104 protein-coding genes and 2 tRNA genes (2 of these 106 only partly in view) are annotated in these 115,343 nt (G+C 59.1%); 64 read left to right on the top strand and 42 right to left on the bottom strand.

Annotation, left to right across the window (positions count from 1 at the left end; genetic code table 11):
- Nucleotides 1–970: the 3' portion of an OprD family porin gene (locus tag ACMYUN_RS08170; RefSeq protein WP_415763432.1), read on the top strand. 290 nt of this gene lie to the left of the window's left edge; the window shows 970 of its 1,260 coding nt (coding positions 291–1,260); the start codon falls outside the window, past its left edge; the stop codon is at nt 968–970.
- Between the two features lie 175 nt (nt 971–1,145).
- On the opposite strand, the gene pcaC is transcribed toward ACMYUN_RS08170, so the two are convergent.
- The 11 genes from pcaC to pcaR form a co-directional block, all read right to left on the bottom strand.
- Nucleotides 1,146–1,538 carry a 4-carboxymuconolactone decarboxylase gene (pcaC, locus tag ACMYUN_RS08175; RefSeq protein ID WP_415763433.1) on the bottom strand — a complete coding sequence of 131 codons (393 nt, stop codon included), beginning with the start codon at nt 1,536–1,538 and terminating at the stop codon, nt 1,146–1,148.
- 10 nt (nt 1,539–1,548) lie between these two features.
- The gene (pcaD, locus tag ACMYUN_RS08180; protein WP_415763434.1) at nt 1,549–2,340 is read right to left on the bottom strand and encodes a 3-oxoadipate enol-lactonase; all 792 of its coding nucleotides are present in this window, start codon (nt 2,338–2,340) and stop codon (nt 1,549–1,551) included.
- Nucleotides 2,341–2,351: 11 nt separating this feature from the next.
- On the bottom strand, nt 2,352–3,716 hold the full coding sequence (locus ACMYUN_RS08185; protein WP_415763435.1) for a 3-carboxy-cis,cis-muconate cycloisomerase: 1,365 nt from the start codon (nt 3,714–3,716) through the stop codon (nt 2,352–2,354).
- Between the two features lie 45 nt (nt 3,717–3,761).
- The gene (locus tag ACMYUN_RS08190) at nt 3,762–5,057 is read right to left on the bottom strand and encodes an MFS family transporter (RefSeq protein WP_039762664.1); all 1,296 of its coding nucleotides are present in this window, start codon (nt 5,055–5,057) and stop codon (nt 3,762–3,764) included.
- A 262-nt stretch (nt 5,058–5,319) separates the two neighbouring features.
- Nucleotides 5,320–5,886, bottom strand: a complete 567-nt coding sequence (gene pcaG, locus ACMYUN_RS08195) for a protocatechuate 3,4-dioxygenase subunit alpha (protein WP_415763436.1) — start codon at nt 5,884–5,886, stop codon at nt 5,320–5,322.
- 1 nt (nt 5,887) lies between these two features.
- Entirely contained in the window at nt 5,888–6,592 is a 705-nt protein-coding gene (pcaH, locus tag ACMYUN_RS08200) for a protocatechuate 3,4-dioxygenase subunit beta (RefSeq protein ID WP_415763437.1), read from the bottom strand.
- Nucleotides 6,593–6,628: 36 nt separating this feature from the next.
- Nucleotides 6,629–7,834: a 3-oxoadipyl-CoA thiolase gene (gene pcaF, locus ACMYUN_RS08205; RefSeq protein ID WP_415763438.1), complete on the bottom strand. Its 1,206-nt coding sequence runs from the start codon at nt 7,832–7,834 to the stop codon at nt 6,629–6,631.
- Complete coding sequence (locus ACMYUN_RS08210; RefSeq protein ID WP_039762659.1) at nt 7,831–8,610, bottom strand: CoA-transferase subunit beta; 780 nt, start codon at nt 8,608–8,610, stop codon at nt 7,831–7,833. Before ACMYUN_RS08210 ends, pcaF begins: the two co-directional genes overlap by 4 nt.
- Nucleotides 8,610–9,467: a CoA transferase subunit A gene (locus ACMYUN_RS08215; protein WP_039762658.1), complete on the bottom strand. Its 858-nt coding sequence runs from the start codon at nt 9,465–9,467 to the stop codon at nt 8,610–8,612. The genes ACMYUN_RS08210 and ACMYUN_RS08215 overlap by 1 nt, the downstream gene beginning before the upstream one ends.
- Before the next feature lie 195 nt (nt 9,468–9,662).
- Entirely contained in the window at nt 9,663–11,009 is a 1,347-nt protein-coding gene (locus ACMYUN_RS08220) for an MFS transporter (protein ID WP_415763439.1), read from the bottom strand.
- 293 nt (nt 11,010–11,302) lie between these two features.
- Complete coding sequence (pcaR, locus tag ACMYUN_RS08225) at nt 11,303–12,145, bottom strand: pca regulon transcriptional regulator PcaR (protein ID WP_016771343.1); 843 nt, start codon at nt 12,143–12,145, stop codon at nt 11,303–11,305.
- Nucleotides 12,146–12,777: 632 nt separating this feature from the next.
- On the opposite strand from pcaR, the gene ACMYUN_RS08230 reads away from it, so the two are divergent.
- Entirely contained in the window at nt 12,778–12,978 is a 201-nt protein-coding gene (locus ACMYUN_RS08230) for a hypothetical protein (protein ID WP_008080067.1), read from the top strand.
- Nucleotides 12,979–13,349: 371 nt separating this feature from the next.
- A complete protein-coding gene (locus tag ACMYUN_RS08235) occupies nt 13,350–14,825 on the top strand; it encodes an inorganic phosphate transporter (protein ID WP_016771345.1) in 1,476 nt (491 codons plus the stop codon).
- A gap of 729 nt (nt 14,826–15,554) precedes the next feature.
- Here ACMYUN_RS08235 and ccoM read toward each other — a convergent pair.
- The 3 genes from ccoM to ACMYUN_RS08250 all read right to left on the bottom strand — a co-directional run bounded on the left by ccoM (nt 15,555) and on the right by ACMYUN_RS08250 (nt 16,410).
- Nucleotides 15,555–15,668 carry a cytochrome c oxidase subunit CcoM gene (gene ccoM / locus ACMYUN_RS08240; RefSeq protein ID WP_016771346.1) on the bottom strand — a complete coding sequence of 38 codons (114 nt, stop codon included), beginning with the start codon at nt 15,666–15,668 and terminating at the stop codon, nt 15,555–15,557.
- 144 nt (nt 15,669–15,812) lie between these two features.
- Nucleotides 15,813–15,974, bottom strand: coding sequence for a hypothetical protein (locus ACMYUN_RS08245; RefSeq protein WP_165368411.1), 162 nt, complete (start codon nt 15,972–15,974; stop codon nt 15,813–15,815).
- A 94-nt stretch (nt 15,975–16,068) separates the two neighbouring features.
- Entirely contained in the window at nt 16,069–16,410 is a 342-nt protein-coding gene (locus ACMYUN_RS08250; RefSeq protein WP_024011931.1) for a hypothetical protein, read from the bottom strand.
- A 239-nt stretch (nt 16,411–16,649) separates the two neighbouring features.
- Between ACMYUN_RS08250 and rapA the strand changes: the two genes are divergently transcribed.
- Nucleotides 16,650–19,496, top strand: coding sequence for an RNA polymerase-associated protein RapA (gene rapA, locus ACMYUN_RS08255; protein ID WP_415763440.1), 2,847 nt, complete (start codon nt 16,650–16,652; stop codon nt 19,494–19,496).
- 186 nt (nt 19,497–19,682) lie between these two features.
- Here rapA and ACMYUN_RS08260 read toward each other — a convergent pair whose 3' ends face one another.
- Entirely contained in the window at nt 19,683–21,032 is a 1,350-nt protein-coding gene (locus ACMYUN_RS08260; RefSeq protein ID WP_310406881.1) for a spinster family MFS transporter, read from the bottom strand.
- 301 nt (nt 21,033–21,333) lie between these two features.
- Between ACMYUN_RS08260 and ACMYUN_RS08265 the strand changes: the two genes are divergently transcribed.
- Together ACMYUN_RS08265 and ACMYUN_RS08270 are read left to right on the top strand one after the other, a co-directional pair.
- Nucleotides 21,334–21,702 carry a YkgJ family cysteine cluster protein gene (locus ACMYUN_RS08265; protein WP_016771350.1) on the top strand — a complete coding sequence of 123 codons (369 nt, stop codon included), beginning with the start codon at nt 21,334–21,336 and terminating at the stop codon, nt 21,700–21,702.
- Between the two features lie 150 nt (nt 21,703–21,852).
- Nucleotides 21,853–24,135, top strand: a complete 2,283-nt coding sequence (locus ACMYUN_RS08270; RefSeq protein ID WP_415763441.1) for a putative bifunctional diguanylate cyclase/phosphodiesterase — start codon at nt 21,853–21,855, stop codon at nt 24,133–24,135.
- Here the strand turns inward: ACMYUN_RS08270 and ACMYUN_RS08275 are convergent.
- Nucleotides 24,026–24,922, bottom strand: a complete 897-nt coding sequence (locus ACMYUN_RS08275; protein ID WP_415763442.1) for an NAD(P)-dependent oxidoreductase — start codon at nt 24,920–24,922, stop codon at nt 24,026–24,028. The two genes, ACMYUN_RS08270 and ACMYUN_RS08275, sit on opposite strands and share 110 nt — an antisense overlap.
- A gap of 196 nt (nt 24,923–25,118) precedes the next feature.
- On the opposite strand from ACMYUN_RS08275, the gene ACMYUN_RS08280 reads away from it, so the two are divergent.
- The gene (locus ACMYUN_RS08280; RefSeq protein WP_039762652.1) at nt 25,119–27,317 is read left to right on the top strand and encodes a hypothetical protein; all 2,199 of its coding nucleotides are present in this window, start codon (nt 25,119–25,121) and stop codon (nt 27,315–27,317) included.
- Nucleotides 27,318–27,623: 306 nt separating this feature from the next.
- Here ACMYUN_RS08280 and ACMYUN_RS08285 read toward each other — a convergent pair whose 3' ends face one another.
- The gene (locus tag ACMYUN_RS08285; protein ID WP_415763443.1) at nt 27,624–27,929 is read right to left on the bottom strand and encodes a DUF2288 domain-containing protein; all 306 of its coding nucleotides are present in this window, start codon (nt 27,927–27,929) and stop codon (nt 27,624–27,626) included.
- Nucleotides 27,930–28,280: 351 nt separating this feature from the next.
- Here ACMYUN_RS08285 and ACMYUN_RS08290 point away from each other — a divergent pair, with 351 nt between their 5' ends.
- The 9 genes from ACMYUN_RS08290 to ACMYUN_RS08330 all read left to right on the top strand — a co-directional run bounded on the left by ACMYUN_RS08290 (nt 28,281) and on the right by ACMYUN_RS08330 (nt 36,019).
- The gene (locus ACMYUN_RS08290) at nt 28,281–29,408 is read left to right on the top strand and encodes a branched-chain amino acid ABC transporter substrate-binding protein (RefSeq protein WP_336355044.1); all 1,128 of its coding nucleotides are present in this window, start codon (nt 28,281–28,283) and stop codon (nt 29,406–29,408) included.
- 229 nt (nt 29,409–29,637) lie between these two features.
- Complete coding sequence (gene livH / locus ACMYUN_RS08295; RefSeq protein WP_129998843.1) at nt 29,638–30,561, top strand: high-affinity branched-chain amino acid ABC transporter permease LivH; 924 nt, start codon at nt 29,638–29,640, stop codon at nt 30,559–30,561.
- Complete coding sequence (locus ACMYUN_RS08300; protein WP_039762648.1) at nt 30,558–31,814, top strand: high-affinity branched-chain amino acid ABC transporter permease LivM; 1,257 nt, start codon at nt 30,558–30,560, stop codon at nt 31,812–31,814. The genes livH and ACMYUN_RS08300 overlap by 4 nt, the downstream gene beginning before the upstream one ends.
- Entirely contained in the window at nt 31,811–32,578 is a 768-nt protein-coding gene (gene livG, locus ACMYUN_RS08305; protein WP_101158400.1) for a high-affinity branched-chain amino acid ABC transporter ATP-binding protein LivG, read from the top strand. Before ACMYUN_RS08300 ends, livG begins: the two co-directional genes overlap by 4 nt.
- Nucleotides 32,579–33,280 carry an ABC transporter ATP-binding protein gene (locus ACMYUN_RS08310; RefSeq protein WP_003222380.1) on the top strand — a complete coding sequence of 234 codons (702 nt, stop codon included), beginning with the start codon at nt 32,579–32,581 and terminating at the stop codon, nt 33,278–33,280.
- A 292-nt stretch (nt 33,281–33,572) separates the two neighbouring features.
- The gene (locus ACMYUN_RS08315; RefSeq protein WP_016771358.1) at nt 33,573–33,878 is read left to right on the top strand and encodes a DUF2282 domain-containing protein; all 306 of its coding nucleotides are present in this window, start codon (nt 33,573–33,575) and stop codon (nt 33,876–33,878) included.
- A 25-nt stretch (nt 33,879–33,903) separates the two neighbouring features.
- The gene (locus ACMYUN_RS08320) at nt 33,904–34,791 is read left to right on the top strand and encodes a DUF692 domain-containing protein (RefSeq protein WP_415763444.1); all 888 of its coding nucleotides are present in this window, start codon (nt 33,904–33,906) and stop codon (nt 34,789–34,791) included.
- On the top strand, nt 34,788–35,546 hold the full coding sequence (locus tag ACMYUN_RS08325; RefSeq protein ID WP_415763445.1) for a DUF2063 domain-containing protein: 759 nt from the start codon (nt 34,788–34,790) through the stop codon (nt 35,544–35,546). Before ACMYUN_RS08320 ends, ACMYUN_RS08325 begins: the two co-directional genes overlap by 4 nt.
- Nucleotides 35,543–36,019, top strand: a complete 477-nt coding sequence (locus ACMYUN_RS08330) for a DoxX family protein (RefSeq protein WP_415763446.1) — start codon at nt 35,543–35,545, stop codon at nt 36,017–36,019. Before ACMYUN_RS08325 ends, ACMYUN_RS08330 begins: the two co-directional genes overlap by 4 nt.
- Before the next feature lie 110 nt (nt 36,020–36,129).
- On the opposite strand, the gene ACMYUN_RS08335 is transcribed toward ACMYUN_RS08330, so the two are convergent.
- Nucleotides 36,130–37,044 carry a LysR family transcriptional regulator gene (locus ACMYUN_RS08335; RefSeq protein ID WP_129998840.1) on the bottom strand — a complete coding sequence of 305 codons (915 nt, stop codon included), beginning with the start codon at nt 37,042–37,044 and terminating at the stop codon, nt 36,130–36,132.
- 104 nt (nt 37,045–37,148) lie between these two features.
- Here ACMYUN_RS08335 and ACMYUN_RS08340 point away from each other — a divergent pair, with 104 nt between their 5' ends.
- The 3 genes from ACMYUN_RS08340 (at nt 37,149) to ACMYUN_RS08350 (ending at nt 40,172) form a co-directional block, all read left to right on the top strand.
- On the top strand, nt 37,149–37,748 hold the full coding sequence (locus ACMYUN_RS08340; RefSeq protein WP_039762641.1) for a short chain dehydrogenase: 600 nt from the start codon (nt 37,149–37,151) through the stop codon (nt 37,746–37,748).
- A gap of 60 nt (nt 37,749–37,808) precedes the next feature.
- Nucleotides 37,809–38,462, top strand: coding sequence for a COG3650 family protein (locus ACMYUN_RS08345; RefSeq protein ID WP_415763447.1), 654 nt, complete (start codon nt 37,809–37,811; stop codon nt 38,460–38,462).
- Nucleotides 38,463–38,558: 96 nt separating this feature from the next.
- A complete protein-coding gene (locus ACMYUN_RS08350) occupies nt 38,559–40,172 on the top strand; it encodes an NAD(P)/FAD-dependent oxidoreductase (RefSeq protein WP_415763448.1) in 1,614 nt (537 codons plus the stop codon).
- 133 nt (nt 40,173–40,305) lie between these two features.
- Here ACMYUN_RS08350 and ACMYUN_RS08355 read toward each other — a convergent pair whose 3' ends face one another.
- On the bottom strand, nt 40,306–41,400 hold the full coding sequence (locus tag ACMYUN_RS08355) for a PLP-dependent cysteine synthase family protein (protein WP_415763449.1): 1,095 nt from the start codon (nt 41,398–41,400) through the stop codon (nt 40,306–40,308).
- 250 nt (nt 41,401–41,650) lie between these two features.
- Here ACMYUN_RS08355 and nhaA point away from each other — a divergent pair, with 250 nt between their 5' ends.
- The 6 genes from nhaA to ACMYUN_RS08385 all read left to right on the top strand — a co-directional run bounded on the left by nhaA (nt 41,651) and on the right by ACMYUN_RS08385 (nt 46,616).
- On the top strand, nt 41,651–42,835 hold the full coding sequence (gene nhaA / locus ACMYUN_RS08360) for a Na+/H+ antiporter NhaA (RefSeq protein WP_122505756.1): 1,185 nt from the start codon (nt 41,651–41,653) through the stop codon (nt 42,833–42,835).
- 172 nt (nt 42,836–43,007) lie between these two features.
- Entirely contained in the window at nt 43,008–44,231 is a 1,224-nt protein-coding gene (locus tag ACMYUN_RS08365; RefSeq protein ID WP_415763450.1) for an S-type pyocin domain-containing protein, read from the top strand.
- Between the two features lie 7 nt (nt 44,232–44,238).
- Nucleotides 44,239–44,493, top strand: coding sequence for a cloacin immunity family protein (locus ACMYUN_RS08370; protein WP_262138310.1), 255 nt, complete (start codon nt 44,239–44,241; stop codon nt 44,491–44,493).
- Between the two features lie 8 nt (nt 44,494–44,501).
- Complete coding sequence (locus tag ACMYUN_RS08375; RefSeq protein ID WP_262138308.1) at nt 44,502–44,741, top strand: hypothetical protein; 240 nt, start codon at nt 44,502–44,504, stop codon at nt 44,739–44,741.
- 277 nt (nt 44,742–45,018) lie between these two features.
- Nucleotides 45,019–46,350: an S-type pyocin domain-containing protein gene (locus tag ACMYUN_RS08380; RefSeq protein ID WP_415763451.1), complete on the top strand. Its 1,332-nt coding sequence runs from the start codon at nt 45,019–45,021 to the stop codon at nt 46,348–46,350.
- 8 nt (nt 46,351–46,358) lie between these two features.
- A complete protein-coding gene (locus ACMYUN_RS08385; RefSeq protein WP_415763452.1) occupies nt 46,359–46,616 on the top strand; it encodes a bacteriocin immunity protein in 258 nt (85 codons plus the stop codon).
- A gap of 260 nt (nt 46,617–46,876) precedes the next feature.
- On the opposite strand, the gene ACMYUN_RS08390 is transcribed toward ACMYUN_RS08385, so the two are convergent.
- On the bottom strand, nt 46,877–47,587 hold the full coding sequence (locus ACMYUN_RS08390; protein ID WP_415763453.1) for a hypothetical protein: 711 nt from the start codon (nt 47,585–47,587) through the stop codon (nt 46,877–46,879).
- Between the two features lie 380 nt (nt 47,588–47,967).
- On the opposite strand from ACMYUN_RS08390, the gene ACMYUN_RS08395 reads away from it, so the two are divergent.
- The 3 genes from ACMYUN_RS08395 to ACMYUN_RS08405 all read left to right on the top strand — a co-directional run bounded on the left by ACMYUN_RS08395 (nt 47,968) and on the right by ACMYUN_RS08405 (nt 51,421).
- Entirely contained in the window at nt 47,968–49,173 is a 1,206-nt protein-coding gene (locus tag ACMYUN_RS08395; RefSeq protein ID WP_415763454.1) for a hypothetical protein, read from the top strand.
- 1,189 nt (nt 49,174–50,362) lie between these two features.
- Complete coding sequence (locus ACMYUN_RS08400) at nt 50,363–50,626, top strand: hypothetical protein (protein ID WP_272753505.1); 264 nt, start codon at nt 50,363–50,365, stop codon at nt 50,624–50,626.
- A gap of 12 nt (nt 50,627–50,638) precedes the next feature.
- Entirely contained in the window at nt 50,639–51,421 is a 783-nt protein-coding gene (locus tag ACMYUN_RS08405; RefSeq protein ID WP_124435101.1) for a hypothetical protein, read from the top strand.
- Nucleotides 51,422–51,733: 312 nt separating this feature from the next.
- On the opposite strand, the gene ACMYUN_RS08410 is transcribed toward ACMYUN_RS08405, so the two are convergent.
- A complete protein-coding gene (locus tag ACMYUN_RS08410; RefSeq protein ID WP_415763455.1) occupies nt 51,734–52,354 on the bottom strand; it encodes a recombinase family protein in 621 nt (206 codons plus the stop codon).
- A 182-nt stretch (nt 52,355–52,536) separates the two neighbouring features.
- Between ACMYUN_RS08410 and ACMYUN_RS08415 the strand changes: the two genes are divergently transcribed.
- Nucleotides 52,537–53,538, top strand: coding sequence for an HNH endonuclease (locus tag ACMYUN_RS08415; protein ID WP_415763456.1), 1,002 nt, complete (start codon nt 52,537–52,539; stop codon nt 53,536–53,538).
- A gap of 3 nt (nt 53,539–53,541) precedes the next feature.
- Here the strand turns inward: ACMYUN_RS08415 and ACMYUN_RS08420 are convergent, their stop codons facing one another.
- From ACMYUN_RS08420 to ACMYUN_RS08430, 3 genes are all read right to left on the bottom strand, one after another.
- Nucleotides 53,542–53,757, bottom strand: coding sequence for a hypothetical protein (locus ACMYUN_RS08420; protein WP_415763457.1), 216 nt, complete (start codon nt 53,755–53,757; stop codon nt 53,542–53,544).
- Between the two features lie 157 nt (nt 53,758–53,914).
- Complete coding sequence (locus tag ACMYUN_RS08425) at nt 53,915–54,721, bottom strand: hypothetical protein (protein WP_415763458.1); 807 nt, start codon at nt 54,719–54,721, stop codon at nt 53,915–53,917.
- A gap of 618 nt (nt 54,722–55,339) precedes the next feature.
- Nucleotides 55,340–55,561 (bottom strand): helix-turn-helix domain-containing protein, encoded by a 222-nt coding sequence (locus tag ACMYUN_RS08430; RefSeq protein ID WP_232966929.1) that lies wholly within the window; start codon nt 55,559–55,561, stop codon nt 55,340–55,342.
- Nucleotides 55,562–55,673: 112 nt separating this feature from the next.
- Between ACMYUN_RS08430 and ACMYUN_RS08435 the strand changes: the two genes are divergently transcribed.
- The gene (locus ACMYUN_RS08435) at nt 55,674–55,982 is read left to right on the top strand and encodes a hypothetical protein (RefSeq protein WP_415763459.1); all 309 of its coding nucleotides are present in this window, start codon (nt 55,674–55,676) and stop codon (nt 55,980–55,982) included.
- A gap of 29 nt (nt 55,983–56,011) precedes the next feature.
- On the top strand, nt 56,012–56,428 hold the full coding sequence (locus tag ACMYUN_RS08440; protein ID WP_415763460.1) for a hypothetical protein: 417 nt from the start codon (nt 56,012–56,014) through the stop codon (nt 56,426–56,428).
- A gap of 510 nt (nt 56,429–56,938) precedes the next feature.
- Here ACMYUN_RS08440 and ACMYUN_RS08445 read toward each other — a convergent pair.
- From ACMYUN_RS08445 to dinG, 8 genes are all read right to left on the bottom strand, one after another.
- Entirely contained in the window at nt 56,939–57,811 is an 873-nt protein-coding gene (locus ACMYUN_RS08445; RefSeq protein ID WP_415763461.1) for a helix-turn-helix domain-containing protein, read from the bottom strand.
- 464 nt (nt 57,812–58,275) lie between these two features.
- Nucleotides 58,276–59,850: a recombinase family protein gene (locus ACMYUN_RS08450; protein WP_415763462.1), complete on the bottom strand. Its 1,575-nt coding sequence runs from the start codon at nt 59,848–59,850 to the stop codon at nt 58,276–58,278.
- Between the two features lie 91 nt (nt 59,851–59,941).
- Nucleotides 59,942–60,406 (bottom strand): glycine zipper 2TM domain-containing protein, encoded by a 465-nt coding sequence (locus ACMYUN_RS08455; RefSeq protein WP_016771369.1) that lies wholly within the window; start codon nt 60,404–60,406, stop codon nt 59,942–59,944.
- 180 nt (nt 60,407–60,586) lie between these two features.
- Nucleotides 60,587–61,234, bottom strand: a complete 648-nt coding sequence (pdxH, locus tag ACMYUN_RS08460) for a pyridoxamine 5'-phosphate oxidase (protein WP_415763463.1) — start codon at nt 61,232–61,234, stop codon at nt 60,587–60,589.
- Nucleotides 61,235–61,258: 24 nt separating this feature from the next.
- The gene (locus ACMYUN_RS08465) at nt 61,259–62,362 is read right to left on the bottom strand and encodes an OmpA family protein (protein ID WP_039762626.1); all 1,104 of its coding nucleotides are present in this window, start codon (nt 62,360–62,362) and stop codon (nt 61,259–61,261) included.
- A gap of 113 nt (nt 62,363–62,475) precedes the next feature.
- Nucleotides 62,476–63,621 carry an EstA family serine hydrolase gene (locus ACMYUN_RS08470; RefSeq protein WP_039762625.1) on the bottom strand — a complete coding sequence of 382 codons (1,146 nt, stop codon included), beginning with the start codon at nt 63,619–63,621 and terminating at the stop codon, nt 62,476–62,478.
- 210 nt (nt 63,622–63,831) lie between these two features.
- Nucleotides 63,832–66,300, bottom strand: coding sequence for a beta-galactosidase (locus ACMYUN_RS08475; protein ID WP_415763464.1), 2,469 nt, complete (start codon nt 66,298–66,300; stop codon nt 63,832–63,834).
- Nucleotides 66,301–66,395: 95 nt separating this feature from the next.
- A complete protein-coding gene (gene dinG / locus ACMYUN_RS08480) occupies nt 66,396–68,540 on the bottom strand; it encodes an ATP-dependent DNA helicase DinG (RefSeq protein WP_024011911.1) in 2,145 nt (714 codons plus the stop codon).
- Nucleotides 68,541–68,638: 98 nt separating this feature from the next.
- On the opposite strand from dinG, the gene ACMYUN_RS08485 reads away from it, so the two are divergent.
- A complete protein-coding gene (locus ACMYUN_RS08485; protein ID WP_415763465.1) occupies nt 68,639–69,103 on the top strand; it encodes a CopD family protein in 465 nt (154 codons plus the stop codon).
- 200 nt (nt 69,104–69,303) lie between these two features.
- Here ACMYUN_RS08485 and ACMYUN_RS08490 read toward each other — a convergent pair whose 3' ends face one another.
- The 4 genes from ACMYUN_RS08490 to ACMYUN_RS08505 form a co-directional block, all read right to left on the bottom strand.
- Nucleotides 69,304–70,062, bottom strand: coding sequence for a collagen-like protein (locus ACMYUN_RS08490; RefSeq protein ID WP_415763466.1), 759 nt, complete (start codon nt 70,060–70,062; stop codon nt 69,304–69,306).
- Entirely contained in the window at nt 70,055–70,336 is a 282-nt protein-coding gene (locus ACMYUN_RS08495) for a DUF1145 domain-containing protein (RefSeq protein WP_016771375.1), read from the bottom strand. Before ACMYUN_RS08495 ends, ACMYUN_RS08490 begins: the two co-directional genes overlap by 8 nt.
- 160 nt (nt 70,337–70,496) lie before the next feature.
- The gene (locus tag ACMYUN_RS08500; protein WP_206420946.1) at nt 70,497–71,219 is read right to left on the bottom strand and encodes an OmpA family protein; all 723 of its coding nucleotides are present in this window, start codon (nt 71,217–71,219) and stop codon (nt 70,497–70,499) included.
- Between the two features lie 90 nt (nt 71,220–71,309).
- Nucleotides 71,310–72,005: an OmpA family protein gene (locus tag ACMYUN_RS08505; protein ID WP_024011908.1), complete on the bottom strand. Its 696-nt coding sequence runs from the start codon at nt 72,003–72,005 to the stop codon at nt 71,310–71,312.
- A gap of 199 nt (nt 72,006–72,204) precedes the next feature.
- On the opposite strand from ACMYUN_RS08505, the gene ACMYUN_RS08510 reads away from it, so the two are divergent.
- The 4 genes from ACMYUN_RS08510 to ACMYUN_RS08525 all read left to right on the top strand — a co-directional run bounded on the left by ACMYUN_RS08510 (nt 72,205) and on the right by ACMYUN_RS08525 (nt 73,999).
- Nucleotides 72,205–72,702, top strand: a complete 498-nt coding sequence (locus ACMYUN_RS08510) for a DUF6231 family protein (protein ID WP_039762620.1) — start codon at nt 72,205–72,207, stop codon at nt 72,700–72,702.
- A 4-nt stretch (nt 72,703–72,706) separates the two neighbouring features.
- Complete coding sequence (locus ACMYUN_RS08515) at nt 72,707–73,183, top strand: YchJ family protein (RefSeq protein ID WP_415763467.1); 477 nt, start codon at nt 72,707–72,709, stop codon at nt 73,181–73,183.
- Nucleotides 73,184–73,304: 121 nt separating this feature from the next.
- Nucleotides 73,305–73,790 carry an LEA type 2 family protein gene (locus tag ACMYUN_RS08520; RefSeq protein WP_415763468.1) on the top strand — a complete coding sequence of 162 codons (486 nt, stop codon included), beginning with the start codon at nt 73,305–73,307 and terminating at the stop codon, nt 73,788–73,790.
- A gap of 5 nt (nt 73,791–73,795) precedes the next feature.
- Nucleotides 73,796–73,999: an SEC-C metal-binding domain-containing protein gene (locus ACMYUN_RS08525; protein WP_003198420.1), complete on the top strand. Its 204-nt coding sequence runs from the start codon at nt 73,796–73,798 to the stop codon at nt 73,997–73,999.
- Nucleotides 74,000–74,200: 201 nt separating this feature from the next.
- Here the strand turns inward: ACMYUN_RS08525 and ACMYUN_RS08530 are convergent, their stop codons facing one another.
- The gene (locus ACMYUN_RS08530) at nt 74,201–74,758 is read right to left on the bottom strand and encodes a cysteine hydrolase family protein (RefSeq protein WP_415763469.1); all 558 of its coding nucleotides are present in this window, start codon (nt 74,756–74,758) and stop codon (nt 74,201–74,203) included.
- Nucleotides 74,759–74,958: 200 nt separating this feature from the next.
- On the opposite strand from ACMYUN_RS08530, the gene ACMYUN_RS08535 reads away from it, so the two are divergent.
- The 10 genes from ACMYUN_RS08535 (at nt 74,959) to pdeM (ending at nt 88,218) form a co-directional block, all read left to right on the top strand.
- Nucleotides 74,959–77,409: a penicillin acylase family protein gene (locus ACMYUN_RS08535; protein WP_415763470.1), complete on the top strand. Its 2,451-nt coding sequence runs from the start codon at nt 74,959–74,961 to the stop codon at nt 77,407–77,409.
- A gap of 188 nt (nt 77,410–77,597) precedes the next feature.
- A complete protein-coding gene (locus ACMYUN_RS08540) occupies nt 77,598–78,632 on the top strand; it encodes a ligase-associated DNA damage response exonuclease (protein ID WP_415763471.1) in 1,035 nt (344 codons plus the stop codon).
- Nucleotides 78,629–80,317 carry an ATP-dependent DNA ligase gene (locus ACMYUN_RS08545; RefSeq protein WP_415763472.1) on the top strand — a complete coding sequence of 563 codons (1,689 nt, stop codon included), beginning with the start codon at nt 78,629–78,631 and terminating at the stop codon, nt 80,315–80,317. Before ACMYUN_RS08540 ends, ACMYUN_RS08545 begins: the two co-directional genes overlap by 4 nt.
- Nucleotides 80,318–80,687: 370 nt before the next feature.
- On the top strand, nt 80,688–81,470 hold the full coding sequence (locus ACMYUN_RS08550) for a transporter substrate-binding domain-containing protein (RefSeq protein ID WP_039762609.1): 783 nt from the start codon (nt 80,688–80,690) through the stop codon (nt 81,468–81,470).
- 56 nt (nt 81,471–81,526) lie between these two features.
- Nucleotides 81,527–82,255, top strand: coding sequence for an ABC transporter permease (locus ACMYUN_RS08555; RefSeq protein ID WP_016771383.1), 729 nt, complete (start codon nt 81,527–81,529; stop codon nt 82,253–82,255).
- Complete coding sequence (locus ACMYUN_RS08560; RefSeq protein ID WP_125925231.1) at nt 82,252–82,962, top strand: ABC transporter permease; 711 nt, start codon at nt 82,252–82,254, stop codon at nt 82,960–82,962. Before ACMYUN_RS08555 ends, ACMYUN_RS08560 begins: the two co-directional genes overlap by 4 nt.
- A gap of 27 nt (nt 82,963–82,989) precedes the next feature.
- Nucleotides 82,990–84,108: a succinylglutamate desuccinylase/aspartoacylase family protein gene (locus ACMYUN_RS08565; protein WP_415763473.1), complete on the top strand. Its 1,119-nt coding sequence runs from the start codon at nt 82,990–82,992 to the stop codon at nt 84,106–84,108.
- A 12-nt stretch (nt 84,109–84,120) separates the two neighbouring features.
- Nucleotides 84,121–84,885 carry an ABC transporter ATP-binding protein gene (locus tag ACMYUN_RS08570; RefSeq protein WP_415763474.1) on the top strand — a complete coding sequence of 255 codons (765 nt, stop codon included), beginning with the start codon at nt 84,121–84,123 and terminating at the stop codon, nt 84,883–84,885.
- 193 nt (nt 84,886–85,078) lie between these two features.
- Nucleotides 85,079–87,568, top strand: coding sequence for a ligase-associated DNA damage response DEXH box helicase (locus tag ACMYUN_RS08575; RefSeq protein ID WP_415763475.1), 2,490 nt, complete (start codon nt 85,079–85,081; stop codon nt 87,566–87,568).
- Nucleotides 87,562–88,218: a ligase-associated DNA damage response endonuclease PdeM gene (gene pdeM / locus ACMYUN_RS08580; protein WP_415763963.1), complete on the top strand. Its 657-nt coding sequence runs from the start codon at nt 87,562–87,564 to the stop codon at nt 88,216–88,218. Before ACMYUN_RS08575 ends, pdeM begins: the two co-directional genes overlap by 7 nt.
- A gap of 44 nt (nt 88,219–88,262) precedes the next feature.
- Here pdeM and ACMYUN_RS08585 read toward each other — a convergent pair whose 3' ends face one another.
- Nucleotides 88,263–88,469 carry a hypothetical protein gene (locus ACMYUN_RS08585; protein WP_039762600.1) on the bottom strand — a complete coding sequence of 69 codons (207 nt, stop codon included), beginning with the start codon at nt 88,467–88,469 and terminating at the stop codon, nt 88,263–88,265.
- A gap of 107 nt (nt 88,470–88,576) precedes the next feature.
- On the bottom strand, nt 88,577–89,143 hold the full coding sequence (gene dcd, locus ACMYUN_RS08590; RefSeq protein WP_007940589.1) for a dCTP deaminase: 567 nt from the start codon (nt 89,141–89,143) through the stop codon (nt 88,577–88,579).
- Nucleotides 89,144–89,498: 355 nt separating this feature from the next.
- Here dcd and ACMYUN_RS08595 point away from each other — a divergent pair, with 355 nt between their 5' ends.
- Entirely contained in the window at nt 89,499–89,708 is a 210-nt protein-coding gene (locus tag ACMYUN_RS08595; RefSeq protein ID WP_002554837.1) for a cold-shock protein, read from the top strand.
- A gap of 117 nt (nt 89,709–89,825) precedes the next feature.
- Here the strand turns inward: ACMYUN_RS08595 and ACMYUN_RS08600 are convergent, their stop codons facing one another.
- Nucleotides 89,826–90,833 carry a DUF481 domain-containing protein gene (locus ACMYUN_RS08600; protein WP_129998819.1) on the bottom strand — a complete coding sequence of 336 codons (1,008 nt, stop codon included), beginning with the start codon at nt 90,831–90,833 and terminating at the stop codon, nt 89,826–89,828.
- A 165-nt stretch (nt 90,834–90,998) separates the two neighbouring features.
- Between ACMYUN_RS08600 and ACMYUN_RS08605 the strand changes: the two genes are divergently transcribed.
- The 4 genes from ACMYUN_RS08605 (at nt 90,999) to ACMYUN_RS08620 (ending at nt 95,771) form a co-directional block, all read left to right on the top strand.
- Nucleotides 90,999–91,352 (top strand): MGMT family protein, encoded by a 354-nt coding sequence (locus ACMYUN_RS08605; protein ID WP_016771391.1) that lies wholly within the window; start codon nt 90,999–91,001, stop codon nt 91,350–91,352.
- A 43-nt stretch (nt 91,353–91,395) separates the two neighbouring features.
- On the top strand, nt 91,396–92,955 hold the full coding sequence (locus ACMYUN_RS08610) for an AmpG family muropeptide MFS transporter (RefSeq protein ID WP_415763476.1): 1,560 nt from the start codon (nt 91,396–91,398) through the stop codon (nt 92,953–92,955).
- A 129-nt stretch (nt 92,956–93,084) separates the two neighbouring features.
- Entirely contained in the window at nt 93,085–94,800 is a 1,716-nt protein-coding gene (locus ACMYUN_RS08615; protein ID WP_024011894.1) for a proline--tRNA ligase, read from the top strand.
- 17 nt (nt 94,801–94,817) lie between these two features.
- Complete coding sequence (locus ACMYUN_RS08620; RefSeq protein ID WP_039762595.1) at nt 94,818–95,771, top strand: hypothetical protein; 954 nt, start codon at nt 94,818–94,820, stop codon at nt 95,769–95,771.
- Between the two features lie 110 nt (nt 95,772–95,881).
- Here the strand turns inward: ACMYUN_RS08620 and dinB are convergent, their stop codons facing one another.
- Entirely contained in the window at nt 95,882–96,943 is a 1,062-nt protein-coding gene (gene dinB / locus ACMYUN_RS08625; protein WP_039762593.1) for a DNA polymerase IV, read from the bottom strand.
- 279 nt (nt 96,944–97,222) lie between these two features.
- Here dinB and ACMYUN_RS08630 point away from each other — a divergent pair.
- From ACMYUN_RS08630 to ACMYUN_RS08660, 7 genes are all read left to right on the top strand, one after another.
- Nucleotides 97,223–97,299, top strand: a tRNA-Met gene (locus tag ACMYUN_RS08630).
- A gap of 217 nt (nt 97,300–97,516) precedes the next feature.
- Nucleotides 97,517–97,593, top strand: a tRNA-Met gene (locus tag ACMYUN_RS08635).
- 279 nt (nt 97,594–97,872) lie between these two features.
- A complete protein-coding gene (mprF, locus tag ACMYUN_RS08640; RefSeq protein ID WP_415763477.1) occupies nt 97,873–100,512 on the top strand; it encodes a bifunctional lysylphosphatidylglycerol flippase/synthetase MprF in 2,640 nt (879 codons plus the stop codon).
- The gene (locus tag ACMYUN_RS08645) at nt 100,512–101,807 is read left to right on the top strand and encodes a virulence factor family protein (RefSeq protein WP_415763478.1); all 1,296 of its coding nucleotides are present in this window, start codon (nt 100,512–100,514) and stop codon (nt 101,805–101,807) included. The genes mprF and ACMYUN_RS08645 overlap by 1 nt, the downstream gene beginning before the upstream one ends.
- A gap of 182 nt (nt 101,808–101,989) precedes the next feature.
- Nucleotides 101,990–104,755, top strand: a complete 2,766-nt coding sequence (locus ACMYUN_RS08650) for a hypothetical protein (RefSeq protein ID WP_415763479.1) — start codon at nt 101,990–101,992, stop codon at nt 104,753–104,755.
- Nucleotides 104,742–107,459, top strand: a complete 2,718-nt coding sequence (locus ACMYUN_RS08655; RefSeq protein ID WP_415763480.1) for an adenosine deaminase — start codon at nt 104,742–104,744, stop codon at nt 107,457–107,459. The genes ACMYUN_RS08650 and ACMYUN_RS08655 overlap by 14 nt, the downstream gene beginning before the upstream one ends.
- Nucleotides 107,460–107,926: 467 nt before the next feature.
- A complete protein-coding gene (locus ACMYUN_RS08660; RefSeq protein WP_415763481.1) occupies nt 107,927–108,253 on the top strand; it encodes a DUF3077 domain-containing protein in 327 nt (108 codons plus the stop codon).
- 198 nt (nt 108,254–108,451) lie between these two features.
- On the opposite strand, the gene ACMYUN_RS08665 is transcribed toward ACMYUN_RS08660, so the two are convergent.
- Nucleotides 108,452–110,293 carry a potassium transporter Kup gene (locus ACMYUN_RS08665; RefSeq protein ID WP_415763964.1) on the bottom strand — a complete coding sequence of 614 codons (1,842 nt, stop codon included), beginning with the start codon at nt 110,291–110,293 and terminating at the stop codon, nt 108,452–108,454.
- A gap of 349 nt (nt 110,294–110,642) precedes the next feature.
- Here ACMYUN_RS08665 and rimO point away from each other — a divergent pair, with 349 nt between their 5' ends.
- The 6 genes from rimO to tsaA all read left to right on the top strand — a co-directional run.
- Nucleotides 110,643–111,980: a 30S ribosomal protein S12 methylthiotransferase RimO gene (gene rimO / locus ACMYUN_RS08670; protein ID WP_024011887.1), complete on the top strand. Its 1,338-nt coding sequence runs from the start codon at nt 110,643–110,645 to the stop codon at nt 111,978–111,980.
- 219 nt (nt 111,981–112,199) lie between these two features.
- Nucleotides 112,200–112,673, top strand: coding sequence for a GNAT family N-acetyltransferase (locus tag ACMYUN_RS08675; protein WP_160768296.1), 474 nt, complete (start codon nt 112,200–112,202; stop codon nt 112,671–112,673).
- Between the two features lie 189 nt (nt 112,674–112,862).
- Nucleotides 112,863–113,573: an rRNA pseudouridine synthase gene (locus ACMYUN_RS08680; protein WP_039762586.1), complete on the top strand. Its 711-nt coding sequence runs from the start codon at nt 112,863–112,865 to the stop codon at nt 113,571–113,573.
- Between the two features lie 69 nt (nt 113,574–113,642).
- Complete coding sequence (locus ACMYUN_RS08685) at nt 113,643–114,110, top strand: DUF1456 family protein (protein ID WP_016771408.1); 468 nt, start codon at nt 113,643–113,645, stop codon at nt 114,108–114,110.
- A 167-nt stretch (nt 114,111–114,277) separates the two neighbouring features.
- Nucleotides 114,278–115,048: an SDR family oxidoreductase gene (locus ACMYUN_RS08690; protein WP_129998807.1), complete on the top strand. Its 771-nt coding sequence runs from the start codon at nt 114,278–114,280 to the stop codon at nt 115,046–115,048.
- A 165-nt stretch (nt 115,049–115,213) separates the two neighbouring features.
- On the top strand, nt 115,214–115,343 hold the 5' portion of the coding sequence (tsaA, locus tag ACMYUN_RS08695) for a tRNA (N6-threonylcarbamoyladenosine(37)-N6)-methyltransferase TrmO (RefSeq protein WP_165368409.1). It continues 569 nt past the right edge of the window; 130 of the gene's 699 nt are visible here — the first part of the coding sequence; its start codon is at nt 115,214–115,216; its stop codon lies beyond the right edge, outside the window.

Raw genomic sequence — 115,343 nt, forward strand, 5'->3', positions numbered from 1 at the left:
CGGTAAAGGCACGGGCGGCACGCAGTTGTTGCCGCTGGACCATGACGGTGGCCCGGCGGACAACTTTGGCCGCACCAACGTCGCCTTCAAGGCCAAGCTTTCGCAGACCGAAGTCAAGGTCGGTGAGTGGATGCCGGTGCTGCCGATTCTGCGTTCGGACGACGGTCGCTCGCTGCCGCAAACCTTCCGTGGCGGCCAGATCACCTCGAAGGAAATCGCCGGCCTGACCCTCTATGGCGGCCAGTTCCGCGCCAACAGCCCGCGCGACGACAGCAGCATGAGCGACATGTCGATGACCGGCAAAGCCGCGTTCACCTCAGATCGCTTCAACTTCCAGGGCGGCGAATACCTGTTCAACGACAAGCGCACGCAGATCGGCTTGTGGAACGCGCAACTCAAGGACATCTACAGCCAGCAGTACCTCAACGTGCTGCACAGCCAGCCGCTCGGCGACTGGACGCTGGGCGCCAACCTCGGCTTTTTCTACGGCAAGGAAGATGGCAGCGCTCGCGCCGGCGATCTGGACAACAAGACCTGGTACGGGATGTTTTCGGCCAAGTATGGCGGCAACACGTTCTACCTCGGCCTGCAGAAACTCACCGGCGACAGCGCCTGGATGCGCGTCAACGGCACCAGTGGCGGGACGCTGGCCAACGACAGCTACAACGCCAGTTATGACAACGCTCAGGAACGCTCCTGGCAGTTGCGCCACGACTACAACTTCGCCGCCATGGGCATCCCCGGCCTGACCCTGATGAACCGCTACATCAGCGGCGACAACGTGCACACCGGGACGATCACCGACGGCAAGGAATGGGGTCGCGAGTCGGAACTGGGTTACACGGTGCAGAGCGGCACGTTGAAGGATTTGAACGTCAGATGGCGCAACTCGACCATGCGCCGCGACTTCAGCAACAACGAGTTCGACGAGAACCGGTTGATCGTCAGCTACCCGATCAGCCTTCTCTAACCACACATGCCCCACTGTGGGAGCGAGCCTGCTCGCGAAAGCGCAGCTTCAGTCGACATCTCTGTCGAATATGAAATGGCCTTCGCGAGCAAGCTCGCTCCCACATTTGTTTTGTGATCGACACAACTCCAATGTGGGAGCGAGCTTGCTCGCGAAGGCGTAATTTCGGGCGCCATCAATCCCGGGATTCGACTCCTAGCTCATCCCACACCGATTCCGCCAAATGAAACGTCGCATTCGCCGCCGGGATGCCGCAGTAGATTGCGCTCTGCATGATCACTTCCTTGATCTCGCCACGGCTCACGCCGTTGTTGGCCGCCGCGCGCAGGTGCAGTTTCAGTTCGCCCTCGCGGTTCATACCGATCAGCATGGCGATGGTGATCAGGCTGCGGGTGTGCCGGGGCAGGCCCGGGCGGGTCCAGATGTCACCCCAGGCGTGGCGGGTGATCATCTCCTGGAATTCCGAGTTGAACTCGGTCAGCGTGGTCAGGCTGCGATCGACATGGGCATCGCCCAGCACCGCGCGGCGTATTTGCATGCCTTCGTCGTAACGTTGTTTCTCGTCCACAAAATCTTCCTCACTGAGCCTGCAGAAACGCCAGCACCCGATCACTGAAATCGGCGCCAGCCTGCACGTTGGACAAATGCGCCGCCTGGAACTCGGCGTACTCGGCACCGCGCACGTGGTCGCGAATGAAGTGCCCGCCGGACGGCGGCGTCACCGCATCTTCGCTGCCCGCAATCACCAGCAACGGCACGTTGATCGAAGCCAGTTGGTCACGGAAATCGGCATCGCGCACGGCCGCGCAGTTGGCCGCATAGCCTTGTGGATTGGTTGCGGCAAGCATGTCGGTAATTTTCTTCGCCGCGTCCGGGTGCGCCGCCGAAAAATCCGGGGTGAACCAGCGCGCAATCGAGGCATCACGTAGCGCGACCATCGCCGCCGGGCCGTCGCGCAACACGGTTTCGATGCGCGGATTCCACACCGACGGATCACCGATCTTCGCTGCGGTGTTGCACACGATCAGTTTGTGCAGACGATGCCCGGCATTGATCCCCAGCCACTGACCGATCAGCCCGCCCATCGACAGTCCGCAGAAATGCGCGCGCTCGATATGCAGCGCATCGAGCAGACCGAGCACGTCGCGACCAAGTTGTTCGATGCTGTACGGCCCCTCGGTAACCAGCGATTGACCGTGGCCGCGCGTGTCGAAACGCAGCACGCGGAAATGCTCGGTGAATGCCGGCATCTGCGCGTCCCACATGTGCAGGTCGGTGCCCAGCGAGTTGGACAGCACCAGCACCGGCGCCTCCGCCCGGCCCTCAATTTGATAGTGCAGTTCGCCATCGGCGAGTTGAACGAAAGCCACAGCCCTCTCCTTCAGACAGTCAAAGCGTTGTGTTCGGCCACCGCGCGCTCGACCCAGACTTGCGCCTGGCCGAGGTAATGCGCGGGGCTCAGAAGATCATCGAGTTCCGCGCCACTGAGTTCGGCGGTGACTTGCGGCTCGTCAGCGAGCACCGCACGCAAATGGCGTTGCTCGGCCACGGCGCGTTTGCAGCATTGTTCGAGCAGATGATGCGCGGTGTCGCGGCCGACGCGTTGGGCGAGGACGATGCTCACCGCTTCGGCCAGCACCAGGCCTTGGGTCAATTCGAGGTTGCGGGCCATGCGCGCCGCATCGACTTCCAGACCATCGGCCAGCAAGCGCGCCTGTTGCAGCGAACCGGACACCAGGCAGCAGATCTCCGGCAGGGTTTCCCATTCGGCGTGCCACAAACCGAGGCTGCGTTCGTGCTCCTGCGGCATCGCGCTGAACAGCGTCGACACCAGCCCCGGCACCCGCGTGGCCGCGCCGATCAGCACCGCCGCGCCAACCGGGTTGCGTTTGTGCGGCATGGTCGACGACCCGCCTTTGCCCGGTGCGGCGGGCTCGAAAACCTCCGCTGTTTCGGTCTGCATCAACAGGCTGATGTCGCGGCCGAATTTGCCGAGGCTGCCGGCGATCAGGCCAAGCACAGCGCCGAATTCGACGATGCGGTCACGCTGGGTATGCCACGGTTGCTCGGGTAGGGTCAGTTGCAGCTCTTCGGCCAAGGCCTCGGCGATCGGCAACGCCTGCTCGCCCAGCGCCGCGAGCGTGCCGGAGGCGCCACCGAATTGCAGCACCAGCAGACGCGGTTTCAGTTGTTGCAGACGCTGACGGCTGCGCGTGACGGCGCCAAGCCATCCAGCAATTTTCATCCCGAGGGTCACGGGCGTGGCGTGTTGCAGCCAGGTGCGCCCGGCCAGTGGCGTGGTGGCGAAGCGTTGTGCCTGAGTGGCGAGCGAGTCGGCCAGTTGTGCCAATTGGTTTTCGATCAGCGCCAGCGCCTGGCGCAATTGCACGACCAGCCCGGAATCCATCACATCCTGACTGGTCGCCCCCAGATGCACATAGCGCTCGGCTTCGGCATCGGTCGAGGCGATCTGCTTGCCCAAGGCCTTGACCAGTGGAATCGCCGAATTGCCGGCCGTGGCGATCGCCTCACCCAGCACCGCAAAGTCGTACAGGCCCGCCTCGCACGCTGCGGCAATCGGTGCCACCGCCGATGAAGGAATCAGCCCGACCCGCGCTTCGGCCCGGGCCAGCGCCGCTTCGAAATCGAGCATCGCCTGTACGCGGCCCTGATCGCAGAACACTTCGCGCATATTGCGGGCGGTGAAATAGGCATCGAACAATTGATTGCCCGGTCGCTGAGTCATAAACAGTCCTTGCCGGCGCGGGCCTCGCAGCCCGCGCACATGGGTTTACAGATCGTGGTGCAGATACTTCGCCTGCTTGGGCAAACGCAGGCTGAACAGGAAGGCCACCGCCATCATCGCCGTGACGTACCAGTAGAAGGCGTTTTCCATGCCGCCGGCCTTGAGGCTCAGGGCAACAAACTCTGCCGAGCCACCGAAGATCGCATTCGCCACTGCGTAGGCCAGGCCGACACCCAGCGCGCGGACTTCAGGCGGGAACATCTCGGCTTTCACCAGACCACTGATCGAGGTGTAGAAACTGACGATCGCCAGCGCCAGAGTGATCAGTACAAAGGCGAGGAACGGACTGCTGATGCTTTTCAGGCTGAGCAGGATCGGCACGGTGAACAGCGTGCCGAGGGCGCCGAACCAGAGCATCGAGTTACGTCGGCCGATCTTGTCGGCGAGCATGCCGAACAACGGCTGCATGCACATATACAGGAACAGCGCGCCGGTCATGATGTAGCTGGCGGTCTTGGCGTGCATGCCGGCGGTGTTCACCAGGTATTTCTGCATGTAGGTGGTGAAGGTATAGAAAATCAGCGAGCCGCCAGCGGTGTAGCCGAGCACAGTGATGAACGCCGCTTTGTGATCGCGGAACAGCGCGGTGATGCTGCCGGCGTCCTTGTGCGCGCGGGTTTCCTCGTTGGTGGTTTCCTTCAGCGAACGACGCAGGAACAGCGAAATCAGCGCCGCCACCGCACCGACCACAAACGGAATCCGCCAGCCGTAGGCACGCAGATCTTCTTCAGTGAGGAACTGTTGCAGCACCACCACCAGCGACACCGCCAGCAGTTGCCCGCCAATCAACGTGACGTACTGGAACGAGGCGAAGAAACCGCGCTGGCCCTTGAGCGCAACTTCGCTCATGTAAGTCGCGGTGGTGCCGTATTCGCCGCCGACCGACAGACCTTGCAGCAAACGCGCGAACAGCAACAGCACTGGCGCCCAGACACCGATGTCCTTGTACGTTGGCAAGCAGGCAATCAACAGCGAGCCGAAGCACATCATCAGAATCGAGATGAGCATCGAATTCTTGCGCCCGTGCTTGTCAGCGACGCGGCCGAAAATCCAGCCACCAATCGGACGCATCAGGAACCCGGCAGCGAACACGCCAGCGGTGTTGACCAGTTGCACCGTCGGGTTATCGGAGGGGAAGAACGCCGGGGCGAAATAGATCGCGCAGAACGCGTAGACGTAGAAGTCGAACCATTCGACGAGGTTGCCGGACGAAGCGCCGACGATGGCGAAGATGCGCTTGCTGCGCTCTTCACCGGTGTAATGGGAGGTGGGCGTTGTCATTGTTTTTTCACTCGATAGGGACAGTCACAGTCTAGACATACTTTGCAACAGTCCCGTTCCACATCGGATCATCACCCACGTCTGGATCAGTCTTTGTGGCGAGGGGATTTATCCCCGCTCGAGTGCGAAGCACTCGCAAATCAGATACACGCGGTTCATCTGAATACCGCGCCGACTGGTTTTTGGGGCTGCTTCGCAGCCCAGCGGGGATAAATCCCCTCACCACAGGGAATCTGTCCTGCAGGGGATTTGGGGTGTTCTCTCAATAATCGAAGAACACCGTCTCGGCATCGGTGCCCTGCAGAACTACATTCCACTGGTACACACCCGACGCATCCGCCTTGGCCAGCAACGTCTGGCGACGCTCCGCCGGCACACAATCGAGCAACGGGTCAGCAACGTTTGCCGGTTCGCCCTCGAAATAAATCCGCGTCAGCAAGTGCTTCACCAACCCTCGGGCAAACACCAGCACCACCAGATGCGGCGCCTGAGTCGAGCCTTTCAACCCTGGCACGGTGCCGGGTTTGATCGTGGTGAAACGGAAGCGCCCTTCGGCGTCCACTGGTACCCGACCGAAACCTTCGAAATTCGGATCCAGCGGCTTGTCCTGATGGTCTTCCGGGTGGTCGTACTTGCCGGCGGCGTTGGCCTGCCAGACTTCGAGCATGGCGTCGTTGACGACATCGCCATTGCCGTCCACCACCTGGCCGGTGATCGCCACGCGCTCGCCGAGGGTCAGTTCGTTGGCCAGGGTTTCGCGGTTCAGCCAGGTCAGGCCGATGTGGTAATACGGCCCGACGGTGTGGGACGTGGTCGCATAGAGCGTCATCTTATTTCTCCATCGGCGTGGCTTCACGGCCGCGCAGCACGATGTCCCAGCGGTAACCGAGGGCGTAGGACGGAATGGTTTTTTCCAGATCGAAACTGGCGATCAAGCGTTCCTTGGCCGAAGTGTCCGGCACGCAGTTGTAGATCGGGTCGTACGCCAGCAGCGGATCACCGGGGAAGTACATTTGCGTGACCAGACGCGTAAGGATGCTCGGCCCGAACAGGGAAAAATGGATATGCGCCGGGCGCCAGGCGTTGTGGTGGTTGCCCCACGGATAGGCGCCGGGCTTGATGGTCTGGAACTGGTACCAGCCATCGGCATCGGTGACGGTGCGACCGGTGCCGGTAAAGTTCGGGTCCAGCGGCGCGTCGTGCAGGTCGCGGGTGTGGTTATAGCGGCCGGCGGCGTTGGCCTGCCAGATCTCCACCAGAATCCCCGGTACCGGCAGACCGTCCTCGTCGAGCACGCGGCCGTGAATGATGATGCGCTCGCCCAACGGCTCGCCGTCGTGCTGTGCGGTGAGGTCATTGTCCTTTTCGGCAACATGCTCGGCACCGATGGTCGGCCCGGTGATTTCCGAAAGTGAATGGGGCAGGTACACCAAAGGCTTGGACGGCGAGCGCAGGTTGGTGGATTGATACGTCGGGTGCAGGTAGTCAGGCTGAGTGCCTGTCTGTGGGCGACGGTAACCAGGCTTGTCAGTCATTTCGCTTTCCTCAGTTCTTGTAAGTGCCGCAGCGCGTCAGACACGTTCGATGGCCAGGGCCAGACCCTGGCCAACACCGACGCACATGGTCGCCAGACCTTTCTTGCCGCCAGTCTTTTCCAGATGATGCAGGGCAGTCAGCACCAGCCGCGCACCGCTCATGCCCAATGGGTGACCGAGGGCAATCGCGCCGCCATTCGGGTTGACCTGCGGCGCGTCATCCGCCAGCCCCAGTTCGCGCAGCACCGCCAGACCCTGGCTGGCAAACGCTTCGTTGAGTTCGATCACGTCGAAATCGCTGACCGCGACGCCGAGGCGCTCGGTCAGTTTGCGCACCGCTGGCACCGGGCCGATGCCCATCACCCGTGGCGCGACACCGGCGCTGGCCATGCCGAGCACTTTTGCGCGGGCGGTCAGGCCGTGTTTTTTCACCGCTTCGGCTGACGCCAGAATCAGCGCAGCAGCACCATCGTTGACCCCGGAGGCATTGCCGGCAGTAACGGTTTTGTCCGCGCCGTTGACCGGTTTCAGTTTGGCCAGCGCTTCAATGGTGGTGTCGGCGCGCGGATGTTCGTCCTCGCTGACCACGGTTTCGCCCTTTTTGTGGGCGATGCGCACTTCGACGATTTCTTCAGCGAAGTATCCGGCGGCTTGAGCGGCGGCGGTACGTTGCTGACTGCGCAAGGCAAAGGCGTCCTGATCTGCGCGCGAGACTTTATAGTCGTCGGCGACGTTATCAGCGGTCTGCGGCATGGCATCGACGCCGTACTGCGCCTTCATCAGCGGGTTGATGAAACGCCAGCCGATGGTGGTGTCTTCCAGTTTCATGTTGCGCGAGAACGCCGCGTCGGCCTTGCCCATCACGAATGGCGCGCGGGACATCGACTCGACGCCGCCGGCAATCGCCAGCTCCATCTCGCCGCTGGCAATCGCACGGAATGCGGTGCCGATCGCGTCCATGCCTGAAGCGCAGAGGCGGTTGAGCGTAACGCCCGGCACGCTGTCCGGCAGGCCGGCGAGCAGCAATGCCATGCGCGCAACGTTGCGGTTGTCTTCGCCGGCCTGGTTGGCGCAGCCGAGGAACACCTCATCGACGGCGCTCCAGTCCACCGAAGGATTGCGCTCCATCAGGGCTTTGATCGGCACGGCGGCAAGGTCATCGGCGCGGACGGCGGACAGTGCGCCGCCGAAACGGCCGATAGGGGTGCGAATCGCATCGCAGATATACACGTCACGCATCATGCTTCTCCCGGCGCCTGACCGTGGGCGGCGGCGGTGCGCGCTTCCAGATCACGCAGCGCGGTCAGCTCGACTTCGGTCGGCTCAGCGGTGGTTGCAACGGAGTCTGCAAAACGGATCGCCCAACCGGTGGCGGCAACCACTTGCTCGCGGGTCACGCCCGGATGCAGCGCGGTGACCACAAATTCGTGGGTGCCCTCCTCCGGTTCCATGATGCACAGGTCGGTGATGATCCCCACCGGCCCGGCGCCCGGCAGGCCCAGACGTTTACGCGAATCGCCACCCTCGCCATGACCGACCGAGGTGATGAAATCGAGTTTGTCGACAAACGACCGCGCCGACTGTTTAAGGATGATCAGCACGCTTTTCGCCGAACCGGCAATCTCCGGTGCGCCACCGGCACCCGGCAGACGCACTTTCGGCGCGTGGTAGTCGCCGACCACGGTGGTGTTGATGTTGCCGAAACGGTCGACCTGCGCGGCGCCGAGGAAACCGACGTCGATGCGCCCGCCCTGCAACCAATAGCGAAAAATCTCACCGGTCGGCACCACCGTGTCGGCGGTCTCGGCCAGCTCACCGTCACCGATGGACAGCGGCAGCACGCTCGGCTTGGCGCCAATCGGGCCGGATTCGTAAATCAGTACTACGTCCGGCGATGAAGTCAGGCGCGCAAGGTTGGCGGCTTTCGAGGGCAGGCCGATGCCGACGAAGCATACCGAGCCGTTCTTCAGGCGCCGGGCCGCCGCGACGGTCATCATTTCATTGGTGGTGTAAGTCATTACTTGGCCTCCGAAGCAGCGGCCAATTTGGCCTGGAATTCGCTGAAATCAGCGCAGCCATGGATGTATTCGTTGATCCACGCGGTAAACGTCTCACGGTCGCGAGCGATCGGGTCCCACGCCTGATAGAAACGATTGTCACGCTCGGTGTAACCGTGAGCGTAGGACGGATGCGCGCCACCCGGCACATGGCAGACCGCGCTCAAGGCCCAGGTCGGCAGTACGCAAGCGTTCATCGGTGCATTGAGGTCGTCGACGATTTCTTCCACGGTGACGATGCAGCGCTTGGCCGCCAGCGCCGCTTCTTTCTGCACGCCGAGAATGCCCCAGAGCAACACGTTGCCTTTGCGGTCGGCTTTCTGCGCGTGAATCACGGTGACGTCCGGGCGTACCGATGGCACTGCCGCTAACACTTCGCCGGTGAACGGACAGGTCACGGTTTTGATCAGCGGATTGACCTTCGGCAGGTCGGAGCCGGCGTAGGCACGCAGCACCGCGAACGGCAGGCCGGATGCGCCAGCGACGTAAGCGTTGGCAAGGTCGGCGTGGCTGTGTTCTTCAATTTCCAGCGCGTGCGGCCACTGCTTTTCGACCGCGTCACGCAAACGGTGCAGCGAGCCCACACCCGGGTTGCCGCCCCAGGAGAAAATCAGTTTGCGCGCACATCCGGCGCCGATCAGTTGGTCGTAGATCAGGTCAGGCGTCATCCGCACCAGCGTCAGATCTTTCTTGCCTTGACGAATGATTTCATGACCCGCTGCCGTAGGGATCAGGTGAGTGAAGCCTTCAAGGGCGACGGCATCGCCGTCGTTGACGAATTGCTTCACCGCGTCGTGCAGCGAAAGGATCTCAGCCATGGAGCGGGCTCCTGTTCTTGTAAGGAATCGCCAGTGATAAAAAGGCGCGAGGTTCAGCGCCGGAGTCACTGAAGATTAAGCTCGGGAAATTCGCCAAACAATCCGATAATCGACTGAGTGTTCGTTTATCGAACGGATTGTTGCTTCCCTAATGATCGTTCCCACGCTCCGCGTGGGAACGATCATGGGTCTGCCTCAGGTCGCATCCGCATGACTGACCATGCCCTTGATCAGCACCGCCGCCGTCGCCAACCCTGCCGGGATCACCAGCGCCGTCAGCACCTGCTCGAAATTCCAGCCCAGACCAAGCAAGGTTGCGCCCATCCAAGCGCCGAGGATCGCGCCAAAGCGGCCGATGCCGAGCATCCACGACACACCGGTCGCGCGACCTTGAGTCGGGTAGAAGCGTGCTGCCAATGACGGCATCGCCGATTGCGCGCCGTTAACGCACATGCCCGCCACCAGTACCAGCGTCGCCAGCAAGGTAATGTTGCCCAGGCTCTGCCCCACCGCGTAGGCAAACACCCCGGCCAGCAGGTAGAAAATGCCGATGACCTTGTGCGGATTGAAGCGATCCATCGCCCAGCCCACCCCGACCGCGCTCAACACGCCGCCAAACTGGAACAACGCACCGATGAACGCGGCCTGCTCCATGCTCGCGCCGCTGTCGCGCATCAGCGTCGGCAGCCAACTGGTCAGCAGGTACACAATCACCAGGCCCATGAAATAGGTCAGCCACAGCAGCAAGGTGCCGGTGCTGTAAGTGCCGGAGAAAATCACCGCGAAGACATTGCGCGCCTTCACGGTTTTCTGTTCCGGCACGCTGAAGCTCGACGCCTGGGCGACGGCAACCGGGTCGATCGGCGCGAGGGTCTTGCGTACTTTGTCGGTGCCTCGGTTGCGCACCACCAGGTAGCGCGCCGATTCCGGCAGCCAGAACAGCAGCACCACGGCGAGGATCAGTGGCAGGATCCCGCCAATCATCAGCAACGCGTGCCAGCCGAACGCCGGGATCAGTTTTGCCGAGATGAAGCCGCCGCCGGCCATGCCGAGGTTGAAGCCGCAGAACATGCTGGTCACCAGCAGCGACTTCTTGCGCTCCGGGGTGTATTCCGAGAGCAGCGTTGTGGCGTTGGGCATGCCCGCGCCGAGACCGAGGCCGGTCAGAAAGCGCAACACCAGCAGCTGTTCAACGTTGGTGCTGTACGCCGAGGCCAGGCTGAAGCCGCCGAACAGAATCACCGCACCGACGAGCACGACTTTGCGCCCGAAGCGATCAGCCAGAGGGCCGGAGCCGAGCGCGCCGAAGACCATGCCGATCAGCGCAGCACTCATTACCGGGCCGAGGCTGGCGCGGTCGATGCCCCAGTCTTGCGACAGCGCCGGGGCGATGAAGCCCATGGCGGCGGTGTCGAGGCCGTCGAGAAATACGATCAGGAAACACAGGATCACCACCCGCCACTGATAGCGCGAGATCGGATGAGCGTTGATGAAGGTCTGCACATCGAGGCAGTTACCCACAGCGGACTGAGGCTGGTTCATTATTTTTATTCCACGCAAAAAACGCAGTCGAACGGCGGCCGGCCAAAGCACGGCACGGTCACAAGAATAGAAGGTTGTAATCAGGCGTTGCGGTGAACCCGGCAACAACGGGTGAGATACAGACAGTCGGGAAGCGAGCGCATGGTGAATTGCCTCTTGTCATTATTATGGGGTCGACAGTCCGGCGAGCTCATTCACATCAGCGCCGGATGACGCTGCCGCGACATTAATGATCCGAGGGTTTTAGCGTCAATTCGATAAACGCAACACTGTGCGTTTATCGAACAGCTTCCTCAGGCGAACAGCTGCGCGCTGAGGTCGCGACTGGCGCTGAGCAGGCCGGGCAAGAAGCGCTGCTCCAGCTCGGCGCGGCTGACCCGCCCGGCGTGGGTGCTGACATTCAGCGCTGCCACCACTTGCCCGGAGGCGTCGTACACCGGCACGGCGATCGAGCGCAGCCCCTGTTCCAGTTCCTGATCGACAATGCACCAGCCCTGCTGCCGCACCTGCTGCAAACATTCGAGCAACGCGTCCGGGGTATGAATGGTGCGGCTGGTCTTGGCCACCAGTTCGGCGTGGTCGAGGTATTCGCCCAGGGAGGTGTCGTCCAGCGCCGCCAACAGAATGCGTCCCATCGACGTGCAATAGGCAGGGAGACGCCCGCCGACCGAAAGGTCGACCGAGATCAATCTTTGAGTGGTCGCCGAACGCGCGATATAGAGAATGTCATCGCCCTCCAGCGTCGCCATGTTGCAGGCTTCGTGCAGCTGCTCGCTCATGCGGTCCAGATACGGTTGGGCGGATACGGCCAGCGGTGTCGAGGACAAATAGGCATGGCCGAGGGTCAGCACTTTCGGCAGCAGCGAATAGGTGCGGCCGTCAGTGGTGGCGTAGCCGAGCTTGATCAGCGTATGCAGGCAACGGCGCACGGCGGCTCGGGGGATTTCCGTGCGATGACTGATCTGCGCGATGGTCAGGTGGCGTTTGCGTTCCTGAAACGCCTGCACCACCGCCAGGCCTCGGGCCAGCGAGGTCATGAAATCCGGATCACCAGTCAGCGCCTGAATGCGCTTGGCCGGCGAGGCGACGATGGGCGGCGCCACCGACGTGAAGGAGTTGCGCATTTGATCGTTCATTTCTTGTCCTTGTCCGGCACGCATCGATGCCTAGTCAAACGGCTCGCCGCGCGATGCACAAGCACCGGGGCGCCAACATTGGGCGATTATCGAACCGCCGACCGATAATCGCAATCCAGACCCCCTGCCCTCCTCTTCATCCTTGAGGCCGCTTTAGCGATTCTGCTCGCAACTTAGTTGTTCCAGTTAATGGCGCCAAAAACAGAACGCCTGTTCTATAACGCTGTCTTTACACTTAACTAGCGGCAAAAGTTGCCAGCAACAAAACCATCACACATTCAGAACCGTTTTTAACTTGGCAAAGATAGTCATTCCCGAATCGGCCGCTATAATGCACCCTAATCGCGGCGCTTTAATCAAAAGCCTGCGACTTGCTGAAACGAGGTCCTTCGTCTCAGCTCCGGCCAGCGCCCGGCGCCCATCACACATGCAACGCCAGCGCTCGCTGAAACAGGAAACTGATGCTGCGTCAGTTTTTATCTGGTGCCGTAGCCGCCTGTAACACGGAAGTCTTGATTGCCTCTTCAATGTCTCCGCGCCTGATCGGGCTGTGGATGACTGGCGGGGGCGCGCAATTGACTCGTTGCAGTGTGTTTCACCGGATATTCAATTCAACTCATACAGGTAGCACCGTGACAAAAGACGAACTGCGCGCGGAACTAGAGCGCCAGGAACAACGTTACAAGGAAGTTTACGGCGGGGAAGTCACCACCTACGCCGCTCAGCCGGAACCGGAACGCAAGGCATGGCGCAAGCGCCCAACCGTTCAGGATCAGGTGTTCAAGCAGGAAATCGAAAAGATCGAAAAGGAACTCAAAGCCGAAGAGCCATGAGCCACGGCGGTTGAGCATTCGATAGTCGGCGTCCACCTCGGCCACAGCGCGGTGGCAAGACGACACCTCGCGCGCCCGCTATCCGCGGGCAGCGGCTGCATCACTGTTTTGCGGCTTGTGAACGAGCGTCCCACAGGTTTCAGAGATATTTCAGACAAACGTTTGAGACTATGCGGCGTCGGAAAATTTGCCTTAAAAATCCAATTTCTTCATTAAAATCAATTAGTTGAAAAACCCTGCGCAGCGCTTGGTTTTCACGCCCTGCAACAAATTAGATCGCAGATGCCTGTGACCAATGAGCAGACGGGGCATCGATTTCCTGTCTTTTCTGGCATAATCGCGCCCCCTTACGACCGGGTCAGAAAACCTTCATGATCGATTTATTCAGCGGACTGGATGCTTGGGTGCTTGTGAGCCTCTTGCTCGCCCTGACGTTTGTCCTCGCCTTCGAGTTCATCAATGGATTTCATGACACCGCTAACGCGGTAGCCACTGTTATCTACACCAAAGCCATGCCGCCACACCTGGCGGTGTTCTTTTCCGGTGTGTTCAATTTCCTCGGCGTGCTGCTGGGCGGGGTTGGGGTGGCGTATGCCATCGTCCACTTGCTGCCGGTTGAGCTGCTGATCAATGTGAACACCGGCCATGGCCTGGCGATGGTGTTCTCGTTGCTCGCCGCGGCAATCGCCTGGAATTTGGGCACCTGGTACTTCGGTATCCCGGCTTCCAGCTCGCACACCCTGATCGGCTCGATCCTCGGTGTCGGCCTGGCCAACGCGCTGATCAACGACATCCCGTTGAGAGATGGCGTGAACTGGCAGAAAGCGATCGACATCGGCGCCTCGCTGGTGTTCTCGCCGATGGCCGGCTTCCTCATCGCCGCACTGGTGCTGATCGGCCTGAAATGGTGGCGCCCGCTGTCGAAGATGCACAAGACGCCGGAACAGCGCCGCAAGATCGACGACAAAAAGCACCCACCGTTCTGGAACCGTCTGGTCCTGGTGATCTCGGCCATGGCCGTGAGCTTCGTGCACGGTTCCAACGACGGTCAGAAAGGCATCGGCCTGATCATGCTGGTGCTGATCGGCATCGTCCCGGCGCAGTTCGTGCTCGACCTGAACAGCACCACCTACCAGATCGAACGCACCCGCGACGCAACCTTGCACCTGAGCCAGTTCTACCAGCGCAACGCCGATTCGCTGGGTGAATTCCTGGCCTTGGGCAAGAGCGTGGAAGGCGACCTGCCGGAGAAATTCCGCTGCAACCCGCAGCAGACCGAACCGACCATCACCGCCCTGCTGCACACCCTTAAAGGTGTAGCGGACTACCATTCGCTGTCGTCGGACAGCCGCATCGAAGTGCGTCGCTACCTGCTCTGCCTGGACGACACGGCGAAGAAAGTCGGCAAGCTGCCAGGCCTGGAAGCCCGTGAAAAGGCTGACCTCGACAAGCTGCGCAAAGACCTGACCACCACCACTGAATACGCCCCGTTCTGGGTGATTCTGGCGGTTGCCCTGGCATTGGGCCTGGGCACCATGGTCGGCTGGAAGCGTGTGGTGCTGACCATTGGCGAGAAGATCGGCAAGCAAGGCATGACTTATTCGCAGGGCATGTCGGCACAGATCACCACAGCCAGCCTGATCGGCATGGCCAACATTTTCAGCCTGCCGGTGTCGACCACTCACGTGCTGTCTTCGGGTGTGGCCGGGACCATGGTTGCCAATAAAAGCGGCCTGCAGGGTGGCACGGTGAAGACTATTCTGCTGGCCTGGGTACTGACCTTGCCGGCGACCGTGGCGCTGTCGGCCGGGTTGTTCTGGTTGGCTTCGAAGGCGTTGGGTAGTTGATCGTTAGCTGTTGATTGGAAAAGGCGTGATTCGTGAGGATCACGCCTTTTTTGTTATTGGGGGTAAGAAGTCTGCCGAAGGGGCAAGAGATCAAAAGCCAAAGCAAAAGCCAGATCAAGAGCCCCTCACCCTAGCCCTCTCCCGGAGGAAGAGGAGACTGACCGAGGTGTTTAGGCGAAATATGCCGACTTGCGATACCGAGTCGAATGCAGGTTTTGAACACCACATAAATCGGCCCCCTCTCCCTCGGGAGAGGGCTGGGGTGAGGGGCGAATCCAACACAGATCCAAAGCAGACCACACGCTTTTCACCACTCAACAATGAGCGCAAGCTCGAGTGCTCTTGATCTTGATCCACCGGCGACGTCGGAAGGCTGAGTGGAGGGATTGATCCGGGCGTGGGAGCGCAGCGACCGTACGACGCAGTCGTACACAGCGGAAGGAGGTGCAGCGAAGCAAACCGGAGCCGCTGCGCCCGGATCAGTCCCGCAGCGAAGGAACCCGAGCCTGCGAGGGCCGAACGTAGAAGCTAGCCTTTTGGGTTACCTTTTTGGCGTTTGAAAAAGGTGACTCGCCGTAAGGGCGAAACCGCCAGCAGCCGCTACCGAAGCAACGGATATTCACCCAAACCCCAAACAGCCTGGTCGGCCCACAGGCCGCCACGGCCAAAAAAAAGGGGCAACCGAAGTCGCCCCAAAATGCCTTGCGTGCCCATCAAATCCAGAAGAACTCACTTGCGCCGCTTATGCGCATCCTTCCAGATAAAAAATCCAAACCCTGCAAAAAACAGCACCATGAGCCCCACCGTGAGAACCCCGGCAAACACCACGTTATCGAAAAACATGACTGGCCTCCTGGCCCTGCTTTGCTGCGATGGATTCAAATTAACAAACACACAGGCGCACATATTGACCAGGATCAATATCCGCAACGTTGAGAAATAAAGGAGGGAAAATAACTGACCTGCATCAACCAATGCAGTGGGAGATCAACGCTTTTTCGGCTTGTTCTTCGACTTTTTCTTGGTTTTTCCCAACGGCATCGCCTGCTCGAAGGCGTTGCGCACTTCGTTCAAGCGTTTCTCGTTGAGGTCATGCACACGCTTGGCGCGTTCAGTGCTGAGGTCGATCAGTTTGTCGTCTTGGCTCATGGCGTCCGGCACATCGCAAAAGAGATCAGAGCTGCCGTCACCGGCAGGATTGCGCCAATCATGCCGCGTGGCGCAGACGCTGACCAGTCATCGGTCAAATCTCGATATCGACCCACAAGCCCTGACGCGGCTGATCGTCTATCAACGGCACCACCGGTACGGTGTTGTCAGCGTTCAGCTCAGTGCCCGGCACGGCCAAATGCTCTTCAGGATCCTCATCCGCCTCGCGACGCCGACGATCACGCTCCTGTTGGCGACGCTGCTCTTCGCGCGCCAGCAGGCGATCCTCTTCCGGATCACGTTTCTGCAGATCGATCGTGCTTTCGTTGGAGCTTTCCTGCACCGGCACCACTGGCGGGATGTCCGGCCGCTGGCGGATCGGATCCTGCTGGGAAGTGATCGGCACGGCGCTCAAGGGGAGCATCGGTGGCAACATATAAAGGTCTCCTGTCTGCAGGCTATCGGCTGGGGTGCAGGCGCCTTGAGCCGCCTGTCGCAAACTTGTGACCCGGTAGACACTGACTGGTGCCCTGCCGCTTGAAAAAAGCGACACATGACGCCTCGGCTTCAGCTTGCAGCTCGAAGCTAAAAGCTTGCCGCTGCTCCTATTCCTTTGGCCCTCAGGGTCGCATTCCGTTAAGATAGCCCGCTTTTTCAAGGTGGGAGTCAGGCAGCATGGCGCAGCAGTATCAACCGGGGCAACGCTGGATCAGTGACAGCGAAGCAGAGCTTGGTTTAGGCACCGTTCTGGCACAGGACGGCCGCTTGCTGACCGTGCTTTACCCGGCCACTGGCGAAACCCGCCAGTACGCGCTACGGAATGCGCCCCTGACCCGCGTGCGGTTCTCGCCGGGCGACTCCATCACCCATTTCGAAGGCTGGAAGATGACCGTGCAGCAGGTCGACGATGTCGACGGGCTGATGGTCTATCACGGCCTCAACGGGCAGAACGAAGTGGTCACCCTGCCGGAAACCCAGCTGTCTAACTTCATTCAGTTCCGTCTGGCCAGCGACCGCCTGTTCGCCGGGCAGATCGACCCGCTGTCGTGGTTCTCCCTGCGCTACAACACCCTTGAACACACCAGCCGCCAGTTGCAGTCCTCGCTCTGGGGCCTGGGCGGCGTGCGCGCGCAGCCGATCGCACACCAGTTGCACATCGCCCGCGAAGTCGCCGACCGTATCGCCCCACGGGTATTGCTGGCGGACGAAGTGGGGCTGGGTAAAACCATCGAAGCCGGTCTGGTCATCCATCGCCAACTGCTTTCGGGCCGCGCCAACCGCGTGCTGATTCTGGTTCCGGAAAACCTCCAGCATCAGTGGCTGGTGGAGATGCGCCGCCGCTTCAACCTGCAGGTCGCGCTGTTCGACGAAGAACGCTTCATCGAAAGTGATGCCACCAACCCGTTCGAAGACACGCAACTGGCGCTGGTCGCGCTGGAGTGGCTGGTCGACGACGAAAAGGCACAGGACGCCTTGTTCGCTGCCGGTTGGGACCTGCTGGTGGTCGACGAAGCGCACCACCTGGTCTGGCATGAAGAAAAAGCCAGTGCGGAATACTCGCTGGTCGAGCAACTGGCCGAAGTCATCCCCGGCGTGCTGCTGCTCACCGCCACCCCGGAACAACTCGGTCAGGACAGCCACTTCGCCCGTCTGCGCCTGCTCGACCCGAACCGTTTTCACGACCTGGCCGCGTTCCGCGCCGAGAGCGATAACTATCGCCCGGTCGCCGAAGCGGTGCAGGAACTGCTCGACAAGGGCCGTCTCTCCGCCGAGGCGCACAAGACCATTCACGGTTTCCTCGGCAATGAAGGCGAAGCCCTGCTCACCGCCGTCAACGATGGCGATACTGAAGCCAGCGCCCGCCTCGTCCGTGAACTGCTTGATCGCCACGGCACCGGCCGCGTGCTGTTCCGCAACACCCGCGCCGCTGTGCAGGGTTTCCCGGAGCGAAAACTGCATCCATACCCGCTGCCGTGCCCGGACGAATACCTCGAACTGCCGCTGGGCGAACACGCCGAGCTGTACCCGGAAGTCAGCTTCCAGGCCCAGCCGGACGCCAGCGAAGAAGAGCGCTGGTGGAAATTCGACCCGCGCGTCGAGTGGCTGATCGATCAGCTGAAAATGCTCAAGCGCACCAAAGTGCTGGTGATCTGCGCCCACGCCGAAACCGCGATGGACCTGGAAGACGCGTTGCGCGTGCGTTCCGGCATCCCGGCCACGGTGTTCCACGAAGGCATGAACATCCTCGAGCGTGACCGCGCCGCCGCCTACTTCGCCGACGAAGAATTCGGCGCGCAGGTGCTGATCTGCTCGGAAATCGGCAGTGAAGGTCGCAACTTCCAGTTTGCTCACCACCTGGTGCTGTTCGATCTGCCGTCGCACCCGGACCTGCTCGAGCAGCGCATCGGTCGTCTCGACCGGATCGGCCAGAAACACATCATCGAACTGCACGTGCCGTACCTGGAAACCAGCCCGCAACAGCGCCTGTTCCAGTGGTACCACGAGGCGCTCAACGCCTTCCTCAACACCTGCCCGACCGGCAACGCCTTGCAGCACCAGTTCGGCCCGCGCCTGCTGCCGCTGCTCGAAGAAGCCGATGACGGCGAGTGGCAAGCGCTGATCGACGAAGCACGCGCCGAGCGTGAACGTCTCGAAGCCGAGCTGCACACTGGCCGCGACCGTCTGCTGGAATTGAATTCCGGCGGCGCTGGCGAAGGTGAAGCGCTGGTAGAAGCGATCCTTGAGCAGGACGATCAGTTCGCCCTGCCGATCTACATGGAAACCCTGTTCGACGCGTTCGGCATCGACAGCGAAGACCACTCGGAAAACGCCCTGATCCTCAAGCCGAGCGAGAAGATGCTCGACGCCAGTTTCCCGCTGGGCGACGACGAAGGGGTGACCATCACTTACGACCGCAATCAGGCGCTGTCGCGCGAAGACATGCAGTTCATCACCTGGGAACACCCCATGGTGCAGGGCGGCATGGACCTGGTGCTGTCCGGTTCGATGGGCAACACCGCCGTCGCGCTGATCAAGAACAAGGCGTTGAAACCGGGCACCGTGTTGCTCGAATTGCTCTACGTCAGCGAAGTGGTCGCACCGCGCTCGCTGCAACTGGGTCGCTACCTGCCGCCGGCGGCGCTGCGCTGCCTGCTCGATGCCAACGGCAACGACCTGTCGCCACGGGTGTCCTTCGAAACCCTCAACGACCAGTTGGAAAGCGTGCCACGGGCCAGCGCCAACAAGTTCATCCAGGCCCAGCGCGATCAGCTGACGCCTCGGATCAACGCCGGCGAAGAAAAGATCGCCCCGCGTCATGCCGAGCGTGTAGCCGAAGCGCGCCGTCGTCTGGCCGCCGACACTGATGAAGAACTGGCGCGCCTGACCGCGTTGCAAGCGGTCAACCCGACGGTGCGCGACAGCGAACTGGAGGCGTTGCGCACTCAGCGTGAGCAGGGTCTGGCGATGCTCGACAAAGCGGCGCTGCGCCTGGAAGCGATTCGGGTGCTGGTAGCGGGCTAACCGCCCCGCTCCACCGCTGAAAACCAAGAGGCCCGCAGTGATGCGGGCCTTTTTGTTTGTCTGATGTTTATCCGGTGATGCTGATGGCCCCTTCGCTGGCAAGCCAGCTCCCACAGGTTCCGGGTTGTTTTACAGATTATGTGTACGACTCGGTCACTGTGGGAGCTGGCTTGCCAGCGATTGCAATCATGCAGTCGCCGCAGAAATTTCTGGCTCAACCACCGCCACCAATCCCTCCTTCATCCGCTGCGCATCCCGCACAAAACACCGCGATGCCAGAAACAGAAAGACCATGGTCAAAAACAGCGCCACCGGGATCAGATACATCGCGTCATGCAGGCCGACGGCCTTGAACGCTTCGGTCATCTGTTCAGCTCCTGCCGACAGCATCGCCGTGTGCGCGAAGTGATCCGACAGCCCACCCACGACCACTGGCCCCAACCCGCCGCCGAGCAAATACAGACCGGCGAAGAACAACGCCATCGCCGTGGCCCGCAGGCGTGGTTCGACGACGTCCTGAATCGCCGTGTACACGCAGGTATAAAAGTTGTAGGCGAACAGCCAGCCGACGCTGAATACCGCGACGAACACACCGATCTCGATGCGCCCGGCATGCAGCGCCCACGCCGTGCACAGGGTTGATATGATCAGGCTGAACGCGGCGAACAACAGCCGCCCACTGGCGAAACGCTGATGAATCTTGTCGGCGATCCAGCCGCCGAGTGTCAGCCCGACCAATCCCGTCACGCCAACGATCACCCCAGTCGCCACCGCCGCCTCCTGCAGTGGCATGAGGAAATAGCGCTGCAGCATCGGCACCAGAAACGAGTTGCAGGCATAGGTCGCGAAGTTGAAGCACAGCCCGGCCATCACCAGCCACAGGAAGGTCGGCACGGCGAGGACGCGACGGATAGGCCGGTCGACTTTCTCCTGCGAGACCTGCACGGTTTCTGCCGCGCCGCGTTTTGGCTCTTTGATGAAGAACATGAAAATCGCCAGGATCAACCCCGGCACGGCAGCGATGAAGAACGGCGCGCGCCAGCTGTCGAAGGCCTTGACCATCGCGCCGATGGTGAAGAACGCCAGCAGCAGCCCCAGCGGCAGGCCGAGCATGAAAATACCCATCGCCCGCGCGCGACGGTGTGCCGGAAACAGATCGCCGATCAGCGAATTGGCCGCTGGTGCGTAACTGGCTTCGCCGATGCCGATGCCCATGCGCACGATCAGAAAGCTCCAGAAACTGCCGACCATACCGTTGACCGCAGTCAGCGCACTCCAGGTCGCCAGGCCCCAGCCCATCAGTTTGCTGCGTGAACCGGTGTCGGCCATGCGCCCCAGCGGCAGACCGGCAACGGCGTAGACGATGGTGAACGCGGTGCCGATGATGCCCAGCTGAAAGTCGCTGAGATGCCATTCCATGCGGATCGGTTCGATGATGATCGCCGGGATGGTGCGGTCGAAGAAATTGAACAGGTTGGCGAGGAACAGCAGGAACAGAATGCGCCAGGCATTCGCCGCTTGGGTCGAGTTCTGCATGGGTCCGTCTCTTTATTGTTATGAGGGCTTCACTGCCAGCGCGTCGAGCCCGGAACCTGCAATCTAGTCAGCCGCGCGGGGGCTGTCTGTCATCATTCGTCAGCCTGATATCGACCCATCGCACTGTAACGAAACGTAAGCCCTTGATAACTCTGGAATCCCCCGCCATACGGGGCTTTCGCGGCAAAATCCGGCGACAAAAAAATAGTTTCGTGCCCCCCTTCCCAACGCCATGGCAAAGCCTAGAATGGCCGCCGGATCCGTCCGGATCTTCCGATCAATCCCTTTGATACCCCCGCCCATGTCCGAAGCCAGTCCGTGTCTGAATTGCGGTGCCTGCTGTTCCCATTTTCGTGTGTCTTTTTTCTGGGGTGAGTGCTCATCCGCTGGCGGGACGGTGCCCGATGAACTGGTTGCGCAGATCACTCCAAGCCGAGTAGCAATGATCGGCACCGACCGCAAACCGACGCGTTGCACGTCATTGGCGGGTGAGGTCGGCAGCGCTGTGGCGTGTACGATCTATGACAAGCGTTCGAGCACCTGCCGCGAGTTCGAGGCGTCGTGGGAGAACGGCGAGCACAACCCCGACTGCGACAAGGCCCGCGCCGCCCACGGCTTGCCACCCTTGCCGCCACACTGGAACGACCTGCCGCTGGAGCGCATTGCCTGAGCCTTAGCGCGAATCGCTATGAGGCTAATGGCAAAATCATTACCACCAATGTGCCACTACGGCTTGCAGCCGGAAAACCGCCTCTATACTGCTTTCATTCGCCTGCGTTGATTGACGCACGGGCCAGATGAATCCGAGACGGGGCATGCTATGGAGTGGCTTGGTTTGCAGTTTGTTGCCGAGCTGCCGCAGAGCGGGCAGGTTCTGCTCGATTGCAGCCACAATCCGCTGTTGGTGATGGTGGCCTATCTGGTTGCCTGCGCGGCAAGCTTCGCCACCCTGGACATGGCCGAACGCTTGGTTCATGCCGAAGATTCGGGGTCTCGACGACTGTGGCGCTGGATCGGCGCGACCTGCCTGGCTGGCGGCATCTGGGCCATGCATTTCATCAGCATGCTGGCTTTTCAGACGTCAATCGACATCCAGTACGACCTCGTCATCACCCTCTTCTCCTTGCTGATCGCCCTGCTCGCCTCGTGGCTGGCCATGCACACGCTGAGCGAGGTGCAGCCGAGCGCGCTGCATTGCCTGAAGACCGCGTTTGTCATCGGCTTGGGCATCGCTGGCATGCATTACGTCGGCATGGCCGCGATGAAGTCGAGCGCCACCGCCTACTACCAGCCGGAGCTGTTCGCGCTGTCGGTGCTGATTGCCATCGGCGCCAGTTTCGCCGCACTGTGGGTGGCGCGCTATCTGAGTGAAGGCAGCGGCGTGGCACATCAGTTGCTCAAGTACAGCGCGGCGCTGATTCTCGGCGCCGGCATCATCAGCATGCACTTCACCGGCATGGCTGCGCTGGATCTGGTGCTTCCCGAAGGCGCTCTGGCAGCGAGCGGCGGCGACACCGGCCATCTGCAACTGGGCCTGACCGTAGCGCTGATCATCCTGTTGATTCTCGGCAGTGCGATCAGCGCCGCCCTCGCCGACAAAAAGCTGCAGAACAAGGAAAACGACCTGCGCCGGCTCAACGCCCTGCTCAGCCAACTCGATCAGGCGCGCATGTCTCTGCAGCAAGCAGCCAATTACGACGCGCTGACCAACCTGATCAACCGTCGTGGTTTCAACCAGATGTTCGCCGAAAAACTCAGCCAGAAAACCAGCGAGGGCGGCATGCTCGCGGTGATGTTTCTCGACATCGACCACTTCAAGCGCATCAACGACAGCCTCGGCCATGACGCCGGTGACGCGCTGCTCAGAGTCATCGCCCAACACATCAAGAGCTCGGTGCGCAGCCACGAAGATGTGGTGGCGCGGTTCGGCGGCGACGAATTCTGCATCCTCATCAGCCTGCGCGACCGTGAAGAGGCGCGCGGCATGGCGCAGCGCATCATGCACAAGATGAAAGAGCCGATCGAACTGGCCGGCCGGCGCATGGTGATGACCACCAGCATCGGCATCAGTCTGTTCCCCGAAGATGGCACCACCTGCGAGGAGCTGCTCAAACACGCTGACTTGGCGCTGTACCAATCCAAGGGCGCCGGGCGCAACGGCCTGCATTTCTTCAATTCCAGCTTCAAGAGTCGCGCCAGTTTCGAGCTGCAACTGGAAGAAGAACTGCGCAGCGCGCTGCGGGAAGACAACGCGCTGATGCTCTACTACCAGCCGATCTTCGAACTGAAAACCGGGCGCGTGACCAAGCTTGAAGCCCTGATTCGCTGGCAGCATCCGGTCCACGGTTTGCTCACACCGGATCGCTTTATCGGCATCGCCGAGAACAACGGTTTGATCGCCGAACTGGACAACTGGGTGCTGCGCCGCGCCTGCAAGGACCTCGGTGAGCTATCGCGGCATGGTTGTGCAGAATTGAGAATCGCCTGGAACTGCTCGCCGCTGAATCTGGCTCGCGAGGAACTGGCCGAGGAAATCGAGCACGCGCTGCGCACCGCCGGTGTCGCGCCGGAACGCCTGGAACTGGAGGTCACCGAAAACGCCTTGATGGGCAACATCGCCAACACTCTGGTGCTGTTGCGGCAGATCCGCGCCCTCGGCGTGTCGTTGTCGATCGATGATTTCGGCACCGGCTACTCGTCGCTGGCCTACCTCAAGCGCCTGCCGCTGAACACCCTGAAAATCGACCGCTCGTTCATCCTCGACATCCCCACCGCCACGGCCGACATGGAGATCGTCCAGGCGATCATCGTCATGGCCCACACGCTGCACCTGCAGGTGGTCACCGAGGGCGTCGAGAGCCTGGAGCAATACGAGTTTCTCGAGCGTTCGGGCTGCGACTTCATTCAGGGTTATCTGCTCAGCCGCCCGGTGCCGCTGGACGAACTGTGCGCGGTGCTCGATGAAATCAACCAGCGCAAACCCGTCCTCGGGGTCAATCCGTTGAGTCTGGCGCGCGATATATTTGCACCAGCGTCGCTGGATCCTGGGCTAAAAAGCCTTGCGCCCCATGCAGGCGCATCAACTGTGCGGCCAATCCGCTGATTGGCGTCGCCGAGCCCTGCTCGCGGGAAAATTTCACCGCCGTGTCGAGATCCTTGAGCAGCGTGCGCACGTGCCACTTGATCGGTTCGAAACGGCTCTCGGCCATTTGCGGGGCAAGGATCTGCAACGGCTTGGAATCGGCAAACCCACCGGCCAACGCCTCGGCGATCAGACTGGCATCGACCCCGGCCTGCTCGGCCAACGCCACCACTTCGGCAATCACCAGCGCATTGCAGGCGACGATCATCTGGTTGCAGGCCTTGGTCACTTGCCCGGCGCCGACGCCGCCCATGTGCGTGACGCGCTGACCGAGGCTGAGCAGCACCGGGCGCACGCGCTGAAGATCTGCCGCTGCACCACCGACCATGATCGCCAGGCTCCCGGCCTCGGCGCCGACTACGCCGCCGGACACCGGGGAGTCAAGCCAGCCCATGCCGGTTTTCTCGGCCAGCTCTGCGGCCATCTCGCGAGTCGCGGTGGGTTCAAGACTGGAGAAATCCACCAACAGCTGGCCGTTTTTCGCACCTTCGGCGATACCGCCAGTGCCAAACACCACTTCACGCACCACGGCAGTGTCGGCCAGACACAGCATGACGATGTCGGCGTGCGCGCACAGTTCGGCAGGGCTCGATACCTGGCGGGCGCCGGCCGCAACCAGCGATGCGCATTTGTCCGGGTTGCGGTTCCACACTGTCAGCGGGTAACCCGCCGCCAGCAGACGCCGGCACATGGGCAGGCCCATCAGGCCGATTCCGGCAAACCCCAACGAAGGTAGCGTTGACATCATTTCGCCTCTTTTCGATTAAAGATCACCGAATCATGGCCGATTCATCAACGATCAGGAAAGGATTCCGCCCGGCGATCAGACCAGCCAGCACTACGACGCCCGGGCCATATGCGCGCACACAAGACGCGAGATCTTATTCCGTGAGGTTCGCCGGCACTGTTCGGCGGGCCGACCCAGTCCAGGTAAATGGCGCACCATGACCTCCAAAAACAATCCCGCCAGTGCAACAGCCGATCTGACCCTGAGCCCCGCCGCGAACAGCGCGTCATTATCCAGATCGACGCCGCCTTCGCGCCCGCTGTCGACCCAGCAATACCTGTACTTCACCGAAACCAACACTGACCGCATCCTCGATAACCTCGACGGCCTGCGCGATTCGGTGTTCCCGCGCCCGGCGCATCAGGAAGGCGACAACGAGCAGCACAACGATCAGGAATTCCCCTCGGTGTGCCTGATCGGCCTTGGTCGCTGCGGCTCCAACATCGCCCTCGACGTGGCGGAGCTGGTGTACAACGCGCGCAAGTTCTACCTCAACGAATTCAACAACGAAGATCGCCCGACCGACCGGCGTCTGGCCGACAAGGGCTACAGCCCGGCGCAGTGGATCAAGAACAATCTGCGCATCGGTACCAGCAAATCGACCAAACCGGTGTTTCTGGTCGAACCGCTGGTGATGCTTGGCGACCTCGACAAGGACATCGCCGGGCGCATCCGTTTCTCGCGCAAGGGCGAGAAAAGCGGTTTCCTGCGCGACTACAGCAAAATGAAGATCATGGACTTGTCCGAAGTCCATGCCGGTGGCGCCGGTAACGCGCCGATCCTCGGCCAGTACCTGGCGAAGATCATCCTCAACAAGGACACCCAGCGCTTCTCCAGCCCCGACTGGAAAATGATCCACTCGTACCTGATCGACAGCTGCGGGATCAAGGCTAACCAGTCACGCCTGTATTTCTCGATCTTCAGCGCCGGCGGCGGTACCGGTTCGGGCATGGCCTCGGAGTTCGGCCTCGCTCAGCAGCACTCGTACATGAACAAGACGTTCGACACCAAACCGATGGACGAGCACGACGGCAAGAGCGGGCATTCGTTTGTGTTCGAGCCGATCTTCACCAGCGGCATCTGCGTGCTGCCGAACATTTCCGACCACCGCAGCGAAATGTCCGAGGCGCTGCACATCAACGCCGGGCGCTTGCTGTGCAAATACCTGTCGGAGGAATGGGATTTCTCCTACAACTTCGCTAACGAAGACAGCAGCGAAGCCAGCGTGATGGGACGTATCCGCCCGTGGAACGCGATGATGCTGATCTCCAACGACATCATGCGTTACGCCGAAGAAAGCGATGACGGCAACATCCAGAACATTGATGTCAATGCCATGGAGAAGCACGCCAACCAGTACATCTCGCAGCAGATCTTCAACATTCTGACGGCGCAGGCAGTCACCACTGACTACGACCAGAACTACTTCCGCCGCGCCGGCATCGACATCGGCGAAACCATTCGCCTGGATGCCAACGACCTGTTCATGAGTCTGGCCGGCCCGGTGGCGATTGCCTACGCCGAATCGGTGGTGCCGGAAACCCCACCGCCAAGCAGCGACAAGTTCAAGGTCTTCGATAAAGAGCCGCAACGCCTGAACATCGACGACCTGTTCTTCCGTTCGATCGACCTGCCGCACTTCAACAAGGTCACCCAGGCCATCGAAGGCATCAGCCTGCTGCCGATCGAATCCAAGCGTTATCGCGCTTCGCTTGAGCAGTACAAGAATTCCGGTTACGACGCCGCCGCGTTGCACGACCTGCACTTCTTCAAGAACTGCTCGTCGGTGGTGTCGATCGTCTCGCTGCCGAAAGACTACAAGCTGTCCTACATGGACCTGAACCGGTTGAAGACCCACCTCAACAGCCTGTTCCCCAACACCACGCTCAAGCGTTATGCGCTGGTGATCGGCGCTTCGGCCAACCTGTCGCTGACCACGCTGATCGCCAAGAGCCCGTGCCTGTCGGACGATTTCCTCACGCTGATCGTGGCATTCATCAAGCGCTGCTTCGCGAAGAATCCGTACCGTTTCGACGAGACGCTGGATAACTCGATTCTCGACTTCATCATTCAGGAAGACTTCGACGAGGAGCGGATCGACGACCTGCTCAATGAATTCGAAAACCCGGCGAAGATCCTCGACACCAACTGGTACGCGATTAAACCGATGTACGAGAAGAAATATCGCGAGCTGATCAACGACAAGGACAAGTTTGTCTCGATCAATGACATTCGCCTGTCGCGCGATTGCGTGAAGAAGTCGATCAAATACCTGCGCGAGATCTACCGCCACCGGATCGGCAAGACCAAGGTGATTTCGCTGAATAACCATACCGGGAAGACTTATTCGGTCTGATCAAAACCGAGTCGCCCCAATCGCTGGCAAGCCAGCTCCCACAGACTTTGTGGTGCTCACAATATTTGTGTACACCCGGACACTGTGGGAGCTGGCTTGCCAGCGATGGGGTCTTCAAATTCACTAAAGATTTCAGCCTTCCCAACATCCAGAAACAATTAAGCGACCCTCAGGCCGCTCCATAAACTGTTCCCGTTACGTTTACGTCACCGTGAGGCGTGGCATTTCTCCACGGCAAGGTGCCATCACGCTACTCCGCTACACACTTGCGGCGCGGCAATCGAGGCACCAAAAGGGTGCAGGCAATCAAACGGCCGCCCTTTCCTGGATCAGAATCCACGGCGAAACCACCACTGCCCACAGCTGTGGATCACGCTCGAAAATATCCAGCGCCCGCGTTTCAGACAGCTTGGCGACCTTGTCGTCGGCCAGCCAGGCCGCGACTTTCTCGCCTTCGTCCGATGCCACGGCCTCGGCGGCGGCAATCAAATCGAGCGCTGGGTCGACCCACAATAGGGCACCCTTGGCGAAGAACGGCTCAAGCTCTTTCCAGGTAATAGATGCCGTCTCACCAAGCAGCTTGGCATAGAGGGTGCTAGGTTCTTGATTCATGGGAGCTGTCCGGAAAAGAAATCGACGCGAATGATAACGTCGGTGGTCCGGCAGAAAAACCCGGTTGCAAATCGCTGCACCGAACGAAAAGAGCAGGAACGCCAGGGAATGCTGCCTTTTGGGATATATGCCCCCGATTGCCCCGCCGCAATTCTGTCTCTTTCATTCAAAAATGCGACACCCCCAAGTTTTGCCCCGTGGCGCCCGCTTCCCAGTTGATCAAGCGGCGCTCTACACTGTACCGGTACAGTTGCCGGGGCATTTTCCGGAGGGTATCGCAAAGATATCTGACCCGGTTCTGCTGCTACGGCGCCAGAACTCTAAAAAATACAACAGTAAGAGTGGAGCACTATGACTAAGGCTACTAAGCAGATTTCCAAACTGTTTGCCGCTATGGTTCTGGCCGGGGTTGCCAGCCATTCGTTCGCAGCTGACACCATCAAAATCGGTATCGCCGGTCCTAAGACCGGTCCAGTAGCCCAGTACGGCGACATGCAGTTCAGTGGCGCGAAAATGGCCATCGAGCAGATCAACGCCAAGGGCGGCGTCGACGGCAAGAAACTCGAAGCCGTTGAATACGACGATGCCTGCGATCCGAAACAAGCGGTAGCGGTAGCGAACAAGGTCGTCAACGACGGTGTCAAGTTCGTGGTCGGTCACCTGTGCTCCAGCTCCACTCAGCCAGCTTCGGACATCTACGAAGACGAAGGCGTGATCATGATCACCCCGGCTGCCACCAGCCCGGACATCACCGCCCGTGGCTACAAAATGATTTTCCGCACCATCGGTCTCGACAGCGCCCAGGGCCCTGCCGCCGGCAACTACATCGCCGATTACGTGAAACCGAAAGTGGTTGGCGTGCTGCACGACAAACAGCAGTACGGTGAAGGCATCGCCACCGCCGTGAAATCGACTCTCGAGAAGAAAGGCACCAAGGTTGCTGTCTTCGAAGGCGTCAACGCCGGCGACAAAGACTTCTCCGCCATTATCGCCAAGCTCAAGCAAGCCGGTGTCGATTTCGTCTACTACGGCGGCTACCACCCGGAGCTGGGTCTGATCCTGCGTCAGGCTCAGGAAAAAGGCCTGAAAGCCAAGTTCATGGGTCCGGAAGGCGTGGGTAACGACTCGATCACCCAGATCGCCAAGGACGCCTCCGAAGGCCTGCTGGTGACCCTGCCGAAATCCTTCGACCAGGATCCGGCCAACGTGGCCCTGGCTGACGCGTTCAAAGCCAAGAAGGAAGATCCGAGCGGTCCGTTCGTGTTCCCGTCCTACTCGGCAGTGACCGTGATTGCCGAAGGCATCAAGGCGGCCAAGTCCGAAGATGCGACCAAAGTGGCTGAAGCCATCCACGCCGGTTCGTTCAAGACCCCGACCGGCGACCTGAGCTTCGACGCCAAGGGCGACCTGAAAGACTTCAAATTTGTCGTGTACGAGTGGCACAACGGCAAACCTAAAACCGAAGTTTCGCCTCAGTAAGGCCTTGCCCGACTGACTGCCAATAAAGCCCACGGCATGCCGTGGGCTTTGTTTTGCGAATGTAAGGGCCGCGCTGGCGTGATCCGCCAGTCGGCCCCCCTGAAAATCTCAAAACCGTCATCAGCGGTTCGCTGGCAAAACTCGGATTCGAAGTGGATAGAGATCCACGGGGCCGGGCGGGAAAATGACTCCACCAGTGAAATGCGTACAGGTTTTTAGGAGCGCTGTAATGCCTGACCTCTATCACTTCTTCCAACAGCTGGTTAACGGCCTCAACGTTGGCAGCATGTATGCCCTGATCGCCATCGGCTACACGATGGTTTACGGCATCATTGGAATGATCAACTTCGCCCACGGCGAGGTGTACATGATCGGTTCCTACGTGGCGTTCATCGCCATCGCCGGGCTGACCATGATGGGACTCGACAGTGTCCCGCTGTTGATGACCGCGGCGTTCATCGCCAGCATCGTCGTCACCAGTTCCTACGGTTACAGCATCGAACGGATCGCCTACCGCCCCCTGCGCGGCAGCAACCGTCTGATCCCGCTGATTTCTGCCATCGGTATGTCGATCTTCCTGCAGAACACCGTTCTGCTGGCGCAAGACTCCAAGGACAAAGCGATCCCCAACCTGATCCCGGGCAACTTCGCCTTCGGTCCGGGTGGCGCACAAGAAGTGCTGATTTCCTACATGCAGATCGTGGTGTTCGTGGTGACCGTGATCGCCATGCTCGGCCTGACCCTGTTCATCTCTCGTTCCCGCCTGGGTCGCGCCTGCCGCGCCTGTGCCGAGGACATCAAGATGGCCAACCTGCTCGGCATCAACACCAACAACATCATCGCCCTGACGTTCGTCATTGGTGCTGCGCTGGCGGCGGTCGCTGCCGTGTTGCTGAGCATGCAATACGGCGTGATCAACCCGAACGCCGGTTTCCTCGTCGGCCTCAAGGCCTTCACCGCCGCGGTACTGGGTGGCATCGGCAGCATCCCGGGAGCCATGCTCGGCGGCCTGGTGCTGGGTGTAGCGGAAGCGTTCGGTGCCGATATCTTCGGCGACCAGTACAAGGACGTCGTTGCGTTCGGCCTGCTGGTTCTGGTGCTGTTGTTCCGTCCGACCGGCATTCTGGGCCGTCCGGAGGTTGAGAAAGTATGACTAGGAATCTTAAACAGGCACTCTTCAGTGCCTTGCTGGTGTGGGCGGTGGCCTACCCGGTACTCGGTCTGAAACTGACCATCGTCGGCATCAATCTGGAAGTGCACAACACCAGCCCGGCCATCCTCGCGACCATCGCGATCTGCTCGGTGCTGATGTTCCTGCGCGTGCTGTTCAACCAGCAGATCAGCAAAGCCTGGCGCTCCTCGCCGGGCATGCCGCTGATCCCGGCCAAGGCCAGCAACTTCCTGACCCTGCCGACCACCCAGCGCTATTTCATCATTGCGCTGATTCTGATCGCCCTGGTCTGGCCGTTCTTCGGCTCCCGTGGTGCGGTGGATATCGCGACGCTGATCCTGATCTACGTAATGCTCGGCCTGGGCCTGAACATCGTCGTCGGTCTGGCCGGTCTGCTTGACCTCGGTTACGTCGGCTTCTACGCCGTCGGTGCCTATAGCTACGCGCTGCTGTCGCATTACTACGGCCTGAGCTTCTGGATCTGCCTGCCGATTGCCGGCCTGATGGCGGCGACGTTCGGCTTCCTGCTGGGCTTCCCGGTATTGCGTCTGCGTGGCGACTATCTGGCGATCGTGACCTTGGGTTTCGGCGAAATCATCCGGCTGTTCCTGCGTAACCTGACCGATATCACCGGTGGCCCGAACGGCATCAGCAACATCGAAAAACCGACGTTCTTCGGCCTGACCTTCGAGCGTAAAGCGGCTGAAGGCTTGCAGACGTTCCACGAATATTTCGGCCTGCAATACAACTCGATCAACAAGGTGATCTTCCTTTACCTGGTTGCGCTGTTGCTCGCACTGGCCGCGCTGTTCGTGATCAACCGTCTGCTGCGCATGCCGATCGGCCGTGCGTGGGAAGCACTGCGTGAAGACGAAATCGCCTGCCGCGCGCTGGGCCTGAACCCGACCGTGATCAAGCTCTCCGCGTTCACCCTCGGTGCTGCGTTCGCCGGTTTCGCCGGCAGCTTCTTCGCCGCCCGTCAGGGTCTGGTGACGCCCGAGTCGTTCACCTTCATCGAGTCGGCGATCATCCTCGCCATCGTCGTGTTGGGTGGCATGGGCTCGCAACTGGGTGTGATTCTGGCGGCGATCGTGATGATCCTGTTGCCGGAAATGATGCGTGAGTTCAGCGAATACCGCATGTTGATGTTCGGTGCGCTGATGGTGCTGATGATGATCTGGCGTCCACAAGGTCTGCTGCCGATGCAACGCCCACACATGGAGTTGCGCAAATGAGCCGCGAGATCCTTAAAGTCGACAATCTGAGCATGCGCTTCGGCGGCTTGCTCGCGGTCAACGGCGTGGCGCTGACCGTCAAGGAAAAACAGGTGGTTGCACTGATCGGCCCGAACGGCGCCGGCAAGACCACCGTGTTCAACTGCCTGACCGGTTTCTATCAGCCTACCGGCGGCAGCATCCTCCTCGACGGCGAGCCGATCCAGGGCCTGCCGGGCCACAAGATCGCGCTCAAAGGCGTGGTGCGGACCTTCCAGAACGTGCGTTTGTTCAAGGACATGACCGCGGTCGAGAACCTCTTGATCGCCCAGCACCGTCACTTGAACACCAACTTCCTGTCCGGCCTGTTCAAGACCCCGGCGTTCCGCAAAAGCGAGCGCGAGGCGATGGAATTTGCCGAGTACTGGCTGGAAAAGGTCAACCTCAAAGAGTTCGCCAACCGCACCGCCGGCACCCTCGCCTACGGCCAGCAACGGCGTCTGGAAATCGCCCGCTGCATGATGACCCGCCCGCGGATCCTCATGCTCGACGAACCGGCCGCCGGCCTGAACCCGAAGGAAACCGAAGACCTCAAGGCGCTGATCGGTGTGTTGCGCGAAGAGCACAACGTCACCGTGCTGCTGATCGAGCACGACATGAAACTGGTCATGAGCATTTCCGACCACATCGTCGTGATCAACCAGGGCACACCGCTGGCCGACGGTACGCCGGAACAGATCCGCGACAATCCTGAAGTGATCAAAGCCTACCTGGGGGAAGCGTAAATGCTGCAGTTCGAAAACGTTTCCACCTTCTACGGCAAGATCCAGGCCCTGCACAGCGTCAACGTCGAAGTCCGTCAGGGCGAGATCGTCACGCTGATCGGCGCCAACGGTGCCGGCAAATCCACGCTGCTGATGACGCTGTGCGGTTCGCCGCAGGCGCACAGCGGCAGCATTCGCTACATGGGTGAGGAACTGGTCGGCCAGGACTCGTCGCAGATCATGCGCAAGAGCATTGCCGTGGTGCCGGAAGGTCGTCGGGTGTTTGCCCGTCTGACCGTGGAAGAGAACCTGTCGATGGGCGGTTTCTTCACCGACAAGGGCGACTATCAGGAACAGATGGATAAGGTTCTCGGACTTTTCCCACGCCTGAAAGAGCGCTTCAACCAGCGCGGCGGCACCATGTCCGGCGGCGAACAGCAAATGCTCGCCATCGGCCGCGCGCTGATGAGCAAGCCCAAGCTGCTGCTGCTCGACGAGCCATCGCTGGGTCTGGCGCCGATCATCATCCAGCAGATCTTCGACATCATCGAACAGCTGCGCAAGGACGGTGTGACGGTGTTCCTGGTCGAGCAGAACGCCAACCAGGCACTGAAAATCGCCGACCGCGCCTACGTTCTGGAGAACGGCCGCGTGGTCATGCAAGGCACCGGTGAAGCGCTGCTGACCGACCCGAAAGTACGCGAGGCGTACCTCGGCGGTTGAGTTATCGCTGCATAAAAAAACGGCCTTCGGGCCGTTTTTTTTATTTCCTGAGTATCACCAAGCTAACCCTGTGGGAGCGAGCCTGCTCGCGAAAGCGGTGTGACATTCAACATTATGGGTGCCTGACACATCGCCTTCGCGAGCAGGCTCGCTCCCACAGAGATACAGCTGAATCCGACATTTTTTATAAATTTCTCGCTCCGCGTGTAACGCATCCCCCCACCCGTTCTCTAGAGGGACAAGCAAGCGCAAACCGCTTGCAGAAACCCTGATAAAAAACTGGAGAAACATCATGACTGCGACTACCCGTACCCTGTCCGCCACCGCCCTGGTTCTGGCCCTCGGTTCCGCTCTGAGCATCGCCACTGTCTCCACCGCCCAGGCCGCCGATGCCAACATGGAAAAATGCTTCGGCGTGGCCATGAAGGGCAAGAACGATTGCGCCGCAGGTGCCGGTACTACCTGCGCCGGCACGGCGAAAATGGACTATCAGGCCAACGCCTGGAAACTCGTTCCGAAAGGCACCTGCGCCACCACCGAAAGCAAAACCTCGCCGACCGGTTTCGGTCAGCTCGAAGCCTTCAAAGCCAAGTCCTGATCCACGGCCTGCCTGAGTGACGCCCATGTTCAGTCATCACGAACCGTCCCTGCCGCGCACTCAGGCAGCTCGCTCCGAGCTCCCTGCCCGCGCCGGGCTGGGGCTCAAGACCGGGCACTTCCTCGAAGTGCTCGGCTCCGTCCCGGACCTCGGGTTCTTCGAGGTCCACGCCGAAAACTACATGGTGGCCGGCGGCCCGTTTCATCACTTTCTCGGTCTGATTCGCGAGCAGTACCCGCTGTCATTGCACGGCGTGGGCCTGTCGATCGGTGGCGAAGGCGCGCTGGACAGCCAGCACCTCAAACGCCTCGCCGAGCTGATCGAGCGCTATCAACCACAAGCCTTTTCTGAACATCTGGCGTGGTCGAGCCACGGCCCGGTGTTCCTCAACGATCTGCTGCCACTGGCCTATGACACGCCGACGCTCAATCGCGTCTGCACGCACATCGACCAAGTGCAGAACACGCTCAAACGTCCGATGCTGCTGGAAAACCCGGCGACCTATCTGGCGTTTGAGCATTCGACGATCGACGAGCCCGTGTTCATCGCCGAAGTGATCCGCCGCAGCGGCTGTGGCTTGTTGCTCGACGTCAACAACGTCTACGTGTCGTGCATCAATCATCAGCGTGATCCGCTCGCCTACCTCGACGCACTGCCATTGCACGCGGTCGGCGAGATTCATCTGGCCGGCTTCGCTGAAGATTGTGACAACCTCGGCGATCGTTTGCTGATCGACGATCACGGCGCGCCGATTGATCAGGCCGTCTGGAATCTGTACCGCCGGGTGCTGCAACGGACTGGCCCGATAGCGACGCTGATTGAACGTGATAATCACGTGCCGGCCTTTGCCGTATTGCTCGCCGAAGCACAGCAAGCCGAAAAGCTGTTGCGCCGCGCGGAGCGTGCGGCATGAGTACGCAAGCGGACTTCGCCGCCGCCCTGCTCAATGTGCAACTGCCGTATCCCAAGGGCCTGTGCAGCCGCAATGGCGCTGATCCGTCGCGACGTTTCGCGGTGTACCGCAACAACATGCAGAGTTCGCTGATCAATGCGCTGGCCGATAGCTACCCGGTGGTGCAGCAGTTGGTCGGTGAGGAATTCTTCCGCGCCATGGCGGCGATTTTCGTACGCGGTCAGCCGCCGCAAAGTCCGTTGATGAGCCGCTACGGCGAAGACTTCGCCGATTTCATCGGGCAATTCGAACCCATCGCCGGTGTGCCCTATGTGGCCGATGTTGCGCGACTCGAGCACTTGCGCACCCTCGCCTACCACGCCGCCGATGCGCAGCCGATCCGGCCGGAGCAAGTCAGCGCCGCGCTGACCGATCCGCAGTCGCTGAGTGAACTGTGTTTCGAACTGCATCCCTCTCTGCACCTGCTCGACTCAGCCTACGCCGTTGTCGCGATCTGGGCCGCGCACCAGCAGGAGCAAAGTCTGGCGGGCATTGGCCTCAATCAAGGCCAGCACGCTCTGGTGCTGCGCAATGGTCTCGACGTTGAGGTGTTTGCGCTTGAGCCGGGTGCGAGCGTGTTCCTTCATCATCTGCTACAGGGCTCGCCACTGCTCGCGGCGGCAGGGAACAGCCCGCCGTTCGATCTCGCCCAAACCCTCGCCTTACTGATTGCGCATAACGCGATCACCCAGCTCAATTACAAGGAGTTGCCATGAACGCTTTTATCCTGCGCGTCATCGCGCTGTTGGAAAAAATCCCGCACAGCCTGGTTGCCTTCATCGCGCGTTTTTCCATTGCCGCGGTGTTCTGGAAGTCCGGGCAAACCAAGGTCGAAGGACTGGCCGTCGATTTGATCGACGGCACTTTTGAACTGGGCTGGCCGCGATTGGCGGACTCGACGATTCCGCTGTTTCAAAGCGAGTACAACCTGCCGCTGCTGTCGCCGGAAATTGCCGCGCATCTGGCGGCGTTTGCCGAGCATGTGTTTCCGCTGCTGATCCTGCTCGGCCTGGCGACGCGGTTTTCGGCGCTGGCACTGCTGGGCATGACCCTGACTATCCAACTGTTCGTCTACCCGGATGCCTACCCGACCCATGGCACCTGGGCGGCGGTGTTGCTGTACCTGATGGCGACCGGGCCGGGCAAGTTGTCGATCGATCACCTGTTTGCCCGCCGTTTCGCAAAATAAGATCCCCCCTGTGGGAGCGAGCCTGCTCGCGAAAGCGGTGTGTCATTCAACATCGGTATCGACTGAACTGACGCATTCGCGAGCAGGCTCGCTCCCACAGGGAAATCACATCAGCGCTGCAGTCGATCCAGCGCCTCGCCACTGCGCTTGAACCAGCCCATCAAATAATCCGCCAACACCTGCGTGCGTTTCGGCAATCCCCCCTGATACGGGTGCACCAGATACATCGGCATCCGTCGGGTCTGGTAATCGCGCAGCAGCCAGCGCAAGCGGCCGTCAGCCAATTCGGCTTGCAGCAGATACGACGGCAAACGGGCGATGCCAGCACCGGACAGCGCTGCTTTCTTCAACAGGCTGTAGTGATTGCTGGCAAACGGACCCGAAACCCGCACCCGCAACAACTCGTGCTGCTGGTGATACAGCCATTCTTCGCGGCCGCTGTAATGGCTGTTGAGCAGACAACGATGCTCGGCCAAGGCATGCGGCGTCGCCGGCACGCCGAAGCGCTCGAGGTAGGCCGGGCTGGCGCAGGTCATTTCGTGCCACGCCAACAGCGGCTTGGCCACCAGCCGATCGTCATTGGCCACTTCGGCTCGAATCGCCAGATCAAAGCCATCGCGGGCCAGATCGCGATAGCTGTTGTTGAGCTCCAACTCGATCTGCACCTCAGGGTATTGCCCGGAAAACTCCAGCAACAAGCCATCGAAGAAGGTCTCGCCGAGCGACACCGGAACCGTCATGCGCACCGGGCCGGCCATGTCGTCCTTCAACCGCGCCAACGCCTGCCGCGCGCGTTCGACTTGAGCCACCAGCGCCTGAGCCTGCGGCAGCAGCGCCGCCCCCGCCGCCGTCAGGCTCAAGCGCCGAGTCGTGCGTTGTAGCAAGACCACACTGAATTGGGCTTCGAGCTGGCTGATGCGCTTGGACAACTGGCCCTTGCTGCAGCCCAACTGTTGCGCGGCCAAGGTAAAACTGCCGGCCTCGATCAGCACGGCAAACGCAGCAAGGTCATCCATTTCGCTCATGGATTGTTTCCATTTGAAAACCAAAGGTTGCCTATTAGTGCGCTTATCCGCGGAAAAAACCACCCTACACTGAAACCTCATTCACTCAATTGGGGTACAGCTCGATGAAGATTCTGTTGATAGGCGCCGGCGGCACCATCGGTTCGGCGGTGGACAAAGAATTGTCGCAACGCCACGAGGTCATTCGTATCGGCCGCAACAGCGGTGACTTGCAAGTGGATATCAGCGACAGCGCGTCGATCCGCAAGCTGTTCGAACAGACCGGTAAGTTCGATGCGTTGATCTGCGCGGCGGGCAACGTGACGTTTGCAGCGCTGGACGAGATGACTGGGGACAGCTTCGCCCTCGGCCTGAAAGACAAGCTGATGGGCCAGGTCAATCTGCTGCTGATCGGCCGCGAGTTCGCCAATGACGGCGCCTCGTTCACCTTCACCACCGGCGTGCTCAGCCACGACCCGATTCGCAGCGGCGCCTCTGCAGCGCTGGTCAACGGCGCGCTCGACAGCTTCGTCCGCGCCGCCGCCATCGAGCTGCCGCGTGGCCTGCGGGTGAACTCGGTGAGCCCGACCGTGCTGACCGAAGCCCTGGGCAAATACGCGCCCTACTTCCGTGGCTTCAAGTCGGTTCCTGCAGCGGAAGTGGCATTGGCCTACGCGAAAAGTGTCGAAGGCCTGCAAACCGGTCAGACATTTCACGTGGGTTAAGGCCCTTGTGATGAACGGTCAGGCTGCGTAACGTGGCAGCACTTGTCTGGAGAGCCAAAGATGCGTGTTGCCCGTTCGATCGTCCTCGTTGCCCTGCTGCCGTTGTTTGCCGCCTGCCAGTTGTTCGACGGCCAGCGTGAAAGTGTTTCCCATGCAGGACAGACGCGAATGCAGGGGCAACTGACTGCTGCCGACGGCAAACTGGTGTTCCAGCCGTGCCAGGATCAGCGGCAACTGGTGGTCAACGACATCGGCGGCACCAGCGTCCTGCAAGAGGCCGCCACCCTGGCCGACGAGCAGGGCAAGCTGTTTGCCGATGTGCGCGGCAAGGTCTCCGGCGACCGTCTCGACCTTGTCCAGTTGTATCGTGTAGAACGCTCGGGCACGGCCTGCGATGATCCGAATTTCAAACTGCTGATCCTGCGCGCCGCCGGCCATGCCCCGGAGTGGAACGTCAAGGTCAGCGGCAAAGGCATGGTCATCGAGCGCGACGGCCAGCCGCCGCTGGCCGTGCCGTATGTGGAAGAACAACTGGGCGACGGCCGCTTCAATCTCAGCAGCGAAGCCAACAACCAGCGCATTGAATTGTGGGTCGCGCCACAGCGCTGCGTCGACAGCAGCACCGGCAGCGTGCAGCACATGAGCGCCGAGTTGCGCATCGACGGTCAGGTGCAGCGCGGCTGCGGCTATTTCGGCGGCGCACGCAACGACTGATCGTTTTTCCCCCACGGATCCGCTCGCGGCGGCTTATAATCGCCGCCTTCAAACGCCTTGGCGCAGTTGTGCGCCCCGCGAATCCGGATCCCCGCCATGTTACGAATCACTGAACTCAAGCTGCCAATCGACCATCCCGAAGAAGACCTGCGCGCCGCCATCGTGCAGCGTCTGGGCATCGCCAGCGATGATCTGCTCGATTTCACCTTGTTCAAGCGCAGCTATGACGCGCGCAAAAAGTCCTCCGAACTGTGCTTCATCTACACCATCGACCTCAACGTACGCGACGAGGCCCGGGTGTTGGGCAAGTTCGCCGACGACCGTAACGTCAATGTGGCACCGGATGTCAGCTATAAATTCGTCGGTCAGGCCCCGAGCGATCTCGGCCAGCGGCCGATCGTCGTCGGTTTCGGCCCGTGCGGCATCTTCGCCGGTCTGCTGCTGGCGCAAATGGGCTTCAAACCGATCATTCTCGAGCGCGGCACCGAAGTCCGTCAGCGCACCAAGGACACCTGGGGCCTTTGGCGCAAAAGCGTGCTCAACCCCGAGTCCAACGTGCAGTTCGGCGAGGGTGGCGCGGGTACGTTCTCCGACGGCAAGCTGTACAGCCAGATCAAGGACCCGAAATTCCTCGGCCGCAAAGTCCTGCACGAGTTCGTCAAGGCCGGCGCGCCGGAAGAAATCCTCTACGTCAGCAAGCCGCACATCGGTACGTTCCGCCTGACCGGTATGGTCGAAAACATGCGCGAGCAGATCCGCGAACTGGGCGGTGAAGTGCGCTTCCAGGAGCGCGTCAGCGACGTGCTGATCGAAAACGGCCAACTGGTCGGCGTGCAGCTGGCCAGCGGCGAAACCCTGCATTCCAGACACGTGGTCCTGGCCCTCGGCCACAGCGCCCGCGACACCTTCCGCATGCTCCACAGCCGTGGCGTGTTCATGGAAGCCAAGCCGTTCTCGGTGGGTTTCCGCATCGAGCACCCTCAATCGCTGATCGACCGCGCGCGTCTGGGCAAATACGCCGGCCACCCGAAACTCGGCGCTGCCGATTACAAACTGGTGCACCACGCCAAGAACGGGCGTTCGGTCTACAGCTTCTGCATGTGCCCGGGCGGCACCGTGGTCGCGGCGACGTCCGAGCCCAATCGCGTGGTCACCAATGGCATGAGCCAGTACTCGCGTAACGAGCGCAATGCCAACTCCGGCATCGTCGTCGGCATCACCCCGGAAGTCGATTATCCGGGCGGCCCGCTCGCCGGTATCGAGTTGCAGGAGCGCCTCGAGTCCCACGCGTTCATCCTTGGCGGCAGCGACTACAAGGCCCCGGCGCAACTGGTTGGCGACTTCATCAACGGCAAGCCGTCGACCGAGCTGGGCGAAGTCGAGCCTTCGTACAAGCCGGGCGTCGCGCTGGGCGATCTGGCGCTGGCGCTGCCGGACTTTGCCATTGAGGCGATCCGTGAAGCCTTGCCGGCGTTCGAGAAGCAGATTCGCGGTTATTCGCTGCACGACGCGGTGCTGACGGGAATCGAGACACGCACTTCGTCGCCGCTGCGCATCACCCGCAACGATTCGCTGCAGAGCATGAACGTCAAAGGCCTGTTCCCGGCCGGTGAAGGCGCGGGCTATGCCGGCGGAATTCTCTCGGCGGGTGTCGACGGGATTCGCATTGCCGAGGCGGTGGCTCGCGATATCCTCGGTCTCACTGACTAATCAGCATTAGCTGACACAACACACCCCCTGTGGGAGCGGGCTTGCTCGCGAAAGCGTCGTTTCAGTCGATTCGTTTATCGCCTGACACACCGCCTTCGCGAGCAAGCCCGCTCCCACATTTGATTGGGGTGTGTCAGATGTTGGCGCGCAGCACCGAGGTCGGCAGCACCTCCCCGCGCTCGGCACTCGCCGCCACCGCTGCGATCAACTCACCCAGTTCATAGCCTTGCGCCTTCAGCCAATCCTGATCGTAATACGTGTCGGCATAACGCTCGCCGCCATCGCACAGGATCGCCACGATCGACCCCGACTGCCCCGCCGCTTTCATCTGCTGCGCCGCCATCAGCGCACCGATCAGATTGGTCCCGCTCGACCCGCCGACATGCCGCCCCAAACGCTGCGCCAGATAATGCATGGCCGCCAGCGACAAGGCGTCCGGCACCTTGACCATCGCATCGATCACCTTGGGCAGGAACGACGCTTCGACCCGAGGCCGGCCAATGCCTTCGATGCGTGAGCCGCAGTCCAGGCGCAGGCTGGCATCTCCCGTCTGGTAGAAATCGAAGAACACCGACCGTTCGGCATCGGCACACAACACGCGGGTGCAGTGCTGGCGATAACGCACGTAACGGCCGAGGGTCGCGGTGGTGCCGCCGGTGCCGGGGCTGGAAATCAGCCAGGTCGGCTCAGGGTGTTTTTCGTAGCGCATCTGCTGGAAGATCGACTCGGCGATGTTGTTGTTCGCTCGCCAGTCGGTGGCACGTTCGGCGTAAGTGAACTGGTCGATAAAGTGACCGCCATGCTCGCGGGCCAGGCGCTCGGATTCGGCGTAGATCTGCGTCGGATCCTGCACCAGATGGCTCTGCCCGCCGTAAAAGGCAATCTGGGCAATCTTCTCTTTCGAGGTGGTCGCCGGCATCACCGCGATAAACGGCAAACCGAGCATGCGCGCGAAATACGCTTCGGAGATCGCCGTCGAGCCGCTGGACGCTTCGATCACCGGCGCGCCGGGTTTCAGCCAGCCGTTGCACAGCGCGTAAAGGAACAGCGAGCGGGCCAGGCGGTGCTTGAGGCTGCCGGTCGGGTGGCTGGATTCGTCCTTGAAATACAACTCGATGCCAGCAAAACCGGGCAGCGGCAAAGGGATCAGGTGGGTGTCGGCGCTGCGCTGGAAGTCCGCCTCGATGATGCGGATGGCTTCGCGGGCCCACTGTCGGTTGTCGCTCATGGTTTCGGTTCTCGTTGAATCAGCCAGAAGATCGGTCTTCTGAAAAGGTCTGCCCCAAGCTTAGGAAAAATCCCGCAGGCGGCAAAGGTACAGCTGAGTCTCAATGTGTCAGGCAACTGCTAGGCTCAGTGCTGCCCGAGCCAGACAGCCTGTAACGACATATAACAAAAAAGAATATAACTTTTGTTTTAACAACTAACGGTACGGGTTAGGGTGTTTCACCTTTTTCTTGATTCGATGGAGAGCGACCTTGCCTCTGCGTAGCACTTTCACGCGTTTCTTTCAGTTGGAAGCCGCCAGCGGTCTGCTATTGATCGCCGCAGCCGTTCTCGCGCTGATCATCAACAACTCACCGCTGTCGTGGCTGTACACCGGCCTGCTCGACACTCCAGTGGTGGCGCAGATCGGCGCGTTGAAAATCGCCAAACCCCTGCTGCTGTGGATCAATGACGGCCTGATGGCGATGTTCTTTCTGCTGATCGGTCTGGAAGTGAAACGCGAAGTGCTCGACGGCCAGTTGTCCAAGCCCTCGCAGATCGTCCTGCCCGGCGCAGCAGCGATCGGCGGCATGCTGGTGCCAGCGCTGATCTACTGGTTCCTCAATCGCGACAACCCCGCCGCCCTGAGTGGCTGGGCCATTCCGACCGCCACCGACATTGCCTTCGCCCTCGGCGTATTGGCCCTGCTCGGCAAACGCGTGCCGGTGTCGCTGAAACTGTTCCTGATGACCCTGGCGATCATCGATGACCTCGGCGCCATCGTCATCATCGCAATCTTCTATTCCGGCGAACTCTCGACCCTGTCCCTTGGCCTGGCGGCTGCGTGCATTGCCGCGCTGGTGGCGATGAACCGGCTCGGCGTGGTCAAGCTCGGCCCTTACATGATCATCGGCCTGATCCTCTGGGTCTGCGTGCTCAAGAGCGGTGTCCACGCCACACTGGCCGGCGTGACCCTGGCTTTCTGCATTCCCCTGCGCACGAAAAACGCCGAGTCGTCGCCGCTGCTGACCCTCGAACACGCGCTGCACCCCTGGGTCGCCTACGGCATCCTGCCGCTGTTCGCCTTCGCCAACGCCGGCCTGTCGCTGAGCGGCGTCACCGTCGAAAGCTTCACCCACGACGTACCGATGGGCATCGCCATCGGCCTGCTGCTGGGCAAGACCGTCGGCGTGTTCGGCCTGACCTGGCTGGCGGTCAAGATCGGCATCGCCGCCCTGCCCCAAGGCGCCAACTGGGGCCAGGTCCTCGGCGTGGCAATCCTCTGCGGCATCGGCTTCACCATGAGCCTGTTCGTCGGCTCGCTGGCCTTCGAACCCGGCGTGAGTGATTACGCCGGCATGGATCGCATGGGCATCCTCACCGGCTCGATCCTCGCGGCGGTGATTGGTTATGCGGTGACGGCGGCGGCGAGTCGCAAGAATTCACAACTGCAATAATCCTTGTGACGAGGGAGCTTGACCCCTCGCCGCAAATTTACCGCCTCACAGTTACGCAGCGAACAATCCCCACGTCATTAGCGACCCGTCCTACAGCCACGCTTTCCCCGCTTCGATAACGTCGTGCAGCCCCTTTTCGAGGGGCTGTCGATGGTGAACGAAGGGACGATCAGTGGCGCGGAACGAGGACATTCCCCGGGTGCAAAACCCACCGCAGGGCGACGGGCATCACGTTACTTGGCGGTATATGACGGCCGCAGAACTGGCCGAGCGTGAAGCCGGGCAAAACGCTTACGACGCGATGCTGGCGCGGCAGGAGGCGTTCGAGCGCAGCCGTGAAGTGGCGGCGAAAAAACCTGAAGCCGTGCGTGCCGGCTGTGTATTCGCCAAGTCCTGCAAGTTGCCGGATGCGATTATCGATTACAGCAATCCTTCCGGCATGGTGCCGACCGACAGCCTGAAGGATTACGGCGAGCTGATTCTGCTCGGCGCTCGCGAAGCCGACCCAAGCGGCGTTCCTCTCAAGAAAATCAGCGCCAACGCCATCCCGGTCGGGTTCGGCAGTCTGGCCCTGGCAGGCTCGGCTTTTGAAGCGCTGCCGGCGCTCGTATCGAGCGCAGCGGCTGCGCCTTTGGTGGGCCTGGTTGCGCTTTTGATGCCATCCACCCTGGGCGACAGCGCGCTCTACACCGATGAGCAACTAAGCACACTCAAACAAGCCCGAACCCGCGTGCGCCTGCGTGTCGAGCAACAGGCCGATGGCACGCTCAAGGGTTACGGTTTCTACACCGGCAAGAACCGCGATTGGGAAATGGTCGATGTCGTGCAATTCACTGCACGCGGCGACCGGTTCGTTGCGGATCTGGGTGAAGGCGTCGAACTGCTCTGGACCCCGGCGGTGGATGGCTCGGACATTCTCGGCATTCCAGCGCTGGAGGCTGCCCCGCAGGCACCGCATATCTGGGTGTATCCCCCGACGAAAGCGGCGGACGGAATACTGGTGAATCCGGTTTATCCGCCGGAGTATCGGGATTTTATTTTGGTGTTTCCGATGGGGTCGGGAGTTAAACCTCTCTACATCGTAATCAACGAGGCGCGTAAAGGTTTAGCGGCCGCAGGACATAGCTACCATAAACCTCCCAGAACTGAAGAAATCACTGCGTTCCCCGGTCTGAAGATCGCAAAAAAAATGAATCCGGTACAAGGCGGTGGAGGACTTCGAAAACGATGGACAGATGCCAAGGGCAAGAGAATTTACGAATGGGACTCAATGCACGGTGAACTGGAAGAATATCGTGCAAGTGATGGAGCCCACTTGGGAGCGTTTGACCCGGCGACAGGGGAACGACGAGAAGATCCCAAACCTGAGAGAAGCATCCGAAGGAAATATTTGTGAGGTAGTGATGGGACTGAAAATAGTTTTGGAGTGGTACGACAAGAGAACCGCCATTGGCCAAGGCGAGGAATTTTCCAACGATTTAGGCGACGATGAGTCCGTACTAAATGCATTGGGGATCCCAGTCGAAAACAATATAAACAATGGCGGATTCGATGTCCTAGGACACTGGGTGGACATTATCCAGCCTTTTTTTCAACACCCTATCGCCATGGACATATACGACTATCAAATTGCTTTTGAGTACAGCGACAACTGGTAATACTTCACATGATCTACGTCATTGAGGCTTTCGACAAAACGACTGACCTTCTCGTATTCGAGGAAAAAATTCCGTGCGGACATGATGAAAAAATAAAACTCATCATGGGTTGGACTGAAGAACAATGGGGCTGGGAAGGGTACGATCTTGAACGGCATCAGCTTGAAGCGTTGGAGAAATTACTCGTCAAAAAAGTTCATGACGCTATGTGCTATTTCCAGCTGACGTGTAACCTGAGCACGCAGTAAATATATAAAAACCCCGACCAGTCAGCAACAATCGGCATAATTATATTCAAGTTCAAACTGGATTCTGAATCGCATCCCTATTAAGAGGCTAATCGCCACCACTCAACATGCCTAGCTTGAGCGGGTATCCTCCGCTCCTCGGCGAATGACACGGAACACGGAGAGTTTTCAGCAAGGCTTTTGGGATTTGTCCTACAGCCATTGCTTGAGCTTCCCGGCAACTTCATTCTGCCTCAGCCTCAGGCTGGAATCCCCAAGGACGAACAAGGAAGCTCATGTGAGCGGATACGTACCAAACCCGCCGAAGGGCTACCGTAACAGCGGCGTAGAACCTGTTGATATCCATGCCCAGCGTTGGGCGGAATACAATGACCTCCCTCCGAAAGAAGATGCCAAGCCAAATAGCTTGGGCTGCGTGTTCGCCAAGAGCTGTGATCTTCCAGACGGTGTGATCGACCACAGGAAACCAGCCGGGTTTATCCCTGTCGAGAAGGTGGGCAACTACGGCGAGTTTGCCATTCTCGGTGGCCGTGAAACGGACGCACAGGGAAACATTCCCCTCAAGAAAGTTAGCGGTGCAATACCGGCAACACTGGGCACCCTTCTATTGGGTGGCGCTGCTACGGCGGCTGGTGTGTCCTGTGGCGGCCTGTGCACTGCTGGAGCTGCCGTTGCTGGCGGGAGTGCTGCAACAGGTGCGAGCGCTGGTGCTGGCGCTGCTGGCGGGGTTCTCACTACCGGCGTTGCTGCTGGTGCGTTGGCTGGTTTTGTTGCACTGCTGTGGCCGTCCAGCTTGGGTGATAGCAGCCTGTACACAGAGGAACAACTTAAATCGCTCAAGGAAGGCCGCACACGGGTTCGGATTCACGTCGAACAACAAGCAGATGGCACCCTTAAGGGATACGGGTACAACACCCAGAAGCGCACCGACTGGGAGATGATTCCCGTGGTGCAATTCGAAGAGCAAGGCTCTCAGCAGGTGGCGGACTTTGGCGATGGTGTAACACTGATCTGGACGCCAGCCGTTGACCCATCCAGCACGTCAGGGACTCCACCGTTAGAGAGTGCGCCTCAAGCGCCTCAGATTTGGATTTATCCGCCTACAGAACAGGCAGATAACATCATCGTCAGCCCTATATACCCCGACACCTACAAGGATTTTATTCTCGTTTTCCCTGCTGGCTCTGGCATTCAGCCGCTGTATATCGTGATGAATGTCCGGCTTGATCCCGGCACCGTTACGGGACAGGGAAAGGATGTGACAGGCATCTGGCTTGCCGGGGCTACCTCTGGACTCGGTGCACCGATACCAACTGAAATTGCTGACCAGTTACGAGGTAAAAGTTTCGGCACCTTCGACAGTTTCAGGCGAGCACTCTGGAAGGCGGTAGTCAGCACTGGACTAGTGGAACAATTCACAGACAATAACGTTGACCGTATGCGGGAAGGCAAAGCACCAAAGGCACGTTACAGAGACCGAGCGGGAAAGCGTGGATCATTCGAGCTGCACCATGCAGACGAAGTAGCCAAGGGTGGGAAAGTCTACGATGTCGATAACCTGAACGTCGTGACCCCCAAGCACCACATCGACATTCATAGAAACGGATGACACCGGTAATGAAAAACGATATCACCGACTACACCGAAGACGAATTCATCAGCTTCATGCACAAGCTGCTGGCTGAAAACAAAGCAGCAACTGATGACGTGTTAGATGTCCTGCTAGACCAATTCTGCGAAATGACTGGTCACCCAGACGGCACTGACCTCATCTACTACCCAGAAAATTGGTCAAGCGGGTCAGCAGAAGACGTTACACGCGTTGTAAAGGAATGGCGTGCTGCTCAGGGCTTACCGGGATTCAAGGAAGACTGACTCAAGTTCGTTGCACTATGTGTGACGACAGTGAGGCGATAATTTCAAGAATCTGGCCTGCCGTTTTACGGGTGTTACACAGGGTGGGGCGGTCTGTGTGCCACCCAGAAAATAACGATGGGTGATCGGGGGAGTTGCCGGAATGCCCGAACGGGACGGATTCGAAATCCGTTGTACTGGCGACTACTCACCCCCTCGTTACCGCACGCCAAATCCTCGCTATGTCCTCGATTTCCAATCGACTCACAACCAATACGGCTTCAAGCACCTCCGGTTAGCTCGCCTACCAATGCGGCGTGGCAATTGGAAAAAAGCTCTGCAACCTGCTTCAACGTGACGATGATCTCTTTGGCGCGAGTGTCGTCGTGTGAGAAGGTTTCGACCACGTTGTCATCCTGATCAAGCATCAGTAGCGTTTTGGTTGGCTTCTGGTGCTGTCCCATTCTTGAAAGTAGGGCATCGTAATGGTCTTCCCGGAAGACGGATTTCTCTTTGTCTTTTTCCTTGTCCTTCGTAACTGGATAGCGGAAGAACGTGCTAGATGAGTCTGTTTCCTCGATCTCACTGATCCATTGCCCTAGCTCGGCGGGGAGGCTCCAATCTGTGTTTGTGTGGGTAGCTAGGTACTCGGCGTGGTCTTCAAAAAGCGAGCAGAAGTGTTGATAAAGCGGTTGAAGGCCGTGGACGTTATGCATGGGCTTCCACTTCTCCCCGACAGGGATTTGAGGTTCGCCGCTTGCTGGTATGGCACCGTAGGGGATGTTGAGTTTCCTGTGAAAAATGATGATCGCTGACTTCAGGAAAAGCTCTATAGCATGCCGGTAGAGAAAGCTCACTGGCAGATGAGCATTCAAGGTTGGGGTGCTCTCTCTGGAGTCTTCAAGAGCCTCAGCAGCGTCCCTGAACGAGTCTGCGACTGCACCAAACCCTGAGTCAAAATGCCTATCTAGCGGTAGCATCATGTAAAGCATTACTGGCCTCCTATGGAGATGGCGTATAAGCGAAAGGTCTATCACCCAGTTCTTTGCTGCCCTGAAGGCTCCACGGCACATGATGAGGCGGTCTTGGGAGCTATTTGGTAAAAAGAGCTGTGTTCCTGAGAGTGTGGCAGGATCGGTGCGAGACGCATGATGTGTATTCGAAGGGGGCGAGCCCTGCCCAGAAGCTGGCGGCAATCTCTGTAAAGGACGGCTGATCAAGCAAGGTTGCTGTTAGACCTCTGTATAAGGTGGGTCATTCTTTTTAAAGCCTGATCGTTCTGCAAAGATGGCGTTCTGCTTAGCGGTACTTCGCCGAGACATCCGAAAAGCCAAGACGGCCTAACGCCTTTTCATAAATTCAGGAGCTAACCTTGGACGAAGAGCATCAGAACTACTTCCTAAAGCTCGAAGTGATTCCGCCTAAGTTGCTGGCTAAAATCCTAATTGAAAAGCGTCAGCCAAAAGGCTTTTCGGGCTGGATTCTAAAAAACGAAATCAGACCAATAAGCATCTACTGTTACCTATATGCCAAGTATGGTCCACCTAATGGCTTTATGAATTTTTTGAGGAATGATTCCTCTGACAACTTGGTACATTGGGAATGGACTTTGATGAATGATGACGGCATGGTCATGTTTCAAGGTCATAACTACCGGACCGAGGTTCAGTTTTTAGGAAACTTTAACCGGCCAGAGATTACCAAGGCTAATCTTGTATCGCAAATCAAGGCAGACCTTGGTGCTTATGGCAAACAGATGACGGCCATTCGCACGCAGCTTGAAAAGTGGACTGAGTTTGTTAATCCTTACCACAGCATAGAATCAACGATTGAGACTCAGTTCAACAAGCTGAGAGAGCTTAACTTATCACCAGCAGTAGATAGAGTGCATACCCCAACTTCCGCAGATGAGTTGAAAACTTATCAAGAAAGATTCTCAAAGATGGATGAAAGATACACCTTCGGCACCGGACTTGCGTTCGGCTTGAGATGCATGCTTCCTGTACAGGCAGAAACCTTCATCAATCTCTTAATCTTCGCACTAGCCAAAAGCGAGATAAGGGAAGACGATATCAAGTACAGAGATTTTGTCTCAGACACCATATCAAATAGGCTGCAACTTCTGCACGTTAACTGCATGGGATTTGAGCGGCCCGTTGATCATTCGCACGTCTCTTGTAGGAGCTTCTATCAGCTCATGAGTGACAGAAACGATTTGCTGCACGGAAACTTTAACGTAAATAAGCTAAAAATCGGTGACGTGTACTTTAATGGTAACGTGCCAGTGAAGTATGAGTATGGCGATCTATGGCAGGACACTCTTGGTATTAGAATCGAAAGTGTCAAGCTTGACCATATAGAGGCTAACTACGCTATCGTTCGGGAGTTTATCTCCTATTTATTGTCACTGCTCTCGCAGAAGGTTAAAGATCAGATTGAACTCATCATGAGCGTTCGTGATCTTGGGTATAGCGAAAAGATGAGTAGAATGGGGGTGCTTTTCTCTTCAAGAACTATAGAGGGTTTTATGTTCTTTGAAAGTGAATTCATGACCTCAGAGTCTCCATCGGGCGAATGACCTTTTACGGCATAAAACCCCGCCGCCGCCCGGAGAGACTTTGCATTGTTGGAGCTGCTTCAAATTTAGCTGGCAAAAATAATGTGATTGAGCATGGCATGCTGGAAACCGGCGTTATCACCTGAGCTACTCAACGCGAACACGGCCACCCTGTTTTAAAGCTGAGTGATTCTAAAATAAGTGACGGACACCCTACGCACGGCTTAGCTTCTGTGGCCGTCTGTGACGCTGTTGGTGAAGTGTGACCAGTTTGTATTGGGCGAAGTGTGGTGCTGTGGCGGCACATGATCCCAACTGAGCCTGCCATAGCTGCCACAAATCAAGCAGTGACCTTGGGCAATCTCAGGGTGCATGCGTCGCTCAGTCAGCCTCTTAGTAAAATCCCCCATAACCACCTCTTCATGTGCAAATGACAAACCTAGTGGATAGATCAGATTTTACCAAGGCTTTCCAAGTGAAGATAATACGCCCTACCTCTTGGAGTTAGGTTGAAGAAACTCCTGGTGAGACGATCATTATCAACCAATCCACGATTATATAACTGCTCTAGAGCATGCTCCGTAGCTATTCTAGGCATACCAGATGAAAGGAAAGTCTCCCAAGTCACTGCATGCCCTAAGTTTGCACCTCTCGCCACTACGTTGAAGAGGGTTAGTTCTGCTGATGATAAGCAACTTGAGTCACGATCATCGCTATTAGCATTCTTGAAGTGGTTCCAAAAGGCGAAGCAGAGCACCGAAACCACAAGAAACAAGACGATGCAAAGCAGGATCAGTAGCCACCGGGAGATTCCAACCTCAGTGGTGAGCCATCTACCGAAGGTAGCTAGAGCCTCCAGTACCTGACCTGTGAGGGTGCCTGCATTTCCCGAGAGCCAGTCAGGCAGCTTGCCGTTCTCGATAAGGTAATTGCCGAGAGTGCCCGCAGCACCGAGAAGACCCAGCCATACCCACGTTCGCACCCGCCCCAAGCTCCCTCTCACATCCATCAGCTATCCCCGAACATGGCAAACGGCCATTGTACCATGCGACTGGAGGCGTCAGGCCGCGAGGCTCTTCTTTATGTTCGTAATAACTTCTTATGTGCGAATGGCCTTTCGAGCAGAAAGTGCTCCGAGCAGATGAATATAATTGCAGTAACTAAAGCGCTTAGATAGACTCGATCTAAATCCAACTGCCAGTGGTTATACATGAAAACTTACAGCTACAGACCCTACTACCAAGGTCCAACCCCAACCAATCCAATGCGGGATGAGCTCTCTGCTGATGAACAAGAGCAGAAGCTTGAGGCGTTCTATGCAGACGTTGTAACTCACTTTGAAGATGTAGGCTGCACAGTTAAAAGGAATAGCGTTGGCTTGATTGATATTACAACAGATATGCCCGAGAAGGATTGCCATGAAATTATGAAAGGGCTGCTAATTAGCCTAGACTTGCGTGCTGACAAACTCTAGGAGAATTGATAGATGAGGCGTGTAGCAGTGGAGGCTAGCACCAAAAAGCACAACCCAATCAAGAGTTGGGCACCTATCGCTATCATTGCATTGATCGCCTGTACAACGGCTGTAGCTGCCCCTTGGCTCTGGCAATTCTCTGCATCCGGTTTGAGCACAAGCCCTGGTGATTGGGGCGTGTTTGGTGACTACTTCGGGGGCGTGCTATCAACTTTAATCTCTGCCCTTGGGTTCATCGGCATCATAGCCACCATAAAAACTCAATCAGACACCATTTCTACACAGCTCTCTGGTATCGCCCAGGAAAAAGAAATTCGAGACGATGAGGTGTATAGCAAACAATCTCTCGAATGTTTGAATGAAGCCCTAGAAAAGCTCAAAAGTCCTATCGATGGCAAACTGTATAGAAGTCGCCTTGCGTGGCTGGAGTCTGCACGCCTGATTATCATTGCACAGAATCTGGCTGAGAGAATCAAGAGCGACAGCATGCAGCATACCTATAAGGCAGCTGAGAAGGTGATTCGCTCCAGATTCAGCACACTGCTCAACCCTGACAAAAGCCCAGAGACTATGCAGCCCAGCTACTTCTATCATATGGAATGGGATAGTTGGATTACAGGTCAAAGGCAAGAGCCAATACACGAAACCTCAGCTTATGTAATCTATAAATTTGCCAGCTGGCAGAGTGATAGACTTGATGAGCTAGACGCTGTGGGGAAGATTGATTTCCACCATGTCAGTGAAAGGTACTTTGGTGCCCGTCAGTTCCTTGAACATGGCAAGGTTGAAAAGTAGTCTAAAACCCTGGCCCGCGCCTTGGGAAACGGCCTCATCTTTATTACGTTTAATTTTCAGGCTGGAATATAAGCCGGGGCGCTTCCCCTGAAATTCTGTGTGAAAGCTAGTGCTATCAAGCAACGAACAGCGACCTCAGTAAGATCGGTCCAAGCGGAACCATAAATAACATGCGAGTTGTTAAAGAGCGGTGTCACAACGTCCCAGGCAATGGGAGGACTTGCAACGTGGTTGTGGGAGCATCATCTTTCCTCGTGGATGGTCCGCACTGCGTTGATGAAATGTGTTTGTCACTTGCTTACCGCTGACGCTCTAGGCTTTTGCCTGACCAAGAACGTATGTCCCTGTGGGCTTGCTTACCACCATCACTCTGTTCCAGTGACGCTTCACGGTGGCAATGCCAATACCAAGCTTCTCCGCTACCTCAGACTGGCTGCAACACTGCTCCTTGAGTTCGAGAACATCACGAGTGGTTGATAGAGCTTCCGGCCTACCAAGCTTCTTACCTTCCTTCTTGGCGCGCTCCAGACCCGCTTGTGTGCGCTCGATCAAAAGGTCACGTTCGAACTCAGCCACAGCCCCAAGCACCTGCATGGTCATCTTTCCTGCTGCTGATGTCAGGTCTACCCCGCCCAATGCCAGACAGTGAACACGGATGCCACTAGCTGTCAGATGTTCAACTGTTTGACGTACATCCATGGCGTTGCGGCCTAGGCGGTCCAGCTTGGTGACTATCAACACATCTCCGCTCTCCATACGATCCAGCAACTTCTGAAAGCCGGGGCGTTCCGTAGCAGCGATGCTGCCCGAGATGGTTTCCTCAACTACCCTGCCTGCCTGTACGTCGAAGCCTGCGTTCTTCACTTCCTGCACTTGGTTCTCTGTGAACTGGCTGGAGGTGCTGACGCGGCAGTAGAGAAATGTGCGGGACATGGTGGGCGGCTCCTTGCTGGTATCGTTTAAGGTGGGATCACGATACCTTGGTATCACTATCTCGTCAACACTAATTTAACGATGCCAGTTTGCGGGTCTTCTGGCTCGTATCGTTTAACGGTCGTTTGATGAGTCCCTGTTATCATCGTCATGATCAGGCGTTTGGCATACAGGGGCAGGGAATGGGCATTGATCTTGAAACGCTTCGACCAACTGGCAAGTCGATGATCATTGACTGTGTGCAGAGCGCAGGTATAGACGTCTCTGAATGGAGTTTTAGAAAATCGGACGGCAGATCAGTAAGCCGGCCTCAATCAAATGGCGGCTACTGTTACGAATGGTCTTTTCGGAGCGCCGATATAAGCACCCTGCTGTTGTGTGTTTGGTGGGAGGGATTGTATGTCGACAATCAAGGGCGGGTCTGCTTTTCAGAAAATCTGAGAGCATATGCCGATGCCTTGATCCAGCAGCTTGAAAAATACCCCAAGAATCGAAATCGAACGATCAAAGACCCACGTATCAATCGTGCACAGCATTTCAGCACTACAGTCCACCTAGCCGCCATAAACTCGACTCCTGTTCGAGTAGTCATCGTGACAGGACCTGTTCGGGAGCGTGAGACGGAAGATGAAAGAGCAAAGCATGATCGAGCGACTGGACGCCAATTGGATGATCAGCCGTGGTTCGTCGAGTCGTTCGAAGAAGATGGGGCATTTTTACTAGTTCGAGGTAACCCAAATCCATTGAGCATCGTTGCTGAAACGACTGATGTTGAAGAAACGCCTATGCAGTTGGAAATTGCTGTGGTGAGCGATCCTCCCGTTGTAGATCAGTTTGCTACGAATGAGCGGCCGGACACATATATCTATAATGGCGTACAACGTTACCGTGATCCAAGCGTTCGTCGGCGGGTGTTGGAGCGTTCAGGAGGTGTCTGTGAGCTAACGGAGGTTCCAGGTTTTCTGATGGCGAATGGTGGCGTCTATTTGGAAACCCATCACATCATTCCACTTTCAGAAGGCGGTGCTGATACGGTTGAGAACGTCATAGCCTTAACTGCGGACGCCCATCGCCGAGCCCATTTTGGCGTTGACCGCGATGAGATACGGACACGCTGCCTTGAGATCGTTGAAGGTCGAATCAGTCGCTGGGATGAGCTATCGCAGAGGACTCTTCGTTGTTAGCAATTATTGCCTGAGCTTAAGAATTCCAGCGGTGATGGCTGATGCGTTCGCATCGAGAGTTTCCAATGCGGTAACGGCGTTTTCATGGGCTTCGCTTGAACCGGTGGATTTAGCCCATAGGGCCACTTCTTCAATTGCAGCGGCTAAGGCGTGCTGGTTGTGGAGCAAGAGAGTTAGTACCTCTGCTGTGGCGATGTTAGCATCTGAGCTGTTAGGCATGGTGTTCATCCTTGATCGAGAGAACCAGCAGCCTAGACCAGTTCAGAGCACTTGCTGGAATCCGGGGTGACACGCCAGCTCAACACGTGGGCACCACTTCGCCCCAAGTCAATCGTGTGAAAACCGTAGGGGATATGATGAGTTAATCGAGATTTTTTCAGGGTTTTCCATCTGGCCGACTAGATACAACCCGAACGCACAGCGCCGTGCCAACCTCGATTGGCTTGTGCCTAAGTACATCGGCTACACCCTTCTTCTTGAACTCATTCAACACAGCCTTGGCACCGGTATCACAGCTCTGAATCATTGCGTTGGCAAACGTCGCTGAACCATCACTTGAGGCGTACAGGAATTTCAGGTTGGGCGGCAGGTGGCTTGTTGCGTAATACGGCTCCCTCCCGGCGTTGATGTCGATATGTTGACTCAATTCACTATCAACGATCATTCCGATTCTGCTGTGTTGCATCAGCGGGTGGATGCTCCGTGTAATCGCTAGGTGCCATCCAATCGGCTCACTCTTGGCGTGATGATCAGTGTTCAAGATGAGGAAGGTGGCGTGGTGAACGTAGCGACTCTCAGCATTCAGAGAACTGAGATGATCCTGCACCACGTAAATGCAACAAGCGCTGACCCGATAACCCTGATGGATTTCATTTAGCGTATTGGTATCTACAGCCATCAGGTAATCGAAGCGAGCCTTGAGTTCTTCGTAATGATCCAAGGACATCGAGAAGTCATCAGCTGGGGCTGAATAGAGAACCTTGTCATCCTTTTTCTCCCGCACGTACGTAATTTGATACCTGATACTGCTGGGATCAACCTCACGGACACTCAGTTGCTGCGTCACTGGGTCCATCTCCACAGTAAGTGATTCGACCTTGCCGGGAGTGTGCCCGCAGACGTAGTGGTCCCGTGGAATCGTTACCTGACCTTTCCTACGCTTCTTCTTGTCATTCTTCGTCATGAGGCGGCGTCCCTTTTGGTCAGATGGCAACATTGTAGCCGCACTGGCTGGGCTGATCGCCATCCTGGATACTGACTCAAACTACATGGACAAGGAGAGCGGGATGAATGGGTGGCAACGGTTGTGGGTGGTGGCGTCATTAGTGATAGGGCTAGGGTTCGCCTTTGTAGGCTGACAGAACATACCCACTGAAGAGAGAGAAGCAGCCGAGCACTTCCGGGTTTCAACAATTGCCCTTGAGTTCAAGCTTCCAAGTCAGTACACGGTGGACTCTGACAAGCGAGAATATGAACGCTACGAAGAGTTCAAGGATGATCTTATCTACAGGCAGCTTGAGTACATTGGCATCATGCTCGCTATCTGGGCTGGTGTATGCGCTGTTTTGTATGCCATTGGTTATGGGGGCGGCTGGGTATATCGAGGGTTTTGCCCTAAGACGGTATAACCAACCACAGCTCACGTTGTGAACAACGGGATTGAGTTGAATGCATGCAGAAGGGCGGCAAAGACTCTGGGAATTGGTGAGGTGGCTAGTGTCCATCTGCACGATGTCCAACCGACGCGTTCCGCTCTGAACGCCACTCACAAACCAGCTTGGCTACGGCAAGACAAGTCAAATCAAAGTCCTTGTAGAAGCTCTGACAGCGTCATTCCCAGTCCATCAGCCAGCACCTTGGCCGCGTCTAGGCTGGGGTTGGCGGTGCCAGTCTCAATTCGGGACATGTAAGTTCGAACGAACCCGCACCTATCAGCGAAAGCCTCCTGACTGAAGCCCTGACTGTTGCGTAGCTCTCGAATGCGTTGGCCGAAGCCCTTTCTCAAATTCTGATTTGGCTGCATCCCCGAATGATGGTCGGATGTACCCCAATCGTGAACACACCAGGTGATGACACACCAAGTGATACATTGATATCCTCGTTGCTCACCCAGCTAGCACCTGACAGGGATGCCCATGAACGAAAAACTGTTTGTACTCACCAACCAGAAGAAGACGACAAATCACATCCTGCACGTGATCATGACAGTGCTGACAGGAGGGCTATGGCTGCTGGTGTGGGGGATAACCATGCGAAGCAATGACGCCCACAACAAGAGAATCGACAAGCAGATTAATCAGATCATGCTTTACAAAACACAGGGGCTGAGTGACACCGATACGTACCAGCAGATCAAGAAAGACGAACTAAACTACGACGTACTTCAGGGGCGAGTGATATTCGTGATTCTGCTTGTCGTGTTTCTCTACTTCTACTTCCGGTAAGTCACCAACTCCCAGAGGACAAATGATCTATGAAAAAACTGATTCTTTCAGCAGCCCTGCTTGCACTCAGCACCTCCAGTTTTGCAGAGGGACTATCCGAAGAAGAAAACGACATCTCGAAATGCGTTGGCTTCCTCGCCTCACAAAAGTACATAAATCCAAAGATGATGGATAGTTCTAGCGATATCGCTGGAGTCAAGATGAAAGCAGTTGCTGCGAAGAACAAGTACCCATCAACCACGCTAAGGATAATGACAGACACCTCAAGCAATACCGCCAGCATATTAGTCAACTACTTCACGACAGCCGTTAAGGACAATGACAAAGAAAAGATCAATGACCTTTATCGGCGAGGCATTGCCACCTGCAAGAAGTCGGGACTAACCATCAACCAAGCAAACGAAAAATTCACTGTCACAGTGGACGATATAGACGATGCACTATAACCACACAACTTCAAATGAAACGCTCATAGCACAGTGACCAGCTCAACTGGTAATGGTATCAGCCATGCGGAGCTTGAAGGGTTACTACCTCCTGGCTCTGCCGAAGTGTGTTCACACCAAGGTCTTTGCACCGAAAACGTTAGTTTTCAAGTGTACTCAGCTCCGGCGTGACCGCCGACACTCCTCCGAATGTACTTCAGTAACAAACAAAAATTACACAAGTCCAGCTCTACGTTTGTGAATTTGATCTTACTCTTGTCTGTTGGTGCAGAAGTGAATACGGACGTATTCGGTAGTACTTCATCAGCAACGCTGAAGTTATCAAACCCACCTTCGGTGTAGCAGATCAAAAGCGAAGAATTTTGATGTGTGTTGATTTCATTGTATTGATGGTGTGCTGATCCAGAATCGGGACGATGCGACTTATTGCCAGTCTCTCTTATATATCTGTCGTTAACTCAAGTTACTGACCCCCCATGACGGTTTCTCGTCACAGGGGGCAGGCTTGGCTCAAGTGGCCAGCAGTTCTAATTGCCATTTCTTGACAGTGGTCTTGGAGACACCTGTTTGTCGTGCAATCGTCTTTATCGCTCCACCTTGCTCCAGTAGAAGTATTACTTCCTGTCGCTTCGGGTGTTCCTTTCGCCCAAGCTGCTTTTTGTCGGGTATGCAACTTGTCCAAAACGAACTGAAGTCAATTTCAACACCGAGCCGAAAGAGCGTTTCCGGATGACGCTCCAAGTACAGTGCGATCCCCTTCAGTGCCACTCTCGTCGCTTCGACGACACGCTGAATCTGTCTCACGCTCATCGGGTTACGGTCGTGATTCAGTAACCATGTTGACGCGCTGTCTACTGAAATTTCCGGAAGCCTGAGTAATTTAGTGACATCAGCAGGAGATACGCTGTACTTGCCGTTAATCAATCCTGGCCCCGTATTGATAGCCCCATGAACATAGTCGTCCAACCATGGTGTTGGAATCTCTTCAACTTTTGCAGCCCAGATCGCGGCATGCACCGGATTTTTAATCACCGACTCGCTTCGACCTTGTCCACTCTTTACTACGTCGACCGGTTGGGAACTTGGTCTTGGAAGGGTGGAGACTGTTGCTATGCTCGCATTATTCGCAACTGAAGTGAAAAGAGGGATTGGACTACCGTCTTCGACATGAATGTAACTGATTTCTGCTTGATTGGTTGCCGCTGGGTAATCAGTCGGTTCGGGGGCGTAGTCCGAGAAGGTGTAGCAGCCCAGCAACTCGCCTGTCCTCTTGTCGAAGACAAAGCTGTCAATGGTGGCGGTGTGGTGCTTAATGAGAGTGGAGCGAATATCGGTTGCCGATACAGTGATGTTATTGACTTTTTTGAGGGCGATATTGGTCATCTTAAATTCTCCTATTCAAGTTCATGTCATTGGCGTTACCTCGGGTATTGCCGGTTGGGTTTGGTAAATCGCAGACGTTAAAAAGCCCCCATGCAAGGCACCTGTTCGGTGGTCGCGGTGGAGGCTTCAACATTGTCTGTCTACCTACTGGGTAGGCGTCGTATTCTACAGATTTTTAGCCGCTTGTCAAGAAATGGTTGCGATCAGAGTCCAGATGTGATTAAGCGCCAATCGTTCTGGGCCCATGAAGCACCGTGCCATTTTTCCATAAACCAGTTTCCATCGGAGAGAAAGCGCCATGCTTAGCCCAGACGACCAATTCACCCCGTAAACACTGGGCGACAAGGAGGTGGGTGATTGAAGAATGAGGAATTCAGTGCAGGTTATTCTGGGGTTTACGGAGGTTTTCGAAGGGTTTCTGGCGCCGATTATGCGACGGCAGATTCCCGATATACTCCAAACTTTTAAGCACTTTCCTCGACAAACTCAGTGCCATTCCAGCGTAAGTGCTGGGTGATGGGGGTAGCTTCAAAGTCGGCTATAGCGGCAGCCACGCGCTTGGAGTTGGGCATATCGAGGTAGTGCTCAGTGCGGTTGTTCTCGATCACCCTGTACGTCTCTGTGGAGCGCTGTGAACCTTTGTATTCATACACCTGGCGCTTCCCCCCAGTATGTATGTGTGGTTCATCTACAGTGATTGAGGTGCCGTCACAAACGATGTTATATCCCACACCTTGTAGAAGGGCGTTTAATCTCATTTCATCGTCATCCAGCAATGTATGTTGGAGGTCAACCATGTCATCCAAGGACGCTGGAGCCGGTGCTACTTTGAGCAACGCCCTTTCCCGCTCAAGTTGCTGGACTTGCTCCGTCAATCTGTCGAGGACGGTGGTGATCGCAGGAACCATTCCATACTTCGCCAACCCTTCCGCAGCGTTATCCGATTGGCGACGTAGTTCGCTCAACTCACCTTCGATTTCAATCAAACGCTTTTCGCCTGACGTGAGGTTCCGACTTTGGGCTGCACGCTGCATCGCACCGTACATTGTCTGGCTACGGACAAAATCGAGTACGTGCATAGGAATCGAACTTCCATTCGAACACCCCTCTGCACCCTGACGATGACGCCGATAGCAACGCATCACAGCCGGAGAACGCTTCGTATCTACAACACAGTAATTGGTGCCACACCGCCCGCACCGAACCAAGCCAGACAACAAATATTTCGAAGGAGCTGACCGAGGCACATAACCTTCTTGCAAACGCTTCTGCACCCTGTACCAGAGTTCTTTACTGATGACTGGAGGGTACACATCCTCAATGTCATTCCAGCGTCCAATCGCAGTTGGATTCCGCAACCAACGCTTCAATGTGGTTGGATTAGTAGTTTCTACTGACGGGTGCTTGCCACGAATGCGGGAAAGAATCCGACGCTCGCCAAGACCATCTGCGTAGTCCTCAAACACTTGAACAATAACCGGAGCAAGACCTTCGACAAGCTCACCTTCGGAAGTGAGCCAGATTGGTGTGTGACGTTTTACTCCATCACCGGCAGCCGCCCTCTCCCTTTTCCGCGTGTAGGCGTCTTTTATCCTTCGGCTCAACGCATCGCTGTATTGGTGTGCCTGTTGCACCTTGGCGACTAGGAGAAAAAGGTTGTTCGAATTGTTGGGGTCGTTGCTGTACGTGATCCCATCGTCCAGCGTGATCAGCTTTACTCCCGCGTTCACAATACCTGTAAGCAGGTGGAGCATCACTGACGGCTCAAGTCTCCCTGCCCTGTCGACGGCTTCGATCAGCACAACATCAGTGGGTTTGATAACACCACTTTCGACAGCAGCGAGAAGCTTGCCGAAACCATTTTCGAGATGTTTGCCGGAGTAACCACTGATGCCTAGGTCTTGGAAGCTTGCACCACTCAGAGCGTATTCAGGGTGGGCCAGCAGCCATTTGGCGACGTACTCTTGCTGGCGCGTGAGGCTATCGCCATGAGCCTGTTCTGCACTGCTGAAACGAATATACGAAAATGCAACAGGCATGAAAAACCCCGACTGGGTGAACGAAATTAGCGATCATAACATCGCCGACTTCTTCCACCTGATCGGGGTTTTCTTTTACCCGGCTTCTCGCTTAGTGCGAAACGCGGCTGGTTCCGCCAACGGTGGAAATCCGTACCCGCTCGCCAACGCGGAATACTTCATTCTCCTGAACCTGCTGCACATAGGCGCGCATGCTGCCGTCGTCTTCGCGGACGGTGATTTCCACGCCCTGGGTGCGGGTCAGGCCTTCTTCGGTGGCCGAGCCAAGCAGGCCGCCGGCCACTGCGCCGATGACTGCAGCGACAATGCTGCCCTTGCCGCCGCCGATGGCGCTACCGCCGACGCCGCCGACCACTGCGCCTGCTGCGCCGCCGATCGGGGTCTTGGTGCCTTCGATTTTTACCGGTCGCAGGGATTCGATGGTGCCCATGCGAATCGTCTGTACACGACGCGCTTCGTCACGGGAGTAGGAGTCGCCGGTGAGGCTCGATTGGCAGCCGGTCAGCAACATCGCCATCGTCGAAAAGGAAGCAACCAGCAGAACAGACTTACGCATAGCATCAACTCCAAAAGAACATGTGTTCATTAAACCCCGTGGCCTGGCGCCTGTCACGACACCATCCGGATAAAATTGGCTTCCATTCAGGCCTGGTACAGATGCCCGCGAGCGTCCACTCAAGGTAGCGTCAAATCAGCGATCCTGCGCCATCCGCGTTTATCTCGCTCGGTAGACTGCTCAGGGTGCCAGTCGTTCCAGAATCCACTCGGTGCCCAGCAGGCGGTAGTTCAGGCGATCGTGCAGGCGGCTCGGACGGCCCTGCCAGAACTCGATGCGCTCGGGCAACAAGCGGTAACCACCCCAATGTTCCGGGCAGTGCGGCTGGCTGTCACTGAAGCGCTGCTCCGTGGCCTTGAGCAAATCTTCCAGCTCGCCACGGCCGTTGATGACCCGGCTCTGCGGCGAGGCCCAGGCGCCGAGGCGACTGCCCAGCGGCCGCACTTGATAATAAGCATCGGACTCCTGCGGCGTAACCTTCACCACCCGCCCTTCGATGCGCACCTGGCGCTCCAGTGTTGGCCAGAAGAAAGTCATGGCGGCAAACGGATTGGCCGCCAGATGCTGGCCCTTGGCGCTGTCGTAGTTGGTGAAGAAGGTGAAGCCCTGCTCGTCCAGGCCCTTGAGCAACAGAATGCGGCAATGCGGACGACCGTCGGCATCGACCGTGGCCAAGGTCATGGCGTTGGCTTCGACCGGCGCCTGCTCGGTTTTCACCGCATCGGCGAACCACTGGTGAAACAGCGCAAACGGCTCGGCCGGGGCTTGCGCCTCGGTCAAACCGTCACGGGTGTAGTCGCGACGCATATCGGCCAGAGCCTGGGTCATGGCGGATTCCTTTTCGTTAGCGGATCACTTCTTGGCGGCGTCGGCTGCGGCGACTTTCTTGTCGGTCGCGGCGGCTTTGGCTGGCGCAGTCTTTTTCGCCGGAGTCTTGGCCGGCGCCTTTTTCGCTGGAGCCTTGGCGGCAGCTTTTTTGGCTGGCGCTTTTTTCGCCGCCGGGGCAGCAGCTTTCTTGGCAGCAGGCGCTGGGGTGGCGGGTTTGGCCACTGGCTTGACGTCTTGCGCAGCAACCATCGTCACCGGCTTCGGCGCCGGCATGTTGTATTTGCTCAGCAGTGCAACCATGGTGTTTTGCGGCGTCACCAGCAGTTCGACACGACGGTTCAAGGCGCGACCTTCAACGCTGTCGTTGGCCGCACGCGGCGCTTCGGAACCCATGCCGCGCAGCATCAGACGGTCGCGCTGCAAGCCGCTGAGGCGGAAGATCGCTGCAACCGATTGTGCACGTTCCTGGCTCAGCTTGATGTTGGCCGGCGCCGCACCGCTGGTGTCACTGTGACCGAGCACCAGCACCGCAGTTTTCGGGTCGGCTTCAAGGATTTTCGCTACGCGAGTGAACGGGCCAAGCGTGACCGGCAGCAGCATCGCCGGGCGGTCCGGGTTGAACGAGCCTTCGACCGGCGCCGTCACCACCAGTACGTTATCGCGACGCTCGAGTTGCAGATTGCTGTCTTTCACCGCTTCACGCAGACGCGGCTCGTAGTCGTCGAGCCAGGCTTGAGTGACCTTCGGATCCGGCATAGGCACCGCTTTGGCGGTTGGCTGGTCCTTGCCGCCGAACGGCCACCACCATTTGCCATTGGACTGCGCCTCGGCTTTGGCCACTTCGACCGGTTTGGCTTCAGGTTTGACCTCGGCCTTCAGATCAGCCTTGACCGCTTCATCGCTGGAACCGAACGGCCAGTACCACGGGTTGCTGCTCTCAGCCTTGGCCACTGGCGCAGTCGCCGCTGGTTTCAAAGGAGCCGGAGCCGGTGCCGGATCTTTGGCCGCGACTTTGTCGGAAGAACCGAACGGCCACCAACTGCCGCCGTCTGCATCGTTTTTCGGGTTCTGTGCGCAACCGGTGATCGCTACACACAGGGCCAAGGCGAGGGTCTTTTTAGATGACATTGAAAATCCACAAAATAAAGTAATGAAAAATCAGAGCACTTTCGCCCGGATAAACAGCCGTTTTGAAACGAAAATCCCTTCGAGGTTCCGACCCTGGAACCTTTGTTGAAGCTTTACAGACAAGTGGCAAGCACCCGCGCCAGCTTTTGCGCGCGCGGATCCATCAAAACGTAAGGCCCCAGGGTATTTGTCACGAAACCGAAAGCCACATCGTGCTCAGGATCAGCAAAACCGATCGAGCCGCCCGCTCCCGGATGGCCGAACGCGCGCGGGCCGAGGCCGTAGGTGGCGTTGGGCACGTCCGGTTGATCGAGCATGCAGCCGAGGCCGAAGCGAGTGCGGGTGAGCAAAGTCTTGTCGTCGCCGAGGCTGTGCTCGCGGGTCAGCTCTTCGAGCATCTCGCTCTCGAGCAGGCTGCCATCGAGCAGGCCGGCATAGAACCCGGCGAGACTGCGCGCGTTGCCGTGGCCGTTGGCCGCCGGTTGCTGCATGCGTCGCCATTCCGGCTTGTTGGTGCTGGTCAGCACGGACGGCGGATTGGTGAAAGCGCGGGTGGTCATGGCCGTCGGTTCGCGCATGGTCACTTGCAGCAGGCGCTGAGCCGCAGCGTCGCCGGCGTTGCCCTTGCCACGGGCGATGTGCGCCACGCGATGAAACTCTTCGTCGGCCAGGCCCACATGGAAATCCAGGCCCAACGGCTTAGCGACCCGAGCGACGATCGACTCGCCCGGCCCACGACCGTCGGCGCGGCGCAGCAATTCGCCGACCAGCCAGCCGTAGGTGATCGCGGCATAACCGTGACCGGTGCCGGGCGTCCACCATGGGGCTTCGGCCGCAAGGGCGTCGACCATGGTTTGCCAGTCGTACAGGGCTTCAGGGGCGAGCAGTTCGCGCAGGGCCGGCAGGCCGGCCTGATGGCAGAGCAATTGGCGCAGGGTGACGAATTCTTTGCCGGCGGCGGCGAACTCCGGCCAGTAGCGGGCAACCGGGGCGTCGAGTTGCAACTTGCCTTCGGCCACCAGTTGCAGCGCGGTAACGGCGGTAAAGGTCTTGGTGCATGAGAACAGGTTGGCGATGGTGTCGCTGTGCCAGGCTTCGGCGCCGTCCTTGTCGGCAGTACCGGACCAGAGGTCGAGAACGGTTTCTCCACCGACCTTGATGCACAGGGCTGCGCCGCGTTCCTGGGGATCGTCGAACAGTGCGGCGAAAGCCTCGCGCACCGCTTCGAATTGAAGCTCGTAATGTCCCTGAATCTGCACCCGCAACTCCCCCGCGAAAACGCTCTACAAAGTGGCCCGCATTGTTCCAGCCCTTGAGGGATTTGGGAACAGGCGCGGGCCAGACGGTTGATCGGCAATTTATGGTGATCCCTTCGCGAGCAGGCTCGCTCCTACACTGGATCTCAACAGCAGCGCAGTTCCCCTGTGGGAGCGAGCCTGCTCGCGAAGAACGATAACGCGATCTGAAACCTAGTGACCATTCCCCGAATGCCCACCCGCCTGTGCAGCCCCCGGCGCTTTGCCAGCCTCGGCCTTGCGCCCGCCTTCAACTTCCGCCGCCGGGGTTTTCTGCGCCTCCTTGCCCAGTTGCTCGAGCGCCTGCAGATTGCTTTTGCGCACTGCCTCGACAAAACCCTGATAAGGCAGATCGGTCACCCCGACCAGACCGAAATGGCCGTTCTCGCCGTCGAGCAAACGCCCGGTCACCGGTTGGTCGAGATACTGGAACCAGTGCACGCCGACAATCGACGGTTCGCTCAGCGCCTGTTTGAGGAAGTTGGCATAGGCCGGGCCGCGCTCTTCTTCCTTGGCGAGTTGCGTCACGCCGCCCCAGAACGGGCCCCGGTCAGCTGAGCCGAAGTTGAATTCGGTGATCAGCAGCGGTTTGTCCAGCGCTGCCAGCGCGGCGAAGTCGTAGCCGTCCTGCGGCTTGAGCGTGTACATGTTGAAGCTCAACACATCGCAATACTGCGCGCAGGACGCCACGGCCTCAGGCGTGCTGATAGCGAAGCGGCCGCCAAGCAGCATCTGGTTCGGCGCGTGCCATTTCAGCGAATCGGAAATGGTCTTGAAATAGGTATCGGCGAAGACCTTCTGGAAGTATTTGAAATCCGCTTCGATCTCCGGATGCTCCGGGTTTGGCAGCGGCGGCACGAAGCCGGGATCTTCCATCAGTTCCCACGCTGGCAAGTCGATCCCCCAAGCCTTGGACAGCCCGGCCTGATTGCGGTACTTGTCGCGCAGTTGCTTGAGAAAGGCGCGCTTGGCCGGCACGTCGGTGGTCATTTTCAACGTGCCGTAGGCCAGCGCGTAGCGAGCCTTCGGATCGTCACCGGGACCGGCCCAGGCCAGTTCGTTGTCGGCGTAATAACCGATCAACCATGGATCATCACGGTGATCGCGGGCGGCAATGGCCACGGCGCGCTCGGTGGCCATGGCGAAACGCGGATCGAACGGATCCGGCATGCCGCCCCACCAATCGCTGCCCGTACTGATACTGGCGTAATCGCCGACGATCGACAGCGGCAAGGTGTACGGCACGCGCTCAGCATCCGCCAGCGACGGCGCGCTCCAGTTGCCCACCGTGTTGAAGCCCCAGGCTTGCAGCCGATCGAGGGTATGCCGGGTCCAGCGTTCTTCATCCATTGTGGCTTTGCACGGAGTGGTTTGCGCGCTGGAGGCTTGCACCGCGTCAGTCTGCGCCGCTTCGGCAATACCCGATTTCGGCTCGACAGGCACCGCTGCAGTTTCAGCAGCCTGCACCGAACCGGCCTCAGCCGCGCCCGCCTTTGCCGCTTCGGCAATCCCGGCCTTGTTGTCGCTGTCCGCCTTGCACGGTTCGCCGTACAGGCGTTGCAGATTGGCGCCATAGAAGTCGTACCAGCGGCCGTTGCCGTAGCCACGGCCCTGATCGGCACCGTTGCCGCCACGGTTGTCGCCCTCGCCGAAATGGGCGGCCAGCGGGTCGTCGTTCTTCGGCAACGATTCGAACATGTACTCACGACCAGCGACGTAGGTCTGGTTGACTTGCGGGCTGACGGTGTTGACGCCCAGCGAATAGAACGGGTGACCTTCAGGGGTCACCAGATACCAGCGGCCGTCACGTTTTTCCGTGCGAAAGAAACCGCTGGCCTTGAACGCCGGGCCTTTATTCCAGCCGCCAAATTTGTCCAGCGAGGACTTTTCGCGCTCGGCCAGCCAACTGTTCAGTTGTTGCTGCTCTTTGCTGGCGGCGTTTTTCAGTTGCTCGTCGCTGCTGACTTTTTCCGGCCATTTGCTGCGGGTCGATTGCCCGTAAGCGTCGACCAGATTGCCGTACACCGCCTTCGTCACCGATTCGCCGTCCTGCACGCCGAACCGCTCAAGCAACAGGCTCTGCGCAACGTTCGGCTGATCCATCGAAAGACTCACCGAAACCACTTGGCTGCGGTCGATCTCGCCGGTGCTGCTGGCCAGCAGAATGCGTTGGCCATCGACAGTCATCGGCATCGGCGGCCCGGCTTTCATGCCCTGGCTCAGTGGCGTCGAAGCCACCAGCGGCACCAGCAAGGTCTGCGCGGGGCCGGCCGGCAGATCGACGCGGCTGACCAGGGTGCGGCCATCGTTGCTCTGGATCTGCACATAGACCGTCACCGCCCAGTTCATCGCACTTTGCAGACGCAAACTCATCATGCCGGACTGCGACCAGTCCCAGGCGCCAGTCTGGGGGGTCAGGCGCAAGGTCGGCCGGGCGACCGGGTTGAACGTCACCCGGCGCAGCACTTCGCCTTCCGCGGTCTGTTCGGCATTGGCCTGCGGCAAGTCGGCGTTTTCCGTGACGACCTTGACCACGTCGGCCGGGCGTACGAAGTTGAACAGCGTCTGCTGACCGGCGGGCGCGGCCAGCAGCGGCGCGGCAAAGATCAAGGCGAAAACAGCGGGCAACGAACGGCGGATCATAAGAACGGAGTTCTCCCTAACGACCAGTCAAGGCCAGTGGAACAGCGGTGGCAGAGAGATAGACAACGCGGTGGGCCAATCGGCCCACCCGAGTCTCAGGATATTTCACGACGGAAAGGCGGCAACGCATTGAGGATCGCCTTGCCGTAGCGCTGAGTGACCAGACGCCGGTCGAGCAAAGTGATGGTGCCGCGGTCTTCTTCGGTACGCAGCAGACGGCCGCAGGCCTGAACCAGTTTCAGCGAGGCATCGGGCACAGAGATTTCCATGAACGGATTGCCGCCGCGCGCCTCGATCCACTCCGACAACGCGGCCTCAACCGGATCATCGGGCACCGAGAACGGAATCTTGGCGATCACCACGTGCTCGCAGTAGGCACCCGGCAAATCGACCCCCTCGGCGAAACTGGCCAGCCCGAACAGCACGCTGGAATCACCGCCATCGACCCGCGCCTTGTGCTTGTTCAGGGTTTCCTGTTTCGACAGATTGCCTTGAATGAACACTTGCTTGCGCCAATCGCGGTCGAGGCCGTCGAATACGTCCTGCATCTGCTTGCGCGAGGAGAACAGCACCAGCGTGCCGCGCGACCCTTCGACCAGATCGGGCAGCTCGCGAATGATCGCCGCCGTGTGGGCGGCGGCATCGCGCGGGTCGGCCTTCAGGTCTGGCACGCGCAGCACGCCGGCATCGGCATGGTGGAACGGGCTCGGCACCACCGCCGTGACAGCCTTTTTCGGCAGACCGGCGCGCATGCGGAAACGGTCGAAAGTGCCCAGCGCCGTCAGCGTCGCCGAGGTCACCAGGCAACCGTACGCGACGTTCCACAAACTGCGACGCAAGGTTTCCGCCGCCAAAATCGGGCTGGCGTTGACCTCGATGTCGAACAGCGAGCCGCTTTCGGCCAGGGTCAGCCAGCGCGCCATCGGCGGGCTGTCTTCCGGGTCTTCGGCGGTGAACGCGGTCCACAATTCCCAATTGCCGGAAGCGCGGGACAACAGGCTGCCGAACAGCGGATACCACTCTTCGGCCTGATTGCTGGCGATGCCGATATTGACCTCGCCATCCATGCCTTCCTTGAGCAGGTCGGTCAGGCGCTGGAACAGATCGTTAAGGCGCGAATAGCCTTTTTTCAGCTCGATGCCCATCTCGCGCATGTCCTCGGGAATCACCCCGCCGACAAAGCGATGACGCGGGCGCTCGCGGCCTTCGACGTCTTCGCCGGGCTTGAAATCGGCGATCTGCTCGCACGCGGTGAACATGAACTGCTGCTGGGTCTTGATCTCCCGCGCCAGCTCCGGCACCTGCTCGATCAGCTTGCCGAGATCGCCCGGCAACGGATGCTGTGCGAGCAGTTTGGTCAGGTTCTTCGCGGTGGTCTCCAGCCAGTCGGCGGTGGAGCGCAGGCGCGTGTAGTGAGCGAAGTGGCCGATGGCCTTGTCCGGCAAATGGTGACCTTCGTCGAACACGTAAATGGTGTCGCGCGGGTCCGGCAGCACGGCGCCGCCGCCCAGTGCCAGGTCAGCCAGGACCATGTCGTGGTTGGTGACGATTACATCGACCTTGCCCATGCCTTCGCGGGCCTTGTAGAAGGCGCACTGGCCGAAGTTCGGGCAATGACGATTAGTGCACTGGCTGTGATCGGTGGTCAGGCGCGCCCAGTCGGCGTCTTCCAGCGCGTTCGGCCAGCTGTCGCGGTCGCCGTCCCATTTATTGCCGGCGAGCTTTTCGATCATGCTGGTGAACAGCTTCTGACTGGCCTCGTCGACTTCGATCTTGAAGCCTTCTTCCTCGAACAGTTGCGCGGTGGCGGTTTGCGCGTGGCCTTCCTGCAACAGCATGTCGAGCTTGGACAGGCACATGTAGCGGCCACGGCCCTTGGCCAGGGCGAAACTGAAATTCAGCCCGCTGTTGCGCATCAGGTCAGGCAAGTCCTTGTAGACGATCTGCTCTTGCAGGGCGACGGTAGCGGTGGCAATTACCAGACGCTTGCCGGCCAGTTTCGCCGTAGGGATCGCCGCCAGGCTGTACGCCACCGTCTTGCCGGTACCGGTGCCGGCTTCCACCGCGACAATCGCGGGGTCGCCACTGCGCCGGCCTTCATCGTCGGTATCGATATCCCCGAGGACCTTGGCGATTTCGGCGATCATCAGGCGCTGGCCGTAACGCGGCTTGAGGCTCTTGGCCTCTAGAAAACGCGAGTAGGCGCCCTGGATCGTGGTTTTGAGTTCAGTGCTGATCATTGAGTGTCGGGCGCAAAAACGCTGGATAAATTTTCAGTGGTTTGATTCGGCGGCTATCATACCTGCCTAATCGATCCTGCGCAGAACGGAGTGCCCGAATGACACCTTTTAGCCTCGTTTACCCCCTGCATGTCCTTGCCGCTCTGGTGTGGGTCGGCGGTATGTTTTTCGCCTGGATGGTCTTGCGCCCTGCGGCTGTGAAGGCGCTGGACGGCCCCGCTCGACTGACCCTGTGGGTGGAAGTGTTTCAAGGTTTTTTCCGTTGGGTCTGGGTCGCGGTGATCCTGTTGCCGATCAGCGGCATGGGCATGTTGCATCTACAGCAGGTCGGCTTCGAAACCGCGCCGAAGTATGTGCAGGTGATGATCGGTTTGTATGTGGTGATGACGGCGCTGTTCATCCGCATTCAGGGGTTGATGCTACCGGAGTTACGCACGGCGGTTGAGGCGAAGGATTGGCCGGCGGGTGCGGCAGTGCTGGGGCGGATTCGCCGGGTAGTGGGGCTTAATCTGCTGGTCGGGTTGGTGCTGGTGGCGGTAGCGGCGGCGAGACCGATGCACTGAATCGCACTATTTTTCTGCTGTGAGCACAGTTGTGGCGAGGGGATTTATCCCCGCTGGGCTGCGTAGCAGTCCCGCTTTTGATTTTTAGAGCGGGGCCGCTTCGCGACCCAGCGGGGATAAATCCCCTCGCCACATAATTTCACTCACCAAAGATCTTCACTCACCAAAGCATTTTATTGATCAGAGAGTGGGTCGCAGTTTTAGAGCCGTTGCACGGTAACCGAACCCGCCGCTCCCTCCGACCCAGGCTGGCCATCCGCGCCGGCCTTGCCGTTCTTGCCGCCATCTGCGCGATACACCAGGCAGCCCTTGGATTGGCCGCCCTTCCCTGCTTTCCCACCGACACCCGCCGGGCCGCCGGCACCGCCAGCCACATTGACTTTGATCAGCTCGACCGGAAAATCCCGTGGTACGGCGAGGCGCACCAGCGCACCCGGCGCGCCTGGCTGGCCATCGCTGCCGTCACTGCCATCGGCACCGTGGCCGGCCGAGCCATAGGTGCAGCCCGGATCTTCGCCGTTGCCGCCGTCGAGGCCGACGAAACCCGGCGCGCCCCTGCCGCCACGGGCATCGACCGTCAGTTGCGGCGCGCTCAGGGCCTGGAATTGCAGATTCAGATTGCGCCCGGCCCGGGCCGCTTTTTCATAAGTGCCGGGGGCGCCGCGTGCGGTGATCTGGCTGCCCTCGCTCAATTCAGCGCGCTTGACCTTCACTTCCAGCGCTTGTTCAGCCGGAACGATGGCGATGCGCGCTTCGTGGCCGAGGCGTAGTTCATCGATGTTCAACTCGGTCACGTTGGACGGGATCAGCAAGGTGCCGTAATCGGCGACTTCCAGCTTCTCCAGTTGCAGCGTGCTGGTGGTGTTGGGCAAGCGCATCAGTGAATTGCTTTGCACATTGACCACCTGGGCGCAGGCCAGTGGACTGATGAATGCAGCGAGCAGGCAAAGTTTACGCATGGGAAGAAGCCTCCGGAGCGGCCGGGGCCGGGATGGTTTGCAGGTGGAAAACGCCGAACAACAGGATGCGACCACGATCACGCCAAGGGTGCGGACGGCCCTTGAGGCTGCGGTTGCACAGCAGCACTTCGAGTAAATGAATCAGCAACAACAGAGCACCGGCCAGATTGACCAGCAGATGCAGCGGATGAACAAACGGCACCAGTTGATTGGCCAGTACCACGCAGCAGAACAGCAGGGTCAGCAAACGCCCCAGCCCCCAGAACACCTTCATACGCTCCCCCGTGTTGCGAATTATTCTTTGCACGCACAGTACCGGCTTCTGCGGGGGATAAGCCAGAGGGAAAAATGAAATTTGTGCAAACGCCGAGGAAATGGCTGCCGGGCCGACAATTTCGACCCGGCAGCTCTAGCCTGCGCACTACAGCGATTTCCTACCGATTGATGTGCAGCTCGACCCGGCGATTTTCCGCGCGGCCTTCATCGCTGGCGTTATCGGCCACCGGTTCACTCTCCCCCCGACCTTCGCTGGTGAGTTTGTTCGGCGCCAGGCCCTGGCTCAGCAGGTACGCCGCAACACTGCTCGCACGGCGTTCCGACAATGCCTGGTTATAGGCGTCGGAGCCTTTGCTGTCGGTGTGCCCGATGACTTTGATGCTGACCACGTCAGCATTGCGCAGTTTGTCCATCAAGGTGTCGAGCTGGGCTTTTGCCGCCGGGGTCAGATCGGACTTGTCGAAATCGAACAGCACATTGCCAGCATCGCTCAAGGTGATCACCTCAGTTTGCGGCGCCGGTTCGACCGGTTTCACTGCGACCGGATATTGCGGCAAGGGGCAGCCACGGTGATCGACTTCGGTATTTTCCGGTGTGTCCGGGCAGCGGTCGCGGCGGTCGAAAACGCCGTCGCTGTCCTCGTCGCCATCCTGGGCGTAACAGATCAGCCCGCCGGTGACGATACCCAATGCCGCGCCGCCACCGGCCCAGCCGGCGCTTTCAATGGCGCCAAGACCGCCACCGACCAGGCCGCCAAGCAGGCTGCAGATCGGCCACGTACGTTGATTGAGAGGGGCGGTGCCATCGCTGTGAGTGGCACAACCGGTGAGCAAGCTGCCAAGCAGCAGCACCGGCAAGACGGACCTTGAGAAAACACGCATTTGTGAACGCTCCTGTGTACCGGCCCATACCGGTTACACAGGAGTAAAGACCCGCATCCGCGACTGCACAAGCCGCGGATGCGAGAGGGGCTAGCGGACGATTTTGATTTCGGTGCGACGGTTCTGTGCACGACCATCGGCCGACTTGTTGTCAGCGACAGGCTGGCTTTCACCAAGGCCCGACACCGAAACGAAGCTGGCACGCGGCACGCCCTGCTGGATCAGGTATTCCACCACCGAGTGCGCACGCCGATCCGACAGTTTCTTGTTGTAGGCATCGCTGCCGACACTGTCGGTGTGACCGGTCACGGTCAGTTGCGCGGTAGAGGACTCCTGTTTCAGGCGATCGGCGACCTTGTCCAGCACTTGCTTGTCAGGGCCGGTCAGCGTGGCTTTGTCGAACTCGAAATGCACATCACGAATGACGATGGTTTCTTCCTTGACCACTACCGCTTCTTCGACCACTGGCGCAGGCGTCGGCGGCGGGCAACCGTCAGCATCGACCTGCACGCCTTTTGGCGTGCCTGGGCACTTGTCACGACTGTCCGGCACACCATCGCCGTCTTCATCGCCATCGCCGTGCACCCAGCAATAGGCCGCTGCCGTGCCGCCGACCAGCAGCGCACCGTAGCCGGCCCACGAAGCGCTTTCAGTCGCGCCGAGACCGGCACCGACCACACCACCGACCGCCGCACAGGTCGGCCAGTCGGTTTTCTGCAAACCTGCACAACCAGTCAACACACTGGTTAGCAGAACCAAGGGTAATGCTGTCCGAACTATGCTCATCTAGTTTTCTCCTGAGGGATCGGCTTGAAACCGATTCAGGGAGTAAAGACCGGAGTTTTAATCTCCGCCAGCAATAGGCCACCGCTGTTTGCGACCGTGTTCACAGGGGTTTGCCTCTTTTGGCGAAAACCGCCGCCACCGGGCGCTTTGCCGACGCGGTCTGGCAGGCTAGTCTTGGCGGTCTGACTGAGGAGCTTCGATGAACGCCGCCATTTCTTCGCGCACGCCACAACAAGCGTTGGCCGCTTTGCTGGATCGCTACGCCCCGGCCCGTCTGCTGCTGATCGGCGCCAGCGAATTTCCCGCGTTGAGCGCTTTCAAGGACGCGCACCCCGACACCGTGGTCGCCCATGCCGCACCCGGCGCACTGCCGGCTGAGCTGGCCGCGCAACGCTTCGATCTGGCGCTGGTAGTCGATTGCCTGGAACATTTGCCCAAGCGCGATGGCCTGAATCTGTTGGGCGGCATCCGCAATCTCAACGCCAGCCGCATCGCAGTGCTGGCGGATCTGGCGGCCAGTGGCTGGCAGGAAACCGACTTCTACTCATTGGCCCTGCAGGCCAGCGAGCGCTTCCAGCGCGACGAGCAGGTGCTGACCCTGTTCACCTACGATCTGCTTGACTACAAACAAGTCCCCGACTGGCTCAATTCACGCTTTTGGGCCAATCCGGAAAACTTCGGGAAATACTGGTGGTAATGCAATGAGTACAGCCATTTGCCCGTGCGGCAGCGGCAATCTGCTGGATGCCTGCTGCGGCCCTTATCATGACGGTCACCCGGCTCCGTGTGCCGAAGCCCTGATGCGCTCACGCTACAGCGCTTATGTGCTGGGGCTGGTCGAGTATCTGGTGGCGACTACCCTGCCCGCCCAGCAGGCGGGATTGAACAGGCAATCGATCAGCGACTGGAGTGCCCAAAGCACCTGGCTTGGCCTTGAGGTCGAGAGCTCGGAAGTGTTCGGCGGCCAGCCGGAACACGCGTTTGTGACCTTCACCGCGCGCTGGCACGACAGCCAGGGCGAGCACAGCCATCGCGAGCGCTCTTCATTCGTGCAGAACGCCGGGCGCTGGTATTTCATCGATCCCACGGTGCAGATGAAGCTGGGACGCAATGACGGATGCCCTTGCGGCAGCGGGCAGAAGTTCAAGAAGTGTTGTGCGGGTTATTTCGGCGCTTGAGCTGAAGATCAAAAAATCGCAGCCTTCGGCAGTTCCTACACAGGATTTGCGTTCACTCTGTAGGAGCCGCCGGAGGCTGCGATCTTTTTAGGTCTAGACTGGCACCAAAGGGAGTAACACCATGCTCGGTCGTCGGCGCACATTAGATTGTCTGCTGTTGATGCTGATCGTAAACCTCGGCGGCTGTGCCTCGTGGTTCAGCGATGACAGCGTCGAGCCTGCCGTGCATCTGGTGAAAGTCGAAGTGGTGCGGGCCAAGCTGCTCGAACAGAAGTTCATCCTGCACTTTCGCGTTGACAATCCCAACGACAGCGACCTGACCGTGCGCGGCCTCGAATATCGGATTCACCTGGCCGACATCCTGCTCACTGAAGGCGAGCATGAGCACTGGTTTACCGTCGGGCCCAAGCGCAGCGCTTACCTCAAAGTGCCGATCCGCACCAATCTGTGGCCGAAGGTCAAACAGGTGGTGAAGTTGCTGAAAAATCCTGGTCAGCAGATTCCGTATCGATTGCAGGGGGAAATGGAAACAGGTTTATTCATCGCCCACTACGTGCACCTTGAGCGCAATGGCGTGATAATCCCCGCCGATCTAACTCCGGAGTGACCTCGATGACCCAGCAACCCCATGTCCATGGCCCTGACTGCAACCACGATCATGACCACCATCACGATCACGACCATGGCCATGTCCACGGCCCGAACTGCGGCCACGCCCACCAGGAACCGGTGCGCAACGCCTTGAAAGACGTCGGCCGCAACGACCCTTGCCCATGCGGCAACGGCAAGAAATTCAAGAAGTGCCACGGCGCTTGATGTCACTGGCGAGGATCATCTTCGCCTGACCTGCCGCCTTCGCGAGCAGGCTCGCTCCCACAGTTGATCTGCACTGAACACATTTTTGTGAACCTGCGCAGCCCCTGTGGGAGCTGGCTTGCCAGCGATAGGGCGGCACATCCCTGCATTGATGTCGCCTGATTCACCGCAATCGCTGGCAAGCCAGCTCCCACAGGTCTATCAGTTGGCTGTAAGAATCAGGGCAACACTGACCACCGTCGCATACTCCCCATGCAGATTCCCCAGCGACATCCCGTGCACCTCTTCCGCTGTTCGCGGTGTGCCGAAATAATCGGCCTTGTCGAAGGTAAAGCACGCATCCTCCGCCACCCACGTGTCGAACCCCAGATTGCCTGCGGTGCGCGCCGTTGATTCAACCGAGTTATTGGTCGCGACACCGACGATGATCAATTGCCCGATCCCAGCCTCACGCAACTGAGCTTCCAACCCACTGGCGCAAAACGCATCCGGCACCTGTTTCTGAATCAGCCATTCACCCTCCTGCGGCGCAAAGCGCGGTTGAAACTCCACTCCGTCCTGCTCCGGCCAGAACACTGAATCAGGTGAGCGCGACAAGTGCTGCACGTGAATCACCGGGCGCCCGCTCCGGCGCCAATGCGCCAGCAACGCAAGCATTCGCTCTTCGGCCTGAGGATTATTCCGCCGCCCCAGACGCGGATGCAGGATGCCTTTCTGCTGGTCAATGATGATCAGCGCAGTGTTGCTTTGAAGCTGCATAGCGATCTTTCTCCTGACAGGTCTTGGGACTTGTTCCGTAGTTCAACATCAGCGCTTTCCCACAAGCAACCGCCACAGCCCTGACCGATCAGCCGACAACTGCACAAATAACCGCTCGCCCCGCTTGCGCGGCCCTCGCGCCGTCACTAACGTAGCGGCTTTATTGCGCCCCCAGCCTTATACCCCGCAGGAGCTTCGCCATGGCCTCGCCAGCCCTTACACATTTTCTTCCCCGGTTCGGCGTTGCCGCAGCAGTGGCCGGTGTCCTCGGCCTGTCCGGTTGCCAGACCTGGAACGCCCAGGACAGCCTGCCGCCGACCTCCGGCGTGCAACCGCTCAAGGGCCTGGCGCAGAACGTGTCGGTGCGGCGCAATGCGATGGGCATGCCGTTGATCGAAAGCAACAGCTTCCATGACGCGCTGTTCAGCCTCGGCTATGTCCACGCCAGCGACCGCATCAACCAGATGGTCACCCTGCGCCTGTTGGCTCAGGGCCGGTTGGCGGAAATGTCCGGCGCGTCGATGCTCGATGCCGATCGCTACATGCGCGCGGTCAATCTGAAGAAAAGCGCCGGCGAGCTGTACAAGGCCTCGTCGCCACGGCTCAAGCGCTTCTTCGAGGTCTATGCACGGGGCGTCAACGCCTACCTGTTCCGCTACGCCGACAAGTTGCCGGGCGATCTCGCCGCCAGCGGTTACAAGCCCGAATACTGGAAACCGGAAGATTCGGCGCTGATTTTTGCCCTGCTGAATTTCAGCCAGTCAGCCAACCTGCCGGAGGAAATCCAGTCGCTGGTGCTCGCGCAAACCGTGACCACGGACAAACTCGCCTGGCTGAGCCCGTCGGCACCCGATGAAAACCTGCCGGTTGCCGAAGCCGACAAGCTGCAAGGCCTCAAGCTCAACGGGCAGATTCCGGGGCTGACGGAACTGAGCAGCGCCAGCCAGCAACTGTCGGCGCTGAACCTGCTCGCCACGCCGACTGCGAACAACTGGGCGATCGCCCCGCAACGCAGCCGCAGCGGCAAAAGCCTGCTGGCCAGTGATGCGCACGGGCCGCTGGCCGCGCCGTCGTTGTGGAGTTTCGTGCAGATCCGCGCGCCGAAATATCAGGCAGCCGGCGTCACGGTTGCCGGTCTGCCAATGGTGCTCGGCGGCTTCAACGGCAAAGTGGCGTGGAGCATGACCAGCGTGCTCGGCGATAACCAGGACCTGTTCCTCGAGAAAATCCGCCGTCAGGGCAGCAGCCTCACTTATGAAGTCAACGGCAAATGGCAGTCGCTGGGTGTGCGCAATGAAACCTACTTCGTCAAAGGCCAGCGGCCGATTCGCGAAGCCGTTTACGAAACCCGTCACGGCGCGTTGCTCAACAGTGCGCAGGCAGCGGCGCAGGGCAGCGGTTTCGGCCTCGCTTTGCAGACGCCAAGCTTCACCGACGACAAAACGCTGGATGCCTTCTTCGATCTGACCCGCGCGCAGAACGTCGAACGCGCCTCGGACGCGAGCCGCGAAATCCGCGCCATCACCCTCAATCTGGTATTCGCCGACGCAAGCAATATCGGCTGGCAAGTCACCGGGCGCTTCCCCAACCGTCGCGAAGGCGAAGGCCTGCTGCCCTCGCCGGGCTGGGACGGTCGCTACGACTGGGACGGTTATGCCGACCCGATGCTGCACCCCTACGATCAGGATCCGGCACAAGGCTGGCTCGGCACCGCCAACCAACGCGTCATCCCCGACGGCTACGGCATGCAGTTGTCGAAATCCTGGGCGGCACCGGAGCGCGGTGAGCGCCTGGCGGAAATGGCCGGTAGCGGTAAGCACGACAGCCGCAGCGTGATCGCCATGCAGTACGACCAGACCACCACCTTCGCCGCCAAGCTGAAAAAAGTCTTCGAAGCGCCGGGCATGAAGCAACCGCTGAAACAGGCAATCGACGTCCTGCCGGAAGCCGAGCGGAGCAAGGCCCGCGAAGCCTTCACGCGCTTGATGGCGTTCGACGGCAAGCTCAGCCCGACCTCGGCGGATGCGGCGATCTACGAACTGTTTCTGCAAGAAAGCATGAAGCAGATTTTCCTCGACGAACTGGGTCCTGAGTCGAGCCCGGCGTGGAAGGCCTTTGTCGCCAATGGCGATCTGTCCTACGCGGCGCAGGCCGATCATCTCTTGGGACGTGAGGACAGTCCGTTCTGGGATGACCTGCGCACGCCGCAGAAGGAAGACAAAGCGGTGATTCTCGCCCGTAGCCTCGCTGCGGCGATTACGGCTGGCGACAGTCAGTTGGGCGGCGATCACCGCGCCTGGCAGTGGGGCAAACTGCACAGCTATGCGTGGAAAAACAGCAACGGTCAGACGGTGCGCGGACCACTGGCAGCCGGTGGCGATCACACCACGCTGAACAGCTCGGCGTTTGCTTGGGGCCAGGACTTCGTCACCACGCGCGCGCCGTCGATGCGCTTTATCGTCGACTTCGGCCAGAGCGAACCGCTGATGGCGCAGAACGGTACGGGGCAGTCGGGCAATCCACTGAGTCCTAACTACCTGAACGGGATCGATGCGTGGCTGAAAGGTCAGTACATCGGCTTGCCGATGCAGCCGCAGAACTTTGACCGGGTGTATGGCAAGGCCCGCTTGACCCTCACCCCCGGCAAGTAAACGCAGTTCCCCCTGTGGGAGCGAGCCTGCTCGCGAAGACGGCGGCACAGTCAGAATTGATGTGTCTGGTAAACCGCTTTCGCGAGCAGGCTCGCTCCCACATTGGCTTTGCATCCCCCTTAAAGCCGATCGAACTTCCAGCTTCACGCCCGCCTCATAGTTAACAAGCCCCCCATTCCGGTCACGACATGGATCTTGTTATTGCCCGACCTGAAGGTCTCTACTGCCCCGCCGGGGATTTCTATATCGATCCGTGGCGGCCGGTCGAGCGTTCGGTGATCACCCATGCCCATGGCGATCACGCGCGCACCGGTAATCAGCACTACCTGTCGAGCAGCGCCAGCGCCGGGATTCTGCGCGCGCGTCTGGGTCAGGACATCCAGTTGCAAACCCTCGACTACGGCCAACGCCTGACCCACCACGGAGTGATCTTGAGTTTTCACCCGGCCGGGCATGTCCTCGGTTCGGCACAGGTGCGGCTGGAATACGGTGGCGAGGTCTGGGTTGCATCGGGGGATTACAAGGTCGAGCCGGACGGCACCTGCACCCCATTCGAACCGGTGCGCTGCCACACCTTCATCACGGAATCGACCTTCGGCCTGCCGATCTATCGCTGGCAGCCGCAGGCGCAGATCTTCGCCGAGATCAATCAGTGGTGGGCGGCCAACATCGCCGCCGGCAAGGCCAGCGTGCTGTTCTGCTATTCCTTCGGCAAGGCCCAGCGGATTCTCCATAGCATCGACGAAACCCTCGGGCCGATTCTCAGCCACGGCGCGGTCGAGCCGTTGAACCGGGTCTATCGCGATGCCGGCGTGTACCTGCCACCGACGATCTACGCCGGCGACGTGAAGAAAAGCGATCCGATCATGCGTCAGGCGCTGGTCATTGCGCCGCCGTCAGCGGGCGGCAGTACCTGGATGCGCCGTTTCGGCGAGTTCAGCGATGCCTTTGCCAGCGGCTGGATGCGCCTGCGCGGAACCCGGCGGCGGCGCGGCGTCGATCGCGGTTTCGTCCTTTCCGACCACGCCGATTGGCCCGGTCTGCTGTGGGCGATCAACCAGACCGGCGCGGAACGGGTGATGGTCACCCACGGCTCGATCGGTGTGCTCGTGCGCCATTTGCGCGAACAGGGCCTCGATGCACAAGGCTTCACCACCGAATACGGCGATGACGAAGACGACAACATCGCCACCGAACCCACCGTCGCCGAGACCTCCCCATGAAAGCCTTCGCCGAGTTATATGCCGAACTCGACGCCACCACGTCGAGCAACGCCAAACTGGCGGCGATGCAGGCGTACTTCGCGCAGGCCGCGCCACAAGATGCCGCATGGGCGGTGTATTTCCTCTCCGGTGGCCGGCCTCGGCAACTGGTGCCAGTGCGTATTCTCCGCGAGTTGGCGGTCGAAGTTTCAGGACTGGAGCCGTGGTTGTTCGAAGAAAGCTATCAGGCCGTCGGCGATCTGGCTGAAACCATTTCTTTGGTGCTGCCGGAAAATTCGCACAGCTCCGAGGCCGGTCTTGCCGAATGGATCGAAGACAAGCTGCTGCCATTGCGCGGTGAAACGCCGGAATATCTGGCGCGGCAATTGCCAATGTTGTGGGCGCAACTGGATCGACCGAGCCTGATGCTGTGCATCAAGCTGATCACCGGCAGTTTCCGCGTCGGCGTGTCGAAGTTGCTGGTCACCCGCGCTCTGGCGTCGATGGCCGGCCTCGACAGCAAGCGCGTGGCCCAGCGTCTGGTCGGTTACACCGATCTGTCGAACCGTCCCAACGCCGTCAGTTACCTGAAACTTATCGCCGCGGAATCCCCCGACGAACACGCCCAGCGCGGCGGTCAGCCCTACCCGTTTTTTCTCGCCCATGCCTTGGCGCAACCGGTCGAGGAATTCGACGCCCTGCTCGGCCCGGCCAGCGATTGGCAGGTGGAGTGGAAGTGGGACGGCATCCGTGCGCAAGTGGTCAAGCGCGACGGCAAACTGTGGGTGTGGTCGCGCGGCGAGGAACTGGTGACCGAGCGCTTCCCTGAATTCGATGTGCTGGTGCACGGCTTGCCCGACGGCACGGTGATCGACGGCGAAATCGTCGTGTGGAAGAGCACCCATCCAACCACCGAAGATGCCTTCGATCCGCAATCCGATGAGCCGCCGGCCGTGCAACCGTTCGCCCTGCTGCAACAACGCATCGGTCGCAAGACGCTCGACAAGAAGATTCTCGAAGAAGTGCCGGTGGTGGTGCTCGCCTACGACCTGCTGGAATGGCAGGGCGAAGACTGGCGCAACCAGCCGCAGGTCAAGCGCCGGGCGCAACTCGAGGAAGTGATCGCGCGCTGCAACAGCCCGGTGCTGCTGCCCTCGCCGGTATTGACCGGCGAAGACTGGCTCGACCTTGGCCGCCAGCGCGAAGCGTCACGCAAACTCGGCGTTGAAGGCATGATGCTCAAGGCCCGCGATTCGCTATATGGCGTCGGCCGCACCAAGGACATGGGCGTGTGGTGGAAGTGGAAGGTCGACCCGTTCAGCGTCGATGCCGTGTTGATTTATGCCCAGCGTGGACACGGCCGCCGCGCCAGTCTGTACAGCGATTACACCTTCGCCGTGTGGGACGGCCCGCCGGAATCCAGCCAGCGCTCGCTGGTGCCGTTCGCCAAGGCGTATTCGGGGCTGACCGATGAAGAGATGCGCCAGGTCGACAGCATCGTGCGCAAAACCACGGTGGAAAAATTCGGCCCGGTGAGCAGTGTGAAGCCGAGTCTGGTCTTTGAACTCGGCTTCGAAGGCATCGCCCTGTCGCGCCGGCACAAGAGCGGCATCGCCGTGCGTTTTCCGCGCATGCTGCGCTGGCGCAAGGACAAGACCGTCGAAGAAGCGGACAGTCTCGCTACCCTGCAAGACTTGCTCGCCTGATTCATTCTCGACACATCGCAGAACCCTGTGGCGAGGGGATTTATCCCCGCTGGGCGGCGCAGCGGCCCCCAGCAATTTCCCCCTGAAATCGTGCACTCAGGTTTTTGCGCCTGCTGCGCAGCCGATCGGGGATAAATCCCCTCGCCACAGTTTCAACTGCTCCGAGCTACGCGTTTGATCCAAAACAGTGCATGCAAACAGCAATGCCCGTTTCCGTGCATTCAACTACCCTTGCCTCTCTGCACTCGACCTTTTAAAACACCTGTTCGGCACTCTGGTTCGGAAATTGCTACTTTCTACAGGTCGTAAGCGTTGCAGTAACAATAATTCTGCGCCACAAGCGCTCATATTGGTTCTTAGGGATTGAATAATGAAAAAAGCATTGCTGACCCTTTCTGCACTGGCGTTGTGCATTTCCGCCGGCTCCGCGCTGGCCAAGGAATACAAAGAGCTGCGCTTTGGCGTTGACCCTTCGTACGCACCGTTCGAGTCGAAAGCGGCCGACGGCAGCCTGGTCGGGTTCGATATCGACCTGGGCAACGCGATCTGCGCCGAACTGAAGGTCAAGTGCAAGTGGGTCGAAAGCGATTTCGACGGCATGATTCCGGGCCTCAAGGCCAACAAGTTCGACGGTGTGATCTCGTCGATGACCGTGACCCCGGCCCGCGAGAAAGTCATCGACTTCTCCAGCGAACTGTTTTCCGGCCCGACCGCTTACGTGTTCAAGAAAGGCTCCGGCATCACCGCCGATGTCGCTTCGCTCAAGGGCAAAACCGTTGGCTATGAGCAAGGCACCATTCAGGAAGCCTACGCCAAAGCCGTACTGGACAAGGCCGGCGTGAAAACCCAGGCCTATCAGAACCAGGATCAGGTGTATTCCGACCTGACTTCCGGCCGTCTCGACGCCGGTATCCAGGACATGCTGCAAGCCGAATTGGGCTTCCTGAAGTCGCCAAAAGGCGCCGAGTATGAAATCAGCCAGCCGGTCGACAGCGAATTGCTGCCAGCCAAAACGGCTGTCGGTATCAAGAAAGGTAACACTGAGCTGAAGGCACTTTTGGATAAAGGTATCAAAGCGTTACACGACGACGGCAAATACGCCGAGATTCAAAAGAAACACTTTGGCGACCTGAATCTGTACAGCGGTAAATAATGCCCCGGCGCCCATCCCCGATGGGCGCCTTTTCCATCCGCTCAGGTTGCTGATTTATGTTTGAAACCCTTCTGCAAAATCTGGGGCTGGCCTCCTTCAGTCTGCAGGGCTTCGGCCCGTTGCTGCTGCAAGGCACCTGGATGACCATCAAATTATCGGCGATGTCGCTGCTGGTGGCCGTGTTGCTCGGCCTGCTCGGCGCCAGTGCCAAACTGTCGAAAGTCAAACTGGTGCGCCTGCCTGCGCAGCTCTACACCACGCTGATTCGTGGCGTGCCGGATCTGGTGCTGATGCTGTTGATCTTCTACAGCCTGCAAACCTGGTTGACGTCGCTGACCGACTATATGGAATGGGAATACATCGAAATCGACCCGTTCAGCGCCGGCGTACTCACGCTGGGCTTCATTTATGGCGCGTATTTCACCGAAACCTTCCGCGGCGCGATTCTCGCGGTGCCGCGTGGTCAGGTCGAAGCCGCCACTGCGTATGGCCTCAAACGTGGCCAGCGCTTTCGCTTTGTGGTGTTTCCGCAAATGATGCGCTTTGCCCTGCCAGGCATCGGCAACAACTGGATGGTCATGCTCAAGGCCACCGCGCTGGTGTCGATCATCGGTCTGGCTGATCTGGTCAAGGCAGCGCAGGACGCCGGTAAAAGCACCTATCAACTGTTCTACTTTCTGGTTCTCGCCGCTTTGATCTATCTGCTGATCACCAGTGCTTCGAATTTCATCCTGCGCTGGCTCGAACGCCGCTACGCCGCCGGTGCCCGGGAGGCCGTACGATGATCGAACTTCTCCAGGAATATTGGCGCGCCTTCCTTTATACCGACGGCCAGAACATCACCGGGCTGGCGATGACGATGTGGCTGCTGACCGCCTCGATCTGCATCGGCTTCATCGTCTCGATTCCGTTGTCGATTGCCCGCGTCTCGCCGCACTTCTACATTCGCTGGCCGGTGCAGTTCTACACCTACCTGTTCCGTGGCACGCCGCTGTATATCCAGTTGCTGATCTGCTACACGGGCATCTACAGCCTCGCCGCCGTGCGCGAACAGCCGATCCTCGACAGTTTCTTTCGCGACGCGATGAACTGCACGATCCTCGCTTTCGCGCTCAATACCTGCGCGTACACCACGGAGATTTTCGCCGGGGCGATTCGCAGCATGAACCACGGCGAAGTCGAAGCGGCCAAGGCTTATGGCCTGACCGGCTGGAAGTTGTACGCCTACGTGATCATGCCGTCGGCACTGCGCCGCTCGTTGCCTTACTACAGCAACGAAGTGATCCTGATGCTGCACTCGACCACCGTGGCGTTCACCGCGACCATTCCCGATATCCTGAAAGTCGCGCGGGATGCCAACTCGGCGACCTTCCTGACCTTCCAGTCATTCGGCATCGCCGCGCTGATCTATCTGACCATTACGTTTGCGCTGGTCGGCCTGTTCCGCCTCGCCGAACGCCGCTGGCTGGCCTTCCTCGGGCCGACTCACTAGCACCGGTTTGAAAATAAAGAGATAACAATGCGCCACCAGATCCATGACTTGCTGGCCCCGCTGCCGGGGACCGCACGGCAGATTCACAGCTTCCACTTCGGCCCACAGCAGGCCAAGGGCAAGGTTTACATTCAGGCGTCGCTGCACGCCGACGAACTGCCGGGCATGCTGGTCGCCTGGCACCTGAAACAGCGTCTGGCCGAGCTGGAAGCTGCCGGCCGCCTGCGCAGCGAAATCGTACTGGTGCCGGTGGCCAACCCGGTCGGCCTCGAACAAGTGCTGATGGACGTGCCGCTGGGCCGTTACGACCTGGAGAGTGGGCAGAACTTCAATCGCTGGTTCGTCGACCTCAGCGAAGAAATCGGCAACGCCATCGAAGGCCAACTCAACGACGATGCGCAGCACAACCTCGAACTGATCCGCGCCAGCCTGCGCAACGCCCTCGACCGTCAGACGCCGACCACCCAACTGCAATCCCAGCGCCTGACCCTGCAACGCCTGGCCTGCGATGCCGACATGGTGCTCGACTTGCACTGCGACTTCGAATCCGTGGTGCACCTGTACACCACGCCCGAGGCGTGGCCGCAGGTCGAGCCGCTGGCGCGCTACATGGAAGCCCAGGCCAGCCTGCTCGCTACCGATTCCGGCGGGCAGTCGTTCGACGAATGCTTCACCCTGCTCTGGTGGCAGCTACGCGAACGCTTCGGCGAACAGTTCGAGATTCCGCTGGGCAGTTTCTCGGTGACGGTCGAATTACGCGGCCAGGGCGACGTCAATCACCCTTTGGCCAGCCGCGACTGTCAGGCGCTGATCGACTACCTGATCCAGTTCGATGCCATCGTTGGCGAGACCAAACCGCAACCGCCGCTGCCCTACCCAGCCACGCCGCTGGCCGGTGTCGAACCGGTGACCACGCCCGTCGGCGGCCTGTTGGTGTACTGCGCCACGCCCGGCCAATACCTGCAGGCCGGGCAACAAATCGCCGAGATCATCGACCCGGTCCACGACAAGGTCACCCCCATTCATTGCACCGCCGCCGGCCTGCTGTATGCGCGCTCGCTGCGGCGCATGGCCACTGCCGGCATGGTCATCGCCCACGTCGCGGGCGCCGAAGCCTATCGCAGCGGCTACCTACTTTCGCCTTGAGGATGCTCGTCCATGTACAAACTGACCGTTGAAGGCCTGCATAAAAGCTATGGCGATCATCAGGTGCTCAAAGGCGTTTCGCTCAAGGCCAAGACCGGCGACGTGATCAGCCTGATCGGCGCCAGTGGCTCGGGCAAAAGCACCTTTTTGCGCTGCATCAATTTTCTCGAACAGCCCAATGATGGCGCCATGAGCCTTGATGGCCAATCGATCCGCATGGCCACCGACCGCCACGGCATGCACGTCGCCGACGCCAATGAACTGCAACGCCTGCGCACGCGGCTGGCGATGGTGTTCCAGCATTTCAACCTGTGGAGCCACATGACCGTGCTGGAAAACATCACCATGGCCCCGCGCCGGGTGCTGGGCTGCAGCAAACAGGAGGCCGACGATCGCGCCCGGCGTTATCTGGACAAGGTCGGTTTGCCGGCGCGGGTTGCCGATCAATATCCGGCGTTTCTCTCCGGCGGCCAGCAACAGCGCGTGGCGATCGCCCGGGCACTGGCGATGGAGCCGGAGGTGATGCTGTTCGACGAACCGACTTCGGCGCTCGATCCGGAACTCGTTGGCGAAGTGCTGAAAGTGATTCAGGGTCTGGCCGAAGAAGGCCGGACGATGATCATGGTCACTCACGAAATGAGTTTTGCGCGCAAGGTGTCGAATCAGGTGCTGTTTCTGCATCAGGGTCTGGTGGAGGAAGAAGGCGCGCCGGAAGAAGTGCTGGGCAACCCGAAAAGCGAACGGCTGAAGCAGTTCCTGAGCGGCAATCTTAAATAGGTTGGCACCCAACCCTGTGTGGGAGCGAGCCTGCTCGCGAAAGCGGTTTATCAGTCAACATCAATGTTGAATGTGACATCGCATTCGCGAGCAGGCTCGCTCCCACAGGGGGAATCCACCGACCGACAAAGTTAAACTTGTCCCCCCGCTTCGCTGTCTCTGAAACAACACCTCCAGAGCGCACGCAGCCGGCATGGCGAAATCCCCCGACTTTGCAAAAACCTGGTTCAGCGCTCGCGACTGGAAGCCGTTTGCCTTTCAGAAACAGGTGTGGGCGGCGGTGAAAAGCGGCGAATCCGGATTGCTCCACGCCAGCACCGGCGCCGGCAAAACCTACGCGGTGTGGTTTGCTGCTCTCAACCGCTTCGCCCGCCTGCATCCGCCCGTGGCTACACCGCGCAAACGCAAACCGCCGGCCGAACCGCTGACAGTGCTGTGGATTACGCCGATGCGCGCCCTCGCCGCCGACACTGCCCGCGCACTGCAAAGCCCGGTCGATGATTTGCAGATTCCATGGACCATCGGCCTGCGCACCGGCGACACCAGCAGTAGCGAACGCGCCCGTCAGGGTCGGCGCTTGCCGACAACGCTGATCACCACCCCGGAAAGCCTGACCCTGCTACTGGCCCGCGCCGATGCGCGCACGGCGCTGTCGAGCCTGCGCATGATCGTCGTCGATGAATGGCACGAGTTGCTCGGCAACAAACGCGGCGTGCAACTGCAACTGGCCCTCGCCCGGCTGCGTCATTGGCAGCCGGAACTGATCGTTTGGGGCGTGTCCGCCACCCTCGGTAATCAATCCCACGCAGAGCAAGTGCTGATCCCACAGGGCGGCGGCGTCAGCGTTCAGGGGCAAAGCGAAAAAACGCTGAAGGTCGACACCCTGCTCCCACCGGCGATCGAACGTTTTCCATGGGCCGGGCACATCGGTCTGAAGATGCTGCCGCAAGTGGTGGCCGAACTTGACGCCTGTGCCAGCAGCCTGGTGTTCACCAACACTCGTGCGCAATCGGAAATCTGGTATCAGGCACTGCTGGAAGCGCGGCCGGACTGGGCCGGGCTGATTGCGTTGCACCACAGCTCACTGTCACGCGATACCCGCGACTGGGTAGAGCAGGCGTTGAAGAATGGCCAATTGAAAGCGGTGGTGTGTACCTCGAGCCTGGACTTGGGCGTGGATTTCTTGCCGGTCGAGCGCGTGCTGCAGATCGGCTCGGCGAAAGGCGTCGCGCGCTTGATGCAACGTGCCGGGCGTTCCGGCCACGCGCCGGGGCGCACCTCGCGGGTAACGCTGGTGCCGACCCACAGCCTGGAACTGATCGAGGCGATCGCCGCACGCGACGCCGTCGAGCAACGGCGCATCGAGCCGCGCCTGTCACCGCACAAGCCGCTGGACGTGCTGGTCCAGCATTTGGTCAGCATGGCCCTTGGCGGTGGCTTTATTCCTGAAGAGTTGTACGAAGAAGTCCGTGGTGCCTGGGCTTATCGTGACCTGACAGCGGCGGACTGGGCCTGGGCGCTGGCGTTCGTACGCCATGGGGGGATGTCTCTTACAGCGTATCCGGATTACCGCCGAGTCGAACCGGACGAACACGGCGTCTGGCGTGTGCCGGATGCGCGTCTGGCGCGGCGCCATCGCATGAGCATCGGCACCATTGTCAGCGACGCGAGCATCAACCTGAAATTCTGGAGCAAGGGCGGCGGTGGCAAACAACTGGGCAGCGTTGAGGAAGGCTTTATCGCGCGACTGAAACCCGGCGATGGTTTCCTCTTCGCCGGCCGCTTGCTCGAGCTGGTGCGGGTGGAAAACATGACCGCCTACGTCAAACGCAGCACCGCAAAAAAAGCCGCCGTGCCGCGCTGGAATGGCGGGCGCATGCCGTTATCCAACGAATTGGCCGAAGCGGTGGTGGCGCGCTTCAGCGCCGCTGCTCAGGGGCAATTGAAAGGTCCGGAAATGCACGCTTTGCGGCCGCTGCTGGAGACGCAGATACGCTGGTCCGGCTTGCCCACCAGCGAGAATCTGCTCGCCGAAGTGCTGAAATCCCGCGAAGGCTGGCATCTTTTCCTTTATCCGTTCGCCGGGCGTCAGGTGCATCTGGGACTGGCGAGCTTACTGGCATGGCGCGTCAGTCAGCGGCAACCGGTGACCTTCTCGATTGCCGTGAATGACTACGGCCTGGAGCTGCTCAGCGCCACGCCGGTGGATTGGGCCGCGCATCTCGACGCGCACCTGTTCAACGCCGATGACCTGTTGCTGGATGTGCTGGCCAGCCTCAATGCCGGTGAACTGGCGTTGCGCCGCTTCCGCGAAATTGCGCGCATCGCCGGGCTGGTGTTCGCCGGGTATCCGGGCGCACCGAAGAGTACCCGCCAGGTGCAGGCGTCGAGTGGCTTGTTTTTCCAGGTATTCAAACAATACGACGCCGACAACCTGCTGCTGGCCCAGGCCGGGGAAGAGGTCCTTCGCGAAGAACTGGATATTCGTCGTCTGGAACAGACATTGGAGCGGATCAATCAAATGAAACTGGACGTGCATCAGGTTAAACGTCCTACACCACTAGGCTTTCCGCTGCTGGTGGAGCGGATGCGCGAAAGCATGAGTTCGGAAAAACTGGCTGACAGGATCAGAAGAATGGTCGGTGACCTGGAAAAAACCGCTGACCACGGTAAATCATCGTGAGCGCGTACCCGGTGCGCTTGGCCGGCGAAGAGTTGTGGTTACTGCCGGAGAAAGCTCTTTACTGGCCAGCGCAGGAGGCACTGCTGATAGCCGACGTGCATTTCGGCAAAGCGGCGGCCTATCGCAGCCTCGGCCAGCCAGTGCCGCATGGCACGACGGCGAGCAACATCGAAGTGATCGACGCGTTGCTGGCGCGGTTGCCGTGTCGCCAGTTGATCTTCCTCGGCGATTTCCTGCATGGACCTGGCTCACATGTCCCCACCACACTCAATGCGCTGGCAGAGTGGCGAGCACGGCACGCAGATCTGCCGATGACGCTGATTCGCGGCAACCACGACAAACGCGCAGGCGACCCGCCGGTCTCGCTGAATATCCGCGTGGTGCCCGAGCCGCTATTGCTCGGGCCATTCGCCCTGCAGCATGAGCCCGATCCGCATCCCGAGCGGCACGTGCTCGCGGGCCACGTGCATCCGGTTTATCGATTGCACGGCAGAGGTCGGCAGAGCTTGCGCCTGGCCTGCTTCAGGTTGGGGGAGCGCATCAGCCTGATGCCGGCCTTCGGTGCGTTTACCGGCGGCTATCAGGTCGAGCGCGACGACAGCTGCAAGGTCTTCGTGATCGGCGACAACGAAATATGGCCCGTCAGCTAGATCGCAAATCGATCAGACTGACGGGCCATATTCATGTCAATGGATCAGGCGACAGGCGCCGGAGGCGGTTCGTCCGGCAGCGTAGGCTCGCCTGGTTCGGTCGGTTGTTCGTTGGGAGTATCGGGATCGGGCTGGCCGGGCACGCCGGACAGGCTCAAAGACGGATTCGCCAATAGCGACCAGGCCAGAACGCCTATCTGATTGGGCTCAAGCCTTGCCAGTTCAGCGCTGATTCGCGGGTCGATCTTCATAGGGCACTCCTCAGTGAAGGCCCGATTCTGTGTGTAACAAAAACGGGCAGTACACCCCATAGAGTGTCTGCCCGCCAAAGAATTCCCGACATCCGTCGGATGGTCGATCAGGTACGCGGCAAGGTTACGCCACGCTGGCCCTGATATTTGCCGCCACGATCCTTGTAGGAAACTTCACATTCTTCATCGGATTCGAGGAAGAGCATCTGCGCCACACCTTCGTTGGCGTAGATTTTCGCCGGCAGGTTGGTGGTGTTGGAGAACTCCAGCGTCACGTGGCCTTCCCACTCAGGCTCGAGCGGAGTGACGTTGACGATGATGCCGCAGCGCGCGTAGGTGCTTTTACCCAGGCAGATGGTCAGCACATTGCGCGGAATGCGGAAGTACTCGACGGTGCTGGCCAGGGCGAAGGAGTTCGGCGGAATGATGCAGACGTCGCTGTGGATGTCGACGAAGCTGCCGGCGTCGAAGTTCTTCGGGTCGACGATGGCCGAGTTGATGTTGGTGAACACCTTGAAGTGGTTGGTGCAACGCACGTCGTAGCCGTAACTCGACACGCCGTAGGAAATCACCCGGCTGTCGTCGCTGCCGCGCATCTGGCGCTCGACGAACGGTTCGATCATGCCGTGTTCCTGCGCCATGCGGCGAATCCACTTGTCCGATTTGATGCTCATGGCGGGTTTGTCCTGAATAGCGAGGTGGAAAAATTCTGTCCGGCATCTTACCGGGCGCGTCGTCTCGTTCAAAGTGCGCAACGCAATTCTCGGCGAACACCCCGTATTTACGCGATGTGGCGACGAACCGTCGCACCGCCGATCCCTAAAACACAGAATCCTTTGCAAGAAACATTGGCACGTTCCGGAAAAAGGGTTAAGGTGGCGTCACTGTGTTGCTTGTGTCACTGAGAATCTCTACACGATATGTTGAATTTCGATCCAACCATCTACAAGAATTTTTCCTGCTCTTTGCACTCAGTCTCGGCCAGGGTTCTTCCTGAGTCGCAGTTATCTTTGTTCAAGGAGTTACACCATGTCTAATCGCCAAACCGGTACCGTTAAGTGGTTCAACGATGAAAAAGGCTTCGGCTTCATCACTCCACAATCCGGTGACGACCTGTTCGTTCACTTCAAAGCTATCCAATCCGACGGCTTCAAAAGCCTGAAAGAAGGCCAACAGGTTTCTTTCATCGCTACCCGCGGTCAGAAAGGCATGCAAGCTGAAGAAGTACAAGTTATCTAACTTGTAGCTTCTTTAGAAAAGAGCCCCGCCCTTAAAAGCGGGGCTTTTTTGTGGGCGCCTGTTTTTTCAGGCAAAAAAAATCGCAGCCCGAAAGTCTGCGATTTTTTGTTTGTGCCTTTACCAAGCCACGCCAAACCCTGCGGTATAACGGGTCTTGTTCAAATCCGCATCGTTGGTGCCGCTGATGATGTCGCGCTCGGCCTTGAGGTTGAGCGATGCCCAGTCGGTGACCTTGTAGCGCAGGCCCAGCTCGGCATCCAGCGCGTAATCAGCAACCCCCGAAAGCGGCTTGCCGACTTCGCCATTGGTGAAGAACTCGACCTTCTTGCCGATCAGGTAGCGGTTGTAGTCCCACTTCATCGCGACGGAATAGAAGTTGTCCTTGCTGCCATCGCGATATTCGTAGTCGGTGCGGTTGAGCAACGAACCCAGCGAGAACGCGCCGAGCTCGTCATCCCAGAACTGGTAACCCGGACCGGTACCAACGACACGCTGGCGCGCCAGCTCTTCAATGTGATCACGCTTGTAGTTCAGACGGCCCTGCCAGAACCACTGATCGGTGAGGAAGCGGTCGAGGGAGTATTCGGCGCGCCAGTTGTTGGTGGTGGTTTCCGCATCCTGCACTTCGCGGTTGTACTCGCCCTCGGCGGTATGCCGCCAGCGACCATGCCGCGCCGACGTCTTGAACGCAACGTCGTAATCGTCGGTGTCCTTTTCGGCGCGCTGGTAATCCAGGGCGAGATCGACGTTGCCCTTCCACACCAGGTCGGTGACGATCGGCTTGGGCTTGAGAATCTGCTGAATGCTCGCCAGTTCGACAGTCTTCGGCGCCTCGCCATTGGCCAGGGTGACCTTGCCATCGTCGGCTGCCGTCAGTGACTTCGACACTTCGCCGGCATAGGCATCCTGTTTCACCAACAGATGCTGATCGCTGTCGAGGGTCTTGACCTCTTTCCAGTCAATCGCCACCGCACCGGCGTATTTGGTCTGGATCAACAGCTTGCCGCCGTCGAATACCGTGATGGTGCCGCTCAGCTTGTCGCCGTTTTTCAACCAGACGGTGTCGGCAAGCAGGGGCGTGGACGCGCTGAAAACAGCAAGGCACAACAAGGTTCTGGGGAACATAAGCAGATCGGGGGCTCAGAGTTGGCGAAAAAGGTCGGCATTATCCGTAGGATTTTGCCCATGACAAGGACTGACCGGACTATTTCAATTGAGTTCATTTCTCAACTGGACCGCGAGCGATTACCCTTGTCGCCATCGTCACGCCAATGCTCAGGAGCCGCGTACGTGAAAGACCCGCTCGACAGCGTTGAAAACGATGCGCAAATCCGACGCACGGCGCTCTACTCGACACTCGCCCAAGTGCCCGAAGGCAAAGTCGTCAGTTATGGACAGTTGGCCGAACTCGCCGGGCTGGGCCGTGCCGCGCGCTGGGTCGGGCGGACTTTGAGTCAGTTGCCCGGCGACACCAAGCTGCCCTGGCACCGCGTACTCGGCGCCGGCGGACGCATCAGTCTGCCGGTCGGCAGCCCCTCCGGTGATGAACAACGTGCGCGATTGCGCATGGAAGGCATCACCGTCCAGAACAATCGTGTGGATATTCGGCGCCATGGCTGGCGTCCGGTAGAGCACAGCGGTTAGAGTGCGCGCTTTGTTTTCGCAATTTTGAGGCAGACTTCAGCCCATGCCCCGTAAAACCTGGCGCGCCGCGCTCGCCGCCTATGCCAGTCCTTCGACGCTCGTGCTGTTGTTGCTCGGTTTTGCCGCCGGCCTGCCGTACATGCTGGTGTTCTCGACGCTCTCCGTATGGCTTCGTGAAGCGGGCGTGGCCCGTGAAACCATCGGCTATGCCAGCCTCATCGGCCTGGCGTATGCGTTCAAATGGGTCTGGTCGCCCCTGCTCGACCAATGGCGCCTGCCCTTGCTGGGCAAACTCGGCCGCCGCCGTTCCTGGCTGGTGCTCTCCCAGGCACTGGTGATTCTCGGGCTGATCGGCATGGGCTTCTGTGATCCGCAAAAGCATTTGTCCTGGCTGATCGCCATTGCCGTCGTAGTCGCCTTCGCCTCGGCCACCCAAGATATCGCGGTCGACGCCTATCGCCTGGAAATCGCCGATGACAGCCGCCAGGCCGCGCTCGCCGCCAGCTATATGTCCGGCTACCGCGTTGCCGCCCTGCTCGCCACCGCCGGCGCGCTGTTCTTCGCCGAAGGTTTCGGCTCAACCGGCTTCAACTATAAGCACGCGGCATGGACCGGCACCTATGTACTGTTTGGCGCATTGATGGTGCCCGCGCTGCTGACCACGCTGTTCATGCGCGAACCACCGGTGCCGCTGCGCACGCAGTTGCAGGCCGGGCGCTATACGTTCATGCATCAATTGATGTCGGTGTTCGTGCTGATCATATTGCTGGTGTCGGTACCGGCGATGTTTACCCAGTTGTACAACACCGATTTTGCCGGCGTGCTGTTCGGCGACATGAGCCCGCTCGATCTGCTGCTCGAAGACCGCGCCTTTCTGCGCGCCATCCTCTATACGTTGCTGACGGGGATGTGCCTGTCGGCCATGGGCCGGCGCGGATTGGCACCGGTACTGACGCCGGTCAATGACTTCATCCTGCGCTATCGCTGGCAGGCGCTGTTGCTGCTGGGCCTGATCGCCACCTATCGGATGTCGGACACAGTCATGGGCGTGATGGCCAACGTGTTCTACATCGACCAGGGTTTCACCAAGGATCAGATCGCCAGTGTCAGCAAGATCTTCGGCCTGATCATGACCCTCGTCGGCGCCGGCATGGGCGGGCTGTTGATCGTGCGTTTCGGCATTCTGCCGATCCTGTTTATCGGTGGCGTGGCTTCGGCGGCGACCAACCTGCTGTTCGTCATGCTCGCGGACATGGGCCCGAACCTGCAAATGCTGGTGGTGACCATTTCCCTCGATAACTTCAGCTCGGGCCTGGCGACCTCGGCGTTCGTCGCCTACCTGTCGAGCCTGACCAACCTGAAATTCTCGGCGACGCAATATGCCCTGCTCAGCTCGATCATGCTGTTGCTGCCGCGCTTGATGGGCGGCTATTCCGGCGTGCTGGTCGAGAAGTTCGGCTATCACAGCTTCTTCCTCATCACCGCGCTGCTCGGCGTGCCGACGCTACTACTGATCGCGCTGCACTGGTTCCAGGAACGCCGCCGCGAAGGACAAACACCGACGCCCGAGCCTGCACCGACGCCGGTCACCGAAGAATCGTAGGACGCTTCGCCAATGGCGGGAAGAATCCCGCCGCTGGCGCCTTCCGCCGGCCACACTTCTGTACGTCAGCAAAACTCGCCGGTACACTGCTGCGTCATTTCCAGTCATAGCAACCGACAACGGCCAACCATGCGCACCAGTCAATTTTTGCTCGCCACACAGAAAGAAACGCCTTCCGACGCGGTCGTGATCAGCCACCAGCTGATGCTGCGCGCCGGCATGATCCGCAAGCTTGCCTCGGGCCTGTACACCTGGCTGCCGATGGGCCTGCGAGTCATGCGCAAGGTCGAAGCCATCGTTCGCGAAGAAATGAACGCTGCCGGTTCTCTAGAAGTGTTGATGCCGAGCACCCAACCGGCCGAGCTGTGGCAGGAATCGGGGCGCTGGGAAGAATACGGCCCTGAGCTGCTGCGCATCAAAGACCGCCACGGTCGTGATTTCTGCGCGGGCCCGACCCACGAAGAAGTGATCACCGATCTGATGCGCAACGAGTTGAGCAGCTACAAACAGCTGCCAATCAACCTGTACCAGATCCAGACCAAATTCCGCGATGAAATCCGCCCACGCTTCGGTTTGATGCGCGGCCGCGAATTCATCATGAAGGACGCCTACTCCTTCCACGCTGATCAGGCGTCGCTGCAGATCACTTATGACCGCATGCATGAAGCCTACTGCAACATCTTCACGCGTCTGGGTCTGAAATTCCGTCCGGTAGAAGCCGACAACGGCTCGATCGGCGGCGCCGGCTCCCACGAATTCCACGTGCTGGCCGAGTCCGGCGAAGACGATATCGTCTTCAGCAACGGTTCCGACTACGCGGCGAACATCGAAAAAGCCGAAGCGGTGCCTCGGGAAACCTCGCGGCCTGCGCCAACCGAAGAACTGCGCTTGGTCGATACGCCTGACACCAAGACCATCGCGGCGCTGGTGGAAAAATTCAATCTGCCGATTGAAAAGACCATCAAGACCCTGATCGTCCACGCCGAAGAAGAAGGCAAGCTGATCGCGCTGGTGATTCGTGGCGACCACGAACTGAACGAAATCAAGGCTGCCAACCAGCCTGGCGTGGCCAGCCCGCTGGTGATGGCCTCCGATGCCGAACTGCGTGACGCGATCGGCGCCGGCGCTGGTTCGCTCGGCCCGCTGAACCTGCCACTGCCGATCATCATCGACCGCTCGGTCGCGATGATGAGCGACTTCGGCATTGGCGCGAACATCGACGACAAGCACTACTTCGGCGTGAACTGGGAGCGCGATCTGCCGGTTCCGACCGTTGCCGACCTGCGCAACGTCGTCGCCGGCGACCCAAGCCCGGACGGCAAAGGCACGCTGGAAATCAAGCGCGGCATCGAAGTCGGCCACATCTTCCAGCTGGGCAACAAGTACAGCAAGGCGATGAAGTGCGAAGTGCTGGGCGAAAACGGCAAGCCGGTGACCCTGGAAATGGGTTGCTACGGCATCGGCGTATCGCGCGTGGTGGCTGCTGCCATCGAGCAGAACAACGACGCCAACGGCATCATCTGGAGCGACACCCTGGCGCCGTTCCAGATTGCTCTGGTACCGCTGCGCTATGAAACCGAGCAGGTGCGCGAAGCCACCGACAAGCTGTACGCCGAACTGACGGCGGCCGGCTTCGAAGTGCTGCTGGACGATCGCGACAAGAAAACCAGCCCGGGCATCAAGTTTGCGGACATGGAGCTGATCGGCATTCCCCACCGGATTGTGGTCAGCGACCGCGGCCTCGCCGAAGGCAACCTGGAATACAAGAGTCGTTCCGAAGCAGAGGCGCAAGCGCTGCCGGTGGCCGATGTTGTGTCCTTCCTTCAGGCCCGTATCCGCCGCTGAAACCAGATAGAGACGTCATGTTCAAGCGAAACACCTTAGGCCTCGGTGGCGCCGCCCTGTGCGGCGCCCTGCTGGTCAGCGGCTGCGCCAATCACATGTCGCAACGCAGCGAGCACGAAGAGCGGGTCGAGCGAAAGTTGCTCAACCACAGCCTGCAGATCGATGTAGGCGAGCCGAAAGTGCTCGAGCTGCCGCAACGACGCGTGAAGATCAACGAGCAGAAGACTTTCGAAGTCACCGAGTTCGAGGTCACCCGCCGTTACGACCGCTACACGCCTTATCAACCCTGGCGCGAAGTCTATGAGATTCCGCTGGGCGCGGTGGCCGTGGTCGGTGGTGTCGGTGCGAACGTGGTCAACGTGTTCGCACTCGGCAATCTGCCGGACAGCGTCACCCGGGATTGGCTGAGCTACGGTTTCGCCGGGCTCAACCCGTTCATGAACGTGCAGTCCAACGGTCGCGCGCAACAGAACCTCGCCGGCATCGATGAAGTCCAGCGCGACAAGCGCACGGAGTATTCGAGCCTGCCATGGAGCGAGCGGCCGGTGCAGGTCAAGGCCGGCAAGCAAACATTCGACATGACCACCGACCGCAACGGCGTGTTGCGCTTGAACCTGCTCGACAGTCCGTTTGCCGAACATGACCTCAACCATATCGGCCGCTTGCAGATCAGTGTCGAAGACGCCAAGGACGATGTGCATACCGACTCGACGCTGATGCTCAGCGGCCACCTGCGCGGCAAGTTGATTGAGGCGCACGGGCTGATTTACGACGACCTGGAAGATGACGAAGTGAGCCAGTGGGTCCACCGGGTCAAACGTCTGTCGGAACTGGGCCTGGAAGAAGAAGCCAGCGAACTGGAACAGAGCCTGATCGAACTGACCCGCAATGATCCTGAATTGCAGGCTGAGTTTCTCAAGGCGTTGACCAAGGATGCCGGGCGTTTAGTGGCTGATCCGGGACCGAATTAAAGCTTAGAAACTTCGCGAGCAGGCTCGCTCCCACAAGGGATTTGTGAACGACGCAGATCCAATGTGGGAGCGAGCCTGCTCGCGAAGACGCCCTGCCAGGCGCCGCGAATCTACCGCTCAAACAACTCCATCTGCTCAAACCCGCCGCGCAAATCCTCCAGCCTCACCCCCACGCCCAACAACCGCACCGGTTTGCCGCCGCGATTGAACGCCTGCGTCAGCAATAATTGATAACTGCCCAAATCGCGCCCTGCCCCGGCCTGTTCCAGTGTGGTCTGGGTGAAATCATGAAATTTGACTTTGACGAACGGCTTGCCCGGTCGATAACTGCTGTCGATCCGCGACATGCGGGTTTGCAAGGTATCGAGCAGCTCGGGCAATTTGTCGAGGCAGGCGCGCAAATCCGGAAGATCAACATCGTAGGTGTTTTCCACACTGATCGACTGACGCCGACTGTCGTTGTGCACCAGACGGTCATCGATCCCACGGGCCAGATTCCACAAGCGCTCGCCGAAACTGCCAAATTCGCGCACCAACGCCAGCCTCCCCCACTCGCGCAGGTGCTGACAGTCAACGATGCCAAGCTTGCCGAGCTTGTCGGCGGTGACCTTGCCGACGCCGTGCAGCTTGCTCACCGGCAGACCGCTGACGAAATCCTCGACCTGATCCGGGGTGATCACGAATAAACCGTTGGGTTTTTTCCAGTCGCTGGCGATCTTCGCCAGAAACTTGTTTGGCGCGACGCCTGCGGAAACGGTGATGTGCAGTTGATTGGAGACGCGGCGGCGAATGTCCTGGGCGATGCGCGTGGCGCTGCCACCAAAGTGCGCGCTGTCGGAGACGTCGAGGTAGGCCTCGTCCAGCGAAAGCGGCTCGATCAGGTCGGTGTAGTCGGCAAAGATCGTATGAATTTCCTTCGACGCTTCGCGATAAGCCTCCATGCGCGGCTTGACGATGGTCAGGTCCGGGCACAGCTTCAACGCATGCCCGGAGGCCATCGCCGAGCGAACACCATAGGCGCGAGCTTCATAATTGCAGGTGGCGATCACCCCGCGTCGATCCGCCGAACCACCCACCGCTAACGGCTTGCCGGCCAAACGAGGATCATCGCGCATCTCGATGGCGGCGTAGAAACAGTCACAGTCAATGTGGATGATTTTTCGCTGGGTCATGTCGGAAAAAGACAACGTGGCAAGCCGGAGCGGCAGTATCTCACTCACACCTGTATATAGCACCAGTGGTTGAATATTCTTTTCCGACCGTAGGAGATTTCCGCTGAATTTATTTTTTCAATCACAGATCAACACGCAATAGAGCTGAAAGCCTTGCGCCACCTGCCCTGTGCGCCGGCCAACCGCCGCTAACATACGCTAAGCACTTGAACCTCAACAGATTTATCCAGATCGGCGGTTGACACACGCGCGAACCTCTGTAGAATGCCGCCACACAGACGCGGGATGGAGCAGTCTGGTAGCTCGTCGGGCTCATAACCCGAAGGTCGTCGGTTCAAATCCGGCTCCCGCAACCAAACATCAGAAAAGGCTACTCGAAAGAGTGGCCTTTTTTGTGCGCGTCTGTTTTGCAAATGAGCGCCCCGCTCAATCGCAAGCAAAACGGCAATTCGTTGCATTTCCGAAACTTACACATTACCTGCGACCGTTTGCCGCGATTTCGCAGTTATTTGACCCATTCCAGGATTAGCGGTTGACACCTCGCCGTTCGCCTGTAGAATGCCGCCACACAGACGCGGGATGGAGCAGTCTGGTAGCTCGTCGGGCTCATAACCCGAAGGTCGTCGGTTCAAATCCGGCTCCCGCAACCAAACATCAAAAAAGGCTACTCGAAAGAGTGGCCTTTTTTGTATCTGTTGAAAAAGTCCTTTCGCAACAATGATCTGTCACTGTGCAGTGAACCGCTGGGGATCATCGGAAACGCTGAGTTGCGACTATGCTTGAGTCGCAGACAGGGCTTCTGCAATCCAGGAACTGCCCTCGCCGATGCCCGACGAGAGGCGTAGTATTTTGTGATTATTTTTTTCTACAGGGATTGGTAACTTGGCTGGATACCTCCATCCTGTCGCGCACAATCCAAGAGGTGATTGATGCGCGCCAACTCGTCTGACCCACAAGACACCGTTACAGCAGAACAACCGATCAAACCCGAGCGTTTGCGCTGGCTGGATCGGTTAAGCAAATACCGTCAGCCGATCGGTCTGGCCGTCACGTTGCTGCTGTTTGCCATTGCCCTGATTGCCTGCCGCCATCTGCTCGCCGAGCTTGATCTCGATGCGCTGCATGACTCGATTCTCGATGTACCGAAACCGGCCCTGCTCGGCGCCATTGGCGCGACGGTGGTCGGTTTCATCATCCTGCTCGGCTATGAATGGTCGGCCAGCCGCTACGCCGGTGTAAAACTGCCGCCGCGCATGCTCGCGCTCGGCGGCTTCACCGCTTTTGCGATCGGCAATGCGATCGGCCTGTCGCTGCTCTCCGGTGGCTCGGTTCGCTATCGTTTATATGCGCGATTGGGCGTCGGTGCGTCGGAAGTCGCGCACATGACCTTGTTCGCCAGCCTCTCGCTGGGCTGCGCCTTGCCGCCGCTGGCCGCGCTGGCGACCTTGAGTAACCTGCCGGCCGCCTCGCAGGCCTTGGGATTGTCCGAAGTCTTGCTCGGTTCTGTCGCCGCTGCCGTATTGATCGTCGGTGCTGTGCTGGCAATCGGCATCTATCGCCGTCGTCTGCCGGAACAGCCCTACCCCGACAATCTGCTGGTCCGCGCCGGTCGGCGCACATTGCGCCTGCCGGGTCGGCGCCTGACCTTGCTGCAACTGGTGATCACCGCTCTCGATGTCGCGGCTGCCGCCACCGTTCTGTATTTGTTGCTGCCGGAAGCGCCGCCGTTTGCGCCGTTCCTGCTGGTGTATCTGCTGGCGCTGGCCGCCGGTGTACTCAGCCATGTACCGGGCGGCGTTGGCGTGTTCGAAGCGATTCTGCTCGCGGCGTTTGCCGACAAGCTTGGCGCCGCGCCGCTGGCCGCTGCCCTGCTGCTGTATCGCCTGATCTACGTGGTGCTGCCGCTGCTGGTCGCTTGCGTATTGCTGCTGATCAACGAAGGCCAGCGCCTGTTTCAGACCCAGACCATGCGCGCCGCGTCCGGTCTGGCCGCGCCGATTCTGGCGGTGTTGGTGTTCCTGTCGGGCGTGGTGTTGCTGTTTTCCGGCGCGACCCCAGAGATCGACACGCGCCTGGAGCACATCGGTTTTCTGATCCCGCATCGCCTGGTCGACGCCTCGCACTTCGGCGCCAGCCTGATTGGCGTGCTGTGCCTGTTGCTCGCCCAAGGCCTGCGCCGGCGTCTGTCGGCGGCGTGGATGCTGACCGTCATTCTGCTGCTGGTCGGCGCCCTGCTCTCGCTACTCAAAGGCTTCGACTGGGAAGAAGCCACGCTGATGACGTTTACGGCCGCGCTGCTCGGCGTGTTCCGCCGCTCCTTCTATCGCCCGAGCCGTTTGACCGAACTGCCGTTTTCGCCGCTGTATCTGGTCGCCAGTCTCTGCGTGCTGGGCGCTTCGGCCTGGTTGCTGCTGTTTGCCTATCAGGACGTACCCTACAGCCACCAGCTGTGGTGGCAGTTCACCCTCGACGCTGACGCGCCGCGCGGTCTGCGCTCGCTGCTCGGTGCGGCGGTGTTGCTGGTAATAATCTCGCTGACCTGGCTGCTGCGCACCGCGCGCCCGGTGATTCATTTGCCGACGCCGGACGAACTGGATCGCGCGGCAAAAATCCTCATGGCCTCGTCACAACCCGACGGCGGCCTCGCGCTGACCGGTGACAAGGCGTTGCTGTTTCATCCCAACGATGAGGCGTTCCTGATGTACGCCCGTCGTGGCCGCAGTCTGGTGGCGCTGTACGACCCGATCGGGCCGAGCCAGCAACGTGCGGAAATGATCTGGCAGTTCCGCGACCTCTGCGACATTCATCACACCCGTCCCGTGTTCTATCAAGTACGCGCGGAGAATTTGCCGTATTACATGGACATCGGCCTGACTGCGATCAAGCTCGGCGAAGAAGCCCGGGTCGATCTGCTGCGCTTCGATCTGGAAGCCAAGGGCAAGGAGATGAAGGACCTGCGCTACACCTGGAACCGTGGAACCCGTGATGGTCTGTCGCTGGAAATCCATGAGCCGGGCCAGGCGCCGATGGACGAGCTGAAGGTGATTTCCGATGCCTGGCTGACCGGCAAGAACGTGCGCGAGAAAGGCTTCTCCCTCGGCCGCTTCAGCGACGATTACCTGAAGCATTTCCGCATTGCGGTGATTCGCTTCGAAGGCCGCCCGGTGGCGTTCGCCAATCTGCTCGAGACCTACAGCCACGATCTGGCCAGTCTCGACCTGATGCGCGCGCACCCGGAAGCGCCGAAGCTGACCATGGAATTCATGATGGTCGGCCTGATTCAACACTATAAGAGTCACGGATACGCGCGCTTCAGCCTGGGCATGGTGCCGTTGTCGGGGCTGCAACCCCGGCGCGGCGCTCCGCTGACCCAGCGCCTGGGCTCGATGGTCTTCCGCCGTGGTGAGCAGCTGTACAACTTCCAAGGTTTGCGCCGTTTCAAAGACAAGTTCCAGCCTGACTGGGAACCCCGTTATATGGCCGTGCCCGCCGGACTCGATCCGCTCGTGGCGCTGGCCGACACTGCTGCCCTGATCGCGGGCGGCTTGACTGGATTGGTGAAACGCTGATGATTCAACGCTCCCTGAAGTACATCCTGGCCGCCCTGCTGGTGCTGGCCGTGATTGCCGGCGGCGGTTACTGGTACCTCAAACGCCCGGCACCGGAACCGACCGTCGAACAACTGAAACCCGCCGATGGCACAGCCATGACCCGCGTGATCCCCGGCAGCAAGCCGAAGGCTCAGGTGCTGGTGGCCGTCACCGACGAACAGAAGCTCACTGAGAAACAACTGACCACCCTCAGCCGCAGCGCCTCGGCGCAGATCGTCCAGGTGATCCTGCCCAAGGACTGCCTGCTGCAAAGCCGCGCCCTGCAATCGGGCCTGCGCGAACTGAATGGCCCGGCCACCCTGGTCAGCGGCATCGGCCCTGGCGCCGTACTGGCGTGGCGCTGGCTGGCGGAACAGAAAGACGACAAGGCCCAGGCCGTCTCCGTCGATCTGGCCCTGGAAAAACCCGGCTGCACCCACCTGTTGCCGAAATCCGCCGCCCACGGCCACTGGCTGGTGGCGTGGAACGACAACCCGGACGATGCCAGCGCAGGCTTCGTGCGCGATCAGCCGAACGCCGAAACCAGCATCAGCGACTACGACATCAACCTGCCGCAAGTGCTGAACAACGAACTGCGCAAAATCCTCGTCGGCGGCGACAAGGCCAACGGCGGCCTGGCGATCCCGGTAGTTGAAGTGCCGGCCGGTCAGGCCAACGACACCGTAACCCTGTTCCTCTCCGGCGACGGCGGCTGGCGCGACCTCGACCGCGACGTGGCCGGGGAAATGGCCAAGATCGGCTACCCGGTGGTCGGCATCGATACCCTGCGCTACTACTGGCAGCACAAGAGCCCGGAGCAAAGCGCACTGGACCTCACCGAACTGATGCAGCACTACCGGCAGAAATGGGGCACCAAACGCTTCATCCTCACCGGCTATTCGTTCGGCGCTGACGTACTCCCGGCGATCTACAACCGCCTGCCAGAGAACGAACAGCAGCGCGTCGACGCGATCATCCTGCTCGCCTTCGCCCGCACCGGCAGCTTCGAAATCGAAGTCGAAGGCTGGCTCGGCAACGCCGGCAAAGAAGCCGCCACTGGCCCGGAGATGGCCAAGCTGCCAGCGGCCAAGGTTGTGTGCATCTATGGTGAAGAAGAGACGGATGAGAGTGGCTGCACGGACAAGACTGCTGTGGGTGAAGCGGTGAAACTGCCCGGCGGGCATCACTTTGATGAGAATTACCCGGCGCTGGCAAAGCGTCTGGTGGACTTGATCCAGAAGCGTCAGGCGGCGACTCAGGTGGCTGAAGAGTGATCTGAAAGGCTCCAACAAAGAGCCCCCGCAGCGACATAGCTGAGGGGGCTTTTTTAAGCGAGTCGTTCGGAACTAGAGGAAGTAGAGCAGATTTTCAAAAACAAACGTCGACAGCGCCATTATCTCGCCAGTACTTCTATCTCCGGGTAAACTCCAGATATTTTTAGGAAGGGATACCGACAATGAGCGAACCGTCACTAGTCATCAACCTCTCAATAAGTGAAACTGGAAGGTTCACCGAGGGTAATGACATCTTGCAACGCGACGCCATAAAGCGTCTCGATAGCCTGATCATCGAGCAGGTAAACGGTATCTCCGAAGAGAGCGAAGACAGCTACGCTAAGGTCAAAGAGACCTCCTTGAGCTACAGGCGCATACACAACGCAATGCTAATTGAAGGTGGGCGCGGCAGTGGCAAAACCACTTTTCTTCTGAATGCATTACACCGATTGAACACTGCGCAAAAGCTCGACAAATCAATAGAGCCAGACATCGCTAAGGTGGCGGAAAAGCTCTATGTCCTGCCGATGATTGACCCGACACTGATAGAAACCAAAGAAAATATCATTATCGTCATTCTGTCGATGATCGAGGCTGCCATTGCCGATGTAGCGGACGATTGCGGCAAAATGGAGAAGGTGCGTCAATCTCTCGCAGAAGGGCTCGGCCTGTTGGACGGGATCGGGCCCGACTCGGCCTACGGTAACGAATGGGAAGATGCTAATTGGGTCATGAGCCGCGGCCTGCATAAAGCCAAGAAAGGTCGCATGTTCGAGTTGAAGTTTGGCGTCTATCTCGAAACGGCGCTGGCCATGCTCAATAAAAAGGCTTTCGTCATTGCGTTTGACGACGTCGATACAAACTTTAGCCACGGCCACACAATCCTTGAGACCATCCGCAAGTATCTGACCTCTCCCCGCCTCGTGCTTTTGCTTTCCGGCGACCTGGATCTCTATGGTCGACTGCTGCGACGAAATATTTATGGCACGTTCGGTGAACAGGTACTCAAACACGATCCCGCCGTAATTGGAGATGACAAGCGCAACCTTGGCCATGCTGTGCTTGAACTGGAAGAGCAGTACCTTTTGAAGATCGTACCGCCACAAAACCGAATCGCGATGCTGCCGCTAGGAGGCATCATGCAGGGTTCAGGAGTTTGCGTTAAGCCAAGCCTGAATGAGAGCAGTGTACAAGATCTGCCTTTGTGGGCGACCGCACGGATTCGAAAGCTATTGCTCGAAAAGGACGGTCAATCGCAGAGGTTTTTCGACTTCGTCTCCATGGAACACCTGCGCTTAGTTATTGGCTATCTGCAAGCGCTTAACCAGGATGACCAAAAATCCAGTCGTCAGATGATCTTAAAGGTATTCGAAACCCGACTAAGAACGAGCCAGGTCCCGACTGATCTCATTGAGCGAGGCAACTTCGACTACTCTCTGAAAGCGGCATTCGAGTGGCTGTACAAGCAAGACGACGCACCCGATTTGCTGCAATTCGGGGTTCCGGTAGATCCGGTAAGGGCAGTCGTGTTGCATTGTCTGGCTTTGGCACTCGCCCAAGGTTTAAAGTCAAACAACGGAGGATCACTGAGGGCTCTGTTCGCACTGGCGTTGCCTGTCACCATGATGCGACGCCCGGAGAACGTGGATAAAGAGGTCCGAGCGGCCATTTTTCGATTCCTGTGGACCAAATCGTCTCCATCACTTCAAGAATTGGCGGCACGCATCGGAAATATCGACAGATCGCGCAGCCAAGAAGTCGCCAAGGTACCTGCCAGTTCATTTGGCTCGGTCGGGCTGACACAAAAACCTTCTTGGGGCGAGAGTTTGCAACGTGTCTACGGCCTAAAAAGTGAAAAGGGTGACAAGCTAACCGTAGGCGAGCTGAACGCTAAGCTCGAAAATCAAAAGCGCGATATATCAACAGTGAATTGGGTCAACAAGCTTTCAGATGCAGGTGCCGAACAATTGCAGGTACGACAAGGTGTCGGCTGGTTTTCGATCGATGACCTTCAAGATAATCGCACTGACAAATTTAGCGAGCTTCTGAATCTGATCGTCTATAAACGCTTCAGCGAGCGTGGTGAAGTATTTCGCTCACTCTCGGCTCTTTCACTGTTTGCCGTCATCGGTGAGCTCTTACTGTCCGACGATATTAGCGACCTGGCTTCATATTCCGTGTCCGCCATCGTTCCACCATTCAAGCGAGAGAAAACACAAAGCTATTTCACCGCCTCAAATGAAGCCGATGAAGAACAGAGCGAAGAAGACTCAAAGGATGATGACCACTCGGCCGACGAGCAGGACGAGCAAAACAAGCAGGACGATAGTCAGTTCAATAGTTTCGAGAAATATCTTAAGGAATGGCACGCCTTCGCACGCAATGACCGCCTTAATCTCGAGATTTCTCCATCATTGTTGGGGAGTATGGCATCGCGCATCCATGACGATCTGATGGATCTAGACAACAAAGTCAAATCGTCCTGGAAAAGTGGAGAGATCCTGCATCGCCAAATAACAAATATCCTACACGGGCTTCTTGTACTTACGTCAACGTCAACCGGGCGCAAAGAAAGCCCGAAGGACTCCGACCGCCCCTTCCATGACGCTCTTGTACGCATTGCAGAAAGCGATACAGAGACCCTGCACCCGCTGATTGTAGTCCTACTCTCTTGCCCACTAGTTTGGCTCTTCCTCCGCCATAAAGATGACAATAGGGAAACTAAGTTCAGTCAGTTAAAAATCGCTGCATTTGAAACACTGGAAAACTGGCTAGAAAATCAAGAGTCAGACAACGTTGAGATCAATCCCGACTTTTCCGTTTGGCTTACGCCACCGAAAATTGACATTAAAATCGGTAAAATACTTACATCCAAAAATCAGCGCTGGGTGAAGGTAGACGGCTTCTACGATGTCCTCAACGTTGTGCCACGTAATGTCACGAAATAAATCGAAGAAGTCCTCGCCCCTCAACACCGAGCTGTTCGAAGCTTGTGAGTTGGTGGACTACGCCAAATGCGTGCTGGGCAACTTGGACCTGCTGCGCGCTTTCGAGCGTTTAGCGCAATCCGCGCCCGCCAATGCCGATACGTTCAGCCATTTCACGAAGGAACAACAATCAACCCTGAACGACGCCCATAGCACGGGACGCTTTTTGGAAATGCGCCGACTGCATCCTGCGTTGACTGATGAGGGGGTCGAGAACCGAATCGCGCGGATCGTGAAGCAGATCAATGGCCGCACCGCAGTGCCCGATCAGTATCCAGGCAGTCTGCGCTTAGGTCGCGAGCAGAAACCGCAGAAAGGCCCGGGCGATGATCTGAATGGCAACCTGCCAGAACTGCTGTGGTGTCTCGGCGACATGTTCCTGTGCGAGGGCAACGACGGCTCGATCCGGGTGCGGACACGACTGCTCGAACCCTGGCAGGATCTGGTGCTAGTGGTTCCGCCGCTGCTAATTACGTCTGCCTGGATGGCGCAGCGTCTAGACTTGTCCGACGCCACGCCATCATCTGATGAGCTACGGCGCGCGGTCGACCGAATCGATGCATGGCTTTGCGATTCCACCCTGCCGGTTGACGATGATCCGTTTCTCGATCACCTGTGCCGAACCGAGGGACTGGACGAAACTCATCTGCACCTCAACGGCACCACCGAGGCCGAAAAGGTCTGGTTCGACGCGCTGGAACGACCGGAACAGGTGGTCGGCGGCCTTACAGCGAAAACCATCAAACAGGATATCGGCATCAGGGTATCTATCGGCAACGGTGTGAAACGCTTGCTGCAACAGGAAGACCCGGAACTTTCACCGGAACGACTGATGCTGCGGGTCACGAGCGCCGCTGCGCTAAAGGCAGGCTTGTTGAACCACGCAGCCGGGAAAGTTGCCCCGACGTTTGGCGAGCCTCCGGTGGCGGCCTATCGACGTGCACAGGAAGACTGTTTGCGCCGCCTTTCGTCACAGACACCCAGAGTGGTCAAGGAAGCCTGGCAACTGGTGGCACTGTTCAAGGGCTTCGATGAGAACCGTATGGACCACACCAGCGGTCTGCTACTCTGGCACTACGCACTGCTGCGCGCGCAGTTCTGTCGGCTGCTGATCCAGCAATCGGATCAGAAAGGCTTCGATCAGTTTCAAAGCATCACCCTTAACGAGTTGCGCGAAGCCACAGAAAAGGACTACGCCGAGCGTTTCCGCCAGATCGAGCGCGGACAGCAAAAAGGTGTGGATTTCCTAGAAGGCCGGTTTACCCCGAAAATGACCCCCGATGACAGCGCAAAATTGCTAGGGCTGATTTTGCGCGGCTATCTGGAATTCCTCGGAGAAGGTCCGACGCGACCGGCCGGAGTGATGCGCGAAGCTCGCGAGTATCGCTCTCTGTCGGACCTGCTGAGCCGGGTCCGGCAGTTGGAAAAAGGCGATGACCAATGGCCTAGCATTTCACGAGAGCAGCCCGGTCGCAGCCATATTCCCCTTTCGTCCCGACGCTTGCGTCTGGGGCTGGTGCCACACTTCGTAAAACAGAGCGATAAGAAGGAGCGTGAAAGCTTCTTTACCGGGGAGAAATTACGCGCGATTTGTCGGGATGCAAAAGTGCGTCGCGAATCCGATCAACGTGCGCGAGCACTAGTGGCGCTAATTCAGCGCACACCCGGGCTGGAAACGCTAATTCGCGGCATCGATGCAGCAAGCAATGAACGCCATGCCGGCCCCGAAGTATTCGCCCCGGTATTCCGACGTATGCGCCAAGCCGGGATTCGACGCTTTACCTATCATGCAGGTGAAGACTTCGGACACATTGTCTCCGGAATACGGGCTATCCACGAGGCAGTGGTCTTTCTCGACTTCGATGCGGGTTGCCGGATTGGACATGGCACGGCTTCGGGACTCGATCCGAAATCGTGGTGGCAAGCAGTTGGCGGCTACGTGGTCATGCCGGCCGAAGAGCGCCTGGACGACTTAGTATTCGCCAGAGAAATGCTGCTATCGACCCGCACCCACAGTGACAATCTGCCGTTGATTGAAGCGGAGATCCAGCGCCTGTCGATGAAGATCTGGAACGAGCCACGTATAACTCCGGATCTTCTCGCCGACTCGTGGAAACTGCGCTCCCTCGATCCCCTTGCACAGAACGTGAGCGTGGACGATGTGGATCCTAATCGCCGCTTCGAAGCCCGATGCTTTGCCAACGCCCGTCAGGGCAACGCTATAGCGCTCACTCACTTCCTGCGCCGACACGGCATCAACGCGAGCACCGAAGAGCTGAAGGCCGCCCGCGAGGACGTGGTCGTTTCACGGGAGAACGATGTGTTGCGCCCCAAGGTCATCAGGGCCCTTCAAAACGCGGTGCTGGGCTTACTACGTGAGCGCTCGATTGCGATTGAAACTCTTCCAAGCAGCAACCTGCGGATCAGCATCCACAAGAACTACAACGATCACCATGCGCGCAGCTGGCTGGGCTTGGGTAAACATCCGGTAGATGGTCCCGTCAGTGTAGTTATCGGCTCGGATGACCCAGGAATTTTTGCAACCGGTTTACGCCTTGAGTACGCCCACCTTTCGCGGATGCTGCACGCACATGTTATGTCGCCGTCAAGCGCCAAAGAATTACTTCGCAGGATGTGCTTGGATGCAAAACAGTATCGCTTCTGAGATAAGGCGCTGCACCAGCTGAGTCTGAGAAACAGTTCTGCAGCCGAACTGTCCTCGGTCGTAGGACAAAGGACAGTTCCTAACTGGCGACTGAAAGAAATTCAAGACGCACTTCATTAGTTAGTTTTGTAGATGATGTGTAATTTTGTTTACTTCTCGTCTCTCAATATCGGATGACGCCGACAGACCTTGTAGGCAAACTCCGAATCGTGTGTTATGGCGCCTTGCCGCCCTGTTGCGCTGTTTTTTGACAGGATACTCTCCGCACGTCGCTGACCCATTCAGCGATCGGGTGTGGTAACCCGGAGAAACCGGCGCAACAGCACGTCCATCACGTTATGGCAGCTGTGCGTGGGACGCCTTCGGGCGTGCCGGTTTCCTTGGTTCCCGGTTTACCACCCTGCGTACAGCTGCCTCCTTTCGCGTGGTAACGAAAGTCGCGGCACTTCGAACCAAGGAGTTACACGATGACTGAAAATGATCCGCACGGACCAGCACACCTTAAAACCATCGGCTTCACCCCCTTCCTCTACAACGCGAATGAAGCCCTTTTCAACGTTCGCTCCGGCATACCGATCATCGATGCCTTGTCCCAATCCTCCGACCTGCTGTACCTCGCCAAATCCTTTGCAGAAGACGCTGCCTACGCCAAAGACACCGACCGTCACGCTTGGGCGGCGCACTATCTGACGGTGATGGGCAAGGCTCTGATTGACGATGTGATACAAGCGCTGCTGCCACGACCTGCTCGCACAAAGACCGAATCCGAAGAAGAATTGCCTGAAAGCCACTAACACCACAGAACCCTTGTGGGAGCGAGCTTGCTCGCGAATGCGGTGGGTCAGCCGAAGAATGCTTCTCCTGTCACTCAACCTTCGCGAGCAAGCTCGCTCCCACAGGGGGATTTGCGTGGGTTTGAAGTTTATGTGCAGGCACAAAAAAGCCCCCGCCAGCCACAAGGCCGATGGGGGCTTTTTCAGTTGAGCCGAGGCTTACATCTCCACCTGCGTCCCCAACTCAATCACCCGGTTCAGCGGCAGATTGAAGAACCGCAAGTTCCCATTGGCATTCTTCAACATGAACGCGAACAGCGCTTCGCGCCAACGCGCCATGCCCTCAAGTTTCGAGGCAATCACCGTTTCGCGGCTGAGGAAGTAGGTGGTGCGCATCGGGCTGAAGTCCAGATCATCCAGATGACACAGCTTCAGCGCCTGCGGCACGTCCGGCTCGTCGGTGAAGCCGAAGTGCAGGATCACCCGGAAGAAGCCCTCCCCGTGCGCTTCGACCTCGAAACGCCGCGATGGCGGTACGCGCGGGATGTCTTCGTAAACCACTGTCAGCAGCACCACTTGCTCATGCAGCACCTGATTGTGCAAAAGGTTGTGCAACAGCGCATGCGGCACGGCGTCGGAACGAGCGGTGAGGAACACGGCGGTGCCCTGCACGCGATGCGGTGGTTGCACGCGGATGCTGCTGATGAAGATAGGCAGCGGCAGCGCGCCTTCGTCGAGGCGTTCGACCAGCAGCTGTTTGCCGCGCTTCCAGGTGGTCATCAGCACGAACAGCGCGATACCGGCGATCACCGGGAACGCGCCGCCCTGAACGATCTTCGGCACGTTGGCAGCGAAGTACAGGCCATCCACCAGCAGGAAGCCAAGCAACACCGGCACCGCGAGGATCGGTGGCCACTTCCACAGCAGCAGCATCACGGCGGACACCAGAATGGTAGTCATCAGCATGGTGCCGGTCACCGCCACGCCGTAAGCCGAGGCCAGTGCACCGGAGGATTCGAAGCCCAGCACCAACAGGACCACGCCGACCATCAGCGCCCAGTTCACCGCGCCGATGTAGATCTGGCCTTGTTCGTCGCTGGAGGTGTGCTGGATGTACATGCGCGGTATGTAACCGAGCTGGATCGCCTGACGGGTCAGGGAGAACGCGCCGGAAATCACCGCTTGCGAGGCGATCACCGTGGCCAGGGTCGACAGGCCGACCAGCGGAATCAGCGCCCAGCTCGGTGCCAGCAGGTAGAACGGGTTGCGCGCGGCGTCAGGGTTTTCCAGCAGCAATGCGCCCTGGCCGAAGTAGTTGAGCACCAGCGCCGGCAGCACCAGCAGAAACCAGGCGCGGGCAATCGGCTTGCGGCCGAAGTGGCCCATGTCGGCGTACAGCGCTTCCGCGCCGGTCAGCGCCAGCACCACGGCGCCGAGAATTGCGACGCCCATGCCCGGGTGCACGACGAAAAAATTCACCGCCCACATCGGGTTCAGCGAGTGCAGCACTTCCGGGGTGTGGCTGATGCCGTACACACCAAGGGCGCCGAGGACGAGGAACCAGGTGACCATGATCGGCCCGAACAGAATGCCGATCCGCGCGGTACCGTGGCGCTGGATCAGAAACAGCGCGACCAGCACGACCAGCGACAGCGGCACCACCCAGTGATCGATGCCTTCAAACGCCAGGCCGAGGCCTTCGATCGCCGACAGCACCGAAATGGCCGGGGTGATCATGCTGTCGCCGTAGAACAGCGCCGCGCCGATCAGCCCGCACACCACCAACAACGTGCGCAGGCGCTTGCGCCCCGCCGCTGCCCGCCGTGCCAGTGCCGTCAGGGCCATGATGCCGCCCTCGCCCTGGTTGTCGGCGCGCAGGACGAACATCATGTATTTGATCGAAACCACCCAGATCAGCGACCAGAAGATCAACGACAGAATGCCGAGCACACCATCGTGATTGACCGGCACACCATAACCGCCGGAAAACACTTCCTTGAGGGTGTACAACGGGCTCGTGCCGATGTCGCCATAAACCACCCCGACTGCCGCGACCAGCATGCTCAGCGGTCTGCTTGCCGAACCCTCGGCGCCCGCCGCATGACTACTTGCCTGACCCATCCAACACTCCTGATCTCGATACCGGCTTCTTTGAAGGAAGCACTATGCTTTGAGTTGCAGCATGCGCTGTTTTACCTGTTGTTACAGACCAATGATTGACTGCACGAAATCGGTAAAGCTCAACGGCGCGAAGCATAGCGCAGCACTCGTCGTATTTCCCCGTATAAAGCTGGTCAAGTGCGTTGCCCGCCGCTAGAATTGCGCACTTTTTGATCAGAGGCGCATCTCAAGCGCCCATCCGTCAGCTGCCGCGCGTGGCCAGCGACGTCACAAAACACCGAGGTTAGACATGTCCACCACTCCTGCGCCGGCCAATCCAAAGGTTGGCTTCGTATCTCTGGGTTGCCCGAAAGCACTGGTCGACTCCGAGCGCATCCTGACCCAGCTGCGTATGGAAGGCTATGACGTGGTGTCCACCTATCAGGACGCCGACGTCGTGGTGGTCAACACCTGCGGCTTCATCGATTCGGCCAAGGCTGAGTCGCTGGAAGTGATCGGCGAAGCGATCAAGGAAAACGGCAAGGTCATCGTCACCGGTTGCATGGGCGTGGAAGAAGGCAACATACGCGACGTGCACCCAAGCGTGCTCGCCGTGACCGGCCCGCAGCAGTACGAGCAAGTGGTCAACGCCGTGCACGAAGTGGTGCCGCCGCGTCAGGATCACAACCCGCTGATCGACCTGGTGCCGCCGCAAGGCATCAAGCTGACCCCGCGCCACTACGCGTATTTGAAGATTTCCGAAGGCTGCAACCACAGCTGCTCGTTCTGCATCATCCCGTCGATGCGCGGCAAACTGGTCAGCCGTCCGGTTGGCGATGTGCTCGACGAAGCCCAGCGCCTGGTCAAATCCGGCGTTAAAGAGCTGTTGGTGATCTCGCAAGACACCAGCGCTTACGGCGTTGATGTGAAATACCGCACCGGTTTCTGGAACGGCGCGCCAGTGAAAACCCGCATGACCGAGCTGTGCGAAGCGCTGAGCACGCTGGGCGTCTGGGTCCGCTTGCACTACGTTTATCCGTACCCGCACGTCGACGAGCTGATTCCGCTGATGGCCGCGGGCAAAATCCTGCCGTACCTGGATATCCCGTTCCAGCACGCCAGCCCGAAAGTGCTGAAGTCGATGAAACGCCCGGCGTTCGAAGACAAGACCCTGGCGCGGATCAAGAACTGGCGCGAAATCTGCCCGGACCTGATCATCCGTTCGACCTTCATCGTCGGCTTCCCGGGCGAAACCGAAGAAGACTTCCAGTACCTGCTCAACTGGCTGACCGAAGCCCAGCTCGACCGCGTCGGCTGCTTCCAGTACTCGCCGGTTGACGGCGCGCCAGCGAATGATCTGGATCTGGAAGTGGTGCCGGACGACGTCAAGCAGGATCGTTGGGAGCGCTTCATGGCGCACCAGCAGGCGATCAGCTCGGCACGTCTGCAAATGCGCATTGGTCGTGAGATCGAAGTGCTGGTGGACGAGGTTGATGAACAAGGCGCGGTGGGCCGTTGCTTCTTCGACGCGCCTGAGATCGATGGCAACGTATTTATCGATAACGGCAGCAACCTGAAGCCGGGCGACAAGGTCTGGTGCAAGGTGACCGATGCCGACGAATACGACCTGTGGGCTGAGCAGATCTAAGCACCGCGAAATTCCTGTGGGAGCGAGCCTGCTCGCGAATGCGCTGGGTCAGTCGCTGTAAATATTGCCTGACACAATGCCTTCGCGAGCAGGCTCGCTCCCACAGGGGAATAGCGCTGTATCCAGAAGCCCCGCTCTTTTTCCAGGAGACGGGGCTTTTTTGCGGCTATCGTTTAGCGGGGGACGGACTCCCTTGAACCGCACAAGAGGCACGCGCACATGCGTCAGCATTCGGTCATCCACACACCGAAAATCAGCGATTACGAAGAACTGACCCGGGTCTGGGAGGCCTCGGTCCGTGCGACTCATCAGTTCCTGCCGGACAGCTACATCGAGCTGCTGCGCAATCTGGTGCTCACTCGCTATCTCGATGCGGTCATGCTGATCTGCACCAAGGACCGCCAGCAGCGCATCACCGGCTTCGCCGGTGTGGCGGCGGGCAAGATTGAAATGCTGTTCATCGATCCTGACCATCGTGGCCAGGGACTGGGCAAGCAGTTGCTCCGCTATGCGATCGAACGACTGAACGCCGACGAACTCGACGTCAACGAACAAAATCCGCAAGCCTTGGGTTTTTACGAGAAGCAAGGCTTCGAGGTGATCGGCCGCTCCGAGGTCGATGGCATGGGCCAGCCGTATCCGCTGCTGCATATGCGCTTGCGGCAAAACCAGCAGCGCGCGAACCATGCCTGACACCACATAGAACCCTGTGGGAGCTGGCTTGCCAGCGATGCAGACGCCGCGGTGACCGACAAATGCCAAGGCGATGCCATCGCTGGCAAGCCAGCTCCCACAGGCAAAGCGACCATCCAGCAAATGGAACCGGGCTTAACCGCTTCCACACAGGTACAATGCCCACCCCTTTTTTGTTACGGCCCTGTCATGACTGACCCGATTCGCCTCTCCAAACGCCTCATCGAACTGGTCGGTTGCTCCCGCCGGGAGGCCGAGCTGTTCATCGAGGGCGGCTGGGTCACCGTGGACGGCGAAGTCATCGATGAGCCGCAATTCAAGGTCGGCGAGCAAAAGGTCGAGCTCGACAAGGACGCCAAGGCCACCGCGCCGGAGCCGGTGACCATCCTGCTCAACGCGCCCGCCGGCATGGATGTCGACAGCGCCATGCAATCGCTCAGCGCCGAAACCCTCAGCGAAGAGCATCGCTACGGCAAGCGCCCGTTGCGCGGGCATTTCCTGCGCCTGACTGCCAGCGCCGACCTGCAGCCCAAGGCCAGCGGCCTGCTGGTATTCACCCAGGACTGGAAAATCCTGCGCAAGCTCACCGCCGACGCTGCGAAGATCGAGCAGGAGTACATCGTCGAAGTCGAAGGTGAGATGGCTGCCCACGGCCTCAACCGTTTGCAGCATGGCCTGACCCACAAGGGCAAGGAGCTGCCGCCGGTCAAGGCCAGTTGGCAGAACGAAAACCGACTGCGCTTCGCCATGAAAAACCCGCAGCCGGGAATTATTGCGCAGTTCTGCGAAGCGGTTGGCCTGAAGGTCATCGGCATCCGCCGCATCCGCATCGGCGGCGTCTCGATCGGCAAGGTCCCGCTCGGCCAATGGCGCTACCTGTCCGGCAAAGAGAAGTTTTAAGACTTCCCCTGCCGCCCCACATTCCGGCAGCGCCCGCGAGCGCTGCCCACACGTATCAGGAATACCGACATGGTTCATAACGACGTACTGCGCAGCGTGCGCTACATGCTCGACATCAGCGACAAGAAAGTTGTCGAGATCATCAAACTGGGCGGCATGGACGTCACGCTCGCCGATGTCATCACCTGGCTCGACAAGAAAGAAGAAGACGAAGAAGGCTTCGTACGCTGCCCGGACGAAGTCATCGCGCACTTCCTCGACGGGCTGGTGATCTTCAAGCGTGGCAAGGACGAAAGCCGTCCGCCACAGCCGATCGAAGTGCCGGTGACCAACAACATTATCCTGAAAAAACTGCGCGTGGCCTTCGAACTGAAAGAAGACGACATGCACGCGATCCTCAAGGCTGCCGAGTTTCCGGTATCCAAGCCTGAACTGAGCGCGCTGTTCCGCAAGGTCGGCCACACCAACTATCGCCCGTGTGGTGACCAGTTGCTGCGTAACTTCCTCAAAGGGCTCACGCTGCGCGTGAGAGCCTGAAAACAGCTGCAAGCTGCAAGCTGCAAGTTAGCCCCTGCTTTAACTTGCCGCTTGTGGCTTGCAACTCGAAGCTGGCCGCATGGCCCCTCATTCCCTCCGAAAATAGTGGCTCCGCTTTTCGCGGCTGACGACTAGGGTGTACTGATCCCTAATCTTCAGGATTCGCCATGCATCCCTACTTTTCCCTGCAAGGCCGCACCGCTCTGGTGACTGGCGGTACTCGTGGTATCGGCAAAATGATCGCCAAGGCATTCGTCGAGGCCGGCGCCCATGTCTACGTGTGCTCGCGCGACGTCGAAGCCTGCCATCAAACCGCCGAAGAACTTGGCGCCATGGGCACTTGCCACGGCGTGGCGGCAAATCTGGCGACCGAAGAAGGCGTGCGGGAATTGGCCGCGCGTCTGGGTGAGCAGATCACTCATCTGGACATTCTGGTGAACAATGCCGGCACCACGTGGGGCGCGCCGCTGGAGAGTTATCCGGTCAAGGGCTGGCAGAAGGTAATGCAGCTCAACGTGACCTCGGTGTTCAGTTGCATCCAGCAGTTTCTGCCGTTGCTGCGCAAGGCTGGCTCGGCGGCGAATCCGGCGCGGATCATCAATATCGGTTCGGTGGCGGGGATTTCTTCGTTTGGCGAGCAGGCGTATGCCTATGGGCCGAGCAAGGCCGCACTGCATCAGTTGTCGCGAATTCTGGCGCGGGAACTGGTAAGCCAGCACATCAACGTCAACGTGATTGCGCCGGGACGATTTCCGAGCAAGATGACCCAGCATATTGGTAATGATGAACAGGCGTTGGCTGAGGATACTGCGCTGATTCCGATGAAGCGCTGGGGGCGTGAGGAAGAGATGGCGGCGCTGGCGATCAGCCTGGCGAGTACGGCGGGGGCTTATATGACCGGGAATATCATTCCTCTGGATGGTGGGTTCAGTTTGTAGATCGGCGGTGCGGCCTTCGCGAGCAGGCTCGCTCCCACAGGATTTGTGCACGACATAGATCCACTGTGGGAGCGAGCCTGCGCGCGAAGAGGCCAGCCCTGTCACCACCAGACTTGAAGCGAGCCGGGTTATCATGCCCGCCCTACCCCGCTTCGATTGCAAACCATGACTTACAGCGTGTCCCCGATCGGCTTCGTGCGCTCCTGTTTCAAGGAGAAGTTCGCCATTCCCCGCCAGCCACAACTGGCCCCGGCCGCCCGTGGCGTGCTGGAGCTGGTGGCGCCGTTCGATCAGG

This window comes from Pseudomonas sp. CP4 (assembly GCF_047758505.1).
Classification (GTDB): Bacteria; Pseudomonadota; Gammaproteobacteria; order Pseudomonadales; family Pseudomonadaceae; genus Aquipseudomonas; species Aquipseudomonas fluorescens_AO.

Coding starts and splice junctions, on each gene's coding strand:
- ACMYUN_RS08185 (WP_415763435.1), bottom strand. CDS start 3,716: ATGACTCAGCGACCGGGCAATCAATTGTTCGATGCCTATTTCACCGCC.
- ACMYUN_RS08190 (WP_039762664.1), bottom strand. CDS start 5,057: ATGACAACGCCCACCTCCCATTACACCGGTGAAGAGCGCAGCAAGCGC.
- pcaG (WP_415763436.1), bottom strand. CDS start 5,886: ATGACGCTCTATGCGACCACGTCCCACACCGTCGGGCCGTATTACCAC.
- pcaH (WP_415763437.1), bottom strand. CDS start 6,592: ATGACTGACAAGCCTGGTTACCGTCGCCCACAGACAGGCACTCAGCCT.
- pcaF (WP_415763438.1), bottom strand. CDS start 7,834: ATGATGCGTGACGTGTATATCTGCGATGCGATTCGCACCCCTATCGGC.
- ACMYUN_RS08210 (WP_039762659.1), bottom strand. CDS start 8,610: ATGACTTACACCACCAATGAAATGATGACCGTCGCGGCGGCCCGGCGC.
- ACMYUN_RS08215 (WP_039762658.1), bottom strand. CDS start 9,467: ATGGCTGAGATCCTTTCGCTGCACGACGCGGTGAAGCAATTCGTCAAC.
- ACMYUN_RS08220 (WP_415763439.1), bottom strand. CDS start 11,009: ATGAACCAGCCTCAGTCCGCTGTGGGTAACTGCCTCGATGTGCAGACC.
- pcaR (WP_016771343.1), bottom strand. CDS start 12,145: ATGAACGATCAAATGCGCAACTCCTTCACGTCGGTGGCGCCGCCCATC.
- ACMYUN_RS08235 (WP_016771345.1), top strand. CDS start 13,350: ATGATCGATTTATTCAGCGGACTGGATGCTTGGGTGCTTGTGAGCCTC.
- ccoM (WP_016771346.1), bottom strand. CDS start 15,668: ATGTTTTTCGATAACGTGGTGTTTGCCGGGGTTCTCACGGTGGGGCTC.
- ACMYUN_RS08245 (WP_165368411.1), bottom strand. CDS start 15,974: ATGAGCCAAGACGACAAACTGATCGACCTCAGCACTGAACGCGCCAAG.
- ACMYUN_RS08250 (WP_024011931.1), bottom strand. CDS start 16,410: ATGTTGCCACCGATGCTCCCCTTGAGCGCCGTGCCGATCACTTCCCAG.
- rapA (WP_415763440.1), top strand. CDS start 16,650: ATGGCGCAGCAGTATCAACCGGGGCAACGCTGGATCAGTGACAGCGAA.
- ACMYUN_RS08260 (WP_310406881.1), bottom strand. CDS start 21,032: ATGCAGAACTCGACCCAAGCGGCGAATGCCTGGCGCATTCTGTTCCTG.
- ACMYUN_RS08265 (WP_016771350.1), top strand. CDS start 21,334: ATGTCCGAAGCCAGTCCGTGTCTGAATTGCGGTGCCTGCTGTTCCCAT.
- ACMYUN_RS08270 (WP_415763441.1), top strand. CDS start 21,853: ATGGAGTGGCTTGGTTTGCAGTTTGTTGCCGAGCTGCCGCAGAGCGGG.
- ACMYUN_RS08275 (WP_415763442.1), bottom strand. CDS start 24,922: ATGATGTCAACGCTACCTTCGTTGGGGTTTGCCGGAATCGGCCTGATG.
- ACMYUN_RS08280 (WP_039762652.1), top strand. CDS start 25,119: ATGACCTCCAAAAACAATCCCGCCAGTGCAACAGCCGATCTGACCCTG.
- ACMYUN_RS08285 (WP_415763443.1), bottom strand. CDS start 27,929: ATGAATCAAGAACCTAGCACCCTCTATGCCAAGCTGCTTGGTGAGACG.
- ACMYUN_RS08290 (WP_336355044.1), top strand. CDS start 28,281: ATGACTAAGGCTACTAAGCAGATTTCCAAACTGTTTGCCGCTATGGTT.
- livH (WP_129998843.1), top strand. CDS start 29,638: ATGCCTGACCTCTATCACTTCTTCCAACAGCTGGTTAACGGCCTCAAC.
- ACMYUN_RS08300 (WP_039762648.1), top strand. CDS start 30,558: ATGACTAGGAATCTTAAACAGGCACTCTTCAGTGCCTTGCTGGTGTGG.
- livG (WP_101158400.1), top strand. CDS start 31,811: ATGAGCCGCGAGATCCTTAAAGTCGACAATCTGAGCATGCGCTTCGGC.
- ACMYUN_RS08310 (WP_003222380.1), top strand. CDS start 32,579: ATGCTGCAGTTCGAAAACGTTTCCACCTTCTACGGCAAGATCCAGGCC.
- ACMYUN_RS08315 (WP_016771358.1), top strand. CDS start 33,573: ATGACTGCGACTACCCGTACCCTGTCCGCCACCGCCCTGGTTCTGGCC.
- ACMYUN_RS08320 (WP_415763444.1), top strand. CDS start 33,904: ATGTTCAGTCATCACGAACCGTCCCTGCCGCGCACTCAGGCAGCTCGC.
- ACMYUN_RS08325 (WP_415763445.1), top strand. CDS start 34,788: ATGAGTACGCAAGCGGACTTCGCCGCCGCCCTGCTCAATGTGCAACTG.
- ACMYUN_RS08330 (WP_415763446.1), top strand. CDS start 35,543: ATGAACGCTTTTATCCTGCGCGTCATCGCGCTGTTGGAAAAAATCCCG.
- ACMYUN_RS08335 (WP_129998840.1), bottom strand. CDS start 37,044: ATGAGCGAAATGGATGACCTTGCTGCGTTTGCCGTGCTGATCGAGGCC.
- ACMYUN_RS08340 (WP_039762641.1), top strand. CDS start 37,149: ATGAAGATTCTGTTGATAGGCGCCGGCGGCACCATCGGTTCGGCGGTG.
- ACMYUN_RS08345 (WP_415763447.1), top strand. CDS start 37,809: ATGCGTGTTGCCCGTTCGATCGTCCTCGTTGCCCTGCTGCCGTTGTTT.
- ACMYUN_RS08350 (WP_415763448.1), top strand. CDS start 38,559: ATGTTACGAATCACTGAACTCAAGCTGCCAATCGACCATCCCGAAGAA.
- ACMYUN_RS08355 (WP_415763449.1), bottom strand. CDS start 41,400: ATGAGCGACAACCGACAGTGGGCCCGCGAAGCCATCCGCATCATCGAG.
- ACMYUN_RS08370 (WP_262138310.1), top strand. CDS start 44,239: ATGGGACTGAAAATAGTTTTGGAGTGGTACGACAAGAGAACCGCCATT.
- ACMYUN_RS08375 (WP_262138308.1), top strand. CDS start 44,502: ATGATCTACGTCATTGAGGCTTTCGACAAAACGACTGACCTTCTCGTA.
- ACMYUN_RS08385 (WP_415763452.1), top strand. CDS start 46,359: ATGAAAAACGATATCACCGACTACACCGAAGACGAATTCATCAGCTTC.
- ACMYUN_RS08390 (WP_415763453.1), bottom strand. CDS start 47,587: ATGCTTTACATGATGCTACCGCTAGATAGGCATTTTGACTCAGGGTTT.
- ACMYUN_RS08400 (WP_272753505.1), top strand. CDS start 50,363: ATGAAAACTTACAGCTACAGACCCTACTACCAAGGTCCAACCCCAACC.
- ACMYUN_RS08405 (WP_124435101.1), top strand. CDS start 50,639: ATGAGGCGTGTAGCAGTGGAGGCTAGCACCAAAAAGCACAACCCAATC.
- ACMYUN_RS08410 (WP_415763455.1), bottom strand. CDS start 52,354: ATGTCCCGCACATTTCTCTACTGCCGCGTCAGCACCTCCAGCCAGTTC.
- ACMYUN_RS08415 (WP_415763456.1), top strand. CDS start 52,537: ATGGGCATTGATCTTGAAACGCTTCGACCAACTGGCAAGTCGATGATC.
- ACMYUN_RS08420 (WP_415763457.1), bottom strand. CDS start 53,757: ATGCCTAACAGCTCAGATGCTAACATCGCCACAGCAGAGGTACTAACT.
- ACMYUN_RS08425 (WP_415763458.1), bottom strand. CDS start 54,721: ATGACGAAGAATGACAAGAAGAAGCGTAGGAAAGGTCAGGTAACGATT.
- ACMYUN_RS08430 (WP_232966929.1), bottom strand. CDS start 55,561: ATGCAGCCAAATCAGAATTTGAGAAAGGGCTTCGGCCAACGCATTCGA.
- ACMYUN_RS08435 (WP_415763459.1), top strand. CDS start 55,674: ATGAACGAAAAACTGTTTGTACTCACCAACCAGAAGAAGACGACAAAT.
- ACMYUN_RS08440 (WP_415763460.1), top strand. CDS start 56,012: ATGAAAAAACTGATTCTTTCAGCAGCCCTGCTTGCACTCAGCACCTCC.
- ACMYUN_RS08445 (WP_415763461.1), bottom strand. CDS start 57,811: ATGACCAATATCGCCCTCAAAAAAGTCAATAACATCACTGTATCGGCA.
- ACMYUN_RS08450 (WP_415763462.1), bottom strand. CDS start 59,850: ATGCCTGTTGCATTTTCGTATATTCGTTTCAGCAGTGCAGAACAGGCT.
- ACMYUN_RS08455 (WP_016771369.1), bottom strand. CDS start 60,406: ATGCGTAAGTCTGTTCTGCTGGTTGCTTCCTTTTCGACGATGGCGATG.
- pdxH (WP_415763463.1), bottom strand. CDS start 61,234: ATGACCCAGGCTCTGGCCGATATGCGTCGCGACTACACCCGTGACGGT.
- ACMYUN_RS08465 (WP_039762626.1), bottom strand. CDS start 62,362: ATGTCATCTAAAAAGACCCTCGCCTTGGCCCTGTGTGTAGCGATCACC.
- ACMYUN_RS08475 (WP_415763464.1), bottom strand. CDS start 66,300: ATGATCCGCCGTTCGTTGCCCGCTGTTTTCGCCTTGATCTTTGCCGCG.
- dinG (WP_024011911.1), bottom strand. CDS start 68,540: ATGATCAGCACTGAACTCAAAACCACGATCCAGGGCGCCTACTCGCGT.
- ACMYUN_RS08485 (WP_415763465.1), top strand. CDS start 68,639: ATGACACCTTTTAGCCTCGTTTACCCCCTGCATGTCCTTGCCGCTCTG.
- ACMYUN_RS08490 (WP_415763466.1), bottom strand. CDS start 70,062: ATGCGTAAACTTTGCCTGCTCGCTGCATTCATCAGTCCACTGGCCTGC.
- ACMYUN_RS08495 (WP_016771375.1), bottom strand. CDS start 70,336: ATGAAGGTGTTCTGGGGGCTGGGGCGTTTGCTGACCCTGCTGTTCTGC.
- ACMYUN_RS08500 (WP_206420946.1), bottom strand. CDS start 71,219: ATGCGTGTTTTCTCAAGGTCCGTCTTGCCGGTGCTGCTGCTTGGCAGC.
- ACMYUN_RS08505 (WP_024011908.1), bottom strand. CDS start 72,005: ATGAGCATAGTTCGGACAGCATTACCCTTGGTTCTGCTAACCAGTGTG.
- ACMYUN_RS08510 (WP_039762620.1), top strand. CDS start 72,205: ATGAACGCCGCCATTTCTTCGCGCACGCCACAACAAGCGTTGGCCGCT.
- ACMYUN_RS08515 (WP_415763467.1), top strand. CDS start 72,707: ATGAGTACAGCCATTTGCCCGTGCGGCAGCGGCAATCTGCTGGATGCC.
- ACMYUN_RS08520 (WP_415763468.1), top strand. CDS start 73,305: ATGCTCGGTCGTCGGCGCACATTAGATTGTCTGCTGTTGATGCTGATC.
- ACMYUN_RS08525 (WP_003198420.1), top strand. CDS start 73,796: ATGACCCAGCAACCCCATGTCCATGGCCCTGACTGCAACCACGATCAT.
- ACMYUN_RS08530 (WP_415763469.1), bottom strand. CDS start 74,758: ATGCAGCTTCAAAGCAACACTGCGCTGATCATCATTGACCAGCAGAAA.
- ACMYUN_RS08535 (WP_415763470.1), top strand. CDS start 74,959: ATGGCCTCGCCAGCCCTTACACATTTTCTTCCCCGGTTCGGCGTTGCC.
- ACMYUN_RS08540 (WP_415763471.1), top strand. CDS start 77,598: ATGGATCTTGTTATTGCCCGACCTGAAGGTCTCTACTGCCCCGCCGGG.
- ACMYUN_RS08545 (WP_415763472.1), top strand. CDS start 78,629: ATGAAAGCCTTCGCCGAGTTATATGCCGAACTCGACGCCACCACGTCG.
- ACMYUN_RS08550 (WP_039762609.1), top strand. CDS start 80,688: ATGAAAAAAGCATTGCTGACCCTTTCTGCACTGGCGTTGTGCATTTCC.
- ACMYUN_RS08555 (WP_016771383.1), top strand. CDS start 81,527: ATGTTTGAAACCCTTCTGCAAAATCTGGGGCTGGCCTCCTTCAGTCTG.
- ACMYUN_RS08560 (WP_125925231.1), top strand. CDS start 82,252: ATGATCGAACTTCTCCAGGAATATTGGCGCGCCTTCCTTTATACCGAC.
- ACMYUN_RS08565 (WP_415763473.1), top strand. CDS start 82,990: ATGCGCCACCAGATCCATGACTTGCTGGCCCCGCTGCCGGGGACCGCA.
- ACMYUN_RS08570 (WP_415763474.1), top strand. CDS start 84,121: ATGTACAAACTGACCGTTGAAGGCCTGCATAAAAGCTATGGCGATCAT.
- ACMYUN_RS08575 (WP_415763475.1), top strand. CDS start 85,079: ATGGCGAAATCCCCCGACTTTGCAAAAACCTGGTTCAGCGCTCGCGAC.
- ACMYUN_RS08585 (WP_039762600.1), bottom strand. CDS start 88,469: ATGAAGATCGACCCGCGAATCAGCGCTGAACTGGCAAGGCTTGAGCCC.
- dcd (WP_007940589.1), bottom strand. CDS start 89,143: ATGAGCATCAAATCGGACAAGTGGATTCGCCGCATGGCGCAGGAACAC.
- ACMYUN_RS08595 (WP_002554837.1), top strand. CDS start 89,499: ATGTCTAATCGCCAAACCGGTACCGTTAAGTGGTTCAACGATGAAAAA.
- ACMYUN_RS08600 (WP_129998819.1), bottom strand. CDS start 90,833: ATGTTCCCCAGAACCTTGTTGTGCCTTGCTGTTTTCAGCGCGTCCACG.
- ACMYUN_RS08610 (WP_415763476.1), top strand. CDS start 91,396: ATGCCCCGTAAAACCTGGCGCGCCGCGCTCGCCGCCTATGCCAGTCCT.
- ACMYUN_RS08615 (WP_024011894.1), top strand. CDS start 93,085: ATGCGCACCAGTCAATTTTTGCTCGCCACACAGAAAGAAACGCCTTCC.
- ACMYUN_RS08620 (WP_039762595.1), top strand. CDS start 94,818: ATGTTCAAGCGAAACACCTTAGGCCTCGGTGGCGCCGCCCTGTGCGGC.
- dinB (WP_039762593.1), bottom strand. CDS start 96,943: ATGACCCAGCGAAAAATCATCCACATTGACTGTGACTGTTTCTACGCC.
- mprF (WP_415763477.1), top strand. CDS start 97,873: ATGCGCGCCAACTCGTCTGACCCACAAGACACCGTTACAGCAGAACAA.
- ACMYUN_RS08645 (WP_415763478.1), top strand. CDS start 100,512: ATGATTCAACGCTCCCTGAAGTACATCCTGGCCGCCCTGCTGGTGCTG.
- ACMYUN_RS08650 (WP_415763479.1), top strand. CDS start 101,990: ATGAGCGAACCGTCACTAGTCATCAACCTCTCAATAAGTGAAACTGGA.
- ACMYUN_RS08655 (WP_415763480.1), top strand. CDS start 104,742: ATGTCACGAAATAAATCGAAGAAGTCCTCGCCCCTCAACACCGAGCTG.
- ACMYUN_RS08660 (WP_415763481.1), top strand. CDS start 107,927: ATGACTGAAAATGATCCGCACGGACCAGCACACCTTAAAACCATCGGC.
- ACMYUN_RS08665 (WP_415763964.1), bottom strand. CDS start 110,293: ATGCTGGTCGCGGCAGTCGGGGTGGTTTATGGCGACATCGGCACGAGC.
- rimO (WP_024011887.1), top strand. CDS start 110,643: ATGTCCACCACTCCTGCGCCGGCCAATCCAAAGGTTGGCTTCGTATCT.
- ACMYUN_RS08675 (WP_160768296.1), top strand. CDS start 112,200: ATGCGTCAGCATTCGGTCATCCACACACCGAAAATCAGCGATTACGAA.
- ACMYUN_RS08680 (WP_039762586.1), top strand. CDS start 112,863: ATGACTGACCCGATTCGCCTCTCCAAACGCCTCATCGAACTGGTCGGT.
- ACMYUN_RS08685 (WP_016771408.1), top strand. CDS start 113,643: ATGGTTCATAACGACGTACTGCGCAGCGTGCGCTACATGCTCGACATC.
- ACMYUN_RS08690 (WP_129998807.1), top strand. CDS start 114,278: ATGCATCCCTACTTTTCCCTGCAAGGCCGCACCGCTCTGGTGACTGGC.